This is a genomic window from Paenibacillus prosopidis, from assembly GCF_003337375.1.
GTDB classification, from domain to species: domain Bacteria; phylum Bacillota; class Bacilli; order Paenibacillales; family Paenibacillaceae; genus Pristimantibacillus; species Pristimantibacillus prosopidis.
The window spans coordinates 345,275-449,148 of record NZ_QPJD01000001.1 but is presented as its reverse complement, the minus strand read 5'-3'; the positions used below and the strand labels follow the sequence as shown (position 1 = coordinate 449,148).

General features: G+C 47.2%; 87 protein-coding genes and 1 pseudogene (1 of these 88 cut by a window edge). 26 read left to right on the top strand and 62 right to left on the bottom strand.

Annotated elements, in window-relative coordinates; all coding sequences use genetic code 11:
• Together DFP97_RS01880 and DFP97_RS01875 are read left to right on the top strand one after the other, a co-directional pair.
• Positions 1-1,309, top strand: a 1,309-nt coding sequence (locus tag DFP97_RS01880; RefSeq protein ID WP_220271115.1) for a GMC oxidoreductase, incomplete at its 5' end; no start/stop codon positions are given.
• Positions 1,310-1,548: 239 nt separating this feature from the next.
• Positions 1,549-3,183 (top strand): GMC oxidoreductase, encoded by a 1,635-nt coding sequence (locus tag DFP97_RS01875; protein ID WP_245975824.1) that lies wholly within the window; start codon positions 1,549-1,551, stop codon positions 3,181-3,183.
• Positions 3,184-3,394: 211 nt separating this feature from the next.
• On the opposite strand, the gene DFP97_RS01870 is transcribed toward DFP97_RS01875, so the two are convergent.
• Positions 3,395-5,629, bottom strand: a complete 2,235-nt coding sequence (locus tag DFP97_RS01870; protein ID WP_114378260.1) for an alginate lyase family protein — start codon at positions 5,627-5,629, stop codon at positions 3,395-3,397.
• A gap of 479 nt (positions 5,630-6,108) precedes the next feature.
• Here DFP97_RS01870 and sstT point away from each other — a divergent pair, with 479 nt between their 5' ends.
• Entirely contained in the window at positions 6,109-7,338 is a 1,230-nt protein-coding gene (sstT, locus tag DFP97_RS01865; protein WP_114378259.1) for a serine/threonine transporter SstT, read from the top strand.
• A gap of 90 nt (positions 7,339-7,428) precedes the next feature.
• On the opposite strand, the gene DFP97_RS01860 is transcribed toward sstT, so the two are convergent.
• From DFP97_RS01860 to DFP97_RS01845, 4 genes are all read right to left on the bottom strand, one after another.
• Complete coding sequence (locus DFP97_RS01860) at positions 7,429-8,082, bottom strand: amino acid ABC transporter permease (protein ID WP_114378258.1); 654 nt, start codon at positions 8,080-8,082, stop codon at positions 7,429-7,431.
• Between the two features lie 22 nt (positions 8,083-8,104).
• Positions 8,105-8,926: a transporter substrate-binding domain-containing protein gene (locus DFP97_RS01855; RefSeq protein WP_114378257.1), complete on the bottom strand. Its 822-nt coding sequence runs from the start codon at positions 8,924-8,926 to the stop codon at positions 8,105-8,107.
• A 378-nt stretch (positions 8,927-9,304) separates the two neighbouring features.
• The gene (locus DFP97_RS01850) at positions 9,305-11,371 is read right to left on the bottom strand and encodes a serine hydrolase domain-containing protein (RefSeq protein ID WP_114378256.1); all 2,067 of its coding nucleotides are present in this window, start codon (positions 11,369-11,371) and stop codon (positions 9,305-9,307) included.
• 124 nt (positions 11,372-11,495) lie between these two features.
• Positions 11,496-12,275, bottom strand: a complete 780-nt coding sequence (locus DFP97_RS01845; protein ID WP_181873313.1) for an aminoglycoside adenylyltransferase domain-containing protein — start codon at positions 12,273-12,275, stop codon at positions 11,496-11,498.
• Positions 12,276-12,436: 161 nt separating this feature from the next.
• On the opposite strand from DFP97_RS01845, the gene DFP97_RS01840 reads away from it, so the two are divergent.
• Together DFP97_RS01840 and DFP97_RS01835 are read left to right on the top strand one after the other, a co-directional pair.
• A complete protein-coding gene (locus DFP97_RS01840) occupies positions 12,437-13,786 on the top strand; it encodes a purple acid phosphatase family protein (RefSeq protein ID WP_181873312.1) in 1,350 nt (449 codons plus the stop codon).
• Between the two features lie 100 nt (positions 13,787-13,886).
• Positions 13,887-14,987, top strand: a complete 1,101-nt coding sequence (locus tag DFP97_RS01835) for a HupE/UreJ family protein (RefSeq protein WP_114378253.1) — start codon at positions 13,887-13,889, stop codon at positions 14,985-14,987.
• 169 nt (positions 14,988-15,156) lie between these two features.
• On the opposite strand, the pseudogene DFP97_RS01830 reads toward DFP97_RS01835, so the two are convergent.
• Both DFP97_RS01830 and DFP97_RS01820 read right to left on the bottom strand, forming a co-directional pair.
• Positions 15,157-15,288 (bottom strand): annotated as a pseudogene (locus tag DFP97_RS01830) (GMC oxidoreductase); the annotation flags it as partial.
• A 666-nt stretch (positions 15,289-15,954) separates the two neighbouring features.
• Positions 15,955-16,845 carry an SDR family oxidoreductase gene (locus DFP97_RS01820; RefSeq protein WP_114378251.1) on the bottom strand — a complete coding sequence of 297 codons (891 nt, stop codon included), beginning with the start codon at positions 16,843-16,845 and terminating at the stop codon, positions 15,955-15,957.
• 216 nt (positions 16,846-17,061) lie between these two features.
• Here DFP97_RS01820 and DFP97_RS01815 point away from each other — a divergent pair, with 216 nt between their 5' ends.
• Positions 17,062-17,781, top strand: coding sequence for a DUF4386 domain-containing protein (locus DFP97_RS01815; RefSeq protein ID WP_114378250.1), 720 nt, complete (start codon positions 17,062-17,064; stop codon positions 17,779-17,781).
• A 9-nt stretch (positions 17,782-17,790) separates the two neighbouring features.
• Here the strand turns inward: DFP97_RS01815 and DFP97_RS01810 are convergent, their stop codons facing one another.
• Positions 17,791-18,375, bottom strand: coding sequence for a Crp/Fnr family transcriptional regulator (locus DFP97_RS01810; RefSeq protein WP_114378249.1), 585 nt, complete (start codon positions 18,373-18,375; stop codon positions 17,791-17,793).
• Between the two features lie 213 nt (positions 18,376-18,588).
• On the opposite strand from DFP97_RS01810, the gene DFP97_RS30550 reads away from it, so the two are divergent.
• Positions 18,589-18,726 carry a hypothetical protein gene (locus tag DFP97_RS30550; RefSeq protein ID WP_181873311.1) on the top strand — a complete coding sequence of 46 codons (138 nt, stop codon included), beginning with the start codon at positions 18,589-18,591 and terminating at the stop codon, positions 18,724-18,726.
• A 198-nt stretch (positions 18,727-18,924) separates the two neighbouring features.
• Here the strand turns inward: DFP97_RS30550 and DFP97_RS01805 are convergent, their stop codons facing one another.
• The 11 genes from DFP97_RS01805 to DFP97_RS01755 all read right to left on the bottom strand — a co-directional run bounded on the left by DFP97_RS01805 (position 18,925) and on the right by DFP97_RS01755 (position 31,756).
• A complete protein-coding gene (locus DFP97_RS01805; RefSeq protein WP_114378248.1) occupies positions 18,925-20,487 on the bottom strand; it encodes a response regulator in 1,563 nt (520 codons plus the stop codon).
• Positions 20,480-22,381 carry a histidine kinase gene (locus DFP97_RS01800; RefSeq protein WP_114378340.1) on the bottom strand — a complete coding sequence of 634 codons (1,902 nt, stop codon included), beginning with the start codon at positions 22,379-22,381 and terminating at the stop codon, positions 20,480-20,482. Before DFP97_RS01800 ends, DFP97_RS01805 begins: the two co-directional genes overlap by 8 nt.
• A gap of 35 nt (positions 22,382-22,416) precedes the next feature.
• Positions 22,417-24,117 (bottom strand): type 2 periplasmic-binding domain-containing protein, encoded by a 1,701-nt coding sequence (locus DFP97_RS01795; RefSeq protein WP_245975820.1) that lies wholly within the window; start codon positions 24,115-24,117, stop codon positions 22,417-22,419.
• A gap of 254 nt (positions 24,118-24,371) precedes the next feature.
• Positions 24,372-25,250 (bottom strand): LysR family transcriptional regulator, encoded by an 879-nt coding sequence (locus tag DFP97_RS01790; protein ID WP_114378247.1) that lies wholly within the window; start codon positions 25,248-25,250, stop codon positions 24,372-24,374.
• On the bottom strand, positions 25,235-26,137 hold the full coding sequence (locus DFP97_RS01785) for a LysR family transcriptional regulator (protein WP_114378246.1): 903 nt from the start codon (positions 26,135-26,137) through the stop codon (positions 25,235-25,237). Before DFP97_RS01785 ends, DFP97_RS01790 begins: the two co-directional genes overlap by 16 nt.
• 705 nt (positions 26,138-26,842) lie before the next feature.
• A complete protein-coding gene (locus DFP97_RS30545) occupies positions 26,843-27,013 on the bottom strand; it encodes a hypothetical protein (RefSeq protein ID WP_181873310.1) in 171 nt (56 codons plus the stop codon).
• Between the two features lie 146 nt (positions 27,014-27,159).
• A complete protein-coding gene (locus tag DFP97_RS01780) occupies positions 27,160-27,933 on the bottom strand; it encodes a hydrolase (protein ID WP_114378245.1) in 774 nt (257 codons plus the stop codon).
• 486 nt (positions 27,934-28,419) lie between these two features.
• Positions 28,420-29,418, bottom strand: a complete 999-nt coding sequence (locus DFP97_RS01770) for a type I glyceraldehyde-3-phosphate dehydrogenase (RefSeq protein ID WP_114378244.1) — start codon at positions 29,416-29,418, stop codon at positions 28,420-28,422.
• 106 nt (positions 29,419-29,524) lie between these two features.
• Positions 29,525-30,136 carry an alpha/beta hydrolase gene (locus DFP97_RS01765; RefSeq protein ID WP_114378243.1) on the bottom strand — a complete coding sequence of 204 codons (612 nt, stop codon included), beginning with the start codon at positions 30,134-30,136 and terminating at the stop codon, positions 29,525-29,527.
• Positions 30,136-31,092 carry a ring-cleaving dioxygenase gene (locus DFP97_RS01760; RefSeq protein WP_114378242.1) on the bottom strand — a complete coding sequence of 319 codons (957 nt, stop codon included), beginning with the start codon at positions 31,090-31,092 and terminating at the stop codon, positions 30,136-30,138. The genes DFP97_RS01765 and DFP97_RS01760 overlap by 1 nt, the downstream gene beginning before the upstream one ends.
• A gap of 226 nt (positions 31,093-31,318) precedes the next feature.
• Entirely contained in the window at positions 31,319-31,756 is a 438-nt protein-coding gene (locus tag DFP97_RS01755) for a Dps family protein (RefSeq protein WP_114378241.1), read from the bottom strand.
• Positions 31,757-32,158: 402 nt separating this feature from the next.
• On the opposite strand from DFP97_RS01755, the gene DFP97_RS01750 reads away from it, so the two are divergent.
• Positions 32,159-33,397, top strand: a complete 1,239-nt coding sequence (locus DFP97_RS01750; protein ID WP_245975819.1) for an MFS transporter — start codon at positions 32,159-32,161, stop codon at positions 33,395-33,397.
• Positions 33,398-33,584: 187 nt separating this feature from the next.
• On the opposite strand, the gene DFP97_RS01745 is transcribed toward DFP97_RS01750, so the two are convergent.
• Positions 33,585-33,977 carry a winged helix-turn-helix transcriptional regulator gene (locus DFP97_RS01745; protein ID WP_114378240.1) on the bottom strand — a complete coding sequence of 131 codons (393 nt, stop codon included), beginning with the start codon at positions 33,975-33,977 and terminating at the stop codon, positions 33,585-33,587.
• Positions 33,978-34,117: 140 nt separating this feature from the next.
• Between DFP97_RS01745 and DFP97_RS01740 the strand changes: the two genes are divergently transcribed.
• A complete protein-coding gene (locus DFP97_RS01740) occupies positions 34,118-34,906 on the top strand; it encodes an NAD(P)H-dependent oxidoreductase (RefSeq protein WP_114378239.1) in 789 nt (262 codons plus the stop codon).
• A 94-nt stretch (positions 34,907-35,000) separates the two neighbouring features.
• Here DFP97_RS01740 and DFP97_RS01735 read toward each other — a convergent pair whose 3' ends face one another.
• The 4 genes from DFP97_RS01735 to DFP97_RS01720 all read right to left on the bottom strand — a co-directional run bounded on the left by DFP97_RS01735 (position 35,001) and on the right by DFP97_RS01720 (position 37,974).
• Positions 35,001-35,312 carry an HTH domain-containing protein gene (locus DFP97_RS01735; protein WP_114378238.1) on the bottom strand — a complete coding sequence of 104 codons (312 nt, stop codon included), beginning with the start codon at positions 35,310-35,312 and terminating at the stop codon, positions 35,001-35,003.
• Between the two features lie 397 nt (positions 35,313-35,709).
• The gene (locus DFP97_RS01730; RefSeq protein ID WP_114378237.1) at positions 35,710-35,904 is read right to left on the bottom strand and encodes a CDGSH iron-sulfur domain-containing protein; all 195 of its coding nucleotides are present in this window, start codon (positions 35,902-35,904) and stop codon (positions 35,710-35,712) included.
• A gap of 31 nt (positions 35,905-35,935) precedes the next feature.
• Positions 35,936-37,768, bottom strand: a complete 1,833-nt coding sequence (locus DFP97_RS01725; RefSeq protein WP_114378236.1) for an amidohydrolase — start codon at positions 37,766-37,768, stop codon at positions 35,936-35,938.
• A 32-nt stretch (positions 37,769-37,800) separates the two neighbouring features.
• Positions 37,801-37,974 carry a XapX domain-containing protein gene (locus tag DFP97_RS01720; protein ID WP_114378235.1) on the bottom strand — a complete coding sequence of 58 codons (174 nt, stop codon included), beginning with the start codon at positions 37,972-37,974 and terminating at the stop codon, positions 37,801-37,803.
• 293 nt (positions 37,975-38,267) lie between these two features.
• Between DFP97_RS01720 and DFP97_RS01715 the strand changes: the two genes are divergently transcribed.
• Both DFP97_RS01715 and DFP97_RS01710 read left to right on the top strand, forming a co-directional pair.
• Entirely contained in the window at positions 38,268-38,903 is a 636-nt protein-coding gene (locus tag DFP97_RS01715; RefSeq protein WP_114378234.1) for a hydrolase, read from the top strand.
• Between the two features lie 38 nt (positions 38,904-38,941).
• Positions 38,942-39,781 carry an alpha/beta fold hydrolase gene (locus DFP97_RS01710; RefSeq protein WP_114378233.1) on the top strand — a complete coding sequence of 280 codons (840 nt, stop codon included), beginning with the start codon at positions 38,942-38,944 and terminating at the stop codon, positions 39,779-39,781.
• A 314-nt stretch (positions 39,782-40,095) separates the two neighbouring features.
• On the opposite strand, the gene araA is transcribed toward DFP97_RS01710, so the two are convergent.
• From araA to DFP97_RS01695, 3 genes are read right to left on the bottom strand one after another with little or no spacing between them, the layout of a single operon-like run.
• A complete protein-coding gene (gene araA / locus DFP97_RS01705) occupies positions 40,096-41,520 on the bottom strand; it encodes an L-arabinose isomerase (protein ID WP_114378232.1) in 1,425 nt (474 codons plus the stop codon).
• A gap of 42 nt (positions 41,521-41,562) precedes the next feature.
• Positions 41,563-42,258: an L-ribulose-5-phosphate 4-epimerase gene (locus DFP97_RS01700; protein WP_114378231.1), complete on the bottom strand. Its 696-nt coding sequence runs from the start codon at positions 42,256-42,258 to the stop codon at positions 41,563-41,565.
• Positions 42,259-42,260: 2 nt separating this feature from the next.
• Positions 42,261-43,877, bottom strand: coding sequence for a xylulokinase (locus DFP97_RS01695; protein WP_114378230.1), 1,617 nt, complete (start codon positions 43,875-43,877; stop codon positions 42,261-42,263).
• 321 nt (positions 43,878-44,198) lie between these two features.
• Between DFP97_RS01695 and DFP97_RS01690 the strand changes: the two genes are divergently transcribed.
• Entirely contained in the window at positions 44,199-45,290 is a 1,092-nt protein-coding gene (locus DFP97_RS01690) for a GntR family transcriptional regulator (RefSeq protein ID WP_114378229.1), read from the top strand.
• A gap of 61 nt (positions 45,291-45,351) precedes the next feature.
• Here the strand turns inward: DFP97_RS01690 and DFP97_RS01685 are convergent, their stop codons facing one another.
• Together DFP97_RS01685 and DFP97_RS01680 are read right to left on the bottom strand one after the other, a co-directional pair.
• Positions 45,352-46,443, bottom strand: a complete 1,092-nt coding sequence (locus DFP97_RS01685; protein WP_114378228.1) for a sensor histidine kinase — start codon at positions 46,441-46,443, stop codon at positions 45,352-45,354.
• A complete protein-coding gene (locus DFP97_RS01680) occupies positions 46,433-47,134 on the bottom strand; it encodes a response regulator transcription factor (RefSeq protein WP_114378227.1) in 702 nt (233 codons plus the stop codon). Before DFP97_RS01680 ends, DFP97_RS01685 begins: the two co-directional genes overlap by 11 nt.
• 188 nt (positions 47,135-47,322) lie before the next feature.
• Between DFP97_RS01680 and DFP97_RS01675 the strand changes: the two genes are divergently transcribed.
• From DFP97_RS01675 to DFP97_RS01665, 3 genes are read left to right on the top strand one after another with little or no spacing between them, the layout of a single operon-like run.
• On the top strand, positions 47,323-48,399 hold the full coding sequence (locus tag DFP97_RS01675; RefSeq protein WP_114378226.1) for a D-alanine--D-alanine ligase family protein: 1,077 nt from the start codon (positions 47,323-47,325) through the stop codon (positions 48,397-48,399).
• Between the two features lie 14 nt (positions 48,400-48,413).
• Positions 48,414-49,586 carry an alanine racemase gene (gene alr / locus DFP97_RS01670; RefSeq protein ID WP_114378225.1) on the top strand — a complete coding sequence of 391 codons (1,173 nt, stop codon included), beginning with the start codon at positions 48,414-48,416 and terminating at the stop codon, positions 49,584-49,586.
• Entirely contained in the window at positions 49,538-50,398 is an 861-nt protein-coding gene (locus DFP97_RS01665) for a D-alanyl-D-alanine carboxypeptidase family protein (RefSeq protein WP_114378224.1), read from the top strand. Before alr ends, DFP97_RS01665 begins: the two co-directional genes overlap by 49 nt.
• 77 nt (positions 50,399-50,475) lie before the next feature.
• Here DFP97_RS01665 and DFP97_RS01660 read toward each other — a convergent pair whose 3' ends face one another.
• The 3 genes from DFP97_RS01660 to DFP97_RS01650 all read right to left on the bottom strand — a co-directional run bounded on the left by DFP97_RS01660 (position 50,476) and on the right by DFP97_RS01650 (position 53,081).
• Positions 50,476-50,958 (bottom strand): hypothetical protein, encoded by a 483-nt coding sequence (locus tag DFP97_RS01660; protein ID WP_114378223.1) that lies wholly within the window; start codon positions 50,956-50,958, stop codon positions 50,476-50,478.
• A gap of 69 nt (positions 50,959-51,027) precedes the next feature.
• The gene (locus tag DFP97_RS01655) at positions 51,028-52,425 is read right to left on the bottom strand and encodes a sensor histidine kinase (RefSeq protein ID WP_114378222.1); all 1,398 of its coding nucleotides are present in this window, start codon (positions 52,423-52,425) and stop codon (positions 51,028-51,030) included.
• A gap of 2 nt (positions 52,426-52,427) precedes the next feature.
• A complete protein-coding gene (locus DFP97_RS01650; RefSeq protein ID WP_114378221.1) occupies positions 52,428-53,081 on the bottom strand; it encodes a response regulator transcription factor in 654 nt (217 codons plus the stop codon).
• Between the two features lie 232 nt (positions 53,082-53,313).
• Between DFP97_RS01650 and mraY the strand changes: the two genes are divergently transcribed.
• Positions 53,314-54,264 (top strand): phospho-N-acetylmuramoyl-pentapeptide-transferase, encoded by a 951-nt coding sequence (gene mraY, locus DFP97_RS01645; RefSeq protein WP_114378220.1) that lies wholly within the window; start codon positions 53,314-53,316, stop codon positions 54,262-54,264.
• Here the strand turns inward: mraY and DFP97_RS01640 are convergent.
• Both DFP97_RS01640 and DFP97_RS01635 read right to left on the bottom strand, forming a co-directional pair.
• On the bottom strand, positions 54,242-55,558 hold the full coding sequence (locus tag DFP97_RS01640; protein ID WP_114378219.1) for an alpha-amylase family glycosyl hydrolase: 1,317 nt from the start codon (positions 55,556-55,558) through the stop codon (positions 54,242-54,244). The two genes, mraY and DFP97_RS01640, sit on opposite strands and share 23 nt — an antisense overlap.
• Before the next feature lie 58 nt (positions 55,559-55,616).
• Positions 55,617-56,393, bottom strand: coding sequence for a hypothetical protein (locus DFP97_RS01635; RefSeq protein WP_114378218.1), 777 nt, complete (start codon positions 56,391-56,393; stop codon positions 55,617-55,619).
• A 438-nt stretch (positions 56,394-56,831) separates the two neighbouring features.
• On the opposite strand from DFP97_RS01635, the gene DFP97_RS30540 reads away from it, so the two are divergent.
• From DFP97_RS30540 to DFP97_RS01615, 4 genes are all read left to right on the top strand, one after another.
• Positions 56,832-58,985, top strand: coding sequence for a metallophosphoesterase (locus tag DFP97_RS30540; protein ID WP_181873309.1), 2,154 nt, complete (start codon positions 56,832-56,834; stop codon positions 58,983-58,985).
• The gene (locus tag DFP97_RS01625; RefSeq protein WP_147275007.1) at positions 58,960-59,160 is read left to right on the top strand and encodes a hypothetical protein; all 201 of its coding nucleotides are present in this window, start codon (positions 58,960-58,962) and stop codon (positions 59,158-59,160) included. The genes DFP97_RS30540 and DFP97_RS01625 overlap by 26 nt, the downstream gene beginning before the upstream one ends.
• Before the next feature lie 175 nt (positions 59,161-59,335).
• Complete coding sequence (locus tag DFP97_RS01620) at positions 59,336-60,223, top strand: ATP-binding cassette domain-containing protein (protein WP_114378216.1); 888 nt, start codon at positions 59,336-59,338, stop codon at positions 60,221-60,223.
• Entirely contained in the window at positions 60,220-61,011 is a 792-nt protein-coding gene (locus DFP97_RS01615) for an ABC transporter permease (protein ID WP_114378215.1), read from the top strand. The genes DFP97_RS01620 and DFP97_RS01615 overlap by 4 nt, the downstream gene beginning before the upstream one ends.
• Before the next feature lie 61 nt (positions 61,012-61,072).
• On the opposite strand, the gene DFP97_RS01610 is transcribed toward DFP97_RS01615, so the two are convergent.
• The 4 genes from DFP97_RS01610 to DFP97_RS01595 form a co-directional block, all read right to left on the bottom strand.
• A complete protein-coding gene (locus DFP97_RS01610; protein ID WP_114378214.1) occupies positions 61,073-61,858 on the bottom strand; it encodes a TetR/AcrR family transcriptional regulator in 786 nt (261 codons plus the stop codon).
• 104 nt (positions 61,859-61,962) lie between these two features.
• Positions 61,963-64,617, bottom strand: coding sequence for a bifunctional lysylphosphatidylglycerol flippase/synthetase MprF (gene mprF, locus DFP97_RS01605; protein ID WP_114378213.1), 2,655 nt, complete (start codon positions 64,615-64,617; stop codon positions 61,963-61,965).
• A 158-nt stretch (positions 64,618-64,775) separates the two neighbouring features.
• Entirely contained in the window at positions 64,776-65,351 is a 576-nt protein-coding gene (locus DFP97_RS01600) for a response regulator transcription factor (RefSeq protein WP_181873308.1), read from the bottom strand.
• A gap of 16 nt (positions 65,352-65,367) precedes the next feature.
• Positions 65,368-66,828 (bottom strand): sensor histidine kinase, encoded by a 1,461-nt coding sequence (locus tag DFP97_RS01595; protein WP_181873307.1) that lies wholly within the window; start codon positions 66,826-66,828, stop codon positions 65,368-65,370.
• Positions 66,829-66,986: 158 nt separating this feature from the next.
• Between DFP97_RS01595 and DFP97_RS01590 the strand changes: the two genes are divergently transcribed.
• Entirely contained in the window at positions 66,987-67,193 is a 207-nt protein-coding gene (locus tag DFP97_RS01590; RefSeq protein WP_114378210.1) for a hypothetical protein, read from the top strand.
• Between the two features lie 774 nt (positions 67,194-67,967).
• On the opposite strand, the gene DFP97_RS01585 is transcribed toward DFP97_RS01590, so the two are convergent.
• The 6 genes from DFP97_RS01585 to DFP97_RS01555 form a co-directional block, all read right to left on the bottom strand.
• Positions 67,968-68,456: a hypothetical protein gene (locus tag DFP97_RS01585; RefSeq protein WP_114378209.1), complete on the bottom strand. Its 489-nt coding sequence runs from the start codon at positions 68,454-68,456 to the stop codon at positions 67,968-67,970.
• A 256-nt stretch (positions 68,457-68,712) separates the two neighbouring features.
• The gene (locus tag DFP97_RS01575) at positions 68,713-69,306 is read right to left on the bottom strand and encodes a YdeI/OmpD-associated family protein (RefSeq protein WP_114378208.1); all 594 of its coding nucleotides are present in this window, start codon (positions 69,304-69,306) and stop codon (positions 68,713-68,715) included.
• A 45-nt stretch (positions 69,307-69,351) separates the two neighbouring features.
• Entirely contained in the window at positions 69,352-69,771 is a 420-nt protein-coding gene (locus tag DFP97_RS01570; RefSeq protein WP_114378207.1) for an SRPBCC family protein, read from the bottom strand.
• Positions 69,768-70,097: an ArsR/SmtB family transcription factor gene (locus DFP97_RS01565; RefSeq protein WP_114378206.1), complete on the bottom strand. Its 330-nt coding sequence runs from the start codon at positions 70,095-70,097 to the stop codon at positions 69,768-69,770. The genes DFP97_RS01570 and DFP97_RS01565 overlap by 4 nt, the downstream gene beginning before the upstream one ends.
• A gap of 74 nt (positions 70,098-70,171) precedes the next feature.
• On the bottom strand, positions 70,172-70,594 hold the full coding sequence (locus DFP97_RS01560) for a DoxX family protein (RefSeq protein ID WP_114378205.1): 423 nt from the start codon (positions 70,592-70,594) through the stop codon (positions 70,172-70,174).
• 198 nt (positions 70,595-70,792) lie between these two features.
• Positions 70,793-72,142 (bottom strand): aminotransferase-like domain-containing protein, encoded by a 1,350-nt coding sequence (locus tag DFP97_RS01555; protein WP_114378204.1) that lies wholly within the window; start codon positions 72,140-72,142, stop codon positions 70,793-70,795.
• Positions 72,143-72,302: 160 nt separating this feature from the next.
• On the opposite strand from DFP97_RS01555, the gene DFP97_RS01550 reads away from it, so the two are divergent.
• Both DFP97_RS01550 and DFP97_RS01545 read left to right on the top strand, forming a co-directional pair.
• Positions 72,303-73,250, top strand: coding sequence for a DMT family transporter (locus DFP97_RS01550; RefSeq protein ID WP_114378203.1), 948 nt, complete (start codon positions 72,303-72,305; stop codon positions 73,248-73,250).
• A gap of 33 nt (positions 73,251-73,283) precedes the next feature.
• Positions 73,284-73,955: a nitroreductase family protein gene (locus DFP97_RS01545; RefSeq protein ID WP_114378202.1), complete on the top strand. Its 672-nt coding sequence runs from the start codon at positions 73,284-73,286 to the stop codon at positions 73,953-73,955.
• Positions 73,956-74,213: 258 nt separating this feature from the next.
• Here the strand turns inward: DFP97_RS01545 and DFP97_RS01540 are convergent, their stop codons facing one another.
• Positions 74,214-74,375 carry a response regulator transcription factor gene (locus DFP97_RS01540; protein WP_281270925.1) on the bottom strand — a complete coding sequence of 54 codons (162 nt, stop codon included), beginning with the start codon at positions 74,373-74,375 and terminating at the stop codon, positions 74,214-74,216.
• 203 nt (positions 74,376-74,578) lie between these two features.
• Positions 74,579-75,682, bottom strand: coding sequence for an N-acetylmuramoyl-L-alanine amidase family protein (locus DFP97_RS01535; protein WP_114378200.1), 1,104 nt, complete (start codon positions 75,680-75,682; stop codon positions 74,579-74,581).
• 268 nt (positions 75,683-75,950) lie between these two features.
• Between DFP97_RS01535 and DFP97_RS01530 the strand changes: the two genes are divergently transcribed.
• Both DFP97_RS01530 and DFP97_RS01525 read left to right on the top strand, forming a co-directional pair.
• Positions 75,951-77,036, top strand: a complete 1,086-nt coding sequence (locus DFP97_RS01530) for a LysM peptidoglycan-binding domain-containing protein (RefSeq protein WP_114378199.1) — start codon at positions 75,951-75,953, stop codon at positions 77,034-77,036.
• Positions 77,037-77,255: 219 nt separating this feature from the next.
• Entirely contained in the window at positions 77,256-77,825 is a 570-nt protein-coding gene (locus DFP97_RS01525; RefSeq protein WP_114378198.1) for a pyridoxamine 5'-phosphate oxidase family protein, read from the top strand.
• A gap of 717 nt (positions 77,826-78,542) precedes the next feature.
• Here DFP97_RS01525 and DFP97_RS01520 read toward each other — a convergent pair.
• The 13 genes from DFP97_RS01520 to DFP97_RS01455 form a co-directional block, all read right to left on the bottom strand.
• Positions 78,543-79,460, bottom strand: a complete 918-nt coding sequence (locus tag DFP97_RS01520; protein WP_114378197.1) for a glycerophosphodiester phosphodiesterase — start codon at positions 79,458-79,460, stop codon at positions 78,543-78,545.
• 32 nt (positions 79,461-79,492) lie between these two features.
• Positions 79,493-80,233, bottom strand: a complete 741-nt coding sequence (locus tag DFP97_RS01515; protein ID WP_114378196.1) for a glycerophosphodiester phosphodiesterase — start codon at positions 80,231-80,233, stop codon at positions 79,493-79,495.
• A gap of 23 nt (positions 80,234-80,256) precedes the next feature.
• Positions 80,257-81,087, bottom strand: coding sequence for a carbohydrate ABC transporter permease (locus DFP97_RS01510; RefSeq protein WP_245975848.1), 831 nt, complete (start codon positions 81,085-81,087; stop codon positions 80,257-80,259).
• Between the two features lie 105 nt (positions 81,088-81,192).
• Positions 81,193-82,065: a carbohydrate ABC transporter permease gene (locus DFP97_RS01505; protein ID WP_114378195.1), complete on the bottom strand. Its 873-nt coding sequence runs from the start codon at positions 82,063-82,065 to the stop codon at positions 81,193-81,195.
• Position 82,066: 1 nt separating this feature from the next.
• The gene (locus tag DFP97_RS01500) at positions 82,067-83,137 is read right to left on the bottom strand and encodes an ABC transporter ATP-binding protein (RefSeq protein WP_114378194.1); all 1,071 of its coding nucleotides are present in this window, start codon (positions 83,135-83,137) and stop codon (positions 82,067-82,069) included.
• A complete protein-coding gene (locus tag DFP97_RS01495; RefSeq protein WP_114378193.1) occupies positions 83,091-84,002 on the bottom strand; it encodes an HAD family hydrolase in 912 nt (303 codons plus the stop codon). The genes DFP97_RS01500 and DFP97_RS01495 overlap by 47 nt, the downstream gene beginning before the upstream one ends.
• A gap of 94 nt (positions 84,003-84,096) precedes the next feature.
• Positions 84,097-85,434 carry an ABC transporter substrate-binding protein gene (locus DFP97_RS01490; RefSeq protein WP_114378192.1) on the bottom strand — a complete coding sequence of 446 codons (1,338 nt, stop codon included), beginning with the start codon at positions 85,432-85,434 and terminating at the stop codon, positions 84,097-84,099.
• Between the two features lie 213 nt (positions 85,435-85,647).
• A complete protein-coding gene (locus tag DFP97_RS01485; protein WP_114378191.1) occupies positions 85,648-86,277 on the bottom strand; it encodes a glycerol-3-phosphate responsive antiterminator in 630 nt (209 codons plus the stop codon).
• 22 nt (positions 86,278-86,299) lie between these two features.
• Positions 86,300-87,145 carry a metallophosphoesterase family protein gene (locus tag DFP97_RS01480; RefSeq protein WP_245975816.1) on the bottom strand — a complete coding sequence of 282 codons (846 nt, stop codon included), beginning with the start codon at positions 87,143-87,145 and terminating at the stop codon, positions 86,300-86,302.
• A 555-nt stretch (positions 87,146-87,700) separates the two neighbouring features.
• Positions 87,701-88,630: a patatin-like phospholipase family protein gene (locus DFP97_RS01475; RefSeq protein WP_114378190.1), complete on the bottom strand. Its 930-nt coding sequence runs from the start codon at positions 88,628-88,630 to the stop codon at positions 87,701-87,703.
• Between the two features lie 278 nt (positions 88,631-88,908).
• Positions 88,909-91,344 carry an arabinan endo-1,5-alpha-L-arabinosidase AbnB gene (abnB, locus tag DFP97_RS31855; RefSeq protein ID WP_281270923.1) on the bottom strand — a complete coding sequence of 812 codons (2,436 nt, stop codon included), beginning with the start codon at positions 91,342-91,344 and terminating at the stop codon, positions 88,909-88,911.
• A 407-nt stretch (positions 91,345-91,751) separates the two neighbouring features.
• Complete coding sequence (locus tag DFP97_RS31305) at positions 91,752-98,165, bottom strand: GH32 C-terminal domain-containing protein (RefSeq protein ID WP_245975815.1); 6,414 nt, start codon at positions 98,163-98,165, stop codon at positions 91,752-91,754.
• Positions 98,166-98,433: 268 nt separating this feature from the next.
• The gene (locus tag DFP97_RS01455) at positions 98,434-99,381 is read right to left on the bottom strand and encodes a helix-turn-helix transcriptional regulator (protein WP_114378189.1); all 948 of its coding nucleotides are present in this window, start codon (positions 99,379-99,381) and stop codon (positions 98,434-98,436) included.
• Positions 99,382-99,480: 99 nt separating this feature from the next.
• On the opposite strand from DFP97_RS01455, the gene DFP97_RS01450 reads away from it, so the two are divergent.
• Positions 99,481-100,671: an MFS transporter gene (locus DFP97_RS01450; RefSeq protein WP_114378188.1), complete on the top strand. Its 1,191-nt coding sequence runs from the start codon at positions 99,481-99,483 to the stop codon at positions 100,669-100,671.
• 378 nt (positions 100,672-101,049) lie between these two features.
• On the opposite strand, the gene DFP97_RS01445 is transcribed toward DFP97_RS01450, so the two are convergent.
• The 3 genes from DFP97_RS01445 to DFP97_RS01435 form a co-directional block, all read right to left on the bottom strand.
• Positions 101,050-101,832, bottom strand: a complete 783-nt coding sequence (locus tag DFP97_RS01445; RefSeq protein WP_114378187.1) for an enoyl-CoA hydratase-related protein — start codon at positions 101,830-101,832, stop codon at positions 101,050-101,052.
• 73 nt (positions 101,833-101,905) lie between these two features.
• Complete coding sequence (locus DFP97_RS01440) at positions 101,906-103,450, bottom strand: acyl-CoA carboxylase subunit beta (RefSeq protein WP_114378186.1); 1,545 nt, start codon at positions 103,448-103,450, stop codon at positions 101,906-101,908.
• Between the two features lie 72 nt (positions 103,451-103,522).
• Positions 103,523-103,874, bottom strand: the 3' portion of a protein-coding gene (locus tag DFP97_RS01435; protein ID WP_114378185.1) for an acyl-CoA dehydrogenase family protein. 788 nt of this gene lie beyond the right edge of the window; the window shows 352 of its 1,140 coding nt (coding positions 789-1,140); its start codon lies beyond the right edge, outside the window; the stop codon is at positions 103,523-103,525.

Below are 103,874 nucleotides of genomic sequence, written 5' to 3'. Positions count from 1 at the left end.
TGAACAGTGGCGGAACAACGGTAAGCGGATTGGCATTATTGAAAGAGGAAACATTGTAATGCCAACGCATGGCCGCAACCTTCCAATGATGAATCGTACACGTCTTGCACAATATTACCAATACATATCAAAACCTTTGCAAGGCTCCCTTCCGGAGTTTATAGGGGCAAGAGAAGTTATTTGCCTTGGGGGAAGGACCGTATTCTGGGATTTAGTTGCTTCACGCTTGGTTTTGTCCCTGCTTCCGGATTGGCCAGTCCCGATTCGTGATATGGAAACCTATTATGATATTGCCGAACGGGTCATGAATGTCACCGACGAATATGCTAAAGGGTCTACGTTAACGGAGAAATTGCTGGATCGTCTGCAGCTAGGCGGTTTTCCCGAATCGAGATATATGCCGATAGCCGCTGATCTTCATCCGACCAAGTTCGGGGAAGTTCACGCGGATGTTTTTTTCAGTTCGTTTTCTCTCCTTGCTAAAGCTTCATTTCTCAGACCTTTCGATATGGCTATAAACGCCCGTGCGGTTCAAATGCTGGTCGATCAGGGGAAAGCAACCGGCGTTAAGGTCATGTCTCCGGATATGAGTTCTTATATTCTCAAAGCAAAAACGATCGTATTGTCAACGAGTACGTATGAAACTCCGCGTTTGTTGCTTCATTCGGGCATCCAGGGAGGGGCGGTCGGCCATTATATGACCAATCAAGTTTTTATGCTGGCTCCTGGGAAAGTGAACCGTAAGGATTTCACTGACATTCCAGGAACTCTCGCCATTTTAATCACTGCAACACCAGAAAAGCCCTATCAAATCCGTCTGATAGGACCAAGCGGTTATGATTGGTATCCATCCTCTGAAGAAAAACCGTTCTTGGAGGAGCTTGACATTCTTATCCAATGTTTTGGTAAGATTAATCCTCGGTATGAAAACAGGGTCAGTCTCAACCCTAACAGAAAAGATGAATATGGGGTTCCGGAAATAGAAGTATACTTTTCTTTTAGTGAAGCAGAACAAGCTGAAATTCAAAAGATGGTGGAAGCTGTTAAGCGGATTTCTTCCGTCGCCGATATCACCTTGGGTGAATTCTGCCTTGTGCCTACCGGAGATTTGCATCACACATCGGGGACGTGCCGTATGGGTGATGATCCTTCGACCTCGGTCACGGATCAATACGGTCAAGTTCACGGCATTTCCGGGCTTTATGTGGCCGACAACAGTGTTTTGCCATTCATCGGGTCTGGAAATCCAACGTTGACTACAGTTGCGCTTGCCATTCGAACGGCCGATCAGATCGCCGCACAAGCGTGAATAATTCATGCTAGCGCCTCTTCAATGGGGTGAATTGAGGAAGGGAATCAACTTCTCCGCATTGCCACGTTACCCCCAAAAAGGAAAAAAGCGTCCTTGAAATATTTCATGAGCATTTTTTTTCGTTTTGGGGGTGTAGGTATTTCTTAGCTTGATAGGCATGTGAAAAAACGCTTCGGACTAATTCTCAGTCTCCCTTACATAAACTAATTAGGATTTAGATGCAAAGGGGTGAAGTCATGGCATTAAAAATATGGGTTGCTCGAAACAACGATACACTCCGAATCATCGCGGATCAAAAGTGTATATCGATTGATGATCTCATAAAGCTTAATCCATCCATCGAACACCCCGATCAGAACATCGCTGGTAGGCTGGTAAATCTTCCTTTCTTCACTGAATCGGACATGAGGCAAGTCGCGATTCCTCCGACTTGTCACATACCAACAGACTATATCGAAAATTGGATTCCTTTGACTTCATTGGAAACCATGGCGGATACCGAATACGATGTACTGATTGTAGGTACAGGTGCCGGAGGAGGAACCATGCTCTGGAGGCTGTGCGAACAGTGGCGGAACAACGGTAAGCGGATTGGCATTATTGAAAGAGGAAACATTGTAATGCCAACGCATGGCCGCAACCTTCCAATGATGAATCGTACACGTCTTGAACAATATTACCGATACATATCAAAACCATTGCAAGGCTCGTATCCGGAGTTTATAGGGGCAAGAGAGGTTATTTGCCTTGGGGGAAGAACGGTATTCTGGGATGTTGTTGCTTCTCGCTTGAATTTGCCTCTGCTTCCGGATTGGCCGATTTCGGTCTATGAAATGGATACCTTTTATAATATTGCCGAGCGGGTCATGAATGTCACCGACGAATATGTCAGAGGGTCTACGTTAACGGAGATATTGCTGGATCGTCTGCAGCAAGGCGGTTTTCCCGAATCGATCTATATGCCGATAGCCGCCGATATTCATCCGACCAAGTTCGGGGAAGTTCATGGGGATGTATTTTTCAGTTCTTTTTCTCTCCTTGCTAAAGCTTCATTTCTCAGACCTTTCGATTTAGCTATAAATGCCCGTGCCGTTCAAGTGCTGTTCGAGCAGGGGAAAGCAGCCGGCGTTAAGGTTATGTCTCCGGATATGAGTTCTTATATTCTTAAAGCAAAAACGATCGTATTGTCGACGAGTACGTATGAAACCCCGCGTTTGCTGCTTCATTCGGGCATCCGGGGAGAAGCGGTCGGCCATTATCTAACAAATCAGGTTTATATGCTGGCTCCCGGAAAAGTGAACCGCAGCGATTTCACGGATATTCCGGGAAATCTCGGAATTTTAATTTTCGGAACGCCGGATAGGCCCTATCAGATTCGTCTGGTGGGACCAAACGGTTATGATTGGTATCCATCATCTCAAGAAAAACCGTTCTTAGAGGAGCTGGACATTCTTCTCCAATGTTTTGGCAGGATCACTCCTCGGTATGAAAACAGGGTCGTACTAAACACAGACAGAATAGATGCATACGGAGTACCTGAAATAGAAGTACACTTTGAATTTAGTGAAGAAGAACGATCCGAAATTCAAAAGATGGTAGAGTCTGTAAAGCGGATTTCTTCCGTTGCCGATATGACCTTGGGTGAAATTTGTCTTGTACCTACCGGAGATTTGCATCACACTTCGGGTACATGCCGTATGGGTGATGATCCTTCGACCTCAGTCACTGATCTGTACGGTCAAGTTCACGGTATTTCAGGACTGTATGTGGCCGACAACAGTGTTTTACCATTCATCGGGTCCGGAAATCCAACGTTGACTACAGTTGCACTTGCCATTCGAACGGCGGATCATATCGTCACTCAAGCGTGAATCATTCATGCTAGCGCCTCTTCAATGGGGTGAATTACTAGCTGCGCGGTGAGCCTTCGTACATAAAGAAAAAAACTCAGCCCGTTATAGAGCTGAGTTTTACTAGACTCACGTCTTTTCCTTATTTTATGGAGCGAAAACAACGGTACCTTATCACTCGGCCTTAATTAACTGGTCCGCTTCGGCAATCAGCTCGTTTAGCTCCGTCTTGTCAATCCCGTCTTTCATATTCAATGGAGATGGAGATGGTATCGCTGACGGTGGCCTTTTTGACGGATGTTGCCTTGATGACGCCCTCGATCTCATAAAGGTCAGGCATCTCCCTCAATTTCAGCTTCAGCATCGTGTCGCTGATGATCTCGTAATCGATGTATGGCTTCAGCGATTCCGGAATATCCCAGTTGACGCGCTTGATGCCGGAATTTGTCTGCACGTTGGCCGTTAGGACGATTTCATCGCCTACGGAGCTCAACTTGTTTTTATTGGCGCTCAAAGTCATTGCAACATCGTAAGGCTTATCTGTGAAAATCATCGCACTGAAATAGTTAGCCTTCCGGCCGGCTTCGTTATTTATTGAGCCCGTACGCAGACGCATCTCCGCCGCTTCATAAATTAAATCCGTTTCTCCCTCAGCGGCCGCGTCCGCGACCTCGTTGAGGTAGTGGTTGCCGACGATCTCGTATCCGGCGGCCCATATACCGCTTTGCGTTCTGTTCCTGTCGGAAATGAACGTCGCCGATTCCACTTCCTCGCCGACTGCATATCTCGCGTTGTACAACGTGCCTGTGAGCAGGCGATTGTCATAGGCCCCGTAAAGATCGATACCCTGGTTCCAGGCGATATCCGCCTGAGAGGCAAGTCCCGTAATGCCCATCCTGGCGTGCGGCTGATCACGGCTGCTTTCCTGCTGCTCGCCGGACGGGTAAATATAGCTGGGCAGGCTTCCCATAGACACAGCGTTGCCTTCCCTGTAAGTGCCGAGATACCGCTGCTTCAGCGCGTCGTTAAATAAGCCAACATCCTCCAAATATACCGCTGCGGCCATGTTGAAGCCGCCGATAATAGCATCCCAGTTGCCATTGGCCTGGGGATAGAAATCGTAGGTCTTGGTCAGCAGCAAATGCAGGTAAGTCTCAAATTCGGCGATGCTTGCCTCCTGCCATTTGTCCGCCGGCGCAACGCCGGGATCGTTATTGTAGACATGCCTTATGATCTCGGCGGCGTTCACGAAATCCGTCCCCACGATGGAGATTCGCAGCTTCAAGTCGTTTCCGAGCCCGAGGGTCTTCAGTGTGTTGGCCCAGCCGTTCAGGACATCTCTAGCTTTTTTTCCGTAGGCTGCGTCTCCGTCCAAATAGTACCGTAAAGCGTAATAGAGTGCCTTGCTGCCGCCGCGGGTATATTCGGTACCTCCGATATTGGGGCTGTTGTAAGGACCCACATCGAGCACAGGCGCCGGATTAACCGTATTGTTATCGAACCAGGTAGTGGCGCTTACGAGTTCCTGATATCCCTTTCCATATACCGTATCCAGATTGTCTTTATTTGCCTTGATGTTTTCAAGGTCCTCCAGTGTGAAATAGACGCCCGGATGCTGGAAGACGAAATCGTCGCCCAGATAGGGGATCTCGTCCTCGCTGACATACTGATCGCCTATATAGGTCACATCGAAATAGTCCAAATTGGGTCCGTCGTAAACCGCCTGTCCCGGAGGCGCCTCCATTCCCAGAGTAATAGTATTTTTACCCTTCTCCAACCAGACGTTCATATAGTTGTTATTCCAAGCGGTATTGCCTTTTACGTTTGCAAAGCCATTGTCCATTTGCGGAGTCAGGGATGTGTTGGTCTCCGGATTATAACTGTCTATGTATCCGGACATATTGAAAATCATCCAGCCCGCCCAATGCGGATCCATGGTATTCGTAAAATCCGGTTCATCATTGTTGATAATAATGCGGCTGTTCCTCTCGTCGCGGACATTTCGGTAACCTTCCACCTTTGTGGCTGGGTTGTTATATTTGAAAGCTAATTCATAAAAGCCCGCCGCCGGAACAATCACCTTCCAGCTGGCCTTGTCCTGCCCCGATGGAATGGTGTTATTATTAGAGCCGCTGCCCGTTTTATAGTTGGCGACAGGGTCGCTGAAATCCACAAATTTACCGCTCGAGGCTCCTGTTAAGACAACTTCATCCGCGGCGGCAGACCCCGGCACCGTATCTCCGTTGTCCCTTATATAGATATTGCCTGTATGCTTATAAAAATCTTCCGCCTCTATCCTTGTAGTAAAGCCTTTGAAACCGGTAGGCACGATAGGATCACCCAGAGTGTCGTTCTCAGCCGCGACAGCAAGATTCGCTGTTGACCCCGGGACAAGCGTACATAAAGGCATACATATTATTGGTACACCTAACAATAACGATAAAGTCTGTTTCAAATGCTTTTTCATAATCGCTCTCCTTTCTTAAATGAGGCAATACTATTTCCCAATCCCCTCGTTCCGCCTGCCTGCAAAGTGCTGTCCGACAATCTCCTTTCCATCCGTTTATTTAAGCAACAAATGCATCGTTTTCAGGCGAGCACAGTCCGCCCATGGCTTCTGTGTTCACCAACCTCGATAAACTTCATAGTATCAATGTGAGGAAGCAATTCATATGCTGTTTTTTTAAGAATAAAGTCAGTATTCTTAAGAATTGGAATTAAAAAAAGAGCCACGGGATGCTTTCCCTTCGGCTCTTTTCAACCGAACTTTCGGATTTGTTATTATAGGGGTAGCACCATAGTGTTTGGTAATTATACACAAACTTTTGCGCTCGTACACAATCGACAATTTTCGTGATAAACTAAACGTTCAAATATAAACTTGCCAAAATACAACCTTGTGTCTGGGCTTAGTTATATTTCCATATTAATAACCGGAGGAAATTAATGAAAACATTAATACTTAAGTGGAATCAATTGAGCCTGGTAAAACGAATACTAATGGGGATTATAGTTGGTATTATCTTGGCTTTATCGGTTCCTAATGCAACAGGGATCACCATTTTCGGTTCCTTATTTGTATTCGCATTAAAGGCGGTAGCGCCCGTATTGGTCTTGCTGCTAGTGATGTCCGCCATTTCTAAACATAAAAAAGGCCATCAAACGAATATGAAAGCGATTCTTGCCCTCTATGGTGTAAGTACTTTTCTGGCGGGGCTGATAGCCGTTATTGCAAGTTTTATATTCCCGGTAAGCTTGTCACTTGTAGCGGGTGACAAAAATCTTACTCCACCTGATGGGATTGTAGAAGTACTTAAGACATTACTGTTTCAGGTTGTTGATAACCCGGTAAACGCCCTAATGAACGCCAACTATATCGGTATCCTGGGTTGGGCTATCCTTCTTGGCATTGCATTAAGAAACGCCCATGACAATACGAAAACCATGCTTGCAAATTTTTCAGATGCCGTATCACAAATCGTCAAATGGGTAATCAATTGGGCACCGTTAGGAATTATGGGACTTGTTTTTGATTCTATTACAAAAAACGGGCTTTCTTCCTTGCTCGATTACGGAATATTACTTCTCGTTCTTATTGGGTGTATGCTATTTATGGCGCTTGTTGTCAATCCGCTGATCGTCTACCTGAATATTCGCAGAAATCCATATCCACTCGTTTTTAGCTGCCTGAAGGAAAGTGGGATTACCGCATTCTTTACTCGAAGTTCAGCTGCAAACATTCCAGTCAACATGAGATTATGTGAAAAATTGAAGCTGGATAAGGATACGTATGCGGTATCCATTCCATTAGGTGCTACGATTAATATGGCGGGCGCAGCGGTTACGATTTCTGTCTTAACTCTTGCAACTGTTCATACGCTTGGCATTGAAGTCGATTTTGGTACAGCGCTTATGCTTAGCCTTCTATCCGCTGTAGCTGCTGCTGGTGCCTCCGGTGTTGCCGGCGGGTCGCTCTTACTCATTCCGCTGGCGTGCAGCATATTCGGCATTCCGAATGATATTGCGATTCAGGTCGTTGGTGTAGGGTTCATCATAGGTGTTTTACAGGACTCTTTTGAAACGGCACTTAATTCATCCTCCGACGTACTTTTTACAGCAACAGCTGAATATGCAAAAAAACGTAAAGAAGGCAAGGAATACAGGATTAATGTCTAGAACAAAAAAGCAGGAGGCCTTAGGCCCCTGCTTTTTTGTTCCCCCATTTCGATGTTCTAGGAGCGAACGATTTGCGCACTCGAACTTAGATCATCGGCTTCTCAGCCTCTTTTCCAGTGCGCCCAGCAGCTTCGATAGCGTAAACGTCATGACGAAGTATAAAGCGGCGGCCGCGAGCAGCGGCTCCATCGGCCGGAACGTAATCCCTTGCACCGTCCGAGCGTTGAACATCAGCTCCGCGATACCAACGGCCGAGATCAGCGAGGAGTCTTTAATGATGATAATAAATTCGTTGCCGATGGCCGGCAGCATATTGCGAAATGCCTGTGGCAGGATGATGAGTCGCATGGTCATGCCCTGCGTCATACCGAGCGACCGGGCCGCTTCGGCTTGCCCCTTGTCGATTGCCTCGATGCCTGCCCGAAACACCTCGGCCATGTAGGCGGCGCTGTTGATCGTCAACGCGACGACGCCGGAAATGAATGCAGGCAAATTGATTCCGAAACCTGTCAAGCCGTAATGAATGATAAACACCTGCACCAGCATCGGAGTCCCCCGGATCAGTTCGATATAGGTTGAGGCCAGCGCCTTCAGCGCCCAGATGCGCGAAATGCGCATCAAGGCCATAAAAACGCCCAGCACGGTGCCGAGGATGACGCCGAAGAAGGACAGCTGCAGCGTAAGCCACGCTCCCTGCAGATAGGTCTGCCAATGCTGCTCAAGAAACGTAAAGTCAAAACTCATGTGCAACGACTCCGTCCTTCCGTTATTGACCGACAAGCTCGTTCGCTTCGACGACGAAGCGTTCGATGTCTTTGCTTTCTTTCAGGCGTTTGATCGTACTGTCGATACTGTCAAGAAGCTTCTGATTGCCTTTCTTCACCGCGATGGCAGAGCCCGCTTCCTCTTCCGACTGTTCGATTTCCACATCTGAGAGGACAATGTCCGTTTGCGTCAGCACATATTGATCCGCAACGGGCTTCTCGACGATGATCGCGTCTACGCGGCCGCTGGTCAGCTCCATCACAATCTCCGGAATTTTGGCGAGTGACGTCAGCTTAGCGCCTTCAATTTCCTGTGCGATACCTTCTTGAATCGAACCTTTTTGCACGCCGATTTTTTTGCCTTTCAAATCGTCCAGCGTTTTGAATTCGCCGGCCTGCTCCTTCTTCGTAAGCACGCCCTGTTCCGCCAAGTAATAAATTTCGGAGAAGTCGACGTTCTTCTTACGTTCTTCCGTCGGCGTCAAACCCGAGATGACCATGTCGACTTTACCCGTATTAAGCGCAAGCAGCAAGCCATCGAAATCCATGTCCTGGATTTCCAGCTCGGCGTTCATGTCTTTGGCGATCTCTTTGGCGATTTCGATATCGAAACCGACAATTGTGTCCTGGCCATCAATCGATTTATGAAATTCATAAGGTGCATAGTCGGCGCTCGTACCAAGCACGAGCTTCGTTTTTTCTTGGGCGGAATTGCCCCCGTTAGCGCCGGTTTCCGCCGGAGCGTTTGTCTGTTCTTTCTGGCCGCAGGCCGATAAGACAGCCATGACCACCATAAGCAGCAGCATCATCTTCTTCTTCTTCACTTGTCATCTCTCCCTATCCCAATATCGTCTCTCATTGCCGAACCCCGTTTCAATGAACGGCTATAATCTGTACACAATATACTTTACACAACATGCATTGTTTACGTCAGGTATTATAACATCGTATTTCCGAGATCACAAGATTATATTACATATTTTAAGAATAGGCCGGCGTCGTTAGAATGATTGTGTCATGAAACCTGACAATATAAATCCGTGAACTATGCAAGCGCCAAAATATCATTCGTATTTATCTTAGCTTTGTGAAATCGCTGATAGGGTCTGCCTGCAGGATTGGTGTTCTTGAAAGAGAAAAGCCACCCTTGCCGAGAGGGTGGCGGTATGGTTGCTAGCTAGCTTGACTGCACTATCGCTGTATTATTTTATAGAAATCTCATACTTAGACCCAGCTTCACCAGCGAAAACAATGGTACCTTTCGCAGGCAGCACAACCTTATGATCGCCGCTGATCACGGTGAAGTTCACACATGTGCCTTTCTCGTCGTATACGACAAATGAGCCGTTTGCAGGCATCTTCACCTGCATGGTCTTGCCTGCGGCCTTATCCGGTATCGTGTACCACTTGGCATGACCGTTCGCCGGGATGGTTGCCGACGACTTTTTGCCATGATAGATCGGCTTCACTGCATCTTCGCGTACATATATACTGCCCGCGGCTTCGAGGTACTCGGTTCCATCCTCCGTATAAAAGTTATAGCTCGTAATGTCTCTTCCAACCACGGTCGGGATTTGCAATTCGCTGACAGCTGTGTTTGGGCCTATTATTTTTTTGTCCATCACATAACCGGGGAATTCTTCAACCAAATCCAGATTAATAGTGGACATAATCAAGTACGCTACCGATGTATATTTTTCATTGATCAGGTAATATTTCTTGCCGTCACGTTCCTTCCAGGCGGCAGCCGCTTCTTCAGATATTTCATGGGCCGCGAGCTTCTCACCGGAATAATGAGACAAAGCCGTCTGTCCAAGCCCAGGTATCGAGGCATAAAGTCTGGTCCACAAGTAGGTACGTCCATTCTCTTCCACGAAGCTGACCTTCGTATTCCCATCCGCACTCATGAATGAACCATCCGCCGTATACATATATTTCTCAGCCGGAATGTCCGGCATTTGCACCATAGATAATGACATTTCACCAGCTTTGCTGATATCTGCTTGGATCAATTGATTCGACATTCCGTACATCCCCGCATGCTTCAGCAATGTCTCCGGCATTTCCGCCTTTACGGGTGTTCCGTACGACTTCTCAGGCTTAAATTCGGCAATCGTCCCTCTCTCTTTCAGCGCCTGAAGCAGCATTTCATTCGCCAATAGTTGATTTGTCGTACTGGAGCCGCCGGAAGAGAGAACGGCAACAGCCATGTCATGCTCAGGAAGCACAACGAATGCTGCATGATAAAGAATCGTGTCTCCGCCTTTCGTAAGCGCCTTAATGCCGTATTCATCGAACGGGAACAGGTTGACGCTGTCCCAGCCGAGTCCGTAGCCGACAGACGTGTCCGCCTCATCGGGCCAAAAGCCTTTCTTATACTCTTCTTGTTCCATCGCTTCTACCGTTTTGTCAGAGAGTATTCCATCAACTTGTCCTGTGAAGATTTGCGAGAATCGGGCCAAATCCTCCGCCGTGGAATATACGCCGCCTGTTCCAATGACGTTGACCGACTCGTTTGGCAATTGTCCCTCATATGTAGGGTAGTAGAGTCCCGCCATTTTGGATGCGTCCAGCTTATCCAGCGGTGTCTTCGTATTGGACATTTTCAAAGGATTCGTAAAATGTTGATGGATATAAGAGGTATAGTCCATACCGCTGACTTCCTCCACCATAATTTCGGCTAACGTAAACCCGTCGTTGCAATAAACCGAAAAAGCGCCCGGATCAGCCTTCAATTTTTGCTGGGCCAATTGTTCTATCAATCTATCATGGGCATAGGTATCGTTATCTTCAAACAAAAAAGAGTTGGTCAACGTCGATCCGTTAATACCGGAGGAATGGTTGAGCAGCATGCGCGGCGTAATCTGCTTGTATCGTTCGTCTTTCATCGTAAAGTAGGGGATGTACTTGACGACAGGCGAATCCAGATCGACTTTCCCCTCATCTACCAGCTTCATCACGGCCGCGGTAACGATCATCTTGCTCGTCGACCCGATACCGTACATCGTTTCAGCCGTCAGCGGCTTTTTCCCATTCTCATCGTTTCGACCGGATTGACCGGATACGACAATGCTGCCATGATCGATAAGTGCATATTGAACGCTTGTCGTACCGTAACTTTCTGTGAGCAGCAGGGCTTTCTCCGCCGCGGCCTTCCGGGTAGCATCGTAGGCAAGCTCATTGCTCTGGCCTGCAGCCATCGCTCCCGTCGGGACAAGCAGCGTTAGCGCAAGCACCAGTGCCAGCATCCAAGATCTTCTTTTTCTCATAATAGCCTCCTTAGAGTTTAGTCTATAGGTAAGACGTATAACTATCCGTAAAGGTTCATTTATTTGGAAATAAAAATAGAACCTCCCTCGTCTGGGAAGTTCTCTCATATTTTAAGTGAAGTGTTCAATATGGACGGTTGGATATTCTATCTACTACAAAGTGGACAAATTTGGCTGTCTCTATATACGTTTCTTCATGTTTAATGTTCTCGTTCCGGTAATCTTCACGCCATTTTAAAGCGTTGTCTATTAACCAAGCATATTCGGGAATTTCTTTCTTGAACCACTGTGCCGCCTTTATTTTAGAAACCTGTTCGCCATGTTTTAGCGTGTATATTGCCCTGCACATCGTAAGAATGGCGTATCCTTGATAGGGTCTGGAATGAATGGTTTTTTTAACGTATTCTCTCCATCCCAATGCTTGTTCTTTGATGGCCTTTACAAATTCTTCTTTAGAAATAGGTGCAATGAACGTATTTGGAGCAGGTCCGAATAGAGTAATACCGTACTCCTGTACAAAATACCAATTCGGTAACCACTGTATACCCGCCTCCACGATATGAAGCGGTTCTCCGGGGCTAATAACTGCCATTTTACTAGATTTTATTTTAAAAGTCTTTAAAGCTTCAGTCGAATAATACTGCACTTCAATCCTGTTGTCCCACTCCTTATTGCGCTCTGCAAAACCTGCATGCATTTTCTCTAGTGATTGGAGTTCGTCTTCATTAATTCCTGAGGAGACCGCCGCCAGTAAATCAATATCACTGATATCATCATCGAAATCCCCCCATGCCAAAGAACCATATATATAAAAACCGACCAGCTTATCTCCTAGTACTTCTTGTATTTCTGTAAATAGCGACTGGAGCAACCTATTTATATCCGGATACGAGGTTGGTTTCAATTTGATTGCCCCTCTCATTAATATCCCTTATTTAATCCGATTTTGGCTCTGCGAATAGTTGATCTTAATAATATCATATCATTAAGTTGACCTTCATTTTACACTCTTAAAGTATGATGAATCTCGTAATCCAAATCCTAGTTACGGAGAGGAAGATACTAATGTTTAAAAAATGGACTGACAAGCGTTGGGTTCGTACAACCCTTCTGCTGTCCGCCGCAATTCTGGCTGTTCCTGCTGTCAATGTTGTGGCAGAGCAAATAGCGACGAAGATGCCGACCGCAGAAATCTACAAACCGTCCCTGCAGCCCGACAGGATTGTCCTGACGTGGGAGGGCGATACGGCGACTACTCAAGCCGTTACCTGGCGCACGGATGTTAACGTTTTCACGCCTCAAGCCCAAATCGCATTGGCAACTGACAACTCCGATTTTGAGGATAGTGCAGTGACGGTTCCAGCTGAGAGTACTTCCGAAGTGGCTACATACTTGAACTACTCCCAGAAATATCATTCGGTTAACTTCCAAAACCTCACGCCGGAAACAAAATACCTGTATCGCGTAGGCGACGGGGCCAACTGGAGCGAGTGGTTTGAGTTTACCACGGCTTCCGCCCAAGCCAAACCGTTCTCGTTCCTATACGTTGGCGACGCTCAAAACGATATTTTAGAACACTGGTCCCGCGTCATCCGCAACGCTTACTCCGACCTGCCGGAAGCGCGCTTTATCCTGCATGCCGGCGACCTGATCAATCATGGCGACGCCGACGATCAATGGGGCGAGTGGTTCAAAGCAGGCGGATGGCTGAACGGCATGGTGCCGAGCATTCCGACTCCCGGCAACCACGAGTATGCTAGAATCTCGAAAGATACTCCTGCCGGCCTTACGCCTTACTGGCGCCCGACGTTTGCCCTCCCACAGAACGGCCCGGATGAAGCCTTATTCAAGGAGAATGTATATTACACTGACTACCAAGGTATGCGCATTGTCTCGCTCGACACGAACCTTCGGGGCGAAAACCTTGACAAGCAAGTAACGTGGCTCGATCAAACGTTGGCGAACAATCCGAATAAATGGACGGTTCTCATGTTCCACCACCCGATCTTCTCCAGCGCAGAGGGTCGCGACAACGCGGAAGTGCGGAACAAGCTGCTTCCAATCGTTCAGAAATATAATGTTGATTTGGTGCTCCAAGGACATGATCACACGTATGCGCGCGGCCAAGTTGTGAACCAAAACTCCGGGCAGAAGGTAGTAGATAACGACAGCACCACGGTATTCGTGAACTCGGTTTCCGGTCCGAAAATGTATGAATCCTCCTCAGCAGTCTGGGATAAGAACGGTGCGCAGGTGGACAAAGCAGTCGCAAATACCCAGCTGTACCAGCTTATTCATGTCGATGGAGATGTTCTCCGATACGATGCACGTACGGCAACAGGCAAACCGTTCGACGCGTTCGAGATCAAGAAGCTTCCTAACGGAAAGAAGCAGATGACTGAAACGATGAAATAAGTTCTACTCTTCTATACTAAAATAATAGAGATGGAGATGCATTCTCCATCTCTATTGCTTTTCGTAAAGCATCGAGAATATATACAAGGAAGGGTCGACTATGAAACGGATCATAATGTTAATTGCCGCTTTGTTTACGGCTCTTGCGCTGACGGTGCCGATTTTCGTGCTGTTCCCCGGGCCCGCAAGCGCGCATGCCATGGAAAACGGGTACATGGATGTGCAAATTGAGTCGAATAAGGTATATGTAGAACTGCTCCTGGACTTCCACGATCTAACGGGTATAGTTCCGATGCCCGTTGATATGTTGTCTTCACCTTCCGTTGAAGAACTTCAACAAGCGCTTGACGCCAAGACGGAGGCGGTGTTTGATTATGTAGCATCCGGGGTTAAGATATACCGTGACGAGGTGCCCGTCATGCCTGAACTGATCGGCACAAGCATCGAGAGGGTTGGCGAGATGGGGTTGGCCAGATTTCAATTGGTTTATTCCGGAGATGGAGATTCCACTCGTATCCATTATGATGTATTTATTAAGGACGTTAACAAGTCCCATTCGAATATCGCTCAAATTAGCGGACCTCAAGGGGACCAGGAGTTCATCTTCACCATTACGAACCAGGAACTGGTGGTAGGCGAACGCAATTGGCTGCGTCAAGCGTGGCAATTTATTGTCCTTGGTGCAGAGCACATCTTTACCGGGTACGATCACATTCTGTTCGTACTGTGCCTGCTGCCTGCTGCCAAAAGGTTAAGTAGCGTCGTGGAAGTGGTTACAGCGTTCACGGTTGGGCATAGCATAACGCTGGGACTGGCTACCTTTGGATTGGTTCAATTGCCCGGGCGATGGGTAGAGTCGGCCATTGCCGCAAGCATCGTCTTTGTGGCAGCACAAAATTTATTCAATAAAGATCCGAAGCACCGTACGATCGTGACGCTGCTTTTCGGTCTCGTGCACGGATTCGGGTTTGCGGGCATTTTGCAAGAGATGGAGCTTTCCCGCGAAAGCTTGTTATCTTCCCTGCTATTTTTTAATGCCGGGGTGGAGCTCGGACAAATCATCATCCTTTGCGCGATTTTCCCGCTGCTTGCACTTCTGCGGCGTTATCCGACTTATTATCCCAGCGTTGTCTCTGTCAGCTCCGTAGGTGTGATCGCGATAGGTCTGTTTTGGTTTGTACAGCGGATTTTAGTGATATGATTTGCAACACTGTGCAACGAACGGCGATTCTCTAAACGAATAGGTAAATAGAGCAAAAGCAGCCCGCCCTCTAACGAGTGGACTGCTTTTTCTTGTACAAATAGAAAAGCACCTCAAGGATGCTCAATTGCTGCAAAATATTCAATCATACCCGATTTATTGGGTCTTACTATCGCTGCCGGATGATATGATCCGCCGTGCGTATGGCTAGAGCCACCATCGCGAGCGTTGGATTTGCTGCGCCCATAACCGGAAAAATGCTGTTATCCGCTACATAGAGACCGGGTACACCATGAATTTGCACTTCGGATGGATTCTTAAAAAACCTAAATAATGGTAATACTTTTTATTGATGCTGTCGTAAAAAACAAACAAAATGAGGATGACAACATAACTATTGGATTTATTATGATTCCCGAAACCAATCAACAGTTTTTCACTCTTTCAGTGGGATCTCTAAATAAAGGTGTCGGTGTACTTAATTTTGGTGAAGAATTTAACTCACCTGAACTTCTACAAATTATGAATGAGGTCCCACTTAAAGATTGACTTATACGGAGGAGATTAGATGAAATTAAAATATAGATTGTTCTTCATTGCAGTATTTTTAATACTAACAGGATGTTCAATTCAAGGGACTGATTCAGTTATATTGTTAAATTTAGATCAAGTTGAACATGCCTTTCGTACAGAAGGTATAAGACTAGATCCTAAACAAATTACTGACGATTGGAAGATAAGAAAAGTTAAAGCAAATCGATACCTAATAACAAATAATGAACCACCCGACCAAATTTTTATTTACATCTTTGATTCGGAGGAAGCACTTAAAGATGGGCGTAAGGATTTTGATAAACAAAAAGAAAGAAACGAAAAAGTAATTCATGACATTTATGAGAATAAAAATGTTTTAGTTATTTATTGGTATCAACCAAGCAGTACCGATGCAAAAGTTATAGTTGAACGGTTATTGACCGAAATACGACCCCCCGTTCACCTGGATCACCTGCCCTATCACATAAGTGGAATCGTCGGATGCCAGGTAGACGAATGCGGGCGCAATCTCCCACGGTTGAGCGTCCCGTCTCAGCGGATGTTCAAAACCGGCCGACATATAAAGCTTCGGAGGCAGCGATGCCGGTTGAAGAGGCGTCCACGTTCTTCCAGGAGCAACTGCATTTACACGGATTCCGCGGTCGACCAGCGACATGCTCAAGGAACGCGTAAACGTGTTAATCGCACCTTTGGTCGCCGAATAGTCGATCAACCCTTTAAATCCGACATGTGCGGTTTCGGAAGAGGTATTGATGATCGTACTTCCCGGTTTCAAGTAAGGGAGGGCCGCTTTGGTGAGATAGAACATCGCAAAAATATTCGTTCGAAAGGTCCGTTCCAGCTGCTCACGAGTAATGCTTTCGATGCTCTCCTGATAAAACTGCACCGCAGCATTGTTGATCAGGCAGTCGATTCGGCCGAAAGTGCGGATCGTCATTTCCACCACATGCCCACAAAACGATTCATCTCCGATATCTCCGGCGAGAGTGAGGCATCTTCGGCCCAACTGATTGATCCTTGTCCACGTCTCCTTGGCATCCCCGTGTTCATTGAAATAGACGACGACGATGTCCGCTCCTTCTTTGGCGAACGCGTACGCCACAGCTCTTCCGATCCCGCTGTCTCCGCCCGTTATAATCGCAACTTTATCGCGCAGCTTTCCGCTTCCAGCATATGCGGGATTTTCGGAAACGGGTCTTGGAATCATGATGGATTCGATACCGGGCTGCTGCGGCTGATACTGCGGCGGATAGTAAATCGGAATCGTTTCACACTCGGTATAACTTCCAAAAGTGGGCTTCATGATATCCTATCCTTTCTGGAAAACTTGAGATACCACAACATATGCCCATTGCGGAACGGTGGTGCCGCCGGCGATTATTCTTCGACAGCAAGATCAGCGGTAAGGGACACGAACAGCGGTGCTCTAATAAATATTTGCACTCTTGATTTAAGTCAATGACCAGTCATAATCTTCCTATTACAATGAAAATCAACAATGCTATTAGGAGGATATCTTATGACTAACTTAGTACAAGAACTATCGTATCAGCGAAAATCGGCTCTGGCTGCCGGCACATCACTTATCATCATGGCGCTTGCCGCCTTTTTTTCCTTTGGCTTTGTCCATGGAAGCCTTGTGGTGCAAGGCGATGCCAGTGCCACATTTAACAACATCATGTCATCAAATATGCTTTTCAAAGCTGAAATCTTTGGGTGGATCATTATCCTGATACTTGACATTGTGGTCGCCTGGGCTTTCTATATCTTCCTGGAGCCGATTAATAAAAGCCTTTCATTGCTCGGTGCATGGCTCCGTCTTACCTATTCGGCTATTTTGGGAATTGCAATAATGAATTTGGTATTTGTGCTGCTTCTCTCGAAAGGTACGGACTATTTATCATCATTTAAAATCGATCAGCTTCAAGCACTTACGATGCTGTTTTTTGAAGCATTTGAATCGATTTGGTCTATTGGTTTGATCATTTTTGGCGGGCATCTAATGATTGTGGGCTATATAGCTTTCAAATCAGACAGCATACCCAAAGTCATTGGCATCTTGTTGTTGCTTGCTTCAATAGGCTATATTGTGATTCACCTATGTCAAACGTTTCTTCCTCAATATGATGGGGTCATTTCAATACTTAACATTGTATTTATGGTGCCAATGATTGCAGGAGAATTGGGCTTTGGTATATGGTTGCTTTTCAGAGGGGGAAAAGTCCGTAAAAGGATATGACAGCTTATCCTAAAAATGATCTTTATTGATCCGCTTCTTGATTCTGCTTAATGACTCTGGGGTAAAACCAAGATAACTCGCCAGTTGATGCTGGGGCACACGGTCGACTAAATGAGGCCGTTTCCGTAATAGTGCTTTATAGCGTTCTTCTGGTGCCGATGCGATAAATGAAGCCAATTCATCTTGTACCTCGCCAAAATTTTGCTCGATCATCATGCGTGTCATGGCTTCCAATTGTGAGTATTTGTTATACAGGTCCTTTTCGGAATCAAGGTCGCCAACAACCAATATACAGTCTTCTAGACAAGTTAAAGAGTACGCGGATGACTTATCCTGTTTATGATGATTAAAATTCGATATGGCTTGTTCTTCTGTGTAGAAATTGGATGTGACTTCTTTTCCCGTTTCATCTATAGAATACTGCCTAACACATCCCTTCAATACGAAATAACATTTATCCGGAATCTCTCCTTGTCTAAGGATCATGGTTCCTTTTTTATATTCTTCAATAAGTATCTGTTCAGCGATTGCCTGTTGTTCTTCTTCGCGAAGTGTTGTAAATCTGGTCATATACTTCAATAATATTTTTTTCATTTTGCTTTCCCTTCAACTCGTTGATTAAGTTATAACCGTCTGTTTTCATTATAAACCCACTTTAATAAATCTGTTGGTAAAAAATAGCTCTTCGCTCAGGCAGCAGTTCCTTCCCGAAAAACTTCCCGAAAACTTCCCGGGTATTACCCTACAAATGGGAATGCCTTACGTGATATATTCTTCCTGTAAACACTACAGGGGGAGGTGATCACGATGAAAAAAGCAGTTGCTGTTATTATGATCGCTGTAGCATTTTTAGTTGGAACCACTTTCGCAACAATTAATGCTGATCAAATTCATGCTGATTCCCCGAATGGCGGTAGTAATGATCCTCCAGAAGGAACAGGATGATAACAATTGGGGTTAGGTTATTCTGAAAAACAAAAAACCGTTTCTTCGTAAACAGGCGTGCGATCACCCATTTACGAAAGAAACGGTTTTTGCAATTTTCTCGTCAAAGAAACGTTTGAGGGCGATTTCATAGCTTGCTTGGAATTCAGCTGCCTTAAGCTTAGCTTGAGTTATCGTTTTCCGTCGTTGTCCGTTAGCTTATTGGGTTCCAAACAGCCTTCGCTGGCTTCGGAATTCCAGCGCTGTGATGCCTTCGGTTTCCTTGAATATTCTCATAAAATGCTTCACATTTTCGAATCCAACCTGATCACTGATTTCGTACACCTTCAAATCGGAGTGTACCAGCAGCTCCTTCGCCTTGTCCAGCCTTAACCGACGAACATAGTTCGAGAAACTCTCACCGCTATATTCTTGGAAGGCTTGGCTGAAATACGAGTAATTGAGTGAGAAATGGTTGGACACGACCGCCATGTTTAAATCGTCGGCATAATGCGTCTGCAAGTAGGCGAGAACTTTTTGCATCGTATTTTGCTCAGTAGGCGGCGCTTGCTCCCTCCGATCTTGGATGAACCGATCCAGACTATCGAGAAGCTGCTCAACAGCTGCATAATAATGTTCAAATCGATCGAAATTCCCGATATGGCCAACATAGGCGTACGGCCTTAATAGGTCAAGCACTCTATTTCCGTAGATGCGGAACACCTTGTCGAACAGCTCTTCATTGAGCAGCTGGCTGATCCGTTCCAGGTAGCCGATTTCACTGCAGCTAATGATACGAACATCTAGAATTTGATCGAGAAGCTGCTTCATTTCATTCCCGCGTCCCATTCCCATCAGATTCGATAAACGTTGAATTAACTCTACAGGAACAACATGCCGCTCATTTCGCTCACTTATGCTGTTGTAGTCCAGCACATCAAGTTCTGAAAGCACAATACTGTATTTCAAGGTATGCTTCGCTTGGCTGTATGCCCTCCTTATCTGCTCTATCCCTTGAACAGACTCGCTTATCGCGATTCGCAGCTGCGACTCATATACACTCAACCTCCACCGTTCCGCCAACAGGTAGAACAAGACCGGATCGCGCGCGATCATAATCGTTCCGCCTACACCATCACGCGTGAGCATCCAATCCATATGCCCTTGTAACAGCTCAGCGATTTGATTCCTGAAAGCAGCAGCATCCGTACTGCTAGGCTGTGATCCTCCACCGCTTCGCGTAAGCAAGCCCAGCGAATATCCTGCATCCAACCAGCTTAAACCGGCCTGTTTCAGCTTGTTCTGTGTTATCGCATCACCCAGATCCTTCTGGGTCAAATGCTGGATAACTAGCTCGGCAGCAACAAAGCTGGCATCTTCACCCGCCTTGTCTGCTCGCTCTTCTCTCATCCTTATGTCCCGCATTAATTGCTCCAGGACGGCAAACAACTCCTCCCGCACCACAGGCTTCACGAGGTAATCCTTCACAGCACAGCGAATCGCTTTCTGCGCATATACGAACTCATTATAGCCAGACAACAATATAACCTCGGGTTTAACCGGATGATCTTGCAGCTGCTCGAGAAGTTCGATCCCATCCATAATCGGCATTCGGATATCTGTGAACATAATATCCGCAGGCTCCTGGCTAAGCAGCTCCAGCGCCTCTTGTCCATTCTCGGCAAATCGGTAGTTGAACAGATTAGGAAACTGCCTCTCAATCACCGATTGCAAGCCCCTCCGAATGATCTTCTCGTCGTCGACGATCAGCAAGCTAATCATTGATGTCCAATCCCCCTCCCATGACCCGATACGGCAAAGTCATGATTATACGTGTATAGCTTCCTTCCTGACTCTCGATCTGAATCCCATATTCCGTCCCATAGCTCATCACTAGGCGTTGGTCCACATTACGCAGACCGATTCCATTGCTGTCCTGGTTATTTTTGCGAACGAATAATTGCCGGACATCCTGGTAAGCGGACTCTTCCATTCGGAGCATTCGATTCAATAAGCCCAGCTTCTCTTGCGGTATGCCGCAGCCGTTGTCAGTGATCTCTATGACACAAGCTTGATCACGACGGACGGCAGAGATCGTAATGACAAGATTTCCGTCGCTGGAATGCATGCGGCTCATCCCATGCTTGATTGCATTCTCGACTGCGGGCTGTAGTGACATTTTGAGCGATTCCTGCATGAGGCATTCCGGTGCAATCGACAATCGGAGATCAAGTCTTCCATCATAACGGATGTTCATGACGGATACATAATGCTGGACCTGCTGAATCTCATTGCTAAGCATCACGTGATCCCGCTTCCATTCCATCGAATACCGCATCATACCGCCTAGCGAGGTCATTATGTCCGATATAAGGAACTGCCCTTCAATCTCCGCAAGCATCTTGACGTTCTCCAGCGTATTGTAGAGGAAGTGGGAATCGATCTGGTTCTTCAGCGCCCGAAGCTCGGCTTCTTTGCCTGCCGCCTGCCTAGCTGCCTGCTCTTGAATGAGCTCGTTAATCTTCAGAATGAGCTTGCGGTAATGCAAGCCCAGCTCTCCTACCTCATCGGTACCGGTAATCGGCGGCAGCTCGACGTCGAAGTTACCGCTACTTACCTGATTCATTGATTCTCTTAACGCCTTAAGCCTGCGCAAAATCATCGCCTGCATCGAGTAAGAAAGCAGTACGAGAAATGCCGCTAGTAACGATATGAGTACAATATAACGAACTCTCGAATGGTTAATGCCTTCCATCGTGTCCGCAAGACTAACCATATTGACCAGATGTACGTCAATCGATGGAATGTAGATCTGGGATGCCAAGTAGGACTGCCCATTAACCTTGAACTGTACCGTCTCGCTATCTGTATTACTCGTCAGATTCACGCTGTTCATCAATTGCTCCGCGCTGTGCTGCTCGAACACCGGTGAATCCTTCAAGCTGAATACCTGTCCGCTCCTTGCTACTACGATCAGCTGGGAGTTCATGTCCTGCACACTACTGAACGTTCGGGAGAAGAAATTCGACAGCTTCATTGATATCTCTAGAATCCCGTTATGTGTTGCGTTGTCCGGATATTTGAATTCCTGCAAGTACGTCATGAAGGGCTCATTCGGCGATGGTTCGGATGGCGCACCGGTGAGGGCGACGTTCTCCTGTATCTCCCACCAGGGCAAACCGCTCTGCTTCATCACCTCATCATGCCAAGGCTTGTCCTGAATACGTGATTCCTGTAGGATGACTGGCCAAATCTCATTCACATAAAGGTTGTCCGTGAACAACCGGACATTCGAAATTCGTGGATTGTTGAACAGAAAATATTGAAAGCTGTTGACCACATCTTTCTTAATATGAAGAACACGCGCTGCATCCTGAATTTGTTCAATTTGCAGATAATGGTTCATTTCCCGATTGGATAACGCAAGCTGACCGGTCCATCCCATCAGCTCCATGTTATTCTCAATGTTAATCTTCTCGACTGCAAGGACATTCTCGTTGTTCTTCGTCAATTCTTTCATTGCCTTGGCGGATTCTTCATTAAGCGTATACCAGGAGAATAGAACAACCGGTATGATGATAACGAACACAAATGACAGAATCAGTTTGACTTGAAGCGAAAGTTTAAACGTAAATGCACGTTTCGCCAATAACCAATGGATTGCCGCGAATCCCATCTCCTGCTTCACATCCTGCTGCTTCCTCTATAGAACTATTGATTAGGTGACGACTTCAGCTTCTGTACATTTCGTTCATAGGCTGCTTGGCGGCTGGCTACGATGGCTTCATACTCGGGATCCGCGGTAATGCTGTTCATGAATTCGGTGAACAGTTCATCGAATTCAGCATCCGACTTGGACATCAGCAGCTTCGGCAGCGTCTCGGCCCAGAGCCTAATGTGTTGGTCTTCCGCAATACCTTCCTTCGTCGTCGGGTCCGGATCGAGAATGTCGAACTCGCTCATGCTGATCGCCTTGCCCTTCGTCCAATCGGCAATTTGTTTGGCAGGCTCTGCATCCATCCCCGTCATCCATGCTAGTTTCATGTTCGTATCCATTAGCATCCAGTACATATAAGAACCGCCATATTTGCTATCGAACGCTTGGCGGTCGGAGTTGAGCAGATGTAAGACCTCTGGCAGGAACTGATCTTTGCCGTCTATCGTATCGTAGGTAACGCCCTTCTCTCCTAAGTACAGATCCTTGTTTCCCTCTTCGCTGAGCAAATAGCTGAGGAAGGCAATTGCCCGCTTCTTATCCTTGACGTTCTTCGAGATGAGCGTCACCGTCCAACCGGAGATGCCATTTCCTGCAAGTGTTGGCGCATCATGCGCATCATTCGCCGGACCATCAATCGCGATATACACCTTATTCGGGTCCTTCTGATACAACGCTTGGTTAATTTCAGTAAAATCAGACCACTGATACAGCATGGCAAAATAGCGCCCTTGCGATATTTTTTCATCCTTTTCCAGTCGTTTTTCATCAAGATAGACATCTGTCGGCATCAGTCCGTCCTCATTCGCTTGGCGGAACACCTTCAGCCATTTCAGATAGGTTGGATCGCTTCGACGGTCGTACAGTTTGCCGTTTTTCTGCTGCGGAATGGCTAGGAAGTTCTGAAGATACGCGTCCAGCGAATAGTTGCCGGTTTCCGTAAATTCATGCAGGCCGATCGGAATGAGCGGCTGGCCGTCCACTTCCGGAAACTTCTCCTTCGCAGCCTTAAGCGCGCCGAGAAACCCTTCCGGCGTGCTCATATCCGGTTTCCCAAGTGCTTCATACATGTCTTTCCGAACAACAAAGCTCTGGTTAGACGTAAAAAACTGACCATATTTTTGATAATCCGCAGGGGATGAAGATGCATTCGGGTAGCCATACACATTGCCGTCAGCCTGTGTATACCAGCTAAGCTTCGCGGGGTCTGCGACTTTAAAGAAATAAGGATCATACTGATCCGCTAGCTCATTCAATGGAAGCATCATATCTCCCTTAATCATCTTCTGCACGGCTTCCTCGTACCAGCCCAGCGTGATGAAGTCAGGGAGCGACCTTGCCGCCATCATCGTGTTGAGCTTCTCGCTGGCGTCGCCAGCAGGAACGATAAAGTTCAAGCTGACACCCGTCTTCTTCGTTATATAATCGGAAACGACGTTGCCTCCCCACTTGCTGTTGAACCAATCGAAATTGATATACCAGTCAAACGTAATCGGTGTCGTATCCAGCTTCCAGGCAGGCTCATCCGGAGAAGGCTTCTTTTGAGAAGAATCTGCCTCTATAAGATTGGCGTTGGAGTTCGTATGATCCTCGGCACTGCCATTGCTCGATGTGCCGAAGTTCCCAGAACAAGCCGCTAACGTCCAACATGTCATCATAGCTAGCAACAGCATTGCTGATTTACGCAATTTATCCATTCATATTGCTCCTTCGTCTGTGTAGGTTGTCTAACTTAATATCCCATAATTGGAATATATATCCATATGCAGCAGACTTACGCTTCAGAACTCTCAATTTAGTATAACGTTTACTGCAAGCAAAAAAAAGTGCTTACATGGTAGGGTTACTATATTTTAGATTTCCTACGACGCCAAAGCGAATAAGCGAGCACGACAAGGAAATATTCCTTCGTCTTGCTCGCTTTTGTTAGCTATGATGTTCTAGTTATGATTCATTTTTTGGATTGTTCTAGAAAAAAATCGATACATTTCTGTACAGAAGGATTATTGTAATGATACTTTTTAAAAATAAGCTTGATCTCACGAACAGGCGTTGGATCTACGAGACGAATCATTTTCAATTGCTGACCAGAAAAGTTTTCAAATAAAGAAGCAGGTAAAATAGCTACCCCCATCTTTTGAAGTACCATAGAAAGAAGAATTGCCGTGGAAGTTGACTCAAACTTTGATTGCAAGGATTTGGCGATCTTAGCGCTGAATGTATGAAGATGCTCGATTAAACTTATATCCCCAACAAATAAGGAAGATTCTAAATCTTCTAGCTCTTGAAAAGAAACAAAGGTTCGATCTGCCCATGGATGATCCGCATAAACGACCAATGCTTGTTCTTCTTTATACAGGTGCATCATATGAATTTCTTTGTTTGAATCATGATTGTCGGTAATGCCAATATCGATACTACTATTCAATAATTGTTGTGATGTATTTTCTGCACTCGCAAATTTTAATGTAATATCAGGATACTGTTCATGGAATTTCAAAAAACGGGGTATTAAACTAAAAAAGTCCATAGGCGAGATGCCTATCGAAAGTTTATTTTCCCGGGCCCGAGCATTGCGTAACTCGTAAGTTTCTTTCTTCGATTCTTCAATGAGCCTCATTACGGAAAGAGCTTTTTCGTAAAGTATTTCCCCGTCAGCTGTAATCTTTACCCCTCTACCAGCTCTCTCGAACAAAGGGCTTCCAACTTCTACCTCTAGAAAGCGGATCTGTTGACTTATAGTAGGTTGAGAAATCATTAAAACTTCTGCAGCCTTAGTAAAGCTTCCTTCTTTGCAAATTTGAATGAAACATTCTAATTGCCTGAACATGAAAGATTCACCTCAACCTCTCTTACATATGAATCCATCTCTTGAATGAATATGCGTGCACTGGACCTCATAGTAACGGAATTAAGATATACAAGAGATATATCCCAACAAGGAATATGGCCTTCTAATTTTACAATACGCAAAGAATCGTCCCCCCTTAGACTTTCGAGCAAAGATGTTGGTATAAGAGCTGCTCCAAGTCTACGACGAACCCAATGAATCAATACTGAAGTGGAGGACGTTTCTATTATCGACTTCAAGGTAAACCCACAAGAGAGACAATACATTTCAATTAATGATTTGTTTTGTTCTCGGAACATGATCGACTTCATTTGCTTCAAAGAGCGAAAAGGAATCGAAGATTTATCGGCCAAAGGATGCTCTGAGTGAATCAATAGCGCCATTTCTTGTCTATATAAATGATTCGAAATGACCGAAGCATCAGAAATCGGATATGCAGTGATTCCAATGTCTACACTTTGTTCCAAAACTTTATTCTCGGTATCCTCTGCATCGATAATTTTTAATAAAATATTCGGGTACTTTTGGTGAAATCTCATGAAGTAAGGAGCAAGATATTCAAGTTCAGCAGGACAACATCCAATAGAAATTGTTTCTCTAGATTTATTGTTTCGGCCATATATTTCATTTCGCGCCACTTCAAGAAGATCCATAATAGCGTTACCCTTATTCAGAAGAATTTTTCCCGCTTCCGTTACTTCAACTCCCCTACTTACCCGATCGAACAATTGAATATTATATTCGTCTTCCAAAACCCGAATTTGCTGACTTAGTGTAGGCTGAGTCACACCTAATTCTTCTTTAGCTTTGGTGAAACTTCCCGATTTGCATATTTGAATAAAATATTCAAGTTGGCGCAATTCCATAATGTATCCCCCTTAGTTATCCGTTCCGACCCAACTGATCATTCGTAATAGCTATAAAGCGGTGCCTCATTGAGAGTGATATGCCCCCCCTTAGAATTGACATTGGAAAAAAAGATGAGCGATAGCCGCCTTGATGAATACTGCCTTTCTGGTGCATTCATTCTTCCCTCGCATTTGCATGGCTTGTTTTTGTCCTTCGGTTTCTTTAACATGGCGATTGCGAGAAACCTATATTCGCCTGGCTGGCCGGTTCTGTTATTCTTTAGCATAGGGGTACTTTTCTTGGGCTTCCCGTACTGGGTGTTCACCCGCTGGTGGTGATGAGTGATCGGGGTGATTGCTGCTCTATAAACATTATAAGAAGAAACCTGTCATTTAATATATCCGCTAGATTTCAGGTGAAGGTTGCTAGATTTTAGGGTTGGTGTGTTGGGAACACTATGTGTGTAGTCTGAAAATATGAAGAGCCCGCTTCTCGATTGGAAGCAGGCTCTTCTTTTACTAGGGTTTTTATAAAATCGGATTACTTCTCATTCTCCGTCGTATTATAAGTGGGTTGACCACTTTTGTCTTGGAGGTGTAGTTGCGGAACTATTAGGAGTGCTTGAAGGTAGCGTAGGCCGAGGATTCCGACGTAATTAACGTTTGCTTGAGGATCATTTGTAAATGCAGTTATGTGATGGATACCTGACATGAAAATGCCGCCTATAATGCAAGTTTTAATTTTTCAAGCATTAGCATTCTACCAATATATTTTTCCATGCTCTTCAATATTTCTTCTACTTCATTTAAATAGGTTTGATCACCGAACATTTTATAGAGCAGCATATAGTCATTGTATTCGTCCAGCCATTCGTTTACTTGGACTGGTGTCACTTTTCATCTACTTCCTTTCCTTGACGTAAATTATCAATTTCCGATTAACTATCTTGAATGTCATACTTATTCGAATCAATCAATCGGAGTGATGAAAAAATTCACGAAGTAAGATCTTACTTCGTGAATTTTCTCTTGCTAATCGATTAATGTCCCTCACTACCGCCGAACATTTCTTGCGAGTAAAAAATACCTAGACCGTATGCACCGCCGTGTTCTTTAGCAATATCTGTTGTCGCTTTGTACGTTTCGGAACGTGCCCAGTCGCGTTGCAGTTCCAGTAGGTACTGTTCCCAAGTGATTGGTGCGGCGCCCGCTTGAATCATGCGCTCAATGGCCATATCGTGCGCTTCTTCTGTGACACCGCCTGAAGTATCGGTTACGATGTATACTTCATAACCTTGATCGATCGCGGAAAGCACAGCTGATAAGTCGCAAACCTCTGTCCATAGACCGGAAACGACAAGCTTTTTCTTACCATAGCTGTTCACTTTATCAACAACTCGTTGATCTTCCCAAGCATTCATCGTTGTGCGGTCAATTGGCTGCTGCTCAGGGAATACCGCTTGGATTTCCGGGAAAATCGGTCCGCTGAACGACTCTGCGGCAACAGTAGTTAGAACGGTTGGCACCTTGAAAGCTTTAGCTGCTTTGGCAAGTCCGGTCACGTTATTGCGCAGTTCCTGGATGTCAATCGATGATGTACCAAATGCCATTTGCGGTTGGTGGTCGATCATGAGCAGGGTATGGTTCGTTGGCGTCAGCAATTTTGAAGACGGTACCGCCTTTGCCTGAATGACAGGTGAACTAGCACCAACTGTTTCCGCCTTTGCAATGAGAATCGATCCGAATGCGCTTGTCGATACGACAGCAGCTAAAATTGCTAGAGTTGTAATGCGGCTTGAAAGTAATTTTTTCATGGTTGTTAGCTCCTTTTATATTGAATTTGAGTAGACCCGAGAAGGTATTAGCCGCAACGGTAGTTAAGATGATGGGCGCATTGAGTACTTTTGCCGTTTTAGCCAGTCCCACAGTATTATTGATGGCGGTTTATCTATCGGCACTTTGCATAGCATTTTTGGTTAATGGTCGATAAGGATGATGGTAGAATTATCTGCGGTAAGTAAATCAGTTTTGTCATCAAACATGAAGAATCCCTACTTTCTTTTATTAGTTTTACGACGACATTCGAATTAACTAGTTATGAAGTCCGTCGCATGTCTTTATAATATGAGACCGAAATATATCGATCAATTCTATATTTTCTATACGTTCTATAGGTTGAAACTATAGGATCGTTCGACTACATAATATAAGTACCCCCTATTGAACAAAGAGCAGTTATTCACAGCTAATCATAGCCTGTGTAACTGCTCTTTTTTGCGTTATCTATTGCTCATATCAAACTATCTCGAAACAAGAAAAGCAGCAACTTCAGCTAGGCGAGAAGCGTAACCCCACTCGTTATCATACCAAGCGGCTACGGATACAAGATCCCCCTGCACTTGCGTTAATGGCAGATCAATAATCGATGAATGAGGATCCCCTACAATACGGGAAGAGGCCCATTCACCCTCCAATATGTTTAGAACTCCCTTAAGCTCACCTTCATTAGCAGCAAGGCGGAACATTTCATTGATCTCCTGAACGGAGCATGATTTCTCTGTTATCAGATTAAGCTCAGCAATGCTGCCTGTGCGAGTCGGGATTCGGTAGGCCTTTCCAGTAATTTGGAGATCACTCCAAATAAACTTGAGAGCCTTAGCTGCACCCGAAGATGATGGAATAATATTTTCGGCTGCTGCCCAAGAATCCCGCCGGTCCTTCATAGGCTGATCTGTTAATGATTGTGTATTGGTATACGAATGAACCGTTGAAAACAAACCATATTTAATGCCGTAATTTTCCCTAACCAATTTCACCACTGGTGCCAGTGCATTGGTTGTACAGCTCGCCATACTGATAATTTTATGCTTCTCCGGATCGAAACTGCCCAGATTAATCCCTTTAAGCAAAACGGCGTCGCAATCTTCGAGACTTTTACTAGGTCCGCTGACAAGCACTCGCTTGGCGCCACGATCCAAGTGCAATTGTGCAACAGGTCTGGTTACAGCACGCCCCGTACAGTCAATCACCAACTCAACACCCAATTCTCTCCAATTAGGAACCTCGCTGAACGAATTCATATACCGGATTTCTCGGCCGCCTATGATGATAGCTCCTTCTCGACTGGAAACCGCTTCTTGCCAACGCTTGTAATTCGTATCAACCTCAAAAAGCGCCGAAAGTGTGGATTCATCTTTAATATCAGAGATAGAATACGGTACAAAGAGCCTCTCCTGAAGTGCTGCTCTAAGTAATTGCCGACCGATTCTACCGAACCCAAATATTGCAATTTTACCCATGATATCCTCCCATTGCGGTGAAGAAAAGACCAGCAAGAAAACTAGCTTTTTTAAGTCCGCTCACTTTCAGGTCTAGACTTTACCGTTCCATTAATTCTGTGATCAGCTAGGAAAGGAAATGTTCTTTGTACCAATCGGCTGCTTCGTCGATTTCAGAGTGCGTTAACTGATGACCTGCATGCTCCCAGTTCACTTCAACGGAGGCGCCTGCACCTTTCAATAGCGTTAGTAATTCTTTTGTCTCTTGTGGAGGGGAGACCGAATCATTCATTCCAGCACCAATGAATATAGGTGTTTGCGATAATTCTGGTAGTGTTACACCGCGACGAGGAACCATGGGATGGAATAAAATCGCACCTCTTAATGCGTTCTTGCAATGGAACAAGAGACTCCCTGCAATATTGGCTCCGTTAGAATAACCTATCGCTACTACATTCTGGCGGTCGAACTCATATTGGTTCGATGCTTGATCGAGAAATCCATTCAGCTCTTCAGTTCGAAACAATAGGTCTTCCTCATCAAACACTCCCTCCTCCAACCGCCTGAAAAACCTGGACATTCCATTCTCCTGAACCTCCCCCCGAACACTAAGGACATTCGAAGTCGAGGAGATTCTATGAGCAACCGGCAATAGATCGTATTCCGTCCCACCCGTACCGTGCAATAAGAGAAATGTTACCAGGTTCGGACTTGAACCTTTTCGATAAATATGCTTCATTACTTGATTGACTCCAATTCCCGTACTTGAATAGGGGTCAGGTTCTTTTCAATTTCAGCACGGCTGTCTTCAAACCATGATGGCAGCATTAATGTCTCGCCCAGATGATCCTCAGGCTCATCATTTGCGAACCCTGGCGGATCTGTCGCGATTTCAAACAAAATACCGCCTTGTTCACGAAAATAGATAGCATGGAAATACTGTCGGTCAATAATCGGCGTAGGATAAAAACCGCTGCTTTCCACATGGCTTCTCCAAGCATTGTGGTCTTCAATATCCTTGGCTCGCCACGCGATATGGTGAACGGTGCCTGCACCGGGGATCCCCCATTTCATGGACTCCGCATTCACATCAATGAGATTGCCGAGGTCCCCTTCAGCCTTATAGCGAATAAAGGCACCATCCTGCCCTACCTTTTCAAGACCTAAAACGTTCTCAAGAACCTGCATGGTCTTTTCGGATGCATGGCTGTATAGCACCGCACCCCCAAATCCTTTGATAGCCTTATCCGTTGGAATACCTCCGAATGACCACGTATTAGGAGCTCCTTCTTCCCGTTCAACGATCTCTAACTGCAGACCGTCACGATCGAGAAATTCGATATAGTTCTCGGAAAAACGGGTGCTTTCTGAGAAAGAAATATCGAACGCTGTGAGACGTGCTTTCCAAAAATCAAGTGCGCCTATTGGTACTACGTATGTTGTTGTACCTACTTGTCCTCCTCCTATGCGGCCTTTACGAGAATGTTCATGCGGGAAGAACGTAACAATGGTTCCAGGGCTGCCTTTTTCATTGCCGAAGTACAAATGGTAGACTTCGGGTGCGTCAAAGTTAATTGTTTTTTTTACAAGACGAAGGCCCAGGACTCCAGCATAAAAATCCACATTTCTCTGCGGATCTTGTACGAAAGAAGTAATATGATGGATACCTGCCGTTTTCTTTACGGTATTACTCATCTTTCGGATCACTCCTTCTTTTTGTTTTTTTTATTTTTCTAATAACTAAACTTACTCCTGATTCAAATCATAGAGAATAGTGCAACAGCGAACAATTCCATTATTTCTATACCTGTATAGCTAATTACTATATCTTTCGCATTAATCACTATAGTCCGCATACAAAAAAGCCGGTGATTTTCCCCGGCTTTTTGCGATAACATAACAGATTAGAAACGGATCTAGATTAACCCAAGAATGATTTCAACATCCATACATGCTTTTCCAGTGAGCTATGAATGGCCAAAAGCATATCCCCGGTTGTCTCGTCACCTTCACGGTTAGCGATACTCATACCCTCTTTAAGCTCATTAACAATAGTTCCAAAATCAGCTGCAAGGGTGCGAACCATCTCAGTTGCGCTCTCATTTCCCACTGCATCTTTTACCGTTGCGGTTTCAATAATTCCACGCAAAGTCGCTACGGGGCTGCCGCCTAATGCCAGTAACCGCTCGGCAAGATTGTCCACATGAAGAGCAGCTTCCGTATATAGTTCTTCAAACTTCAAATGTAAAGTGAAGAACTGTGGACCTTTAACATACCAGTGATAGTTATGGAGTTTGGTGAACAAAAGACTCCAATTCGCTATCTGTGTGTTTAGCACTTGCGTAATATTATCAGACATAAAAAGCTCCTTTCCAATTTAGCGTCAATTTCAAGGAACTACTATAGCATAGCAACCAATTTATGTATACTCGAATATTTTCAGACTATCAAACTGGATTTTAGATATAAGAATAGGCTATACGAAACATAGAAAAATCGATATTGATCGTCCGAACCAATGTTTATACGATGGTGATACATATCTAGCTTTTGGAATTCGTTAACTTTAGATTCCTTGACTGGATGAATCTAACCAAATACAAAGGAGAATTTGAATGGGATTGACTAGCGTTCATGCCCACACCAATCTTTTTGGATGGGCAACTTTGGCCCTTTGCGGATTTACTTATCTACGTTTTCCCAAAGCTGCAAAATCCCGCCTAGCTAAATGGCACTTCTCTGAAAAAAAGGGGGCTCATTTTTGATTAACCCCGTGAAGTCAATAGCACCGCGTTATAAACTCATGACCCTTATTCTATTCTTCTGCTCATTGATTGTTGTCTCTTCGGTTTATTTAACATTACCCCTGCTCTCTGTATTTGAGGACGAATTCCAGATTTCATCATCCAAAGCAGCTTGGGCAGGCAGCGCCTTTTCTTTTGCTTTTGCTGGTGGAGGACTCCTGTTCGGGGGTCTTTCTGATCGCTATGGACGAAAAAAAATGATGATATCTGGGTTATGTTTGCTCACAGCTACAACTCTTGTTATCGGAACGGTTGATGAGTTTCAATGGCTTATTGTGCTAAGGGTTCTCCAGGGATTGGCAGCATCCATGTTTCCGCCTTCAGTGTTAGCCTATGCTATAGAGATGTTCCCAATTAATAAAAGGGTAACGATCCTCGGCTTTATAAGCACCGCCTTTTTAATGGCCAGTATTGTAGGACAGATCTATAGCAGCATCGTCGTCTTGGAACTAAGCTGGAACTATGTATTTTATATCCTTGGTCCAGTGTATTTTGTTTCATTTATTTTGATTACAATATCTATACCTAACGATAAAACCCAGAAACCGGTAGGCAGCTTCTTCACTCCCTTTAGGCACATTGGGGGTATTTTCAAGAAAAAAGGGTTGCCACTCTGTTATATCATTTCAGCAACTCTCTTTATTTCACTTGTCGGGTTCTTCTCCACGCTTGGAAGTTATCTAAGCAGTTCTCTTTTCGGTCTAAGCCATCAGGAAATCCTATGGGTTCGTGCAGTTGGTATCATCGGCATGTTCATTTCCCCGTTTGATGGGAGGTTAGTTGCTAAGATTGGTGTTAAAAATGTTCTATGGTGTGGTTTGATTTTGGCCAGTATTGGACTAGGTCTGGTTGGCGTCTGGGAGAACCTCGCATTTTTAATCTTGGCGAGTATTGTTTTTACTGCTGGCATCGCAATGGCCCTTCCCGCCTTGATATCATTAATCGGTACACTGGCTGGTGAGTTAAGAGCTAGTGCTCTTTCTTTCCATATGTTTATGCTTTTCATTGGCGCTTCACTTGCTCCCATCATCTCCATTTATCTGATCGACACCGTTAGTCATATGTTCACTTTCGTAATGTTAGCTGGATTACTGCTCTTAAGCACGGTTGTCCCATTCTATATTCGGTTAGAGAAAAAGGAAAATACCATTAGCCAGATCAATCAGCACAAGCAAACTAACGTTCAAAATCATTGATAAGTCAAATGAAACAACGATAAGTAGAAAGGCGCTGTCCCAGAAGTAGAGAAGATTACTGATGGGATTTCTCTCTCAAAATAAAAAAGAGGTGTTGCAGGAGTCCTCTCGTCCGCACCACTTATCCCCGAGAAGCCTTGGTATTCAAGGCTTCTTTTTGTTTTGTCCGGATTTCTCCGGGTTTCGTTTATTGGTCTTCTTTCTCCCCTTTCTCCTGTACTGCCGTTTGCAGCCGTATATCGTCAACTCTGTTCTTGTAGGTTATTCCCCACTTCTTCATATCAAGGATGATCGGCTTCAACGTCAATCCGAATTCAGTCAGCGAGTATTCCACTTTAGGGGGCACCTGTTTATAAACTTCGCGGTGAATAATGCCATACCGTTCAAGCTCGCGGAGCTGCAAAGTAAGCATAAATTGCGTCATTCCCGGATAGAGCCGCCGGAATTCATTGAATCTCTTCGGGCCATCGATAAGATGAAACAGAATGATCGCTTTCCATTTGCCCCCGATGACATCCAAAGTTGTTTCGACAGGACACACTTCCACTTTCGGTTCGAGCTTGTTTTTGCGATCTACCATAGCTAAGACCCTCCATTAGTTTGATTTTTAATACTATATTATAAAATTATGCGTACTTTACTAAATTCAATATACATTTTAGTATAACACTCATACGGCTAATTAAGCGTCGTAAGCCAATACAAAGGGAGAGTGGAGTCATGTCAAAGAAGGTATTGATCGTTTATGCGCACCCCGAGCCCACTTCGTTAACTAGCCAGTTCGTTGAGACGGCTGTGCAAACACTTCAGGAGCAAGGGCACGAAGTCATGTTGTCCGATCTGTACGGAATGGACTGGAAGGCCGTGTTCGATGGGCGCGACTTCCCGGATCGAGCCAATCCAGAACGATTATCCTTTATTAAAGAGTCAGCGCACGCCTATTCGACTGGCCGTCAAACGGCAGACGTCGCATTGGAGCAACAGAAGCTTCTTGCTTCCGACGCGGTGATCTTGCAGTTTCCTCTGTGGTGGTTCAGCATGCCGGCTATTCTCAAGGGTTGGGTAGAACGGGTATTCGCTTTTGGTTTCGCATATGGCTTTAAGGGCGAAGGGAATCGCTATCGCTACGGCGATGGCATTCTAAAGGGGAAGCGGGCTATGCTGTCCGTAGCTGCCGGAGGGCCCGAGAAGGATTATTCGCCGCGAGGAATCAATGGACCGCTGGAGCAATTGCTGTTCCCCATTACTCACGGCATCCTCTTCTACCCCGGAATGGATGTGTTGCCTACCCATGCCGTCTACGGAACCGATCGCATGACGACAGCCGACATAGACGCGGCGATGGCAGCCTGGCGCTTGCGTCTCGAGCGCCTATTCGAGGAGGAGCCCATTCCGTTCCGACATCAGAACGGCGGGGATTATCCGGATAGCCATGTGCTTGCAAGCGACATCGCAATCGGACGGACCGGCTTGACGGCTCACATTGCCGAAGGCGCGGCGCCTCTATGACTGGAGCCTGATGGGGAGAAAATAATGGAACTCGCAGCCGGAAGGCAATGCCCAGAAGGGAGAGGAATATTATAGGCAACAATCCTTTGAACGTTTACCGGAAGCTCAAGCATTTCAAGTAACGAGTAATGATTTGACGGATGGCGATGACGACTTGGCGATTCGCAACGTCAATAGGCTTTCTTCCAACGGTCAGCGCACTGTTCACACGCTTCATTCCAATTACTCTTACATCAAATCCATTAGCCTCAAATATTTCTCTTGGGGATCTACCTGTTATGTACTGGTCTATGAACAACTGCTTAAACTCATCCGAATAGGTTATCGCTTTATCGCTAATTCTGAGCACGTGTTTGTTCCTTGAGAGGTGCTCACGATCTGCTTCATTAAAATGCTTCTTGCTCATGTAATCCCCTCCGCTGCTTACTCCAGTATACAAAAAGGTACCCACAGCCTAAACACCTTTTTTCTAAGTGTCTAGTCTATGGGTCACCAGTGTATCCCTGCAACACCTCTTTTCGATTTCGGTCAATTGCAGCTTTCTTCAGTAGATTATGAGCAAGTAAAAGCCTCCCGACTTCTAGGCTTGCCTTAGGCAAGCCTAGAAGCAGGATCGTTTGTACAAGAGGGCTTTAAAGGACAGTCCTCACAACAGGCAACGCAAAAACAATAATCGATAGAAATGACAAAGAGTGGACAGCCCCTTGGTTTATATAACAGTTTTGTTTGAAGCACGAGGGATTGATTTTCGGGATTTTTCAGCTATACACCACCCGTGTCCCTCATATTGACCTCGTCATCAATCAAGCACGTGGTGCGCTTTCGAATTTACCCTTGTGAGTTAAGTCACAGAAAGGCTTTTGATTTGATAATCCGCACCGACAAAGGATAAAGCTCTCCTTTGTCTCGAAACGGTTACCCAACGAATCCACCATTTCTACTTTGCCTGTTATTCGTAATGGTCCATTATCGTTAACTTTGATCATAACATCGGACATGATGATCTCACCTGCCTCTAGGTTATTTTAGTTAGAAGACAAAGCAATCCAAGTCACAGAAGCCGCTGCCATGATGATGGTTACACCTATGATGAAGATGGGCCTGTTGAGGTCTATGGGTGCCTGGTCCACCGCCCCCATAATTGGTCCCATTGTAATAGCCTCCAAAGACATTATGCGGAGACCAGTCTGGACTTGCTTTGGGAGCTGCTGGTGACAAAGATTGAAATTCGGAAGCACCGTAGACAATCTTACCGCCTACAACTGTAAAGACAGATTCGATTTTTTTAATATTTTCTTCGGATACACTGAAGAAATTCTCAGAAAGAATTGTAAAATCAGCGTAATGACCTTTCTTGATTTGCCCTTTCACATCTTCTTCCTTTGAAAACCATGCATTCCCCGTAGTATACATCCGAAGTGCCTGGTGTCTCTCTACACGATTTGAAGCAGGATACAGGCTTAACCCTCCCAGTGTTTTGCCTGTCACTAGCCAGTATAGGGCCACCCAAGGATTATAACTTGCAACCCTGGTCGCATCTGTACCCACACCAACACGTAACCCAGCCGTAAGCATTTTGACTATTGGAGGAGCGTTTTCAGCTGCTTTTGCCCCATATTTATCAACGAAATATTCACCCTGGAAAGCCATTCGACTTTGAACCGCGATCGAACCACCTAATGCGACGACGCGCTCCAAATCTTTCTCTTGGATCGTTTCGGCATGATCCAGAATCCAGCGTAAGTCTTTAAATGGAACATCTTTATTCACTCGCTCAAATACATCGAGAAAGCGAGTTATTGATTCTCCATAAGTTGCATGAAGACGAAATGGCCAGCGTTGTTGAACGAGATGCTGAGTTACTTCGAATAGTTCGTCTTCTAATACGGCTGGAAGTTCCGGACGGGGTTCGACAAAATCTTCGAAGTCTGCTGCACTATAAACAAGCATTTCACCGGCACCGTTATGGCGATAGTAGGAACTTCCCGTATAAGGCTGTGATGTCGCTGTCCATGCTTTAAAATCACTCAATTCATTCTTGGGATGCTGAGTGAATAAATTATACGCAGTGCGAACCGTAATTTCTTCACGTCTATCAAGTTCATCAAACACTTGATAGTCATCGGGATAATTCTGAAAGCCCCCGCCGGCGTCAATAACGCTTGTGACTCCAAATCGATTCAATTCCCTCATAAAAAGCCGAGTTGAATTCAGTTGGTCTTCGTATGAAAGCTTTGGCCCTTTAGCTAAGGTGGCATACAAAATAGTTGCATTAGGTCGAGCGATGAGCATTCCTGTAGGATTGCCATGGCTATCCCTTTGGATTTCTCCGCCAGGTGGATTAGGCGTATCTTTTGAATACCCGATTACTCGCAAGGCAGCTTTGTTCAAAAAAGCTTGACGGTAAAGATTGAGGATAAAAACGGGGGTTTCTGGAGCAATTCGATTGATTTCATCTAGTGTTGGCATTCTGCGTTCCAGGAATTGAAACTCTGTCCATCCGCCTACAACACGGACCCAATGAGGTGCTGGCGTACGATCTACCTGCTTTTTCAACATACGCAATGCATCCGCTACTGATGGCACCCCATCCCAGCGAAGCTCGAGGTTATAGTTGAGACCACCTCGAATGAGATGAATATGGGAATCGTTTAAACCCGGTATTAACATTCGTTTGTTTGCGTTTACAACCTGTGTGGATGATCCAACATATTTCATGATTTCGGCATCTTCTCCCACAGCCAGGACTTTGCCATCCTTAACTGCAACTGCTGATGCTGTAGGTTTTGAATCGTCCATCGTTACGATACTGGCATTATGAACAACTAAACTAGCTTCATCTACTTTTGTTTTCTCAGACATGATTTAGTTCTCCTTTAAAATTTTTTTTGTGTTTAGTTGTGGCTAAACCAAAGTTTTATCCATGGAATCAACCTCTGCCCTAAAAACATACCAAGGAGACCAATCAGTCCCAAAAAAGGCGGTGCAGGAGAGGGGATCCGAAACGATTGAAAAACAACGCCAATTACAATACCAGTAGCTAAAGCTATAAACATAGTGCCCCACATATTCATATCCTCCTTCAATCCTTTCAATTGTTTTGTTCTTACAAGCTAGCCTTCTATTCATAAGTTTATAAATCAGCATTCTTACTAGCAATAAGGCTTTCTCTATAACAGCCATAGGAATTGCTTATACAAATAATTTATAAAACTTTTGATATGTATAGTTTTTCGCTATGCATTATATAGAAAAATGAAGATTGTTTGCACAATTACATTTCAATAGACTGAATACATGCAGCAGGATTTACGATTTTATGGACCTGTGGCAATAAAATAGGGGAAGCGGGGATTATTGTATGTTTAATGGAAAGTCCGATTTACTTACGGCTGAAAACTCAGCTATTATTCTTGTAGACCACCAGCCTCAAATGCTCTTTGGTGTGCAAAGTGCTGATCGCCAAACTATCATTAGCAATACGGTTGCACTTGCAAAAACGGCTAAAGTTTTCAATGCACCAATCATTCTTACAACTGTTGCTGCTGAATCATTTTCAGGTCCTATTCATCCGCATATTCAAGACGTTTTTCCTAATCAAAAACCGATTGACCGTACAAACATGAACTCTTGGGAAGACGAAAGCTTCGTGTCAGCTGTGAAACAAACAGGTCGCAAGAAGCTGATTATGGCAGCTCTTTGGACGGAAGTTTGTCTTGCTTTCCCTACAGTTTCAGCCATCAAAGATGGATATGAAGTATACATTGTAACGGACGCTTCAGGTGGGACTACCACGGAAGCACATGACATGGCCGTTCAACGCATGATACAAGCGGGAGCAATTCCCGTTACTTGGATGTCTGTTCTTCTTGAGTATCAGCGCGATTGGGCACATCAAGAAACATATGATGCAGTCTTGGAGATTGCTATGCAACACGGTGGTGCCTACGGTACGGGTATTGTTTATGCTCAAACGATGTTTGGTGGCCACGAGTAATATTCATCCCAAAAGAGACAGGAAGTGAAGTATAAAGCATGGCTAAATTAACAGTCGGAACAGAAAACGGGCAACCCATTGAATTGTATTTTGAGGATGTTGGCGAAGGCAAACCTGTAGTTTTGATCCATGGCTGGCCACTAAGCGGGCGCTCGTGGGAGAGTCAAGTTCCAGCGCTCATCGATGCAGGTTACCGCGTGATTACCTATGACCGCCGCGGATTCGGACAATCCTCCCAACCGTGGAACGGTTACGACTATGATACGTTTGCAATGGATCTCCATAAGCTAATTGAGCATCTGGACCTTAAGGACGTGACACTGGTCGGATTTTCGATGGGTGGCGGAGAGGTTGCCCGTTACGTTGGCACATACGGAACAAGCCGTGTCAAAAAAGCCGTGTTGGCTGCTGCGGTTCCGCCGTTCTTTTATAAATCTGCCGAGCATCCGGAAGGCGGTCTGGATGAAGCCACCATTAAGGGCTTCCAAGACGGGTTGAAAAAAGACCGTGTCGCCTTCCTTGACGGCTTCACTCACAATTTCTTTAAAGCAGGGGATAGAACAGACCTGGTCAGCGAGTCCTTCCGTGCTTATAATCTTAATATTGCTTCTTATGCTTCGCCAAAGGGGACGCTGGATTGTACTGATGCCTTCGGCCGGACGGATTTCCGTGGCGATTTGGCGAAATTTGATATCCCATTGCTTGTTATCCATGGCGATTCCGATGCGATTGTGACGCTTGAGGTAAGCGGTCAACTTTCCCACGAAGCTGTTGTAGGCAGTCAACTCGTCGTAATTGAAGGTGGACCGCATGGTTTGAACGCGACTCACCCTGAAGAATTCAATACCGCTTTGATTCACTTCCTCAATACTAAATGAATGAACAGACCGCCTACGAAACTTTTCGTATCGGACTTAAAGAGGAGAGTTAAACTAAACTAGTATTGCAACTGCTGGGGGATATTAGGTCTTCTCATCCGGATGGTGAAATACAACACGTGAAACGCCCCCCATTAGCCAATAAAAAAACCGTTTCTTCGTAAACAGGCGTGCGATCACCCATTTACGAAAGAAACGGTTTTTGCAATTTGCTCAAGGAAGCGGCCACGTCACCTGTCCAGCTCGGAATCCGCCATCAGGTGCTGAACCCCGCGATTGTCTTAAGGTTCGCCTGCTTTTCCCTCAAGTATGGTTTACTTAATAACGACGTATTCCAAGTTAACCAGCTTGGCGTAGGTTACGATTTGGTCTGTCGTCAGGTTCAAGGAAACGACGGTATGGTGGCCGCCGCCATTCTCGATCCAAGCTTTCACTCCATCCTGGAAGTTCGGCTTAACCGTCCACAGGACGCGAGCGACAGGAAGGTTAGGAGCCGGAACCGTCGGTTCGAATGCGGAAACCTCGTTAATCAGCAATTTATAATGAGTGCCGAAGTCAGCCATGGATACGACGACGCCTTCGCCGGCTTTGCCGTCAAATACCAGACGCGCCGGATCTTCTTTACCGCCGATTCCGAGCGGGGAAACAATGATTTTCGGCTTGTTGCTTGCCAAGGACGGATCTACCTCGAGCATATGAGATTGCAGGATGGCTTCCTGACCGGCCGCCATCTCGTAGGTGTAATCCTCCATAAAGCCCGTGTTTTGATTGCGGCTCATCACTTTCATCAAGCGATCGAGCGCGGCGGTCTTCCAGTCGCCCTCGCCGGCAAAGCCGTAGCCCTGCGCCATCAGACGTTGGACGGCAAGACCAGGAAGCTGTTTCATTCCATGCAAATCTTCGAAGTTCGTCGTGAAGGCATTATAACCTTTCTCGTCGAAGAAACGTTTGAGGGCGATTTCATAGCTTGCTTGGACTCTGACACTGGCTTCCCAGGCTTCTTTGCTGTTCGTGCCGTAATCGAAATCGTAGAGCTCCGCATATTGGCCCATCAGATCATCGATTTCCTGCTCCGTAACGGCATTCACGTATTGCACGAGGTCGCCGATGCCGTAATAGTCCACGGTCCATCCGAACTGAATTTGGGCCTCGACTTTATCGCCTTCCGTTACGCCAACGTTGCGCATGTTGTCGCCGAAACGGGCCACTTTGATGTTGAAGCTTTCGTTATAAGCAACCGCTACGTCCATCCAATCCGCAATTTGCTGCTGCACTTCCGAACGTTCCCAGTAGCCTACGACGATTTTGTTTTGTTTCTTCAGACGGGCATTGATGAAGCCGTATTCGCGGTCGCCGTGAGCGGCCTGGTTCAGGTTCATGAAGTCCATGTCGATCGTTGCCCAAGGAATGCTTTCATTGAACTGGGTTGCTAAGTGAAGCAGAGGCTTCTGCAGCAATTTCGTACCGCGAATCCACATTTTCGCAGGCGAGAACGTATGCATCCATGTAATGACACCCGCCACTTCATCGCGATAGTTGACCTCTTTCATGATGCTTGTAATTTTGTCCGCGCTGACAGCCAGATCCTGCAAGACAAGCGGATAAGGGAGCACTCCGCTATTATTCAAGGCATCAGTCATCGTCTGAGCATGGGCTTTTACTTCAGCGAGCGCTTCTTCCCCGTACAAATGCTGCGAACCTACGACGAACCAAAACTGTTTAGCTGTTGTTGTTGACATCTTAATCATCCTCTTTTCTGTATTTTATAATGGCTAAGGCTATTACTTCTGCCCGTAGTAGGCATCTTTCCCGTGCTTCCGAAGATAGTGCTTGTCCAGAATGCCTTGCGGCAGTTCTTTGGCAAAATGGTTCAATTGCCGCGCGTACAGATTCATTTTGCACACTTCCTCCAGCACGACGCTGTTCACGACCGCCGACTTCACGTCTTTCCCCCAAGTGAAAGGCGCATGTCCCTGGAGCAGAACGGCCGGGATCGCCATGACATCCAATCCGCGCTTCTCGAACGTTTCGATAATAACATGACCCGTCTCCGCTTCGTATCCCCGGTCAACCTCCTCTTGGTTCAAGAACCGTGCGCAAGGCACGGCGCCATAGAAGGTGTCCGCATGCGTCGTTCCCATGACGGGTACATCAAGTCCCGCTTGCGCCCAAATGGTTGCCCAAGTCGAGTGAGTATGCACGATGCCGCCGATTTGCGGATAATGTTTGTACAACACGGCGTGAGTCGCGGTATCGGAGGAAGGTCTCATCTCTCCCTCGACCACCTTACCGTCGAGATCCACAACGACCATATCGCTCGGTTTCATCTTCTCATAGCTGACTCCGCTCGGTTTGATCACGAACAAGCCGCTTTCCCGATCGACGGCACTCGCATTGCCCCAAGTGAATTTCACGAGGCCGTGCTTCGGCAAATCCAGATTCGCTTGGTATACCTCTTCTTTCAGTTGTTCTAACAACGTTAGTCCCTCCCGTTCTCTAACAGATGGTCTACAGCGGCTTGTTCGATGGCAAGCCCTGCTTGGTATCGTTTGATGAATGCTTGGAACCCTTCGACATCCGTAGCATCCGGAGCAATCTCCTGTCCTTCGGCATCTTTGAACACCTTCTGCTCGAGGAAGTCCTCCAGGCTCTCTTCTTGATCCTTGCCCGTCATGTAAGAAGCCAGAAGCGCCATGCCCCATGCCCCGCCTTCGCCGGCCGTGGACATGACCGAGATCGGCACGTTCAGCGCAGCGGCTAATGCTTTTTGTCCAACGACAGGGGTCTTGAATAGGCCGCCATGAGCCAAGATGCTGTCGATGGCCACCTGTTCGTTTTCGGTCAAAATGTCCATGCCAAGCTTCAACGCTCCGAAAGCCGTGAATAGATGCGTCCGCATGAAGTTAGCCAGATTAAAGTTGCTTTCAGGCGAGCGAACGAACAACGGCCGGCCTTTATCTATTCCCGTTATATTCTCGCCCGAAAGATAGCCGTAGCTCAGCAAGCCGCCGCCATCCGGGTCTGCTTCAAGAGACTTGCCCAGCAGCACGCTGAACAATTTGCCGGAATCCACATTAAATCCCATTGCTTCGGAGAATTCACGGAACAGTCCCATCCAGGCGTTAAGATCGCTGGAGCAGTTGTTGGCATGCACCATGCCGACCGGACTGCCGTCCGGCGTAGTGACCATATCGATCTCCGGATAAACCTTGGACAATTCTTTCTCCAATACAATCATCGCAAAAACGGAAGTGCCCACGGATATATTTCCCGTACGCTTCTTGACGCTATTCGTCGCAACCATGCCTGTGCCGGCATCGCCTTCCGGAGGACAGAGCGGAATGCCGGACTGCAGATCTCCGGCCGGGTCCAGAATAGCGGCTCCCGCCGCCGTTAGCTCGCCGGCTTGCTCGCCGGAGAGATATACCTTGGGAAGAAGGTCCTCAAGCTTCCACGTAAAGCCTTTGGCCGCGATTAATTCATCGAATTGCTTGACCATCGATGGATGGTAATTATGAGTTGATTCATCAATTGGGAAGATGCCGGAAGCATCCCCGATGCCGATCACTTTATTGCCGGTCAACAACCAGTGTATGTATCCGGCCAGCGTCGTTACGAAATCAATGCGAGGCACATGCTCCTCTTGGTTCAATATCGCTTGGTACAAATGGGCGATACTCCAGCGCTCGGGGATATTGAATTGGAACAAGTCCGTTAATTCCCTAGCCGCCGCGCCGGTTGTCGCGTTGCGCCAAGTCCGAAACGGCACCAGCAGATCGCCAGTGCTGTCGAACGCCATATAACCGTGCATCATAGCGGAAAACCCGATCGAACCGACGGACCGGAGGGTCACTCCGTAATTCCGTTCCACTTCCTGCTTCAGTTCACGATACGCGGTTTGGAGGCCTCTTATAATATCCTCCTGATTGTACGTCCAATATCCGTCTTTCAACAAATTTTCCCACTCAAAGCTTCCCGATGCGATGGTCTCGAAACGACGATCGATCAGCACCGCTTTGATCCGCGTAGAACCAAATTCGATACCCAGCGAAGTTTCTCCATTGATTATCGCTTCCTTCAAGTCTACATGATTCATGATCACGTATATCCCCTCTCTGTTCGATTACGATTCCTATACTAGCTGCTTCCGATCGAATCGGTCACTCGGGTGAGACAACCGGAAGATTTCGACCGAAAGAAGGCGCTTTCTCTTACTGACAGCCTTAGTATATTTTCTGTACGTACATTTGTCAATATAGTCTAATAGTTATACTAACATAAGTTGCTGTACCCTCATTATTCGTCTGACTTGTACCATTGGAATCGTAAATAATGTTATTGCATTTGCATTTCATGCAACTCATGCTAAAATGTGTACGTACAACTTTTTCGAACAACGATGAAAGAAGTGGATTGCATGAAGCCAAAGTACCAGCTCATTATTGAAGATATCAAAAGTTATATCCTCTCTGGAACGTACAAAGCAGGCGAGAAAATCCCTTCGGAGCACGTTTTGGAGGAAAGCTACAACGTTAGCCGGCAGACGGTTCGAAAGGCCATTCTCGAGTTATCGAACGAGGGGTTCCTGCGAAGCGAGAGGGGATCCGGCACATACGTCAGCAACCAATACCGGTCCAGAACGGGTGCAAAAACCATGAATAAAACGATCGGCGTCATCACGACCTATATCTCGGATTACATCTTCCCCTCCATTATCCGCGGCATTGAAAGCCGATTAAATGAAGATAACTATTCATTACTGTTAGCCAGTACAAATAATGATATCTCCCAGGAAAAAAAGGCGTTGGAAATGATGCTGTCCTACGGCGTGGATGGACTGATTATAGAACCTACCAGAAGCAGTGTATACAACCCCAATATCGCTTACTACCTGTCTTTTAAGGAGCAGGAGGTTCCGTTCGCGATGATCAATGCCTATTATGAAGAGTTGGAAGTTCCTTTCTTCTGTCTGGATGACGTGCAGTCCAGCTATCTCGCAACCCGGGAGCTGATTACCAAAGGACATACCCAGATCGGCATCATCGCGAAAATGGATGATTTGCAAGGGAAGTATAGAATGAAGGGATTTATCAAGGCTCTTGGGGAAGCCAAATTACGGTTCCTGCAAGAGCATGTGCTTTCTTTCGATACATCGACAAAGTCGGACCTGTCCGCGAACTTGGAAGTGTATCTGAGCGACAATCGGGATGAATTGACTGCGCTTGTGTGTTACAACGACGAGGTAGGCTTGGAAGTCGTACATGTCTGCAGAAAACTGGGAATTTCCATTCCGGACGAGCTATCCATCATTGGCCAGGACAATTCATATATCGCCAAAAACGCGAATATCAAACTAACGACGCTGACGCACCCCCAAGAACAAATGGGACGAGACGCTGCTGACTGGGTAATTAAGAATTTACAAGGCAAAAAAGACTTGCCCACCAAGACCTACTACCAGCCCGTATTAATTGAGGGCGAAACAGTAAAAGCGATCGAAGTGGAATAGTCATGGGTGATTCGTTAAGTTCTTCAACTTCGCGCCTCTCTCGATCTTAAGTTGTCCACCGCTATTTCGCAAGCGGAAGCCTCACCGTAAACGAGGTTCTCCCTTGGTCGCTCGCTGCGGAAATCACTCCATTATGCAGCTCAACGATGTTCTTGGCAATCGCGAGGCCGAGTCCCGAGCCGCCCGTATTCCGCGAACGGGAATGCTCGCCGCGATAAAAGCGTTCAAATAACAACGGAATAATGGATGCCGGCAAAGGCTCGCCGTAGTTCGCGATCTCAACGACGGCTTGCCCAGAGTCGCTACAAACCGCGATATCGATCTGCCTGCCATCCTTTCCGTACTGAATCGCGTTGACGATCAAGTTTTCGAACACACGGACTAGCTTGTCCCCGTCTGAGTCGACGAAGATAGGATGATCGGGGAGAGACAAGAGGCACTCCATCTCCGCCTGTTCGAATTGTAAACGGAATTGGGCAGCCAATTGCCCGAGCATCTGGGTGAGATTGATCGGAGACAGCCGAAGCCCCATTCCACCGCTCGTCCTCGTAAATTCGAATAAATCATCAATCATCGTTTTCAAGCGCATCGATTTCTCATAGGCGATTTGAGCGTAATGCCTCAATTCCACTTCATCCCGGTAACGATCCTCTTCAATCAGACCTAAATACCCGACAATAGATGTTAAAGGGGTACGCAAATCGTGTGAAACGTTCGTAACTAGTTCGGCTTTCGTCCGTTCTGCGCGCCGCTCCTCCTCAATAGACAATTTCAGCTGGGCCGTCATTTTATTGATATTGTCCGCCAATGCCCCGAGCTCATCACCCCCTCGTAACGGTAAACGGGAATCGAAATTTCCGCCGGCGATCCGTTCGATTCCCTTCGAGATTTCCATCAGGTATCGAATGGTCGAACGGCTGAGAGCGAACAAATAGAAAATAAAAAATAAAAGGCAGGCTGAAGTAAACACGACTGGAATACCGAACTCATCCCGCATCAGCTTCAAGAGCGGGACAAGGTAAGGAATATCGGTTCTGTACGCTGCGATCGCGATCAAGACGAGGAAGCCGGCCGTCATGACGGACGCCAACGCGCTTAAGCCGAACAAATACAGCATTTTGAAACGAAGACTCTTCCACGGTTTACGGATCAATTTTATACCCTACTCCCCATACGGTCTGGATCAGCTTGACGCCGCCCAGCTCGCTCTCCAATTTATCGCGAAGCTTGCTGATATGAACCATAACGGTGTTGGTGGACTCCAGGAACTTGTCCTTCCACACCGCTTCGAATATTGCCTCTGCACTAAGCACCTGTCCAGGATGGCTTGCCAGCAAATACAAAATATCGAACTCCGTCGACGTCAAATTAACGTTCCGGCCCTCCACCATAACCGTATGTGATTTCTTGCTTATATTCAGAGAATGGATCTGAATTTCGTCTTGATCCTGTGCCGGTTGGATCTGTGCATTCAAATAAATGGACCTGCGGAGCAGCGACTTCACCCTGGCGATCAGCTCAAGAGCATTAAACGGCTTGACCATATAATCGTCCGCACCCGTCGTCAGCCCCATGATTTTATCCATATCCTCTGCTTTGGCGCTCAGCATCAGTATCGGAATTCCGTGCTCCGTGCGCACCGCCCGTACGACCTCCAGGCCGTCCATCTCCGGCATCATGACGTCGAGGATAATCAATTGGATGGATTCCTTGGCGATCAAATTCAATGCCTCGCGGCCATTGCTTGCTGTGAGCACCTGATATCCTTCGTTGGTCAAATAGATTTTGATCAGTTGGGCGATTTCAAGATCGTCGTCAGCGATCAGTATTTGAATGGTATTCATGGGATCTCTCCGTCTTTTTTTATTAATATGGTCTAGTTTATCAGAAATCTCTCCACAACCGACCGCTCGCATTCACAAATAAGAAAATCTTAAGGTTTCCTTTATGATCTTTTACGAACTTCCCAGGCTTTGCACGTTATCTTGGAGATAGAGCAACGGACAAGAATTCTACCTGGAGGTATTGCTATATGAAAACAAAGCTATACGTTCTATACGGCGGCAAATCCGTCGAACACGAAGTGTCATTGAAAACAGCAGTTACAGTCCTTCATTCCATTGACGAAGGCCGCTTCGAGGTTTATCCCATTTACATTACGCGTGACGGCTTGTGGTGCACCCCCGGACAACTTTCCAAGGAGGGATTGACGGTCGAACGGTTAATTACGAGGCCCGCGTTTCACGATCCGGCCCGGTCAATCGGTGAAATACTGTCGGGCATGATGGCTTTGCCCGGTCCAAAAGTCGTTTTGCCGCTATTGCACGGCTCTAACGGGGAGGACGGCACGGTGCAAGGCCTGCTGGAATTGCTGAACGTTCCGTACGTCGGGAATGGCGTGCTGTCGTCCGCGCTTACCTTGGACAAGGCGATGTCGAAGCAGGTCTTGGCCCAAGCCGGCATTCACCAGACGGAATTTCAGGTGTGCCGATTCGAGGAGTGGAGAACGGATGAGGCAGCGGTTCTGCGTGATGTTGAGAATTCTATTGGATATCCTTGCTACGTGAAGCCAGCCTCCCTCGGCTCCAGTATCGGCATTAGTAGATGTACACACCGGGGAGAGCTCCTCACCGGTATCCGCGAGGGGTTCTCCTACGATAAGAAGCTCGTTATCGAGCGCGAAGTGGACGGCAGGGAAATTCAAGTAGCCGTCCTCGGCAATGAAAGGCCTCTAGCTTCATTGCCCGGTGAATTCATCCATGATCACATTTTCTTCGATTTCGAATCCAAGTACATGGACAAGCGGCTTACAATGTCGATTCCCGCCAAGCTGGCGGACGGCTTGACTCAGCGAATCCGTGAACTGGCAATCCTGGCCTATCGAGCCCATGGCTGCGAGGGCCTCGCCCGCGTCGACTTCTTCCTTGACGAAGAAGGCGATTTGTTCCTGAACGAAATCAACGCTTTACCCGGATTTACGAATTTCAGCATGTATCCTGTCATGTGGGAACGTACCGACGGAACGTCCTATTCCGAGCTGATCGAAAAATTAATCGGGCACGCGATTGAGCGTCACACAGACAAGCAAACGATTCAATATACAAGATGAGCGAGGTGAACGGCATGTCAAGAGACACGCGGGCCGAAATTAGTTTGATCCGCATTCGCGAGAATATGCTGAACATCCGCAAGTCGCTGCCGGATTCGGTCAAGCTGATGGCCGTCGTGAAGGCGAACGGATATGGGCATGGCGACATCGAGTCGGCCGCGGCGGCAGAACAGGCGGGGGCGGATTATTTGGCCGTCGCCTATCTGGAGGAAGCTCTCCGGCTGCGCGATGCCGGCATGAAACTGCCCATTCTCGTATTGACCCCCATTCCGCCGGAACTGACGCAATTGGCGCTGGAGCTCGACTTGACCTTAACCGTAACAAGCGCCAAATGGTTTTCCGAGATGCGTGTCTTTAAGCCTTACGCCTCGGCGGGAAAGCTTCGGGTTCATGTGAAAATGGATACGGGACTCGGGCGGATCGGCATCCGGACCAAAGATGAATGGGATGAGCTCGTTCCTTGGCTGAGCGCTAGGGATGTCGAGGTGGACGGCTTCTACACGCATTTCGCTACGGCAGGGCAAGCCGATACCGGCTATCTGGAGCAGCAAGCCGCACGCTTCGCCCGGATGAAGGAATGGGGACGCTCCTCCGGCCTGGCGATCCGGCATTATCATTGCGCGGGAAGTGCTGCGGCGCTTAGGTTTCCTCATCTGGCGATGGATATGGTTCGGATCGGTGCGGCGATGTATGGCTTCTATCCGGAGGGGCTTGCTTGTTCGGTAAAGCTAGAGCCGGCATTAAGTCTCCATAGTCGTCTCATTCAGGTGAAGAAGCTGGCTAAAGGGGAATATCTCGGCTACAACAACTCCTACCGGGCCGAGGAGGACGAATGGATCGGAACGGTGCCGATTGGCTATGCAGACGGCTGGTCGCAACGGATGCAAGGCACGGATGTTCTGATCGAAGGTCAGCGTACCCCTATTGTCGGCAAAATCTGCATGGACCAGCTGATGATCAAGCTTCCGGGACCGTGTGCGGAGGGCACTCCGGTCACCTTGATCGGCTTTCAGGGTGAGCAGCGCATTACGTTTGCGGAGCTTGCCGCCCATATCGGAAGCGTGGCACAAGAAGTTTCCACTTCGCTTGGAGTCAGAGTTGCAAGAACCTATATAGATATCGAGGAGGCACGTACAAGATGGGACAAACAAACCTGGCCAAACGAAATCAATCAGGCCGTCATATAACATTTAACACGATTCAAGCAGCTAATTCCGAGATCCACCAAGGACATCTGGTTTTAATTAATCGCGATAATCCCATTCAACAGACAATTGCTTCAGACAGTTTAACGCCGCTTAGTTTGATTCCGGCTATCCATACCCTGCGGGAAGGTATGCTGTTGGAACGGACCTGTTTACGGCATTTGGCGGATTTGCTTGAGGCTTGCCAAGGGATAAACGATATTATTGCCGTCAGCGGCTATCGGACCAAATTAGAGCAGGAGGAGATTTATGAATCCTCATTAACCGATAATGGCGCCGAATACACCGCACGCTATGTCGCATTGCCCGATCGGAGCGAGCATCAGACGGGGCTGGCCATCGACGTCGGCAAGCTGAACAAGGACGTGGATTTCATCGCACCGGCATTCCCCGACAGCGGCGTCTATAAGAGCTTTAAGCAGCTTGCCGCCCGGTATGGGTTCATTCAACGCTATAAGGAAGGAAAGGAATCCTTCACTCAAATTTCTTGCGAGCCGTGGCATTTCCGTTATCTCGGCTATCCTCACGCTGAGATCATGGAGCAGAACGATTGGTGCCTGGAAGAATATATCGATCGGCTTGAAAGCTACCCCTTCGAATATGACCATCTTGTATTCGAGGATGAGCAGTCATTCGTAGAGATTTACTATGTAGCGGCGGATGCGGGGACTTCTACGACCATTCCCCTTGTAGAATGCGACCGATTCCACTTATCGGGAAATAACAGGGATGGGTTCATTGTTACCGCATTTCTGGATAAAGGTAGTCGAGCACGGCTCACAGCGCTGTCTTAAAAAAACCTTGGGTCGTATAATCTTATACGACCCAAGGTTTATATGTCCCCAAAACTACAAGGGTGATTCGTTATGATTTAATTAACTCCTTCTGGTGCCGTTGGATTTCTCTCAACAGAAACGATTTCCCCGGTTTTAGAATTTATAAATGCCGTATAAATATCGCTCTTATAGCCGTGATCCTTACCTGACTTTACTTTCCGCTTCGCTTCGATGATTTCGTCGTCGGAAAGTTTGTCCATTTCTGAATCTGAAAAGGTTACAAAATAGAACGTTCCTTCCATGTCTACTCGGGTGCCCAAATCATAGGAAATTTTAAATCCATTTAATGGAACCTTAAATTTTTCTTGAATCGCTTTCTCCGCAATCACAACCGCTTCCTTTAAGTTCACCGGCGCATCTTCGATTTGTGCAATTGCGGGCTGCTGATGTTTACCGATGACCTCCACCTTTTGAGCATCGGCATTTGAAGCAGCATATGTCGTCATAATGCCGTTTCCTGTAATCAAAGCGAATGCTGCTCCTACAGTCAGTACAGTTGCGGTAATCTTTTTTCTCATTCTTCATTACCTCCAATATTTTTGATGTTTCGTAGCTACAGACCAAGTATAATGGGGCCGCGTTATGAACTAATCTTCAAGTTGTAATGGAGTTGTAAAATAAACAGAGACCCTTGTATATTCATTTTCTTTTGAATCTATTTGTATGTTTGCATGATGGAGCTGGGCAATCTGATTACAGATGGATAAGCCAAGCCCAATCCCACCCAGTTCTTTTGAACGGGATCGGTCTACTACATAAAACGCTTCTGTAATTTTCTCAATGTCCTTCTCAGGTATACCTCTCCCATAATCCAACACTTCAAGCACAACGCCTTCGTCGTAATGGTAACTTCTCATTTGGATCTCCCCCCCGAACGAGGAAGCTTTTATGCTGTTTTCTACTAAATTAATGAACAAGGATTGTAATAGTTCTTGATCTCCATAGACTTCGTCGGCCGAGCACTCCATTCTTATCGTCATTTGCTTCGCCTCTAGATGATGCCGCTCCATGTTTACCACATATGAAAACAGATTCTCGATATGAACAGGCCCTAAGTCAACCTCTTCACTCTTCAAATATAACAATTGCATCATTTTTCCTGAGAGGACGTCCAGCCGCGCAATATGCTCATGAATGTACTGGACCGCCATTTTCCTATCTTCCTCATTATAATTGGCATGATTCAAAAACTCGCTGTAGCCCTTGATAGCCGTAATGGGTGTTTTTAGTTCATGAGTGAGGTTATTGATGAATATTTCTTTGTCTTCACTCGCCTTTTTGATCGTTTCAATATGATTGGAAACAGCATCAGCCATCCTGTTAAAATCTTGTGCTAATTCCCCAAATTCGTCGTTCCCTCTCACTTTCACTCTTCGACCATACGCTCCGGCGGCAATCGCCTTTACACCTTTGTTTAACCTGCGGATGGGTGCGGTTAATTGAAATAATAGAAAAATAAGCGCTGCCGATAAAATCAAAGAAATCACAACACTCAATGTAATGAAATACTGCCGTAAAGTAATATAATATTCCTGTAAATAATCAGAATTTCTTGAGATAACGAGTTTTAAATCCTGGAATTCCATTTTCCCGCCGATAAACAGCCATAGCTCATCATTCATCTTTCTGTATATGGATTCGTAAGGATCCCCATCCAGTTCTGCTCGATCCCCTACAAATTGATAAGCATTGGAAAAGATCAATTGATCCGCTTGGTAAACCTCTAAAAGGATATCCTCTTTATAATAATTTGCTGCGAAACTAGCAATTACCGTTTCATAGTTGGTACTGCCCGTACGTTCAGTATAGACGCGAAGGATATAGCTTAATGAATTTTCGATGCTCCCATATACGCTCAAGCCTCTTGAGATATCCAAAAGTTCGTTTAGTTGGTAACTCTTTTTTAAAAGACCATAGGCTCCAAGGTCGAAGGCGACCAGAAATACAATCAACACACACAGATACGTTTTCTGCCAGAACTTCACCTCTACACCTCTAGCCTGTAACCGTATTTATAAACCGTTTTGATCCGTGTCTCCCAATTTAGTTTCTTTCTCAGCTTCTGAATATGCACGTCAACGGTTCTTGTATCTCCATAAAAATCGAAACCCCATGTTTGCTCAATAATTTTCTCACGGGATAGCGCGATATTTTTATTTTGTACGAGAAGATCCAATAATTGGAATTCCCTATTGGTTATTTCGATTTCTTGTCCATGAACAGTCACCATATGCTTTTCCAAATCTACTATGGTGTCATCCAGCCTAAATTCGTTTGCGACCTTTTGGTTTCTTCTTAATATGACATGGATACGAGCGATGAGTTCCACTGCTTCAAAAGGCTTGACTATATAATCTTCCGCTCCGCTCTCCAAGCCATGCACTTTATCAGAAACCGTATTTCTTGCTGTTAAGAAGATAACCGGTACGTTGCGTTTCACAATATCCTGCACGATTTCAAAGCCGTCTCTGCCAGGCAGCATCACGTCCAGGATGACTAAATCGATTCGCATCTCATTTAATGTTTTTAGAACTTGATCCCCACTGTACAATTGGACATACTCATGCCCGACCATTTTTAAATTTACGGCAATTAAATCGTTAATTGCCTTCTCATCATCTACAATCAGTATTTTCGCCATAAGAATACACCTCTACGCCATGATAGCAATTCTGAAATTGAAAGTTATCATAGAGTTGTAAAATTTTTTATCCTACAGTCTTACCCCACAGAAGTTTATCCATTCAAAGGAATTTAATACCTAAAACCAAAGTTTCCTGATTCGTCGATGAATTGCAAAAGGAATATTTGTCCACCATATTGAATTACAATAATAAAAGGAGAAATTCCGTAATGAAAGCGGTGCTATTAGCATGTTTGGGATCTTTGGCGTGTCTGGTCTTTCGTTCTTACTTGTAGCATTCTTTACACCACTACTCATTTGGGGGCTGCGCGTTCTAAAGCTAACGCAGCCAATTCGATCTGAGTTACCCCCTGACCATCAGGCCAAACGGGGAACACCACTGATGGCTGGCCTGATCTTAATTATCGGCGTGGTAACGTCATTACAGTTTCATCCCGCCCCATTGATGATCTTTTTATGCGTTACGTTTCTCTTATTCAGTTCAGTCGGCTTTATGGATGATTTCAAAAAAGCAGCATGGCAAGATCCATCCGGTATCTCCGGAAGGACGAAACTTGTATTTCAATTCGCTTTTACTGGTGTGCTGCTTTTCACATTGTTCCGTTCGTTCTCGCTGACGAGTGACATTACGTTGTTCCACGGGGTTCAATTACACCTGCCCGTTTACGTGTACATCGTAATAATGCTCCTGTTTGTAGTTGGTTCAGCGAACGCTATCAATTTTACGGATGGTCTTGACGGGCTATTGATCAATGTTGCGATCCCAACTTATTTTTTCTTCTTTCTGATTTCAGACAAACCTGAAGTACAAATATTTTCGCTCGTAATGATTGGTTGTCTGCTCGGCTTATTTCTCTACAATATTTATCCCGCTAGAGCGTTTATGGGGGATACTGGATCGCTCGCAATTGGAGGTTCGCTTTCCTTTTTAGCGGTTATTGAAAAGGTTGAAATTTTAATCCCACTACTCTTTTCAGTCTATCTGGCTGAACAATTTTCAGTCATTTTGCAAGTCTGGTACTATAAACGCACAAAACTGCGCTTATTCAAAATGGCTCCGATTCATTATCATTTCAGCCTAAAATATGGCTGGAGCGAGAATAAGATCGTCATGGCGTTTGGTTTCATTTCATGGGTATCTGTTCTTATTTGTTGGCTTATTTGGAAATTTGTCCTTTAGGCCCGTCCATTTTATATATTATTGTTTCATAGCTATTCGCCCATAATGCTGAAGAATCATTCTCGGTTTGAAGGTCGTCCCTTCCAGTGCGATAGAGCATATTTTTCCTATCTTTGATAAATTCGTCTGCTAGGGATTCCTTATCAAAAAGAACGAGCAAAGCATCCTCTGACAAATTAACGATAATCAAAAACTTGATGCCTTTGTGCTGCCTTATGTAGGATAACACCATTTTTTCCGAGTTACGTATGAACTCCAATTCGCCCGCCCAAAATGCCGGCTGATTTGTTCGAAGATGGATCAGGAATTTATAGTGCTCGAATATCCTTGTATCAAACGAATCCCAGTTGAGTTTATACTCATCGAACAAGGACGTCCATGTTTCCATCGTATTCTCATTAAATTCCTGTCCCATCATGATGAGGGGAACACCTTCGAGCGTCAGTAAAATTGAAGCAGCAGGTCCTGCATGCTCCACACCCAAATACTCCCGGACTCTGGACTGTTCTTTCTCCTCAAGCCAATTCATCCTCAGAGAATTTCTAGGAAAGCTGTACTTGTAAGAGTTATAAATCGTTATAAACTCAGACTGTGTAATCGTTCTGTCGATCATCTGACGAATAAGAAAGACCCAGTCCAAAATGACCCTGATCCCGTTCGCATGAGCTTTGCGCATAAATAACAATAAATCATCTTTGGTTCCGAATTCTGGATCTATCGAATAAAAATCTTTTACCGCATAGGGGTCACCGTATTTACCAATCCTACGTTCATGTCCCACTTCGTTAAACGGCATTAGCCACAGCGTATTGATTCCCATTTCATTAAAATAGTCTATCTTGTCAGCCAGTCCTCGGAAACCGGTTTCTGTATAGGCACGAAGATGAAGCTCATAAATGACCGATTTTTTAATCCATTCAGGACTAGAAAGGGCTGTAAAGTTCTCATACATGTATCCCGGGTGATTTTTTGAAATCTCATTTGTTCTGATCAATACATCACCATATTCAGTTACCGTAATCGCAGAGTTATTCTGCCCGTCTTCCGATACACTCGGATTCAACGGGTCTAAAATCCACGCTTCCCCATTCACCACAAATTTATAGAGATGTCTTCCCTTAAGAATAGGTAATTCAATCTCCCAACCTGTCGCATCTTCCATTCTCTTCATGTAGTTTCTATCGCCATTCCAATTATTAAAGGTCCCTGCTAGAGCAACGCTATCAACAGGAGTATCCGTATAATAAACAAATCGTACGCCCTTAGATCCCTTTGTTGGAAATTTAGTCAGCATGGGATGACCTCCTGTAAATAGATTCTTGACTCCGACAATATGGTTCTCCGTGCTGTTTCTATCGGCAAGTTAGATTAGCCAATCGCCGTATCTCATCGCTTAGCCTTCGATTGACTGGATACACTTCTTCTATGAAATTTAAAATGCGAAGTGCCGATTCGGGAACATGATCGTATCCCTGTATCATGTCTCCTATGATTTCCGCAAAACGGGGGTATCTCTTCTCTAACCGCCTCTCATTCCCGAATGGGTCGGGAAAGTAATCCACCTCTTTCTCCAGCAGATGGAGCACGGATAGAATTCTGTCCACAGCGTAACCTTGAACAAACCTCGTCGCGGATAGGCACTCTCCCCTTGCATAGCGGCCGAGCCCCACGTATAGATTTGTTAAGGCTTCGTTCAAAGGAAAGTCCAAGGAATCATTTTTTAGGCTGGGGATCGGGTTGGAAGGTTTGGCGATTCCCGTATTGCCATACATCGGATCCTTCCATATGACCCGGCCATCCGTATAGGAGGCGTTCGCCAGTTCCCATTCCTCGAATACAGCATATTCCCCGAAAATACCGTCTTCGAACAGTACTTTGTACCCAACATCCGAATTCTTAAACGAATAGGCAAGAGGGTGTATTTCTTCTAGCCAATCCAATCGGTCGATATATCTGTTTTTCTCCCCCGGTTTCACAATGACAAAGAAATCTAAATCCGAATATTCATCCAACCGTTCTGTCTCGATCCCAACGGAACCAACGCCTAGTAATAAAAGAGCTCCGCCTTTGCGTTCGAGCGACTTCCCGATCTCGCCCAGCCGCTGTAACAGCAATTCTGTTCTCAGCATTACGAATCCTCCCCAGGTTTTGAAATGTAAAAAGGGTCCAACCCACTTCTCAGCGAGGTTGAACCCGAAGCTTACATTGCCTTTATTATCCTATTGTGAAATTACCACGTATTAATTGTTGCTGTCAATCGTAATAACTTACCGTTTCTTATGGTAAGGTTCCGTATCACCGTTAACCTGCTGAGCGAACCTTTATCCACATTACGAACACTAACAACAATCTAGCGAAATTACACCTTTTACTATTTTTTTGCAATTTTTTGATACCAGGCTTACAGTTCATCTCTACACTAAAATCAAACAAGCTAAGACAGCCTGAGAGAGCCTTGATCAAGTCAAAAAAAGTGTGACGAAGACTTTAATTTGGCTGAGATGGAAGAGACCACAAGGCGCTGACTTCCGGACTTCGACTCTAAAAATAAAAGGAGGAATAATAAGTTGAAAGCAATAAGGCTCGTTTTTTTATTGATGATTGGGATGATGTTCTTCTATTTCCACTACTCCACCCAGACAAATGCTAGCTCGTCAGCTTTCAAAATTGCCATCCTGCCGGATACCCAAATCTATGCGGAAAGCTATCCTAATATCTTTAACGCCCAAACCCAGTGGATTGTCGACAACTCGCAGGCACAGAACATCAAGTTTGTGCTTCATGAGGGAGACATCACCAATAAAAACAGCACGACTCAGTGGCAGGTTGCCCAGAATGCCATGCGAAAACTGGACGGCGTCGTTCCCTATTCGGTTGTGCCTGGAAACCACGATATCGGTACCAACGGTTCGTCAGATACGCGGAATACCATTTTGTACAACACCTATTTTCCTCTAAGCCATTATTCCGGAACCTCGACTTTCGGGGGCGTTTATACGGCTGAACCGACCAAGTATGACAACAACTATCATACTTTCAGCGCTGGGGGGACCAACTGGCTGGTGCTTTCGCTGGAATTCGGACCAAGAGATCCTGTACTGGATTGGGCAAACCAGGTCGTCTCCTCTCATCCGAATCACCGGGTGATTGTGGTAACGCATACTTATATGTTTTACGATGAGACCCGTCATAATGCCGGCCATAGCTGGAATCCGCACAGTTACGGTCTAGCTTCGGGAGCGGGAGGAGTCAATGACGGGGAAGAAATGTGGAATAAGTTTGTCAAGCTGCATCCTAACATATCGTTTGTACTTAACGGACATGTTTTGGACGACGGTGAAGGCCGCCGTGTCTCTATCGGGGACCACGGAAACAAAGTCTACCAGATGCTGTCCAACTACCAGATGCAGACCAATGGAGGAAACGGTTATCTCCGTCTTCTGGAAATTGATCCGGTTAACGGGACTGTGAAAGCGAGCAGCTATTCCCCCTATCTGAATCAATACAAATCCGATTGGCAAAATGACTTCCTGTATACAAACGTCGAGCTTGGTACGCCGGCAGCTCCAACAAAACCGGTGCTGCTTGACAACTTCAATGACGGGAATCTGAGCGGATGGACGATTGTGGATGAAGGAACAATTTCCGCCCCTTCCAGCTGGTCCTCAAGCGGCGGAAGGGCCGTACAAGCCTCTAATATTTACGGTCCGGATGTTCCCTCCGTCGACAATCGGAAAGGGACCTTTGCCTATTACAACAAAACAGCTGCTATGAACTGGAACAATTACAGTGTTGAGGCCATTCTTAAATCCACGGATAATGACGGAATCGGCCTCATGTTTTACTACAAGGACCCCAATAACTATTACAAAGTGGATCTGGACAGCGAAAGGAATTTCCGCAAACTGTTCAAGATGAAAAATGGGGTTGAAACCACTCTTGCTACCTCTGCGGGAGCTTACACAGTCGGTGCGGATATGACGCTGAAAGCTACGGTCAGGTATGGAAAGATTACCGTCACGCTGAACGGAGCGAATCTGTTTGGCACGGTGACGGATAGCGATCTTACCGGCGGAACCGTTGCCATGTACAGCTGGGGGAGCCAAAATGCCTATTATGAAGATGTCCGGGTTCAACCTGCCAATGCTCTTATGACGGACGACTTCAATGACAATAATATCAACGGCTGGACGGTCGTGGACGAGGGAACGATTAACGCACCTTCTGCCTGGTCGGTGGTGAGAGGGGAAGTCGGACAGACTTCCAATATTTACGGCCCGGATGTTTCCTCAACCAACAATCGAAAAGGAACATTTGCCTATTACAACAATAGCGGGGCTTTCTCCTGGACAAATTATTCGTATTCCGCCATCCTTCGTTCCACCGATGATGATGGAATCGGCCTCATGTTCCGCTATCAGAACCAGAACAACTACTATAAGCTCGACCTGGATAAGCAGCGCAATTTCGCTAAGCTCTTCAAAGTCGTAAACGGCGTGGAAACCATGATTGCCACTGCGACAGCACCAGGATATACGCAGGGAGCCAATTCCAACCTGGAAGTCAAAGTCATTGGCAATCAGATTCAGGTGTTCCAGGACGGCAAAGATATCTTTGGCGGACCCGTTACGGACAATTCCCTTACGACTGGTACGGTAGCTTTGTATTGTTGGGGGAACCAGAATAGCTACTTCGATGATGTATCGGTATATCCTCTATAACCAATTGATTCATGGGTTCGGCTTTGCCGGCGTTCTTCAGGAGTTCTTTCTGCACCTGCTGAGGAATAAATTCGAAACGAGAAGAATAATCATTGGGGCATCAACGGTCATCTTTATCATTGGCTTGATCTGGCTTGTCGAGCGGGTAACCAACCTGCAGCTGGTACCATTCTGATCTTCGCCTTTATGATACGGTCATGTTGAAATTACAAGTAAGGCCGGTAACTCTCCTTTATGGAGTGGTTACCGGTCTTATCTTTTTGGAGAATATTTCAAATAACCTGTTGCGAAATAACTGTATACACACTATACTGATTACATAATACACAATTAATGAAGAGGTGATTAAAATGAGTACGCTCGCGATCGAAGTGAATGGCTTACGCAAACGTTTCGGCAAGCAAACCGTATTGGACGGCATCAATTTGGCTGTGGCGAAGGGAACCATTTTCGCGCTTCTCGGACCGAACGGTGCCGGCAAAACGACGTTGATCCACATCCTGTCTACGCTGACAGAGCCGGATAGCGGCCATGCGCGGATCGACGGATACGATGTCGTCGGCGACAGGAAGGAAGTACGGAATTCGATCAGCCTGACGGGCCAGTTCGCCGCTGTTGACGAAGTGCTGACCGGGGAAGAAAATTTGAAAATGATGTGCAGGCTGTCCGGCCTCTCGGTCAAGGAAAGCAGCGCCCGCACCGCCGAGCTGCTGAAGAGCTTCGATCTCGCGGGCGCTGCAGGCAAACGAGTAAAGACTTACTCCGGCGGCATGCGCCGCAAACTAGATCTCGCCGTTAGCCTCGTCGTGCACCGGCCGGTGTTGTTCCTCGACGAACCGACGACGGGGCTCGATACGATCAGCCGGCGCGCGCTATGGGACATCATTCTGCGGCTGAAGCAGCAAGGTATGACGATATTCCTGACGACACAGTACTTGGAGGAAGCGGATCAGCTCGCCGATACGATCGCGGTCATTAACCGCGGGCGCGTCGTCGCATCCGGGACCGCCGACGAGCTCAAAGCGCGCGTCAGCGGCGAAGTGATCGAGCTGAGAAACGGGAACGACGAGCTGCTCCGGACGGTTCCGACAAGCGGCGGCATCGAGGACGTCCGTCATAAGTTGAACGAAATCGCCCATTCCTTCGCATCCGACACGCGCATCAGCATTCGAAAGCCGAGTATGGACGATGTATTTCTGGCCTTGACGGCCAAAGAAACGGAGGCAGCCCTCGTATGAAAACCTCGCCATCGATGCTGCCGAAGCCCGCTTCCTTTACGGCAACGAACCTGATCTTTATCGGACGCAGCCTGCGTCACAGCCTGCGTAACGTCGAAGCGCTGATTATGGCCATTATGCTCCCTATTCTACTCATGCTTTTGTTTACTTATGTGTTCGGCGGCGCAATCGATCCGACCGGGGACTACGTGAATTACGTCGTTCCCGGAATTATTCTCTTATGCGCCGGCTTCGGTTCCTCCAGCACCGCCGTGGATGTCGCGACGGACATGACGAACGGCATTATCGACCGATTCCGGACGATGCCGATCCGATCCGTAAGCGTCGTTGCGGGACACGTCGCCGCCAGCCTCGCCCGCAATTTGCTGGCGACCTGCATCGTCATCGGCGTTGCCCTGCTTGTAGGCTTTCGCCCGAGTGCCGGCGCATGGGAATGGATCGCGGCTCTCGGTGTCATCATCTTGTTCATCCTGACGTACACCTGGTTATTCGCGGCGATAGGGCTGGTGACCGGCAGCCCTTCTGCCGCCAGCGGCTACGGGTTCGCACTCCTGTTTCTCCCTTATCTGTCGAGCGCTTTCGTTCCGACAAATACGATGCCTTCCTGGCTCCAAGGATTCGCGAACCATCAGCCGGTCACGCCGGTCATCGAGACAATTCGCGGGCTGCTCGCCGGCACGCCGATCGGGGATAACGGCTGGTGGGCGATCAGCTGGTGCGCGGCCATTCTTCTGATCGCACTCGTGTGGTGCGCTATCGCGTTCCGAAGAAAGTCAGGGCGCCGGTAAAAGACAAAAAAGCAGCGGTTCGGTCTAGCCGAATCGCTGCTTTTTTTGTTGCATATCGCATTTAAGGCTGCATGGACCGTTTCACCTCAAGATAATGCTCGATACCGTCCAAAATTCTCTCTAGTCCGAAGGCAAGATCGTCACCGATCGGGCTTTCCGTTTCTCCCGTGTAGGCGCCGGACATGAGGATGGGATATAAATCCGGAAAGCTGTCCTGCTTGACCAAATGCTTCAGCGCGGCTGTGTAATTCAAGCCGTTGAACGAATCGATGCTTTCGCCGGCCTTGAGGGCGTGATCCATATCCCGCTGAATCATGCCGCACGCCCGCGCGTAACTGCTGAGCAGAAGCACGAACGACATTTTCTCAAAGTCATTGAGGGGGAAATCACGCATGATGCGGAGCATCCAGTCGATAAACCGAAGATTATTCGGCGTTAGGGGGATGCCCTTGATGGGAATATCCGCAAACCAAGGATGCTCCCGGAATACGAGAACGCAGGCCTGCACGAAATCCCGCATCTCTTCGCGCCAATCGGGCTGATACCCTTCCGGAGGAACCGGGATATCGCACACTGCATTCTGCATGAGCACCAGAAGATCCTCTTTGCTCGTAATATATCGGTACAACGACATCGTGGTGAAGCCCAAGGACTGGGCTACCCGGCTCATCGAAACGGCCGAGAGTCCGTCCCTGTCTGCGATCGCGACTGCGGCGTCGACGATCATTGGAATGCTGAGCTCGCCCTTCGGCCCCCTGCGCGGTTTTTTTACGATCCCCCAGCTCAGCGTCACGCCGTTAGGTAAGTTTTTCAAAGCTTCATCATCCATTTGACCGCCGTTCGTCATGTTGTTCGCCCCTCCATCCTATTCCTGCTTCCGAAGTGTATATCTAGTAAACAGTATATCACAGTTTTTTAGAGCACCGTCGGTTCTTTGTAAGTCGAGAAGCTTTACGTTTTTTTGTTTTTGCTTGGGTGGCGGGCAATTAAGCGGACGAGCTCAACTAATAATAAGGGCAATGAGACGGATGAGGGATAGGCGAGATAACGCGGCTCCCATTCCGGAGAAAATTTTTCCTTGTACCTTCTTAGTCCTATGAAACCATACCAGCTGCCCCCATATTGGAATAGAATGCGTGCCAGCTTTTCTTCCTTGATCGCCTTCTGGCTTTGGCCTACGCGCGAAAGGGGAGCCATGCCTAGGTTAAAGCGGGAATAGCCCTGAGACTTGGCCCACTCGAGCAAACAAATGAAGAGCTGGTCCATCGTTCCATTCGGCGTGGCCTTCAAATAGCGCATCAGATCGACGGACATCGTAGCGTCATCATAACCTGGTGCTAATGAAGCGAAAGCGATAATATCACCGTCCGTATTTTTCAGCAGCGCGATGGGCGCCTGATGCAAATAGCCTTCCTCGAACCACCCGAGGGAATAGCCCTTTTCATGCTTACCATCCAGCCATTGGTTTGAAATATATGCCAATCTTTCCACTAGTAATGGATGATGCGGCGGCTGAGCGATTTCAAACTGAAAGCCTTCGCGTTCAAAGCGGTTTTTGACCGTTCGCATGTTCGTATTCTGTTTTCCTGCGAGAGTAAAGCTCTCCAGATGAACGAGAGCTTCCTCGCCCAGCTTAAAAAAGCGGTAGCCGTTTTCATGATAGAGCGGCAAATAATCTGGCGCAACCTGATAAAACACGGTCTCTAAAGCAAATTGATCCGAAAACTGTTGAAATTGCTGGATGGCCGCGCTCAGCAGGCTTTTGGGACCGAGGGGATCACCCAGCACGACTAACTTATTTCTAATTTTCGCATACGGAATTAATACGCGGTTATCCATGGCCCAGAAGAAGCTTTTGTCGCCGGTAAAGAGCATATGCGTCAATAGATTTCCTTGTTCGTGCTCTAGAAAAGCTTTTAATTTTGCTTGTTCTTCCGGAGCTACACCGGTAATCTCGAACCGCTTTGGCCGGAATAAGTAAAGCAGCGACAGCATAAGCCATGCGACTAAGAGGCCGAATAACGCAACGATAATATGCTCGCCAGGCTCTAACAGCCATGCATCATTAGCCGCCCGGGGCAAATGTTTTAGAAATGCCGGATGCATATGGGAACCAATCAGATAATAGCCATAGACGATAAGGAGAGTGATCAAGCCCCAAGCGGCGATATTATATTTTCCGAATGGTACTGCAAGACGGTAAAAACGGTGCCTCGAGATCCACAGCAGCAGCGCTACGATAAGGAGGAAGATCGCCTCCTCGTAATCGAACGCTTTCGCTAAAGTGAAAAAGGAGCCTGCGCAAAGCAGCAAGAGCGTCCAGTTATAGGCTCGTTTGATCCTAAGCGATATTCCGCGGGACAACACGACGAGCATGATGCCGATAATGACGCTGAGCTGATGGGAAAGCCTCATAATAGGAAGCGATAATAGTTCTTCCGCATAATGGAGTCGGTAGAGCATTCCAGGCGTTGCAGCGGATAACAGCAAAATCACTCCGCTTGCGAATACAAGCTTGCCGAGTGACCAAGCACCGATTTCACCAATCAACCCGAACTGCCCCGGCCAACGCCAAACCTTCTGCCATAAATTCAGAGCGCGTTCCATTATGCTTCCTTCCGCCTGGTCGCCCCGTTTAAGATTGATAGGGAACTCAAAAACCGCCATTATAAGGCCAATCAGCCACGGCACAATGTAATACAGCAGCCTGAATAATACAAGAACGACAGCGCATTTATCGGGAGGATAGCCTAAGAGTTGCAAACCGAGCATGGCCGTTAAGTCAAAGCCGCCGATCCCGCCGGGCGCCATGCTGACGATGCCGGCAATTGCAGCAATGGTAAATATGCCGAGCGCATGCGTAAAGGAAAGGCCTGGAAGAAACTTCGTCCCGATAATCCAGAAGGTCATTCCTGCAAAAAACCATTCCAAAAAAGAAGCGCCTATTGATGCGGTCATTATTCGTAAGCCTAGCTGTCCTTGATCCCGATTAAACCATTTCGTGAATAGCGGCGTTCGCTGTATCAGCACGAATAAAGGCAAATATAATCCGATTGCCCACACGGCGTAAACGAGCCAAGGATGGGCTGCGATCATTGGCTTTATGGGAAAAACACCGATGATGCTTAACTCTGCGAGCAGCGATAAGCCGGTAAATGTAATGGTGGAGAGGAAAGCAACCGAAGTCGCAATGCTTGCAATAGGAATAGCATGATTACGGTAAAGAAAAGTTCGTAATCCGGCCCCTGTTAAACCGGCAAAGCCTATGAGATTGTTGGAGGTGTTCGCAATCCATCCATAACGAAACGAGCTCCATAAGCCTATCGGGAATTGAAAATGTTTTCGGATTAAAAAATCATATGTACTCATCACGGAAACCGCAAGCAGGGAAAAGATAAGCATAAGGAAGATCGTCTTGGGATGTATATGATGAAGATAATGCAGGGTTGTACCCCAATCGACCGCCTGGAATTCTTTCTGTCCTTCCCAATAAACGAGAGCGATAATAGCGAAGGGGATAAGAATCCGCAGCAGCCTGGCGCGGTAGAGGATAGAAAGAAGCTTAATAATGCGCAGCTTTTGAGCTATTTCACGAAACCAATTCATTGAATATCCCCTTGAATAGGATTTGAGCAGTACTATTAATTATAGTATTGCCATGATGGACTAGTAAAGTATACTCTCTTGCTTATCAATCCTGTATAAGGGGGCTCTTAGCATAGTGAAGGGCTGCCGCGTGGCAGCCCTTCACTATGCTATCTGAATTATTTTAACAATTTGCTCCGTACGCTCCGGATCTGCGTCTTAATCGTATTTAACGATTTGTTGAGGAGCTCCGAAATTTCCGTTCGGCTGTAGCCGCGCTCCTTGAGATCGTGAATTTCCCGTTCGGAGGGGGATAACAGCATTAACCGTATTTCTTCTCTCATGACCAAAGCCGCATCCGGATGTATGGAAGCCTGATCGGCATAGGCCTCGCGGATCGCGCGTACGATATCGGGGAAGCTCGATTTATTAATATAATTCACGGCTCCGTTTTGGAACGCCTTGACGATGATTTCTTTTTCCGTCAATGAGGTTAACATTATGACCTTGACTTTCGACTGGGTAGCGATCATAAGCTCCTTGGTGGTCTCGAGTCCATCCAATTGATTCTCGGTTAAGTTGATGTCCATAAGCACCACGTCGACGTCCAGAACACCCGCCTCTTCCAGCGCTTCCCGCTTTGTTGCCGCCGCTTTGACAATCTCGATATCCGTTTCCTTATTCAAATCGGCAAAGAGCCGCTCCCGCCAGAAGCTGTCGTCCTCCACAAGCATCACCCGTATTTTGTGATCCATCCCGGTCATTCCCCTTTTAAACGCCGACCCGCAGCGCTGCGGAACGGTCTGGTATTTTGATCATGCGCACCCTTTTGGCCGGAAACCGGAGCTCCATACATGTCCCCTTCCCCTGCTCCGTCTCTACCAGCCGGATACTTCCTCCATGCTTCTGCATCACTCCATAACAGTAGTTCAGGCCGAGTCCGTAGTTGGATACCCCTTTCTTCGTCGTAAAAAATGGATCGAACATCCGAGCCGCACTTTCGGCCGATATCCCGGCCCCATTGTCTTTAATCCAAATCACGACTTCCTTCTTGGCTCCCAGCAAGGAAATGGAGATTTTTCCGTTTCCGGGTTCAATCGCATCGAGAGCGTTAACGAGCAGGTTGTTCAGCACCTCTTTGATATGGGATTTGTCACACAGAATAACCGGATCGCACTGCACGTCTTTATGGATGCTAATCTGTTTGGCCTGCATCATAGGCTCTAATGCCATGAGGCTATATTCCAGCACGTCCGCCATGCGGTGTTCCTCCTCATACAGCACGATATCGCCGGTTCTTTCCTTGATTTGGTTCATCATATTTAAAATATGCTCCGACACCTGGTCCAAATGGGCCAGATTGTGCAGCATTTCTTCTTTATCGTTATGGACGACGGAATCCCTCATCCGGCTGCTAAGGTAGTTGATTTTTTGCACTTCATTCTTAATCGTATGATTCAAAATAAGCGCACCCTGCGTCAAGTTTTTCATGGAATAATCGATTTTCTGTCGCTCGATCCGGAGCTTGATCCCCATGAAGCCGTACTTCATCCCGTAGTAAATGAAAAAGGCTGCAAACACAAGAGCGATAATAAAGTTAAACTGCCACATGTTACTGCCCGTTATCTCCATGCCTTCACGGCTGATGATCACCCGTTCAATACCGATATAATCCGTAGCGTATAGAAAACTAATGCACGGGATGATAGCCACCGCAGTGCGGAAGCTGTTTTTCTTATGGGAAGCATTCTGTTCGGTTAAATACCGCAGCCAGTAGATCGCGAGCGCCGCCAGAAAATATACGCCGGAGATGATACGGGACAACGGGTGACCGCCCAATTGCAGCTCAGGATAAAGCGGCGGAACCGCAGCCAAGTAAACGATGATGGGCACAGGGGTGACCAGACTGAACAAAATAATGGCTTTTCGGCGGAACAATCGGGTGAATACCAGCGAGCAAATAAGCAGCAGGTACGGCAAAAAGTGATACTCTACACCCCAAGCCACCATCGAGAACAGCCTTACGTACTCTATAGCCTCAGGCGAAAATATGGACGACATGCGCATCCAAGGCAAAACCTGCACGTTAAGAACGACCGAGAAGCTTGCTAAGCCCGTGACGAACAAAAACAAACTGAACCAGCGCGTGTGCGGGTTTCCCGAATTGTTGACCAGCAGTACCGTGCCAATCGTCCACAAGGACAGAAATATGGTGCAGTATAAAATGACCATCCAAATAGCCTCCATTGAATTAACCTTTTGTGCAGCTTTATACCCGGGTGAAAAAAGTTCAACCTTATGTACATTTCCGGATGCTTTTATAATGAGTCTCAAGCGGGGATAACAAATCCTTAGACTAAATCAAATAATAAGAATGAGGGATGATTATTATGAAAAAAGGTAAATTGTTAGTTGCAACGGTTTTGGGAATGGCTCTAGTGTTCGGCGCAGCAATGCCGGCGTTTGCCGCGAAAGCTGAAGCGAAACCGGAAGCAGCGTTTGTAGCAACGATGAAAGCCGAAGCTAAGCCTGAGGCGGCGGCTAAAGCCGAAGCTAAACCAGAGGCAGCAAAAGCCGAAGCCAAGCCTGAGGTGTAATGAAATAATTGGTTAATTTCTTCTATTATAAGTATAATATGTGATTCAAAGATTGGGAACAGGGAGACCTATGTCTTTTGACCCAAAATGATCACCCCAAGTGGATTTTTATCCGTTTTGCGGGTGATCTTTGTATTTTGCTGCTATTAATAATTTATCTGGAAAGTTATAGCAGGAAAACCTCCCGCTAATTGTTCTACTTGGTCGGATCGTAAGCCTGTACACGGAAAACCTCCCGTTAATTTAATCCTATTCGGTCAATGATCAACAAAACCGGCGATTTAGATGGAGCTTTTCCGGTAAGATGATTCTTCTCATGATTTCGAGGACAAATTAACGGGAGGTTTTCCTCTAATTAAAGCAGGGGCGCGGCCAGAAAAAAATTGTGGCAGTTGACATGGCTTTCCTATTAAGATATTGCTTCCGACATGTTAACAAGATCATAGATCATTGATCCATACCAGCAGACTATGACCAAGCATAAAGCAAGTACGGATAAAGCAAGTATCCCTTTTAACATCTCAGCAGATTGCTTAAATTTTAACCCCTTGTGGAGCCAAATTACACTGGCCCAAATTGTATATACGCATAAACAAAATATTAAAATCATTCCTAGTACCAACTGTGCTTCTTCCTCTCATGTACCTCAATTGCGCCAGTAATCTTTTAGACGTAAAAATAATGAAAAAAGTTCTATATTTTTATTTGTTTATCACACTATCCTGCCCTTAACGAGGTCGTCGTTCATTACCACAGCAACCTCGCGATGTTATACTACCTTTTTATCAGCTCATCCACCTTCGCTTTCATGGATCGTATCGTCGTTTTCTTATATTGAATTCCAAGGCGAAGCACCTTAAGCTGCTCTGTGCGGGTTAACCTTTTGAACCGGGAATCCTGCTTCAAAAACGAGCGGATGATGGACCAACTGTTGCCGGCAATTAGATCAGTATTGATGTATGGCAGTTCATCGGGCAGCTTGCGTTTTTGAAAACGGTTCAATAATGATGCAAAAGTCGATGAAATTTTGCCTTCGTCCACCAGACACGGTACTACGCTTTTCCTCGTATACCTTGTGTAGTAATCCAAGTGATTAATTCCGCTTACAATGACGTAACCGCCGTCTTTTCGGCTTTTTCTGACGATCAACAGCTGCATACAATCCTGAGCGACTTTGCGAAGTTCTTTGCTACGCTTTGTTGAATTGGCGATAGACCCAGACTTTATCTTGCTTAGAGGTATATATTGCACCGTATATCCCATCCGGCAGCACCCCTCTTGATTTATGGTTATTGTAGTTTATGTCGTCCTCTGTCAAACGTACCCGTTTACCGCAGTTTGCCGGAGACAGCAGGACTAGGGTCATGAGCGGCCCCTGCATCCGCTATTTCTGGCAACGTAATAAGAAGAGCAGCTGCCGAGGCAACTGCTCCTTTAATCGTTTAATTCATGAACACTCCCAGTGATGTTATCCGTGAAAGAAGGTATCATGGGTGAAACCTATTTTCCATCGAATATCCTAATCATCTAATCCCTTTCCATCCAGAATATGCGGTAAATATTTTTCAACCCTTGACTCTCGAGTTTTGGATTGTTTGGGTGCAGAAAAATGAAGAATGTACGCTCTTTGCCGTCCCGGCGTCAATGCTTCAAAAGCCATTTTCAAGTCAGGGATTTCAACGAATTTATTTTGTAATTCTTCAGGAATTATGTATTCCGTATTCTTTTTATAGTTCACTTGCAAACCGGCTTTTTCAACTTCAATGGCTTCATCGATATAAGCTTTCAAGATAAGCTGCATCTCATCTATTTCTTGAACATTGGTGAACCGAATCTGACGCGCCGCCTGTACATTTTCCGTTTGTTGGATTAGGATACCATGGGGATCTTTTAACAAGGCACCTTTGTGAAACAGAAGCGCACAGTATTCTTTAAATCCATGTATTAAAACAATGTTTTTATCCTGAAACGTGTAACAAGGATGCATCCACTTAAACTCTTCTTTCAACTCGCAGTCAAGAACGATATTTCGGAGCAGCTCGAATTCTTCCTTCCACATTTTCGCCTTACTAAAAAATGGATCAATCTTAGGATTCCTTTCCCCTTTTGTCATCAAGGAACACCCCTTTTCAATTTTTCGATGGATGCTTGAATACAGCTAGGCCAAAGCCTTTTCAAGCTCGCCGCACCATTTACTCCAGCCATACTTAGCTCCACCCAGTGCTTGAGCATTTGAGATTCCGGTTTGTTCGAGATGAAGGTTAACCTTACCGTCCCCTAAATCCTGCAGCGTCCAGGTGATCGTGTGCGTCTCCGCTCCACTGGCCCAGGTGTAGGACACCCGGTTTGGTGCGTCCACGATAAGCACTTCGCCGTCTATAATTCCATCCCAATATTCGGACGGCTGAGTACGAAACTGAAAACGGTGTCCTACGACGGGCTTAAAATCATTTTCCATCGCCTCACCGGTCTGGATGTTGGCCACCCACTTGGCAAGCTTGCTTGAATCGGTTAAGGCGGACCAAAGCTTCTCGATCGATGTCGTGTACTGAAAATCCAAGGATAAGGTTAAACTCATTCTTCTTCCTCCTCTAATAGTTGGTTCAAGCGCAACATATTCGTACTCCAGAACTTGCTGTAGAAAGCCACCCAATCTTGAATTTCGCTGAGTGGAGAGGCGTTTAGCCTAAATCGCGTTTCTCTGCCGACTTTTCGGTCAAGTACCAGTCCGGCCTCTTTAAGGATTGTCAAATGCTTGGATACCGCTGTACGGCCCATTTCAAACTGTGCCGTTAATTCATGAAGCGGTATCTCCTCTGCCTCTGCTAACAGACGAATCAGTCGGCGCCTAGTTGGATCTGCAACCGCGTCAAACACATCCCGCAACGGGTTGTTCTCGCTCACAGCACTCCCTCCAATTTTCTGTAGTAGAAATCTATTGGCGGTACGAAGGGACAGCCGTTAATTCCACCACCTACCTAAATTTTGCGGTTCTTCGGACGCAGCGCCCACGAGGCTATGTTTAGTGCAGCATATGAAAGCGGAAGGATAAGATTAAACCCGTAATCACCATAATCGTTAGCAAACGCATGAGATAAAGCTGCACCTGTCATTAAAAAGAAGATACCAGCGTAGACCCATTCTTTAAGCCGGGGAAAACCTGGCATGACGAGAGCGATGGCTCCAAGCACTTTCCAAATCCCGAGAATGGTCAAGACGTATAATGGGTAACCAAGATTCGTTACTAACTCGAGGTTTCCCCCATATTGCATCAGTTGCCCGATACCACTTAACATAACAGCTGCTGCGAGTAGTAATGTGACTGTCCAATAAGCAATCATTTTTCCTCGGGGCTGGGTTTCTGCTTTCGCGGTTTTTTCAACACCGATAATCTTAATCATTTGTTTCCTCCTCATAATTGTTTCAATTGAAACTTATTCAGGTTCCAAACTTTCCAAATGACTAATTACTTCTTATTGGACACCGTTTGGTGACACTTTTATTATAGGACACCATTTAGTGTCGTGTCAACAGCATTTTTAAACTCCGCATGAAAACGTCTTTCGGTTCCAGATAACTGTCTGGCTTGTTTTACGCTATTAGGATGGGGACCTGACTTCCTGCCTCACTGCTTCAATAATCTCCCGAACCCCTTCCTCGATTTGCTCCGGCTGCGCCCGTGAGATGCTGATCCGCAAAAACTTCTCCCGTTCGATATAATCCGATAAATAAAATCGCTTGCCGGAGACGACAAAAACATCCTTTGCCGCAAGCCGCTCTATTAGGCGTTCGAGATTGACCGTTTGAGGCAGCTTGAATTGTACGAACATACCGGAGTGGACATCCGATATTTCCAGTAAACCTGCGCCGTTATGCCGCTGCACCGCTTTGGTCAGAGCGCGAATCCGGGCTGCATATTGGCTGCATATTTTGTGTTTGTGCCGCTCGTACATACCGTTTTTGATATACACTTCGAGCGCCGCCTGGGACAGCTGAGAGGTATCCGCGTATCTTTTGAATTCATGGAACGTCCCCAGCAGCTTTTCCGGCAAAACGGCGGTGCCGAGCCTGAGTCCCGGGAAAATGATTTTCGAGTAGCTTTTCAAATAAACAACGTGCGACGTACCGTTATAGGCGTAAATAGGATCGAGGCCCGGTTCTTCGCCCAAATCGGCCATGTAATCGTCCTCCACGACGTATACATCATATTTGCTCGCCAATCGGGCGATCGTTTTCCTCTCTTCCGCGCTGTACGAGGTACCGAGCGGATTGTGGTACCTCGGCATGGTGTAGAAAAACTTGATTCCGCCATGTCTGAATTTCTCCTCCAATTTCCGCAAATCAATGCCTGCCGTCGTACGGGCGATACCGGATACCGGAACGCCTTCCGCTTCAAGAAAACGCAAATACAGATCGTAGCTCGGCTGTTCGACCAGGATAACCGAATTCCCGTTCGGAAACGGCATCTTCGCCAATAATTCGAGCACCGGTGAAATACCCGACGTTACGATGACCCGCTCCGCTTTGGCAAATACTTGATCTGTAGCCAAATGGGAAACGAGCGTATGTCGAAGCGTCTCCAGCCCTTTCGAATCGCCGCAGGTAAACAGATCGTATTTGTACGTGTCTACAGCTTTGTTCAAGCAGTGCTGGAAATCCAAATACGGAAACACGCTGGGATCCGGCGACACAGAGGCAAAATCGATTGCCTTGATCTGTGTGACGTTAGACCGGTTCCTCGGCTTTTCTACCACGTAATATCCGCTTTGAGCTATCGAGTAAATGGCGTGGCGTTTCGTAAGTTCCGAGTATGCCCGTGTAATCGTGCTGATGCTGCATCTGTACAGCTTCGCGGCATCCCGGACGGAAGGCAATTTTTGACCCGAAACGAATTGTCCTCCGTCAATTTTTTGCTCCATATCGGAGAGAACATCCAAATATCTTTTCATACCGCTCTCCTCTCGTTCCTCTAGCGAAATGTAATCCATTATACGCGATAGGAGCAACTGTATCGATACAGTTCTGGAAATTTATTGTTGTTGGTATCTGCATTTCGTTTTACCATTTCAAGTATCATATCTCTATTGTTTAAGGAGGACACTTGCTTCGATGAATCCATCCGGATTGAAACTTGCTTATCTATGCGCGGTTATGAATGCTATGATCATGGGATTTTCATTTTTATTCACTAAGATTGCGCTCGAATTCGCTGAGCCCCTGGATACGCTGACATTCCGGTTTGCCGCATCCTTCGCCGTTATGTCCATTCCCGTCCTGCTGGGCCGGGTCCGTTTGGAATACCGCGGGAAGAAGCTTCACAAGGTGCTGCTCTTGGCCACCCTGTATCCGGTGGGATTTTTCACGCTCCAATCCTACGGCCTGCAGTATGCCACATCCAGCGAAGGGGGCATTCTGTTTGCTTTCACACCGGTTTTAACGGTGCTGCTGGCGTTCCTGTTTTTGAAAGAAAGGACTACCCTCATGCAAAAGCTATCCATCTGTCTGTCGGTCAGCGGAGTCCTGTTCATCTTTATCATGAAGGGCAGCCGCATCGATTGGTCCAACATGACGGGGATTGTTCTCTTGTTCCTGTCTTGCCTGGTAGTGGCAGGGTACGGCGTGCTCGCGAGGCTGGTGCTCAAATCGTTCAGTCCTGCGGAGATTACGTATGTCATGCTGGGCATTGCCTTTCTTTCTTTCCTTGGGGCCTCACTTGCCGGGCATGCAGCCGCAGGAACGCTCGATCAATTGTTCTCTCCGCTTGCCAGCGGTACGTTTATCGTCGCCATCCTCTATCTTGGCATCTTGTCCACACTGGTTACGGCGCTTAGTTCAAACTATGCCTTGTCCAGAATCGAAGCATCCAAAATGAGCGTATTTTTCAATCTATCGACGATTGTGTCTATCGCTGCCGGAGCGCTTTTGCTTGGGGAGGAAGTCCGAATGTACCATATCGCCGGTTCTGCGCTTATTTTTGCCGGTGTCATGGGAACCAATCTCCTCGGAAAAAAAAGCGAGAGGCAAGTTCTAAACACAAATCGCGCAAAAGCCGGATAAGGCTCACAGATTAATCAAAGGAGTCGATTGGAAATGTCATCCACTATGCAAACCGATAATTTCACCTTATTCCGTGAACGTCATTCCGTCAGATATTTTGATGCCTCGCACAAACTTAGCGAACAAGAAATCAAGGAGCTCCTGGAAATTGCAGGCAGCGCCCCGTCGTCTTGGAATCTTCAGCATTGGAAGTTCGTCGCCATTACCGAGGCGGCAGCCAAGGAAAAGCTGCTTCCTATCGCGAATGGCCAAAAACAAGTCGTCGATGCTTCAGTTACCATCGCCATACTCGGGGACTTGGAGGCCAACCGGAATGCCGAATCCGTGTACGGGCCCGTCATCCGGGCAGGACTTGAAGATGCTTACTCAGGCTATAATTCCCATCAAATCCTGTTCGCTCAAATCGAAGAGGCTTATGCGGTTAGCGAATCTTCCTCCTATCGGCGCGACGAAGCGATTCGCAACGCATCGTTGGCCGCTATGCAGCTTATGCTCGCCGCAAAAGCGAATGGTCTCGATTCCGGCCCGATGGTCGGCTTCGACGCCGACGCCTTCGTCAAAGCGTTCAATGTCCCGCCGCGTTATGTTCCGATCCTTCTCGTTGCCATTGGCAAGGCGGCTAAACCCGCCCGAGCTACCTCCCGTTTCCCAGTGGAGCGGACGGTCATCTGGAACGGGTTTGACCCTGATACCACAATTTTTTGAAGCGTCGTGTCTCTACACGTCGCACTAACAATCTAGAACGTACATTTATATAATGACTTAACCGTGCAGCTTGATGACGATTTTAAAGCCTCGTAGGAATCTTCTGATTGAGAAAAAACCCCGTTCCCGCGCAGATAACGCAGCCTTATCTGGCTGCGTTATATTTTTGAGATAGAAGCTAGCTTTTTGTGAAGCAAATCTGCCTGTTAGCTCAACGGCTTCAAAAAAGTCTGATTGAGATAAAAAACGATTTCTTTATTACAGACTGATTGCTTTCGCCTTCGCAATTGCTTCTGAACGATCGGACACTTGCAGCTTGTTGAATATATTCGTCAAATAATTCGAGACCGTTTTAGGGCTTAGCTCCAACCGTCTGGATATATCGGCATTGGACATGCCCTCTACGACCAGGCTCAGCACCTCCAGATTTATGGTAGATGGAGCATCGTTTTGTGATTCGAGATATAGAGGCACAGTTTGAGGATTGATCGTCAGAAGTTAATTGAACATCTTGAAAATGAGGCTGAGCAGCTACGTTTGAAGATGGATTGAGCCGCTTAGCGATCCGTAAATTCACAAGCGGCTATCATATCTTTGTCGTAACGGCATTCCCTCTTTATGAGTTACCTGCTGAAGTAATCCTCCAGCCCATTCGCAATTGCTTTGGCTGCTTTCTTCTGGTAGTCGGAGCCGCGGACGATAGATTCATCTTTTGAGTTGGTTAAGAAACCGAGCTCCACGAGTGAGGATACCGTATCATTTTCCCGCAAAACGTGAAGATTGCCGAAAGAAATCCCGTTGCTCTTCAAGCCGATGCCATCCGCAAGTCTGTTTTCTATCGCGCGTGCCAATGGCCGATCTTTCGTTTCCGAATAATAGAAAGTTAGTATGCCGGACGTATTATTCTCTGAAGAATTATAATGGATGCTGACGAAAGCGTCTGCACCGGCGGATTCGCTAATCTTGACCCTGTGGGAAAGCTCGGGCTTCTCCTCATCTTTCGTTCTTGTCATGAGGACGCGCGCTCCGCGGCTGCGAAGCTCATCCTCGAGGTATAAGGAGGTACTCAAATTAAGTTTTTTCTCATTGCTTTCATATTTCGTTCCGATCGCTCCGGGATCGTCTCCACCGTGACCGGGGTCAATAACGATTACTTTCCCTTTAAGTCCCTTCGATTTTCCCGAAGAAACCGCCACAGTTTGTATTGCGTCCTTCACGATATAACGATCTGACACCCAGCCGAATTGCCCATCCGGAGTCTGGATCCCAACCCATCCTTCCCGGTTGTCCATTATCGTAACAGCCTCACCTTTTTTCAGGTATCCCAGAATGTTATAGTTCAATCCGGCGCCGGCCCTGATCCGCAGCGCATCCACCAGCACAGTCGCCTGGGTGGCTGCAGAACTCTTTTGCACACTGTCATCTGTCGCCGATGCAGTAACGACATTGCCCTCGACCTTCTTTAAATAATAACCTGCCACCCAGCCGGAGACCCGGTCCGACTTGATGCGCAGCCAGCCAAACTCTTCATTCGAAACGGTGACCATCTCGCCATTCTTCACCGCACCCACGATCGACGATTCAAGTGAAGGCTCGCTGCGGACATTCAATGAGTCGGTGTATACCTTGGCTTTATAACTACCGCTTGCTTCCGCCCGGTTTGGTATATAACCGGAAATGCTAATCAACCCACAGATCAAAATTGTAAGGTATACAATTTTTTTCATACAAGTCTCCTTTAGTATTCTTAGGATATGTAGGTCTATTATTATACCTGAAATTACTAGATCCGTGCAGACCTATATTAAGCCCCCATTCTCCATGCGCCACCAAAAAACTAGTCTTTCTTAAGAGGATTACTGTCCAATTGATTCATTGTGATATGAATTTTCCAGCGCTCGTTGAGAATGAATTGGCTGTTTAGGCCCATTCCACAGAGTTCAATATGTCCGTTAGAATAGGATTAAGTTGAGGAACAAAGGAGAAGATTACGTTTTGAATAAGAGATCCACACGCAGCAGCAACCATTCCAAAGGCAGACTGGCATCTTTAAAGCCAAGTCTTATCATCTATCTGGCGATAGTCATCATTCTTGTTGGCATTTGCGGAGTATTGTACGGCAAATATACGAATAAAGTTGATTCTAAGCTTCCGCTTGCTGCCGGGAATACCGAGCGAGCCAGTGGGCAGAACAGAATTGGCGAGCCCTCTGATTCGGATTCCCTTAATAATGGGAAAGGCGGAAACGAGCCATTGGAAGCTGACCCCATCCCCGCCGGAACCGTTAATAGTGAAGAGGAACAGGAGCCTACAGAGGATTACGATGATGTGACGGAAGAGCCTGCTCCTACTGCATCCAACACACCAGTCAGAGAAAGTGATAAGCCGACGGAGATGTCTATGCCTGCACAGACAGAAAAACTAACGCAAGAAAAAAAGGATTATGGCAATAAATCAACGGAAGCCCCTACTAAAACGGTGAAGCTTCCAACCACCTATGTTGTCCAAAAAGGCGATACGCTACGCTTAATATCCGAGAAGTTCTATCAATCTAAGGAGCATTATGCGCTGCTTGCAGCGCATAACCATATCTTGTTTATTAATGATATGAAAGCCGGAGATACGCTTAAGATTCCAGCATTGTCATCAACAACCCGCTCGATAAATGGCAGCCAGCAGGGAACCAAAGACTATTCAAAAATTAATTTGCCGGCTACCTATCTGATCCAAGCAGGCGATACCCTATCAATGATTTCCAGAATGTTCTACAAATCAGCGGAATATGTGGATTATATTGCGAAAGAAAACAAGCTTGATAAAAATGTAGGCTTGAAAGCAGGCACCAACCTTCTCATTCCGTCCCTGAAAAACTACAAGCCGGATGAAGAAAATGGCGCAGTAGAATCTTCTCCCGATTACGAGACATCCGATCATACCGTAAAGAGTGGCGAGACGCTCTACAGCATCTCCAAAATCTATTACGGCTCCGACAAATATGTTACGTTCATCGCGGGTTACAATCATATTGTAAATATTGATGATGTAAAAGCCGGCACGGTGCTGAAAATTCCAAAAGCTTAGGTCAACGAAATCTAACAGATAAGGCTCCGCCATAGCGGAGCCTCAGTTTGTCGAGATGTGACCGGGGATTTCAGTTAAACATTCAGGTTGTTTATTCGGCTCTAGAATTACCTAGCTTTGAATTATAGGTAATGACTATAGACAATGTCTATTTTAACTATTTCACAAATATCGTACGGGAGATCATAATAGAAGAAAAAGGAAAGGCGATGATCGCTTATGGGGAAATCGTTCAAAGCGCTGCTACCGGAGCATGTGGCATTTATCGCGAAGCAGCACATCTTCTTTGTGGGGTCAGCCCCACTGTCGGAGGAAGGGCACGTTAATCTTTCTCCGAAGGGTCATGATGTGCTGCGTATTTTATCAGCGAATGAAGTGGCATATCTGGACTTAACCGGGAGCGGTAATGAGACAAGTGCGCATCTTGAGGAAAATGGGCGAATTACGTTGATGTTCACTGCTTTGGATGGACCTCCTATGATTCTGCGTCTGTACGGCAAGGGGCATGTTGTTTTGCCAGGGACCCCGGAGTGGGAGAAGCTATCTCCTCATTTTACTCTGCTGCCTGGAGCTCGGCAAATTTTCGTCATCCATGTTCATGAGGTCAAAGCATCATGCGGCTACAGCATTCCCTTTTATACCTATGAAGGAGAGCGGAATACCCTTCAGAACTGGGCGACGAAACAGGGTGAGCAAGGATTGATTGAATACTGGCAAGAGAAAAACGTGACTAGCATGGATGGACTGCAGACGACAATCGGTCAAAAGTTATCCGCAGACATTGTTTAAATTGTACTTTTTTACTCAAGATGTTTCCGCAAAGTCCCCGGTCCGGATATATGGGAAGAGTTTGGGGATTCATTCGAGTCTTATTTCAGCGAGTCCTAGTAGATTAGAACTGCCCTCCAGTTAGCCCAACGAGGCTGCCGTTTCGTGAAGGCAGCCTCGTTCTGGTGGTTGTTAAACTATAGTGTCCCGTTAGCAATCATACGTGTAATCCTCATAATGAAGATCAGCTAATTCCTCAATACTACACACGCTTCGTTCATATTGTATCAAATTCCCATTATCGTAAGTACATTTAGATACAATGAGTAATTTGCCTAAATTAAGAGTAATTTCCGAATTGAGGTATTTTCTTTTTGAATAACTTCCCTCGTTTCATGCCGCCACAATTAAATCTAATATTGGGCTGGGGCAATAATAACCGCGGTCAATCGTAGAACAAAGCATATAAAAGAAGATAAATTATATATCCAATAACAAATTTCGCAGCAAGCAGAGAATCAATGTTTGGAAGCCATTTAATTACCTCAAAAAATAATAAATTAGTTTATTGGTAATTCGTTCCTATAAACTATCCTGCTCTTTAGCTTTATTTTCTGTAGACAACAAGCACAAAAAACCCGCCCTGACGCGAGCCACGGCGGGTTATACTTTTTAAAGGCTTCAGATCACAATTAGCAGCCTACTACGTTCAGCACTCAAAAATATCAGCTTTTCTTCTCAGCCAGGATAATCCGTTATAATCCCATCCACTCCCAGCTCTCTCATCCGCTCCATATCCTGATCTTTCCGGATCGTCCACGCCATTACTTTGCGGTTCCGTTCATGAATCTCCCGGACGAGCTCCTCGTTAAGCAGGTCGTGACTAATGTTAAAGGATGATGCGTAAGAAGCGAGTTTATCCAGCTTCTTATCTGTCAAAGGGTGCTGGTCCGCGTGGATAAGGACGGCGACGGGAATGTCCGGCAGCAGGGTGTGCATACGGCGCATCGATTCGAAATCGAAGGATTGAATGATGATGCTAGCGCCACCTTCAGAATTTACGATTTCTTCAGGGCCTGCCCTTCCTCCAGATCCTCCTGTACCATCCTTGCCTTGAATACTATCGCCAACCCCAATACCAGCGATATCTTGGATAAGCTCATACCGCCTCACCATCTTAGCCAGCTTCTCTTCGATCCCCGGATAAAGCTGCGGATCCTTGATCTCGATAAGTATACCGATTCTTCCAGCGAAGCTGTACATTACTTCTTCAAGCGACAGCAGCCGTTCGTGCGCATAAGCCTTGTCATAGAAGCTTCCCGCATCCATACCTTGAAGCTCCCGCAGTGTATAATCATGCACGAAGCCCGTTTTGTTCGTCGTTCGGTCCACCGTTTTGTCGTGGATGACGACGAGCCCTCCGTCCTTGCTCATCCGGACATCGAGCTCGATGAAGTCAGCACCGAGGCGCTCGGCCAGCTTGAAGGCAGCCATCGTGTTCTCGGGGGCGTAGCCGGATGCCCCGCGATGCGCGAGGATCAAGGATCCCTCTGCCTTATAAGGACTATAGGCAGACACGGTTAACGCCGCACAGCATAGGATCAACATGAATAATCCGGCTCGAAACCATACAAAAGATGCTTTTCGTCTGGCCATCGCTTCTCCTCCTCCTGACTGGACCTGCTGACTTAGAATCTTACGCTGCCCTGCCTCACAATCCGGAGCACGCGGTCCGGATAATTGGTCGTAATGCGCATATCGGGATACTGTTCTACGATACTGGCAAGCGTATCCGAATCATCCACTGTCCATACTCCCAAATCGATCTCATGCTCTTCCATTTCATTTACCAGCTCACGCGTAACGAACGAATAATGCATGGATACGCTCGTAGCGCCCGTGTAGCGAAGCTGCTCGATCAGGAGTGTAGGATTGCCTAAGAAAATCAGCCCCGTCGGGATGGAAGGATCGATCTCGTTCGCACACTTCATGGAATCATGGTCGAAGGAGGAGAGTACGACTTCATCCTTCATTTCATGGCGATGAATGAGCTTAATCACTTTCTCCTCGATTCCTTCATATACATCGCCCATCTTCTTGAGCTCCACATGCAGCATGCAGCGTCCCTTGACGAGCTGCAGTACTTCCTCAAGCGTCGGAATACGCTCCTCCGAAAATTCCGGAGAGAACCAGCTGCCCGCATCCAGATCGCGTAATTCCTCTAACGTATAGTCTCTCACCCGTCCCGTACCGCTCGTCGTACGATCCAAAGTATGATCGTGGATGACGACAGGGACTCCGTCCTTGGATAGATGCACGTCGAGCTCGATGATTGCGATATCCGGCTCCATTAAAGCCAGCTTGAAAGCTGCCATTGTATTCTCGGGCGCTTCCCCCGAACATCCGCGGTGAGCAACGATTGTAATCATAGTGTCTCAGTCCTCTCGTTCTTTTATTTCACGCCGTTATACACGAATGCTTTAATGATTTGACGCTGCGACAGGAAAAATACGACAAGTATCGGAGCAACCAGAATCAGGTTTCCGGCCATGAGCACATTCCATGTCGCGACGCCTTCCACTTCGCGAATTTTTGCGATGCCGAGAGGCAGCGTTCTCGCCGTTTCGTTCGTCGTCATGACAAGCGGCCAGAAATAGTCGTTCCAATGGGCAATGAAGCTGAACAAGGCAAAGGTAACGAGCACCGGCTTCACCATAGGCACCATGATCTTGACGATGATTTTCCACTCGGCCGCCTGATCGAGCCTTGCCGCTTCGAGCAATTCATCCGAAATTTGCATGAACGCCTGCCGCAGCAGGAAGATGCCGAAGGCGCTCGACGCGAATGGCAAAATGAGTCCGAGATGCGTATTAAGCAGCTTGAACGCGCTCAGCTCCAAATACACAGGCAAAAAAATTAATTGAGCAGGAATCATCAACGTTACCATAACGATGCCGAATAGAAAGTTCGAGCCTTTGAATTTATACCTTGCAAAAGCATAAGAGGCCGGAATAATCGTCAGCATCTGCAGAATAAGTATGCCGACCGCAATGACGATGCTGTTAATGAAATAGTTCAGGAACGGCCCCGTGTTCCAGGCATCGGCGTAGTTTTGCCAGACGGGATTGCTGGGAATCCACTCCGGCGGAAATATCATCGTCTCCGGCAGCGTCTTGAGCGATGTGGAGAGCATCCAAATGAACGGCATGGCGAAGATCAGCACCAGCGCCAGCAGACCGACCACATTAAACACTCGGAGCGCAGCCCGTAACGCTTTTCGCAAAATCGCCTGTTTACTGCGTGTTCCGATCCACTTGTCCTCAGCAGCAGCCCCGATAGGCTTGCCGCCGATCGTATTGTTTACAGCTTTCAAGAGTTTCACCACTTTCTAACGGTAATGAACGCGATTCGACAGCAGCTTGAAGTAAATCATCGTTAATATCCCTACGATAAACAGCAGAATGACGCCGGCAGCGGAGGCGTAGCCAATTTTAAAGAAACGGAATCCATATTCATAGATGTAATACACCAGCGTGTTAGTCGAATTGACAGGACCACCCTGCGTCATGATCGCGATGGTCTCGAACACTTGGAACGATCCGATCATGTTGATGATCACAAGGAAGAAAATCGTCGGCGACAGCATCGGCAGGATCAGCTTCGTAAAGGTCGTCCAAGGCTTGGAACGGTCCAAGGAAGCCGCTTCGTAGATATCAGCCGGGATGCTTTGAAGACCTGCGATAAACACAAGGGCGTTATAGCCGAGCCCTTTCCATACGGCCACCATGACCAGAGAGATCAGCGACGTGCTCGGATGGGACAGCCACTCCAGCTTGCCGAAGCCGGCGAGCCCAATCACCCAGTTCAGCAGCCCGTATTCGGGATCCATCAACCAGCTCCACAGCAGCGAGATGGACACGAGCGAAATAATATGCGGGCTGAAGATGGCGCCCTGCACGAAGCCGTGGAAGAAGCTCTTCCTGTTTAGCCACAGCGCAAGCAGCAAAGCGATCCCGGTCGTTAACGTCACCGTCAATACCGTATAGATCGTCGTATTGGTGAGCACCTGCCGGAAATCCGGCTCCGTCAGAAGGTCCTTAAAGTTCTGAAGGCCTACGAACGTCTTGGTTGGACTGACAAAGTTCCAGTCGAACATGCTTAAGTAGATCATGTAAAAGATCGGATATATAAAAAATAATGAAAAAATGATAATGGCCGGAGCCACCATCCCGTAGGGACGCAGCTTTTCCCATACTGTCATGTCAGATCCCTCCGGCGGCAACCAGCCGTTTCGGGCTTGCCTCGATGCCGCGCAGCCTTTCCCCGCTCAGCCCGAAATAATAAAGCTGGTCGTACGGAATCGTAACTTTTACGCGATCGGCGGTCTCTAAGGGCGCAAGGAACGTTTTGACGAAAAACACGCCAGTCCGCGCCTGAATCTGATAAATACTTTCCGCTCCCAGGCTTTCGCGGGTTAGGATGTCGCCTTCTATCGCATAACCTTCGAAATCCGCACCTGCATTAATAAGCGCCTGCTCCGGACGGAACCCTACGTGACCGATGCTGGCGGTCGACTGAATATCCAGACCCTGCACATCCCTCATCTTCATCATGTTCATAGCCGGGGTTCCGATAAACTCAGCGGTAAATAAATTTGCCGGATCGTGATAAAGCTTCATCGGAGAGTCGGCCTGTTGAATGACCCCCTTGTTCATCACAACGATCTCATCCCCCATGGACATGGCTTCCACCTGATCATGCGTTACGTAGACAAAGGTCGTTCCCAGTCGCTTGTGAAGCTGAATCAGCTCCGTTCTCATTTGGTTGCGCAGCTTGGCGTCCAGATTGGACAAGGGCTCATCGAGAATGAACACCTTCGGTTTTTTTACCATCGCGCGCGCGAGGGCCACCCGTTGACGCTGTCCTCCGGACAGGTTCTGCGGCTTCTTATCCATATGCGGCGTTAACCCGACGATCTCCGAGATATCCTTCACCAGCTTGTCGCGCTCGTTTCTTGCAACGCCTCTATTTTTAAGGCCGAACTCGATATTGCCGCGAACGGTCATCGTCGGATACAGGGCATAGTTCTGAAAAACCATCGCCACGTCCCGCAGCCCGGGCGGCGTATCGTTTACGCATTTATCGTCGATCCATATCTCGCCGCCCGATTGCTTCTCTAGTCCGGCTACCATACGCAAGGTCGTTGATTTGCCGCAGCCCGACGGTCCGACGAGAACCGTGAACGAACCGTCCTTGATCGTTAAATTCAAATTCTCAATGACGGTATCATCTTTGAATTTCTTGCTTATATTTTTCAACTCGATCTTCGCCATCCGATATGGTCCTCCTTGTAATGGATTCCTGAATCGCACGCATGAGCTGCTCCAGCTCATCCAGAGTCGTCAGCCGCAAATCCCAGCTTTCAGGATCGCTGCTCGCATAAGGGGAAATAAAGCAGGTTCGGCCGCCCATTCGCTTGACCGGGTGCAGATCATTCCACGTGTTATCGCCGATCGACAAAATTTCATGAGCCTGATACCCCTGCCCCAGCAGGGTCGAGATATAACAATGTAAGCCAAGCGGCTTCTCCGCGCCGCAATACACTTCCTCGAACAAATGGTGAATCTGCATGTAATTCAGAAACTCGATTCCGGATTCCAAATACGTATTCGTCATGAGAATTTTTTTCTCAACGGCGTCCAATTCTTCAATCGCTTGAAACAAATCGCTGCGGAACTCAAATTGATAGGGTGCATGAACCATTTCCCTGCGGACCCTTTCAAAAGCCGATTGCAACTTCCCTGCGGGAAGCTTGTATTTGTGACTGATGACCGCCGCAATTCCCCACGGATCGCCGATATGAATCAGATGGGCAGCCTCGGTCGATAATGACCTATAAGAGCAAGTACGTTCATCGAGCGCGAGCCCTTCCCACGTAAAGCCTTGGATGAAGCTGTCCTCATGCCGCACCAGCGCCACATCATCCCGCGTATGGTAGAAATGGCCGAACCCAAAGGGATGCTCCCCCGTCAAAATGGCTCTTCCTGCACAGATAGCAGCCTCGGTCTCCCCTTCGTGCTCCGTTCCCTCCAGCAGGTAACGAATATATCTCTCGAGGTACGTATCTTCCTGGTACAGCGTACCGTCCATGTCGAAAATAATAACTTTAATCGCGGACAACCAGTTCTCGTTGAACATATGGTGTTACCTCTCAGCTCTTATAATTAGAGGGAGAGGGCTCCCGGACCGGAAGCCTTCCCCCGACTGAACAGCTTGCGGTACTAAACCTTTATTACTTGCTAAGCAGCTTGTTGGCTTTCTCCGCCGCTGCATTGAGCGCGTCCTGCGGTGCCGTTTTCGGATCGAGAATGGCCTTTTCGATCGCTTCCTTCACGATCTTGGTCACTTCCGGATAAGCGTTCTCCATCGGACGCGGTCTCGCATATTCCAATTGATCAACGGCAACCTTGAACTGTGGATTCTCCGCAAAATGTGTCTTCAGCTCTTCGCTTTCTACGGCAGATAGACGGGTCGGCAGGTAACCTACATGCTTATGCTGGTAGATCGTATTTTCTTTGGACGTCATCCATTTAATAAACTCCCATGCCGCTTCTTTCTCTTCCTCGGTGCTCTTCGACGTCATGACAAGCTGGCAGCCGCCGGTCGGAACGCCGTAACTTACGTTAGAGGGCATGAATGCCGTTACCAATTCAAAGCCGTTGCCCTTCGCGATTTCCAGACTTCCGGTTACGCCCGCTGTGGAGGCAAACTTGAAGGCCGACATTTGATTCGCCCAGTCTTTATCCGCGGTAGCTCCCGCTTCGTCGCCTACTGGAATTTTGATGAGACCTTCACTGGATAATTTCTTCCAGAATTCTACCGGAGCAACGCCCTCCGGCGTATTGAATGCAGCCGATTTGCCGTCTTCGCTCAGCATTTGACCGCCGCTTTGGGCAACCAGCGCTTCATAGAACCAAATATCGGCAGGCACTGTCATACCGATTTTCCCCTTCTCCTTCAACACGCGGGAATACTGCTCCAGCTCATCCCATGTCTTCGGACCTTCCGGATCGAGGCCGGCATCTTTCAGCATCGTGACATTTTTATATAAAATCGGTGTGCTGCGCATGAAGGGGAGGCCAAACAGCTTATCATCCACATAGGCATTCCCCATTAAACCGGGATTAAAATCTTCAAGCTGAAGCTGGTCCTTATCTCTCTCTGCGTAAACCGTCAGCTCTTGCAGCATGCCTGAACGGGCAAATACGCCAGTAGAGGCAATTTCAAGGTCGGATACCGCAGGAGCGTCTCCCGCTGCGAATGCCGCCTGTACTTTGGCATGAAGATCGTCGTAGCCGCCTTGGTGCTCTGCAATCACTTCGATTTTATCCTGCGATTCGTTGAAACCCTTGACCATGTGCAGCTTCGCTTCCTCGATCTTGTCGCCGAACGCGTACCAGTACTTAATGACGATTTTCTCGGACGCTGCGGAATCCGTGCTCTCCGCTTTAGCTCCGCTGTTCGCGTTGTCCGTGCTGCCGTTTTTGCCTGTCGTGCCGTTTGATCCGCAAGCCGCCAAGACCACCACCATGAAAATCGCAAGCGAGAGTGCAGTAAGCTTCTTAACCATTGTCCAATCCTCCACCTTTTCTTTGTTTGAAATGGGTTGGATGCATAAAAAAGAAACCTTAATCCTGCCGCGGACATGACGTCCGCAGCGGATAAGGTTTCTCCATTGCTCCAACCGATTGCTATTTACTTTTCATAATGAATGATACGGGACAACTATTAACTCTGTGTTATCTTGTTGCAAAGATTATATAAATTCAACCGGGGCATAGACTTATATGATTTGCCGGACTTTCTTCTTGCTTGGAAGTGGCGACGCAGCTGTCCACAGCTCAGGCTTGGACGATGAGATGGCCGTAGCTCCATTTTTCAAACATTCCTCCGCATGGCTTTGCTCATATAATAATCCCCCGGTAATAATAGGGATCGTAGTGAATGCTTTCACTTTGCCGATCATGTCGGGAATGCGGGCAGGCATCACTTCAATAATGTCAGGTTCGATCTGGCAAAGGCTCTTGGCGATATTGTCGAGCCCTTCGGTGTCGACGAGGAAGAAGCGTTGTATGGTCATTAAGTCCATTTTCTTCGCTGTTTTCACCACATTGGTTTTCGTCGAAATAATACCGGTCGGCTTGATGGCCTTCGCCAAATATTCGAGGCCGTAGTTGTCCGTGCTGAGGCCGCCAATCTTATCGAGATGCAGGAAGACCGGCAGCTGATGCTCCTTGAACACGTCGACATAGCCTTTCACGACACCGATGTGACCCGTTAACAGAAAGATGCCGCTTAATTGGCTGCGGAGCGATAGAGCGACTTCGATATGCCTCGGATCCTTGATGGATGCGATTCTCCTGTGCGTGGCGAGCCCTTTGAAAAAGGCGTCATGGTTCATCGGGTTCTTCATAACTGCAGCCTCCTTGCTTCCATTATTGCGGCTGTGCCGCAGTCAACAATGGGACAACATGCTCGCGGTCCGCGTCTGTTCCCCGGGCGTTAGGGTTATGGGTGAAATGCACCATATGCTGATGCAGCATTGGGGCGTTATCCAGAACCTCTTCGTCCGTAATATCTACGGCAGAAATTCGGAGCTCCTCTTCTGTGAGTTCCACGATCCGGAAGCCATGTTGGTCCAGACAGGCGGATAACTGTACGAAGGTCCAGTTATTTTGTGCAACGATCGAATCCACATGCGTGTGGCCGTTGAAATAGACGCCAATCCCTACTTTCCGGTTCAAAATGCGCCACATGTCAATGCTCGGATGGATCGAGCCCTTCTCTTTCTCCGATCTTGCCGTTGTGTTATAGACGGGATGATGGCCGAAGACGAGCAGCGGCTTCGTTCCGGATGCCTTCACCATTCCTTCCAGCCACTGCAGCTGCTCATCGTCGAGCCAGCCGCCCCAGTCTTCGAAGTCCATCTCTTTGGCCGTATCGAGAAATACCAGCATCGCAGTCTCGGTGTCAATCGCGTGATAACGCTGCTGGCCGGTAATCTCCAGCACTTCCCTTCTCGTCTGCCAATAGAGATCATGGTTGCCCAGTACATGGATAAACGTTCTATCCTCACGCTGCAGCAGCTCGTAAACCTCCTGCAGCTCCAAGGTCGATCCAAAATTCGTAAGGTCTCCAAGCGATATATGCAAATCGGCATCCATATCCAGAAAACGTCCCAGTAAAGTGTGATAGAAAGCTGTACGCGCCTCCCGCAATCCCGGAATCGACTTATCGATTTCGTGATAATGCAAATCTCCCATAAGAACTAATTTCATCATTGCTCTCCTCCCGGCTTAACCAAATTTGTAATTCCCTCCCTAATGGTATAGGCCAAGTATTGTGTGTCCGTTAAATGGGGAAGTAGTTTTTGTAAAGATGTGCGTGATTCGTGTGACGCATGTGATGCGTGTGATGCGTGTGATGCGTGTGATGCGTGCCGCCTCTTCTGAATGCACCATGCCGCCCCTACTGAGCTATATTGGATATTTCCACTAACTTTCGACTTTTACCGCTGTATCCATGAGCTATATTGGATTTTTGCACTAACTTCGTTCATCTAACTCCGTTCCCCATCCAAAATCGGTTTTTCAGCGCTATATCCTGTACGAAATCCAATATAGCCTCGCTTTCCCAACCATTACCGTTCCTATCCTGTACGAAATCCAATATAACCTCGCCTCCTCCTCCATTATTTCAACCAGGATCAATCTTTCCCTTTTGAAAAAAAAGAGCCGCGTGCAAACACGCGGCTTCCAGAAGCGAAATTCCCCTTACATTAAATCGCATCAAGCGAAAGGTATGAGTATAAGAACAGGGTTGAAACGGATTGCCGCCTACTTTTGTTGGTAAGGGATTCGAAATTCCTTAACGTATTTCACATAGTCCCAACCGGCCAGAAACCTCCGGGCTGTATCCTGCCCGGATCGAAACAGCATATCCCGATCTTCTGCTCCTAGATCAAACTGCGTCGTGGTCACCCGGCCTGTCGGGATAAAAACCGTCCGTACTCTGGCGTGTTTGTCTACATGCCGTTGATCATGGGCTCTAAGCATCGTTTGGAACATGGCGCGAAACATGGAGAAGGGGCCGCGAATCTCATGAAACGGTGTTTCCGGCTGTTCGCCTAATAACCGGAATCCGAAGGTAGGCCAATTCGGAATCCCTTCTACATCAAAGATCCAAATGGGATAATTGCTAAGAAGCCCCCCATCAAGGATGTAATACGGTTTTCTTCTTTGCTTTGTTTTCAATTGGTACGGCTGAAAGAAGTAGGGAAGCGTTGTGCTCATCCTTACCGCCGCGGCAACCGGGAACTCGGAAGGAGAAATATCATAGCGTGACAGGTCGTCCGGCAGGACCAGCATCTTTCCGCTGCTAATATCGGAAGCAATAATTTTAAGCTTTCCCTCCGGCAAATCGCCGAAGGTCGACACACCTTTTTGCTTCAGCCAGTACGTTAACTTGTCTTCCAGCGGTGTATTTAGATAAATTCCTGACCGAAAAAGAAGCGGGAGCGCTTTTCCGACAAAAGGCAAATAATGAACCCATGTTTTTCCGAGCAAACGGGGGTAATCGAGCGTATTCATAATTTGTATTAATTCGCGGGCATTATACCCGCAGGCCAGAAGCGCAGCCACGACTGCACCGGCGGATGTTCCAGCTAAGCGTTCCCACTGGTATCCACTCGCCTCCATTTCCTGTATGGCGCCAATGAATGCAATTCCCCTTACGCCCCCGCCCTCAAATACGGCATCCGCTCTCATAGACGTCTCTCCTTCCGGCCTCTCAGGAGTTTTACGTACGTTCGGTGCTTTATATATAAGTATACTTTTTCAATGAAATCATGTATGTGCGAAGATTGAACCATTTTGGGGGTCAGATTAACATATACTCTTTGCCGTCTGAACTTCAACACCAATTACCGTTCCTATCCTGTATAAAATCCATCATAAAAGCATCGGCTGGAGTCAAATGAGGAATCGGTTACATTGTAAAAAGGGCAGCCCTTGCAGATTGATCTGCCTGGAGCTGCCCTTTTGGATTACGGAGTTTTCGTCGCTAGCTTGGCTATCTCCTCTGCTGTGAGGGCTGTTTCATAAATACGCAATTCATCCATCAAGCCCTTGTAAGGCGTATCCCACCAGTTTACGCCTAAGCTGAAGACCCCATCGGTCGTCGTAAACACATTCGGGAAGCCTGTACGGGAAAACTTCTGGGCACCGTTGACATACACAGCGATGCTGCCGTTATTAACGGTGAAGGCCAGATGCGACCATTCGCCCGCTTTAATTTTCATGCCGGTGCCGGCATCATACCAGGCCGTGCCTGACCATACCATGGTATCATTGTTGACCCAGCCGTGTCCTTTAGGCAGGAGGCTTACCCAGTTGTTCGTATCTCTGGCACCAAAGAAGGTTGTTGTAAATTCCGTAAGCTGGTCGGGATTGAGCCATAGGGAAACGGAATACGTGTTGCTCGATATAAGTCCGTTTGGCAGGCGTATTCCAGAGGCGCCATCGAACGCCGCCGCATCACCATGGACACCGCTGGCATAAGTAATTGCTCCGCCTGTCTTATCAATTCTGTCGCCTGTAACCGTACCTGCTCCTAAATTCCCCAAGCTATCCGTCAGGTTATTCTCAAAAGCATAGTGCGCGACGACACCATCTATCGTTTGCTCTTTTACAACAACCGTAAAGGTTTTGGTTGCTGAAGCGTCACCCTTTGTAATCGCAGCTGTAAGTGTAACCGTCGCATTCCCGGTACCCGGCTCCGGCCGGTTCACGACACCGCTCTCCGATACAATATCAGCGTTTGAGGAGCTCCATACGATTGCGGTCTGCCTTGTGCCTTCTGCTGGAAGCGGCAAATTGTTCGTGACGCCGCTTGTGTCGCCAAGGTTCAAATCATTTTGAACATCCGCCACGATTTCCTCGTCTGATTTGTCGGCCATCCTGCTGCCCCAGATTGCAACCCCCTGCTTCGATAAAGCCGTAAATGTCATCACATAGCTCGCTGATGCCGGGTCCCATTCGCGTATGAATACGCCGTCGTATAGGACTCCGTCCACCGTCAATTCGGCCTTGTTATGTGCGGTTCTTTTCCAAGTGCCGCTAACATCACCGGAAATCGTACTGTTTTTATTCAACCTGATAAATTGCGATGTTTTGATCGCTGCCGAGATATCTTTGGCATGATTAACTAATTTGTAATCGCCAACGACATCCTCCCTATAGACTTTACCAAGCGTTTCACCCGTATAGCGGTACGGCGCAACGACCGGCCAGCCTTCGCTGTTCATGAACATTTGGTGGACCCGGATCTCATGTGCCTCGCCTCTTTGCGGGAAGCGCGTATGGAATATCAGAAATTGCTTGCCGGTTTCAGGATCATAGTAGGCTGAATTATGTCCCGGGGATACATAGCCGGTACCGATTCCTGTACCGGGATCTCCTATCTCCCGCTCGAACAAAAAGCTGCCCATCAATTTCACGCCAAAAGGCTCAATGGACCGGTCATCGAATATCGGGAGGCTAGGGTCGGCTTTTACGTTAATCATCTCGTTGCCTTCTGCGTCGTAATACGGTCCGTCCGGATTCTCAGAGCGTGCGACCCGAATGTTATAACCGCCAGTGGCATCAAGCCCCCCGAAGGAAAGGTACATATAGTAGTAGTCGGTTTCCGGGCTGTAAAGAACATAGGCCCCTTCAATCCGGCTATGATTCCCGCCAATGAGTTTTTTCCCATAGCCTTGATCCGGCAGCGGCTTACCTGTTGCAGAATCCATTTCGAGAATGAAAATACCGCCGGAATAAGAGCCGTACATCATCCACAGCTTGCCGTCCTTGTCGTAGAACACATCCGGATCTACAACATTGGGATGCTCTCTTGCATCATAAATGGTTCCATCTTCACTTGGTTGTCCCCACATGCCGGACTTCAAAAGAATACCCAGATCCTCATAAGGGCCTTCGACGTTATCAGCAACGGCTACGCCTAGCGCAGATCTTGGGGAATCCCCTTTACAAGCGTTGTAGTACATATAAAATCTGCCATCGCTGAGCTGGATCACATCGGCTGCCCATAATGTATCGGACTGCGCCCAGGCAAAGGTTTCTTTTAATTCCTCAACGACATTTTCGAAAAGGGGATTATTGACGTTTGCGCCCGCAGCGACAAGATCCCACTGCATGAGGTCCTTTGTTTTGGCCGCCGCCAGATGGGAGCCGAATACATAGTAGGTATCATCCACTTTAATGACGGAAGGGTCGTGTACGGATGCATCTTTAAATACAGGTATGGTATCCTCCTGCCCCTCATTTTGCTGATTACCGACGACGTTGCTGCTTTGGATCACTGTGCTGGGGGTCACACCGGCAGCTGTCGCATCAATAACGTTGGCAAAGGACGAAACCGGTACGATTAAGGAAGCCATTAATGTTACCGCAATGAATCTCTGAATCACGTTTTTATTCAAGTTTATTATTCCCCTTTCTCTTTGAAGCGAACAATAGTTTGGGACCTCCATAATCTCCTGATATGACTGTGTTCATTCGTAAATCTCCTATGTCACCACCTCCGAATTGAGTGATAGCGTCAAGCTCACAGGATTTAAAGCGCTTTCAAAACGATAACATATTAATAAACTTATTAACAGATTAACAATACAATAAATACGGTGAAGTGACAATAATAATTTTATGTTTCTATTATTAATTAATGTTTATGTTATTACAACACTATCATACCCAATGAGAGAAGGGGCTGTCTCACAAGCGAACTTACCGCTTTTGAGACAGCCCCTTTAGAGACACCCTTATGGTGTCCTTGTCATTTATAGCAGACTACCTAACACTCTTACAAATAAGCCGCCTGCATCCGCAGCTACTTTACGGGTACGTTAATATCGTCTACATTGAGGTGACCCCAGCCGCCGGTGTTGTTATCTACGATCTTGATATAGCAATTGACACCTTTATAGGCTGCAGCATCCCAAATGACATGCGAGAGAGCCTCGCTGTTGGCACCCGTTGCTTTTAACAACTCCACACCGTCGGAAACTCTTACGAGAGCTACATAAAGATTCGTGAGGTTGTTGCCGCCGCCGATTAAGAAATCGATCTTTCCGCTGCCGCCGACAATGAAGTTTGCCGACTTCAACACCCCTACAGGAGCATCTCCCGCTTTATATCCCCACAAGTGGTACACATTGCTTTTATTAAACAATCCGCCCCAGCCCCAGTTTCTGTCTTCCGAGACAACCTTATTGCTAAAGGCTGTACCGCTGACTACCGTCCAACCGGTTAAATCTCCGGATTCAAAATCATGGTTCAACAATTCAGTCGTCGCTCCTAATTGGTAGATGGTAAGACTGTTCAACGTTACATTTCCGCCCGTCGAATAAAGCTCAAGTCCATTTTTGGCAAGATCCGGGAAGATTTGATCCGTGATGGACACCTTACCGTCATTACCGAATGCCTCGATGGAAGAACGATCTACAAAAATTCGCATTTTGATCTTATTATTTTCCGCTGACATGGTTACTTCATGTTTTGCCGCAAAACTGCTGTCGAAATGCGATTCGCCGGATGCGGTCCGGTCAACGAAAAATTTGGAATTCGCCTTATTGTAAGCGATTGTTGTGAAATTACTGCCGCCTTTCCGTACTTTAAAGCCATATTCGGTTGCGGTGGCCGTATTGTTCTGGAATTCAGCAACAATTTCTACCGTATTGCCCGTCACGCCGGAAATCAAATTGCTGCCCGGAGTTATCGTTTGGTTCGTCCAGCTGTTGCTCGTTCCGCGTATGCCGGACAGCTCTGCAACTGGTGTTTGCGTCATTCTTACAGCGCCCCCACCCGTATCCGTCAGTTTTAGCTCACGCGGAATGGTCATCGAGCTTCTCCATATCGAGGTTGGAATGCTTTGCCCGTAATTCCAGTTGTTCATCCACGAAAGCATAATCCGGCGGCCATCCGCAGCCGGAATATCGCTGAAGGAAATGCCGGCATAAAAATCGGAGCCCAAGTCAGCCCAAAGCACAGTTCCCGCTGAATTATCATTTGTAAAGGTCGTTCCGTTAAACGATCCGACAAAATACTGCGTTCCCGATCCGCCGGCTGGAGCGCCATTACTAATACTGGCTGTCATTACCCATTTCGTATTAGCTCCATTGCCGTCAACCGCCAAAGGAAATAAATCCGGTACTTCCCATGTGCCGGCATGCGATCCGTGCGTACTTCCGAACTCGCTGGCATATGTCCATGATTTCAAATTCGAAGACGTATAGATTTGCACTCGGTCTCCAGCGGAAATAACCATCACCCATTTACTGGTGCCAGCATGCCAGAATACTTTCGGATCGCGGAACACCGTCAATCCTGCAGGCATCGTAATAACCGGATTTGAAGCATATTTCGTCCATGTTCTTCCTTTATCGTTGCTGTAAGCGATGCTTTGCACCTGCGTACCGCCGCTTTCATGCGTAAACATGGCGACCATTGGTTTAACCGTGCCTGTTTGGAAGCCGCTTGTGTTGTTTGTGTCAACAACGACCGAACCGGACCAGATAAAGCCGTTCGCATCCGGTTCAAGCGCAATCGGAAGATCCTGCCAGTTAACCATATCGGTACTGACAGCATGGCCCCAGCTCATGGGTCCCCATGTGGTGCCCGTAGGGTTATGCTGATAGAACAAATGATATTCACCATCGTAATAAACAAGGCCGTTCGGATCATTCATCCATTTCCGGTCCGGCGAGAAATGGAGCTGCGGGCGGTACTGCTCATACCGGTCTGCTGTCGTTATATCGCTTGCCGTATTGTAAACATGGAAATCATCCACGTTAATGTGACCCCATGCGCCCGTCGCATTATCTACAACTTTGATATATACCTGCTCACCGATATACGCGGACGCATCCCAGAACAACCGGGTGTACCCCTCGTCGTTATAACCTGTTGCCTTCATCAGCTCCGCTCCATCGGATGCTCTGACGAGTGCAACATATTCATTGCTGAGGTCATTGCCGCCGCCGATCAGGAAGTCAATCCAGCCCGTTCCATACAGAGTAAAAGTGCTCGATTTCATTACGCCGACTTGGCTGTCTCCGCCGTCTTTAAAGCCCCACATATGGTACGTGCCGTTATGGTTGAACGGACGAGCCGGAGTCCAGTAAGTGGTATCCGTGCTTACATCGAGATTATTGAAAGCAGTACCGCTTACAATCGTCCAGCCGGATAAGCTTCCCGTTTCAAAGTCAGGGTTGGTGATGTTCGTCGTTGTTGGAGGCTGTACGGGTACTTGGAAGTCGTCCACATTAATGTGACCCCATCCTCCCGTTGCATTGTCCACAACTTTGATATAACACTCGACTCCGATGTAATCGGAAGCATCCCAGTAAACTCGCGTATACGATTCTTTGTCTCCGCCGCTTACTTTAAACAGTTCTTTCCCGTCCGAACTCCGGACCAGCGCAACATATTCATCATAAATATTGTTGCCGCCGCCAACCAGGAAGTTAATCTGTCCATTGCCTCCAAGAACAAATTTCTGTGAGCGGATCGATCCGGTTTGGCTGTCCCCGCCGTCTTTCCCGCCCCATAAATGATAGCTGCCGTGTTGATTAAACGGTCCCCCCCAACCCCAATCGTTAGCGTCTGTTACATCTTGGCTGCTGAACGCATTGCCGCTTAGGACCGTCCAGCCGGAAAGATTGTCATCGAAGTCGCCATTGATTAAGCCTTCATGGGCAGGCTCCGCTGTAACGGTAATCGCGCTGGTTGCCGTAAAGTTCCCGATCCGGGTTTTTGCCGTAATAGTCGCCGTTCCTACGGACTTAGCGGTTACTTTTCCGTTGACTACAGATGCAACCGCATTGTTGCTGGAAGTCCAAATGACATCTTTATTCGATGCATCCGCAGGTGTAACCGTCGCCCGCAATAGCTGGCTGTCTCCATTTATGATCGTCTTGGATGACGGCAGGGAAACGCTTGTCGGATTGACTGCCGGATATGCCGAATTCATTTCCCATACTTTCAACTTCTTGATTACAACTGTGCCTGTATCGCTGTTGGCCCAAATTCTGATGCCTTTCGCATCGCTGCGGGTCGGGTAAGCTCTTGTCGTTAATGCTTTGAGGCCGTTCAAATACGATTCAACCATGGAACGGTCAATAAATGTACGCAGCTTAATATTTTCCGTACCGATGTCGGCGATACCGCCTTGGTACCACTTCTCTACGTCCGGATTCAGACTCGATTTGGTCCGGTTCACCCAAAATTCAGTCGAGCTCTTCTTGTAGTAAACGATCGTTTCTTCTTCCGCATTAGGGGAACGGCGTACGCTTAAGCCGACTTCATTAGCCGAGCCGGGGTCGATCTCCACTTCAATTTCAAGCATATCCGAGGATATCGACGAAAGGGCTGTATTTGCTGCCGAATACGACGTATCGGTCGTAATATTAACCAGCTGCGTCCCCCTAAGCGAATTTAATTCGGAAATCGGCTCCATTCCCAGCTTGCCATCCTGACGCAAGTATACGCTTAACGGCAGTCCAAAGTTATGGGCATAACCTGCATTGTAGTCCATCGTTGCCGTTCTTCTGCCCTGTGCGATCGTATAAATGACCGTTCTGCCGTCAGGTGTATTGAATGCAGCAGGCCCGGTAAAATGATCTCCTACGTCAAACAGCTGCGGCGCAGCATTGTCCGGCGTGAAAGTAGCTGTCGTTTTATTCCATGTGCCGATCCAGTACCATGTATAGCGGGATTGACGTTCGGTTTGCGCCATTTTGGCCGGGTTGATCATAAAGATATGCTTGCCGCTTGTTCCGAGCGGAAGCAGCTGCGGCAGCTCCCATACTTGTCCGGTTAACGGATAAGTCGTTGCATTACCGGTATATAACGGACCGCGGTAAGTCCAGGACTGGAAGCTCGAATCCGTTGTCGAATAAACCAATGCCGTACCGCCTTGTCCGGAGATGCCGGAAGTAACGAGCATGAACCATTCGTTGCCGTCTTTGAACACGAACGGATCGCGGAACTCTCCCGTCATGCCTTGTCCTGCCTGCTGATCAACAACAACATTCATATTTTTATTCCATTGATTCAAATCATTATCTTGATCGACCGGATAATTGCTTCTGGCAATATTCACGCGCTGATTCGGCGATTTTCTGTCATCGCCGGCTGTGTAGAAGATGGTCGGCACGCCGTTATCGTCCACGACCGCTCCGCCAGCCCATGCGCCTTCAGGGTCGACGTCATATCTGCCTGGAATAACGGAATCCTCTGCATCTCTCCATTTCACCATGTCGCTGCTGACCATATGCCCCCAACGGATATGATTCCAATAAGGCCCTCTCGGAGCACTCTGATAGAAGATATGATAAAGTCCGTTAAAATAGATAGCTCCGCCCGGTTCATTCTGCCAGTGTGCGGAAGGCTCCGCATGGAACTGAGGACGCTGCGTATCATTGGCCATTACGCTGCGGTCGATTTTCACATTTGCTGTAGGCAAGTTTCCACCCAGAGCTGTCACATAGCCGCTGTATGAATGCTCTACTTCTACAGAGCCCATAGCCAAATTGCGAATTTTCACTTCGTCCATCAAACCGCTGAACATGTTTAACGAGTAGCCATAGAGCCACATGCTCTGGCTGTTTTTTCCGATTAATAAATCGGTAGCACTAGGTACAATTTGTTCGCCTGGAGGGAAGTTCGCTGTTGCCACTTGTTTCCCGTTCTGGTACAACGCCACCATTCCGGTAGCGCTTTCATAAGTGGCAACAATATAAGACCATTCATTGAGAGGCAACAGCGTATCCGACATGACTTCACGCCAATTGCTGCCTGTACCGAATTGGAAGCCCCATGTACCGTGCCGGAAGTTGCCCAGTATATAGCCTTCTTTTGCTTCACGGTTGCCCTGGCTGACAATCGCGGAAAGCCGGCCTTCATCGCCATGCTCAAAATTTCTTGGCGCAACCCATGCTTCAACGGTAATTGCTTTTTGAGGAACCGGAATTTTATCAGGTGTACGTGTGATCCATGTAGAATAGCCATCAAACAGCAGCGCGCTGTTGCTGATGCCGTCGCTCTTCCATAACGGATCCTGAGACGACTGATAGACACCGGTATTCAAGTGATACTCAATCGGATCCGTCGTTCCCGTTACGGTTTCGGCAGCGACCTTCCCCGTATTTTCATCCAATTTCCAATGTCCCAGCAGCCCGCCTGCATATTGGGAATTCAATACATGAAAATCATCCGCATTGATATGGCCCCATCCGCCGGTAGCATTATCAACAATTTTAATGTACAGATCCTGCCCGATATAGGCTGCTGCATCCCAAAATACCCTCTGATACATTTCAGAATTGCGTCCGGTTTCCTTGAACAATTCCGTTCCATCCGAAGCCCGGACGAGCGCAACATACAGGTTGCTGCTGTCTTTGCCCCCGCCGATTAAGAAGTCCACGCCCCCATTGCCGCTTAGCGTAAAGGTTTCGGACTTAAGGACGCCTACGTCTCCATCCCCGTCGGCTTTAGCACCCCAAAGGTGGTAGCTGCCGTTTTTGAGGAACTTCCCTCCTTGGCTGTAATTCGTTTCGTGCGTAAGACTGCTCGGAGCAAAAGCGTCTCCGCTGACATTTATCCAGCCCTTGATCTCCCATGGGACAAGGTCCGTATATTCAAAATCATGGTTATAGATGGCCGGCTCCACATGATTATTTAGCGAAGCGGCAGGCGGGACATTCACATCGTCTATATTAATGTGACCGCTCGTCGAGCTATCCACAATTTTGATGTAGCATACGGTTCCGATATACGCCGAAGCATCCCAGTTCACAGTCGAATAGGCGTCCGTATTGCTTCCAGTCGATTTCAGCAGTTCCACGCCGTCGGAGTTTCTGACCAATGCGACGTACAAATTGTTGATGTCATTGTTTCCCCCGATGAGGAAATCCATCAACCCGTTGCCGCCTACGGTAAACGTCTCCGATTTCATGACGCCAACCTTGGAGTTGTCGCCCTTCCCGCCCCAAATATGCCAAAAATTATGCTGGTTAAACTTTTGCAAGTTCCAATAATCGGTATCCGTTGTAACATCTGCTGCGCTAAATGCTGTTCCGCTGACCGTCGTCCAGCCGTTTAGATTCCCGGATTCAAAGCTGGGATTTGTAATGGTGGTTGCCGCTTTTACTATCGTAGGAGTGTTGATCATAAAAAAGCTCGATAACATAGAAAGAATGACCATTCTTGCTGTTAACTTTTTGAGCCAACTTTTTCGTTTCATTGCTAACACTTCTCCTCTAGTCAATTTCATCTTCAATGCGTAATACGGCTGCCCCTATCAACCCCCTTTTAAGATTTGCCAAAATACCGGAATGTAAGCGTTGTCATAATAAGAAACAAGATTTCTTCTATGATAAGTTTTATCTGAGCTGCTAGAGTGTAAACGTTTACGCAAACGTTTATATTCACTGGCAATATTAAGATTATTTGAATAATTTGTTTTTGTCAATAAAAAAAAGCTGTCCGCTAGACCGGCAGCTGATAGGTTTCTAATCATATTTGGACATGATTTCCGCGAACAGCCGTTTCATATAACCTATCAGCTCCGGAGGCTGCTTTACTGTCACCTCATTGCCCAATCCGATAAAAAATCTGGCATAAAAAGTGAGGTCGCTCTGAGGAATCGGACCTTCCAGCCACCCGGTACCATCCTCCCGGATATGCAAATGGGAGCCCAGCCATAATACAGCCTCGCACATTTGGACGCCTTTTTGGCTCAGTTCCGCATAAAGCTCAGCCGACTCCTTCTCCGTTTGGAAAAACGACTCCTTATTTCCAAGATGTACATGCCGCAGATCCATAGGCTCCGTACCGTCAGCATCATATACCGCCGAATGAATTCGATCGCAGCGAAATATGCGAAAATCTTTACGTAGAAAGCAATAAGCCGGACAAAACCACAAGCCGCTATTGGCATAAATTCCGATTGGTTGTATTTTTCGGCATGCCTCATCTTCCCGCGCCCCGTACTCGATGAGTAACACCTTTTGCTGAACGGCTGCTTCGAGTAGGATCGATAAATAAGGGGATTCCTGCTGTCTCGTTGGCGACACGAAGTCCACCCGGTTTTTCATTTCATCAATGCGGTCGCGAACGTCCCCGGTCATATGCAAATAAAATTTGTCCAATGCGGAAGCAGATTCCGCCTCAAAGGGCAGAGAAGAATAATGACGGAGGGCATACACCGCAAAAAACATGGCGACAGCCTCTTCTTCGGAAAATGCGATGGGCGGCAAAATTCTTTCCTTCAACACCTGATAACCGCCGTGAGGACCTACCTCCGAATAAAGCGGGACCCCCAGTTCGCTTAATTCCTGAAGATCCCTTAACATCGTTCTCGTGGACACGCCAAACTCCAGGGCAAGCTCTTTAACCGTAAATTTCCGTTTTCGGTTGACCGTCATCATCAGTTCCAACAAACGTTTCGATTTAGACATGACTTGGCTCCAATTATTTTAGATTTCATGACAATTCTTGTCACTATTATCCTCTACAATAGGGTTCAAGATCAAATATAAAAGGAAATGGTGAAGCAAATGCAAAAAATGATCGTGTTATTTTTTCTTGTCATGTTCGTTATCGGTACGGATACGTTTCTGATCTCTCCGCTGATTCCAACACTGCAAAGTATGTTCGGCGTACCTACCGGAATGGCCGGATGGATGATTGGAGCCTACACCTTGGGTTCGGCGGTGTTTGCGCTGATCGCCGGACCTTTATCCGATGGATGGGACCGAAAAAAAGTGCTGCTTTCCGGTCTCGTATGCTTCGCAGTTTCAACATGCTTGTGCGGCTTCGCCGCCAACTTTTGGACCATGTGCTTGTTCCGTTTTTTGGCGGGAGTCAGCGCGGCATTTACAGCACCGCAAGTGTGGGCAGCCATTCCGACCCTGTTTCCCCCGGCCAAAATCAGCAAAGTGCTGGGCGTCGCCTACGCAGGGCTCGCTGCCTCTCAAGCGCTCGGCGTGCCGATCGGAAGCCTGCTGGCGGCAGGCAATTGGTCTCATCCATTCTGGGCCATCGGCATATTTTCACTGCTGCTGGCGGTTGCGGTCTTTTTCGCCGTGCCCAGCATGAAACCGCACGGGCAGCAAGGGGCTAAGCCGTCTTTATTAAAAAGATACGTCCCCCTGCTGACAAGCGGCAAAGCGAGAGGCACCTTCCTCGCCTACTTTTTTGTACATCTAGGGAGCAGCGCCGCCTTTGCTTTTCTCGGGAAATGGATGACGGACCGCTTTCATCTTTCGATTGATGAGGCAGGATATGTGATCATTTTTTTGGGGCTTGGCAATTTGCTCGGCAGCATATGCAGTCCTTATGTGATCAAAGCGTTAAATCCGTTTCAGACTATGGCGGCGGGAATGCTCATCGTCATTGCTGCTTATATCGCATTGCCTTATGTGTCGTCGGTTTATATAGTCAAAGGGGCTTACTTTTTCATTTTCGCTATCCTCGGTATTCTGTTCCCGCTTATGGTGGGGCTGCTTAACAGTTTAAATCCGGCCATCCGCGGCACTATTTCAAGTCTGGCTACATCAACCATGAATGCGGCGACAACGTTCGGAGCATGGATGGCCGGAATGCTTTATGTGGTGTTTAACGGTTATGCTGCTGTAGGAGTTTTTACGGGAATCTGCCTGGCGTGCTCGCTGCTCGTATTTATCTCAAGCGGGGTTCTGTCGAATCAAGCGGAAAAAGCCGAGGTAAAAACCGAACCCGTAGGTTAAAGGCGGCTTGAGAAAACGTGGATGGGAATTTGGTAAATCCGGGAAATGCCGGCATCCCGGTCTCTCAAGCAAGCCCGCTTTCTATTGGAGACACAAAAGACCTAACTCATTGAATTAGTTTTGCTTGTAGTTCAGAGACTGTCGATTAACTAACCAAAGTTCATAGGTCGAGGTTGTATAACGGTCATTTGGTCTTATTCAGACTGATTTGACCTCTGAACGCCAAAAAACGATGAATAACGCCTAAGTTTTCCTCTATTTCAGTCGGTAAAACCGCCATTCGAACCTCCACTGGAGCCAAATGAACAACCGTAATTCTTCACATTTTACGAGTGAATCGACTGTCTCTAAAAATTACTTAAAATGACCCGGTACCCGCTACTCCCCGGTAAAACGCGGAGAGCGTTTCTCGCGGAACGCCTCCAGCGCCTCAAGCCGGTCTTTTGTCGCTATGGTTGCTTCATAGGCTTTGAATTCCAAGTCCATTCCCGTCGCCAGATCGGTATTTATGCCTTTGTCGATCGCAGCCTTCGCTTGGTAGACGGCCAAAGGAGCATTGGCGAGTATTTCGGCGGCCAATCCTTCACTCATTTCCTTCAGCTGTTCCCGGTCATCCGCCACGCCGTTCAACAGCCCTATCTCAAAGGCCTGATCCGCAGAAATTTTCCGTGCTGTCAAAATCAGCTCTTTCGCTTTGGACGCTCCAATGAGACGCGGTAGCCGCTGCGTGCCTCCAGCGCCAGGGATGATACCAAGACTGGCCTCCGTAAGCCCCATCTTAGCTTCACGGATCGAATAACGGAAGTCGCAACATAACGCAAGCTCCATACCTCCTCCAAATGCATACCCGTTTATCGCCGCAATCGTAGGCTGCGGCAGCCGTTCAAGCAAGGAGAACACCTTACGGATCTTCTGTACGTTCCGGCGTACCTGCTGTTCGCTCAGCATTATGCGTTCCTTTAAATCCGCACCTGAGCAAAATGCCCGGCCTTCGCCCCCTAAAATCACCACACGAATATCGCGCGGATTTTGCCCGATCGTTTCCACTATTTCGCCAAGCGCGTCCAGCATGTCATAATTAATTGCATTCAAAGCCTCCGGGCGATTAAGCCGGATATAACCGATATGCCCATGCTGTTCCCAGAGCACCGGCCTGCTCATGCATTCCACCTCCGTGAAAACCCTTTAGCTCCATTTCCCTTCTCAAATTACCCTGATATACGCCCCCTCCTGGTTACACCGGATAAACGGGATGCTTTCGCTCTACGGCTGCGATGCTTTTTGAGGAATAGGCGTCAAACCGTTTAATCAATTCGCTTCGCAAGGAATTGGCAGGGATAATCCCGTCGATGACCATATCGGAGGCGAGGTTGTATATGTCTATATCTTTATTGTATTCTTCCCGCTTGCCTGCTATGAAACCGGCCCGTTCGGATTCCGGCAATTCGGCAATTTTATTCGCATACACAGCGTTTACCGCCGCATCAGCTCCCATCACGGCAATTTGGGCGGAAGGCAAAGCCAGGCAGCAGTCGGGCTCGAACGCCGGTCCGGCCATTGCATATAACCCTGCTCCGTAAGCTTTGCGGACAATAACGGAAATTTTCGGCACCGTCGCTTCCGATACGGCAGTAATCATTTTCGCGCCATGCCGGATAATGCCCGCCTGTTCGACTCTTGTGCCAACCATAAAACCGGGAACATCAGCCAGAAACAGCAGTGGAATTTGAAAAGCGTCGCACAAGCAAATGAATTTAGCGGCTTTGTCAGCAGAATCGTGGAATAAGATCCCGCCCTTCACCCGCGGCTGATTGGCGATGATGCCAACCGCCCTCCCGGCAAATCGCCCTAATCCGGTAATAAGCTCTTTGGCGAACAGCTTCTTTATCTCAAAAAATGAATCTTCATCAATAATCCGTTCAATGAAGTCGTACATATCAAACGCCGTATACTGATTCCCCGGGATAATGTCTTCCAGTGATTTTTCCAGATTTACAGCGGGCTGCGGTTCCCGAACAGGAGGTTTTTCCGAAAAATTGGCGGGAAAATAAGCAAGATAGTCTCTGGCAAGCGCAATCGCTTCTTCTTCGCTATAAGCGAGCACATCTCCGCAGCCGGATACGGAGCAGTGCATTTTGGCGCCGCCCAGCTGTTCCAAGGTTGCCTTCTCCCCTGTAACGATTTCCACGATCCGCGGGGAGCCAAGATACATGGAAGCATTCCCCTCGACCATAATAACAATGTCGCAAAACGCAGGAATATAAGCTCCTCCGGCTGCGGACGGACCAAATAATAAACAAACCTGCGGGATTTTCCCCGATAGCTTCACCTGATTGTAAAAAATTTTTCCGGCGCCGCGACGCCCCGGGTACATCTCTACCTGGTCCGTAATCCGTGCGCCCGCCGAATCGATCAGGTATAGCAGCGGCACCCGCATTTTATCCGCGGTTTCCTGCATACGAATCATTTTTTCCACCGTCCTGGCTCCCCACGAACCGGCTTTGACGGTCGAATCGTTCGCTATCACACATACCGTCTGACCATGAATTTTCCCAATAGCCGTTACGACCCCGTCAGCCGGCAGGTCTTTCTCGCTGCAGTTGGCAAACAGGGCATCCTCGAGCTCGAATTCCGGATCAAACAGCAGCTTTAACCGTTCACGGACAAACAGCTTTCCCTGCTCCGCATTTTTTTCGTGATATTTGGAGGCGCCTCCCTTTTTGATCCGGTCGATCCGCTCCTGCAAAGTGGCTTTCCCAGACTCAACTTCATTCGACATGTTCGAGCACTCCCCTTTGAATACCGGGTGGCGTTTACTGGATTGAGGCGGCTGCGTCTAGCACGCTTTCATTTAACATCCGATCTGAGCTGCGATCACCATCCGTTGGATCTCCGAGGTTCCCTCCCCTATTTCCAAAAGCTTGGCATCACGCAAGCAGCGCTCCACTTCATACTCTCTCATATAGCCATAGCCACCATGAATCTGAACAGCCTGATCGCAGACTCTCATACACATCTCCGAAGCAAACAATTTGGCCATGGCTGCCTCCTTCTTAAATCCTCTTCCTTGATCCTTAAGCCAAGCAGCCTTATAGACCATGTTGCGGGCCAATTCAATATTCATCGCCATATCCGCCAGTTTAAACCGGATTGCCTGAAAGGTAGATAATGTACTCCCGAATTGCTTTCTTTGTTTGGCATAG

Coding starts and splice junctions, on each gene's coding strand:
- DFP97_RS01875 (WP_245975824.1), top strand. CDS start 1,549: ATGGCATTAAAAATATGGGTTGCTCGAAACAACGATACACTCCGAATC.
- DFP97_RS01870 (WP_114378260.1), bottom strand. CDS start 5,629: ATGAAAAAGCATTTGAAACAGACTTTATCGTTATTGTTAGGTGTACCA.
- sstT (WP_114378259.1), top strand. CDS start 6,109: ATGAAAACATTAATACTTAAGTGGAATCAATTGAGCCTGGTAAAACGA.
- DFP97_RS01860 (WP_114378258.1), bottom strand. CDS start 8,082: ATGAGTTTTGACTTTACGTTTCTTGAGCAGCATTGGCAGACCTATCTG.
- DFP97_RS01850 (WP_114378256.1), bottom strand. CDS start 11,371: ATGAGAAAAAGAAGATCTTGGATGCTGGCACTGGTGCTTGCGCTAACG.
- DFP97_RS01840 (WP_181873312.1), top strand. CDS start 12,437: ATGTTTAAAAAATGGACTGACAAGCGTTGGGTTCGTACAACCCTTCTG.
- DFP97_RS01835 (WP_114378253.1), top strand. CDS start 13,887: ATGAAACGGATCATAATGTTAATTGCCGCTTTGTTTACGGCTCTTGCG.
- DFP97_RS01820 (WP_114378251.1), bottom strand. CDS start 16,845: ATGAAGCCCACTTTTGGAAGTTATACCGAGTGTGAAACGATTCCGATT.
- DFP97_RS01815 (WP_114378250.1), top strand. CDS start 17,062: ATGACTAACTTAGTACAAGAACTATCGTATCAGCGAAAATCGGCTCTG.
- DFP97_RS01810 (WP_114378249.1), bottom strand. CDS start 18,375: ATGAAAAAAATATTATTGAAGTATATGACCAGATTTACAACACTTCGC.
- DFP97_RS30550 (WP_181873311.1), top strand. CDS start 18,589: ATGAAAAAAGCAGTTGCTGTTATTATGATCGCTGTAGCATTTTTAGTT.
- DFP97_RS01805 (WP_114378248.1), bottom strand. CDS start 20,487: ATGATTAGCTTGCTGATCGTCGACGACGAGAAGATCATTCGGAGGGGC.
- DFP97_RS01800 (WP_114378340.1), bottom strand. CDS start 22,381: ATGGGATTCGCGGCAATCCATTGGTTATTGGCGAAACGTGCATTTACG.
- DFP97_RS01795 (WP_245975820.1), bottom strand. CDS start 24,117: ATGGATAAATTGCGTAAATCAGCAATGCTGTTGCTAGCTATGATGACA.
- DFP97_RS01790 (WP_114378247.1), bottom strand. CDS start 25,250: ATGTTCAGGCAATTAGAATGTTTCATTCAAATTTGCAAAGAAGGAAGC.
- DFP97_RS01785 (WP_114378246.1), bottom strand. CDS start 26,137: ATGGAATTGCGCCAACTTGAATATTTTATTCAAATATGCAAATCGGGA.
- DFP97_RS01780 (WP_114378245.1), bottom strand. CDS start 27,933: ATGAAAAAATTACTTTCAAGCCGCATTACAACTCTAGCAATTTTAGCT.
- DFP97_RS01770 (WP_114378244.1), bottom strand. CDS start 29,418: ATGGGTAAAATTGCAATATTTGGGTTCGGTAGAATCGGTCGGCAATTA.
- DFP97_RS01765 (WP_114378243.1), bottom strand. CDS start 30,136: ATGAAGCATATTTATCGAAAAGGTTCAAGTCCGAACCTGGTAACATTT.
- DFP97_RS01760 (WP_114378242.1), bottom strand. CDS start 31,092: ATGAGTAATACCGTAAAGAAAACGGCAGGTATCCATCATATTACTTCT.
- DFP97_RS01755 (WP_114378241.1), bottom strand. CDS start 31,756: ATGTCTGATAATATTACGCAAGTGCTAAACACACAGATAGCGAATTGG.
- DFP97_RS01745 (WP_114378240.1), bottom strand. CDS start 33,977: ATGGTAGATCGCAAAAACAAGCTCGAACCGAAAGTGGAAGTGTGTCCT.
- DFP97_RS01740 (WP_114378239.1), top strand. CDS start 34,118: ATGTCAAAGAAGGTATTGATCGTTTATGCGCACCCCGAGCCCACTTCG.
- DFP97_RS01735 (WP_114378238.1), bottom strand. CDS start 35,312: ATGAGCAAGAAGCATTTTAATGAAGCAGATCGTGAGCACCTCTCAAGG.
- DFP97_RS01730 (WP_114378237.1), bottom strand. CDS start 35,904: ATGTCCGATGTTATGATCAAAGTTAACGATAATGGACCATTACGAATA.
- DFP97_RS01725 (WP_114378236.1), bottom strand. CDS start 37,768: ATGTCTGAGAAAACAAAAGTAGATGAAGCTAGTTTAGTTGTTCATAAT.
- DFP97_RS01720 (WP_114378235.1), bottom strand. CDS start 37,974: ATGTGGGGCACTATGTTTATAGCTTTAGCTACTGGTATTGTAATTGGC.
- DFP97_RS01715 (WP_114378234.1), top strand. CDS start 38,268: ATGTTTAATGGAAAGTCCGATTTACTTACGGCTGAAAACTCAGCTATT.
- DFP97_RS01710 (WP_114378233.1), top strand. CDS start 38,942: ATGGCTAAATTAACAGTCGGAACAGAAAACGGGCAACCCATTGAATTG.
- araA (WP_114378232.1), bottom strand. CDS start 41,520: ATGTCAACAACAACAGCTAAACAGTTTTGGTTCGTCGTAGGTTCGCAG.
- DFP97_RS01695 (WP_114378230.1), bottom strand. CDS start 43,877: ATGAATCATGTAGACTTGAAGGAAGCGATAATCAATGGAGAAACTTCG.
- DFP97_RS01690 (WP_114378229.1), top strand. CDS start 44,199: ATGAAGCCAAAGTACCAGCTCATTATTGAAGATATCAAAAGTTATATC.
- DFP97_RS01680 (WP_114378227.1), bottom strand. CDS start 47,134: ATGAATACCATTCAAATACTGATCGCTGACGACGATCTTGAAATCGCC.
- DFP97_RS01675 (WP_114378226.1), top strand. CDS start 47,323: ATGAAAACAAAGCTATACGTTCTATACGGCGGCAAATCCGTCGAACAC.
- alr (WP_114378225.1), top strand. CDS start 48,414: ATGTCAAGAGACACGCGGGCCGAAATTAGTTTGATCCGCATTCGCGAG.
- DFP97_RS01665 (WP_114378224.1), top strand. CDS start 49,538: ATGGGACAAACAAACCTGGCCAAACGAAATCAATCAGGCCGTCATATA.
- DFP97_RS01660 (WP_114378223.1), bottom strand. CDS start 50,958: ATGAGAAAAAAGATTACCGCAACTGTACTGACTGTAGGAGCAGCATTC.
- DFP97_RS01650 (WP_114378221.1), bottom strand. CDS start 53,081: ATGGCGAAAATACTGATTGTAGATGATGAGAAGGCAATTAACGATTTA.
- mraY (WP_114378220.1), top strand. CDS start 53,314: ATGTTTGGGATCTTTGGCGTGTCTGGTCTTTCGTTCTTACTTGTAGCA.
- DFP97_RS01640 (WP_114378219.1), bottom strand. CDS start 55,558: ATGCTGACTAAATTTCCAACAAAGGGATCTAAGGGCGTACGATTTGTT.
- DFP97_RS01635 (WP_114378218.1), bottom strand. CDS start 56,393: ATGCTGAGAACAGAATTGCTGTTACAGCGGCTGGGCGAGATCGGGAAG.
- DFP97_RS01625 (WP_147275007.1), top strand. CDS start 58,960: ATGATGTATCGGTATATCCTCTATAACCAATTGATTCATGGGTTCGGC.
- DFP97_RS01620 (WP_114378216.1), top strand. CDS start 59,336: ATGAGTACGCTCGCGATCGAAGTGAATGGCTTACGCAAACGTTTCGGC.
- DFP97_RS01615 (WP_114378215.1), top strand. CDS start 60,220: ATGAAAACCTCGCCATCGATGCTGCCGAAGCCCGCTTCCTTTACGGCA.
- DFP97_RS01610 (WP_114378214.1), bottom strand. CDS start 61,858: ATGACGAACGGCGGTCAAATGGATGATGAAGCTTTGAAAAACTTACCT.
- mprF (WP_114378213.1), bottom strand. CDS start 64,617: ATGAATTGGTTTCGTGAAATAGCTCAAAAGCTGCGCATTATTAAGCTT.
- DFP97_RS01600 (WP_181873308.1), bottom strand. CDS start 65,351: ATGGATCACAAAATACGGGTGATGCTTGTGGAGGACGACAGCTTCTGG.
- DFP97_RS01595 (WP_181873307.1), bottom strand. CDS start 66,828: ATGGTCATTTTATACTGCACCATATTTCTGTCCTTGTGGACGATTGGC.
- DFP97_RS01590 (WP_114378210.1), top strand. CDS start 66,987: ATGAAAAAAGGTAAATTGTTAGTTGCAACGGTTTTGGGAATGGCTCTA.
- DFP97_RS01585 (WP_114378209.1), bottom strand. CDS start 68,456: ATGGGATATACGGTGCAATATATACCTCTAAGCAAGATAAAGTCTGGG.
- DFP97_RS01575 (WP_114378208.1), bottom strand. CDS start 69,306: ATGACAAAAGGGGAAAGGAATCCTAAGATTGATCCATTTTTTAGTAAG.
- DFP97_RS01570 (WP_114378207.1), bottom strand. CDS start 69,771: ATGAGTTTAACCTTATCCTTGGATTTTCAGTACACGACATCGATCGAG.
- DFP97_RS01560 (WP_114378205.1), bottom strand. CDS start 70,594: ATGATTAAGATTATCGGTGTTGAAAAAACCGCGAAAGCAGAAACCCAG.
- DFP97_RS01555 (WP_114378204.1), bottom strand. CDS start 72,142: ATGAAAAGATATTTGGATGTTCTCTCCGATATGGAGCAAAAAATTGAC.
- DFP97_RS01550 (WP_114378203.1), top strand. CDS start 72,303: ATGAATCCATCCGGATTGAAACTTGCTTATCTATGCGCGGTTATGAAT.
- DFP97_RS01545 (WP_114378202.1), top strand. CDS start 73,284: ATGTCATCCACTATGCAAACCGATAATTTCACCTTATTCCGTGAACGT.
- DFP97_RS01535 (WP_114378200.1), bottom strand. CDS start 75,682: ATGAAAAAAATTGTATACCTTACAATTTTGATCTGTGGGTTGATTAGC.
- DFP97_RS01525 (WP_114378198.1), top strand. CDS start 77,256: ATGGGGAAATCGTTCAAAGCGCTGCTACCGGAGCATGTGGCATTTATC.
- DFP97_RS01520 (WP_114378197.1), bottom strand. CDS start 79,460: ATGGCCAGACGAAAAGCATCTTTTGTATGGTTTCGAGCCGGATTATTC.
- DFP97_RS01515 (WP_114378196.1), bottom strand. CDS start 80,233: ATGATTACAATCGTTGCTCACCGCGGATGTTCGGGGGAAGCGCCCGAG.
- DFP97_RS01505 (WP_114378195.1), bottom strand. CDS start 82,065: ATGACAGTATGGGAAAAGCTGCGTCCCTACGGGATGGTGGCTCCGGCC.
- DFP97_RS01500 (WP_114378194.1), bottom strand. CDS start 83,137: ATGGCGAAGATCGAGTTGAAAAATATAAGCAAGAAATTCAAAGATGAT.
- DFP97_RS01495 (WP_114378193.1), bottom strand. CDS start 84,002: ATGTTCAACGAGAACTGGTTGTCCGCGATTAAAGTTATTATTTTCGAC.
- DFP97_RS01490 (WP_114378192.1), bottom strand. CDS start 85,434: ATGGTTAAGAAGCTTACTGCACTCTCGCTTGCGATTTTCATGGTGGTG.
- DFP97_RS01485 (WP_114378191.1), bottom strand. CDS start 86,277: ATGAAGAACCCGATGAACCATGACGCCTTTTTCAAAGGGCTCGCCACG.
- DFP97_RS01480 (WP_245975816.1), bottom strand. CDS start 87,145: ATGATGAAATTAGTTCTTATGGGAGATTTGCATTATCACGAAATCGAT.
- DFP97_RS01475 (WP_114378190.1), bottom strand. CDS start 88,630: ATGAGAGCGGATGCCGTATTTGAGGGCGGGGGCGTAAGGGGAATTGCA.
- DFP97_RS31305 (WP_245975815.1), bottom strand. CDS start 98,165: ATGAAACGAAAAAGTTGGCTCAAAAAGTTAACAGCAAGAATGGTCATT.
- DFP97_RS01455 (WP_114378189.1), bottom strand. CDS start 99,381: ATGTCTAAATCGAAACGTTTGTTGGAACTGATGATGACGGTCAACCGA.
- DFP97_RS01450 (WP_114378188.1), top strand. CDS start 99,481: ATGCAAAAAATGATCGTGTTATTTTTTCTTGTCATGTTCGTTATCGGT.
- DFP97_RS01445 (WP_114378187.1), bottom strand. CDS start 101,832: ATGAGCAGGCCGGTGCTCTGGGAACAGCATGGGCATATCGGTTATATC.
- DFP97_RS01440 (WP_114378186.1), bottom strand. CDS start 103,450: ATGTCGAATGAAGTTGAGTCTGGGAAAGCCACTTTGCAGGAGCGGATC.